Origin of the sequence: Micromonospora sp. WMMD975, assembly GCF_029581215.1 — a bacterium.
Taxonomy (GTDB): domain Bacteria; phylum Actinomycetota; class Actinomycetes; order Mycobacteriales; family Micromonosporaceae; genus Micromonospora.
Window position 1 is genome coordinate 972,444 of record NZ_CP120739.1, and the last position, 114,695, is coordinate 1,087,138.

The 114,695-nt window shown below is 72.8% G+C and carries 97 protein-coding genes and 1 pseudogene (2 of these 98 cut by a window edge); 40 read left to right on the plus strand and 58 right to left on the minus strand.

Going from position 1 to position 114,695, the window contains the following annotated elements:
- Both O7613_RS04400 and O7613_RS04405 read left to right on the plus strand, forming a co-directional pair.
- Positions 1-1,558: the 3' portion of a DUF1996 domain-containing protein gene (locus O7613_RS04400; protein ID WP_282292266.1), read on the plus strand. The gene continues 155 nt to the left of window position 1, outside the view; 1,558 of the gene's 1,713 nt are visible here — the last part of the coding sequence; its start codon lies beyond the left edge, outside the window; the stop codon is at positions 1,556-1,558.
- Between the two features lie 25 nt (positions 1,559-1,583).
- The gene (locus tag O7613_RS04405; protein WP_281584080.1) at positions 1,584-1,961 is read left to right on the plus strand and encodes a UBP-type zinc finger domain-containing protein; all 378 of its coding nucleotides are present in this window, start codon (positions 1,584-1,586) and stop codon (positions 1,959-1,961) included.
- A 28-nt stretch (positions 1,962-1,989) separates the two neighbouring features.
- Here the strand turns inward: O7613_RS04405 and O7613_RS04410 are convergent, their stop codons facing one another.
- The 4 genes and pseudogenes from O7613_RS04410 to O7613_RS04425 form a co-directional block, all read right to left on the minus strand.
- A complete protein-coding gene (locus tag O7613_RS04410; RefSeq protein ID WP_282292269.1) occupies positions 1,990-4,443 on the minus strand; it encodes a helix-turn-helix domain-containing protein in 2,454 nt (817 codons plus the stop codon).
- Positions 4,444-4,656: 213 nt separating this feature from the next.
- Positions 4,657-5,382: a DUF2306 domain-containing protein gene (locus tag O7613_RS04415; protein ID WP_282292270.1), complete on the minus strand. Its 726-nt coding sequence runs from the start codon at positions 5,380-5,382 to the stop codon at positions 4,657-4,659.
- A gap of 155 nt (positions 5,383-5,537) precedes the next feature.
- A pseudogene (locus O7613_RS04420) lies at positions 5,538-6,461 on the minus strand (glycosyltransferase family 2 protein); the annotation flags it as partial.
- A gap of 25 nt (positions 6,462-6,486) precedes the next feature.
- Complete coding sequence (locus tag O7613_RS04425) at positions 6,487-8,310, minus strand: hypothetical protein (RefSeq protein ID WP_282292273.1); 1,824 nt, start codon at positions 8,308-8,310, stop codon at positions 6,487-6,489.
- A gap of 253 nt (positions 8,311-8,563) precedes the next feature.
- Here O7613_RS04425 and O7613_RS04430 point away from each other — a divergent pair, with 253 nt between their 5' ends.
- Entirely contained in the window at positions 8,564-9,817 is a 1,254-nt protein-coding gene (locus O7613_RS04430; RefSeq protein WP_282292274.1) for a cellulose-binding domain-containing protein, read from the plus strand.
- Between the two features lie 62 nt (positions 9,818-9,879).
- On the opposite strand, the gene O7613_RS04435 is transcribed toward O7613_RS04430, so the two are convergent.
- From O7613_RS04435 to O7613_RS04445, 3 genes are read right to left on the minus strand one after another with little or no spacing between them, the layout of a single operon-like run.
- Positions 9,880-10,254 carry a YciI family protein gene (locus O7613_RS04435; protein ID WP_281584074.1) on the minus strand — a complete coding sequence of 125 codons (375 nt, stop codon included), beginning with the start codon at positions 10,252-10,254 and terminating at the stop codon, positions 9,880-9,882.
- Positions 10,255-10,302: 48 nt separating this feature from the next.
- The gene (locus O7613_RS04440) at positions 10,303-12,087 is read right to left on the minus strand and encodes a HAMP domain-containing sensor histidine kinase (protein ID WP_282292276.1); all 1,785 of its coding nucleotides are present in this window, start codon (positions 12,085-12,087) and stop codon (positions 10,303-10,305) included.
- Positions 12,084-12,776, minus strand: coding sequence for a response regulator transcription factor (locus tag O7613_RS04445; RefSeq protein ID WP_281584072.1), 693 nt, complete (start codon positions 12,774-12,776; stop codon positions 12,084-12,086). The genes O7613_RS04440 and O7613_RS04445 overlap by 4 nt, the downstream gene beginning before the upstream one ends.
- Before the next feature lie 101 nt (positions 12,777-12,877).
- Between O7613_RS04445 and O7613_RS04450 the strand changes: the two genes are divergently transcribed.
- The 12 genes from O7613_RS04450 to O7613_RS04505 all read left to right on the plus strand — a co-directional run bounded on the left by O7613_RS04450 (position 12,878) and on the right by O7613_RS04505 (position 25,219).
- Positions 12,878-13,975, plus strand: coding sequence for a peptidoglycan-binding domain-containing protein (locus O7613_RS04450; RefSeq protein ID WP_282292280.1), 1,098 nt, complete (start codon positions 12,878-12,880; stop codon positions 13,973-13,975).
- Positions 13,972-14,652 (plus strand): ABC transporter ATP-binding protein, encoded by a 681-nt coding sequence (locus tag O7613_RS04455; RefSeq protein WP_282292282.1) that lies wholly within the window; start codon positions 13,972-13,974, stop codon positions 14,650-14,652. The genes O7613_RS04450 and O7613_RS04455 overlap by 4 nt, the downstream gene beginning before the upstream one ends.
- Entirely contained in the window at positions 14,649-15,827 is a 1,179-nt protein-coding gene (locus O7613_RS04460) for an ABC transporter permease (RefSeq protein ID WP_282292284.1), read from the plus strand. The genes O7613_RS04455 and O7613_RS04460 overlap by 4 nt, the downstream gene beginning before the upstream one ends.
- A gap of 14 nt (positions 15,828-15,841) precedes the next feature.
- Positions 15,842-16,417 (plus strand): hypothetical protein, encoded by a 576-nt coding sequence (locus tag O7613_RS04465; RefSeq protein ID WP_281584068.1) that lies wholly within the window; start codon positions 15,842-15,844, stop codon positions 16,415-16,417.
- A gap of 47 nt (positions 16,418-16,464) precedes the next feature.
- Complete coding sequence (locus O7613_RS04470) at positions 16,465-17,130, plus strand: GntR family transcriptional regulator (protein WP_281584067.1); 666 nt, start codon at positions 16,465-16,467, stop codon at positions 17,128-17,130.
- Between the two features lie 66 nt (positions 17,131-17,196).
- Positions 17,197-19,026, plus strand: coding sequence for an allophanate hydrolase (gene atzF / locus O7613_RS04475; RefSeq protein ID WP_282292286.1), 1,830 nt, complete (start codon positions 17,197-17,199; stop codon positions 19,024-19,026).
- Positions 19,027-19,061: 35 nt separating this feature from the next.
- Positions 19,062-19,751: an isochorismatase family cysteine hydrolase gene (locus tag O7613_RS04480; protein ID WP_282292288.1), complete on the plus strand. Its 690-nt coding sequence runs from the start codon at positions 19,062-19,064 to the stop codon at positions 19,749-19,751.
- 11 nt (positions 19,752-19,762) lie between these two features.
- A complete protein-coding gene (locus O7613_RS04485; protein WP_281584064.1) occupies positions 19,763-20,452 on the plus strand; it encodes a cysteine hydrolase in 690 nt (229 codons plus the stop codon).
- A gap of 12 nt (positions 20,453-20,464) precedes the next feature.
- Positions 20,465-22,090 carry a regulator gene (locus tag O7613_RS04490; protein ID WP_281584063.1) on the plus strand — a complete coding sequence of 542 codons (1,626 nt, stop codon included), beginning with the start codon at positions 20,465-20,467 and terminating at the stop codon, positions 22,088-22,090.
- Positions 22,091-22,126: 36 nt separating this feature from the next.
- On the plus strand, positions 22,127-22,510 hold the full coding sequence (locus O7613_RS04495; RefSeq protein ID WP_281584062.1) for an AtzH-like domain-containing protein: 384 nt from the start codon (positions 22,127-22,129) through the stop codon (positions 22,508-22,510).
- A gap of 40 nt (positions 22,511-22,550) precedes the next feature.
- Entirely contained in the window at positions 22,551-23,330 is a 780-nt protein-coding gene (locus O7613_RS04500; protein ID WP_281584061.1) for an ABC transporter ATP-binding protein, read from the plus strand.
- The gene (locus O7613_RS04505; RefSeq protein ID WP_282292291.1) at positions 23,315-25,219 is read left to right on the plus strand and encodes a hypothetical protein; all 1,905 of its coding nucleotides are present in this window, start codon (positions 23,315-23,317) and stop codon (positions 25,217-25,219) included. Before O7613_RS04500 ends, O7613_RS04505 begins: the two co-directional genes overlap by 16 nt.
- A gap of 40 nt (positions 25,220-25,259) precedes the next feature.
- Here O7613_RS04505 and O7613_RS04510 read toward each other — a convergent pair whose 3' ends face one another.
- From O7613_RS04510 to O7613_RS04520, 3 genes are all read right to left on the minus strand, one after another.
- On the minus strand, positions 25,260-25,679 hold the full coding sequence (locus O7613_RS04510) for a PPOX class F420-dependent oxidoreductase (protein ID WP_282292292.1): 420 nt from the start codon (positions 25,677-25,679) through the stop codon (positions 25,260-25,262).
- 121 nt (positions 25,680-25,800) lie between these two features.
- The gene (locus tag O7613_RS04515) at positions 25,801-27,108 is read right to left on the minus strand and encodes a cellulose binding domain-containing protein (RefSeq protein ID WP_282294476.1); all 1,308 of its coding nucleotides are present in this window, start codon (positions 27,106-27,108) and stop codon (positions 25,801-25,803) included.
- Between the two features lie 422 nt (positions 27,109-27,530).
- Positions 27,531-28,334 carry an SDR family NAD(P)-dependent oxidoreductase gene (locus tag O7613_RS04520; protein ID WP_282292294.1) on the minus strand — a complete coding sequence of 268 codons (804 nt, stop codon included), beginning with the start codon at positions 28,332-28,334 and terminating at the stop codon, positions 27,531-27,533.
- A gap of 79 nt (positions 28,335-28,413) precedes the next feature.
- On the opposite strand from O7613_RS04520, the gene O7613_RS04525 reads away from it, so the two are divergent.
- The 4 genes from O7613_RS04525 to O7613_RS04540 are packed head-to-tail and all read left to right on the plus strand — an operon-like array spanning position 28,414 to position 30,655.
- Positions 28,414-28,818 carry a helix-turn-helix domain-containing protein gene (locus O7613_RS04525; protein ID WP_282292296.1) on the plus strand — a complete coding sequence of 135 codons (405 nt, stop codon included), beginning with the start codon at positions 28,414-28,416 and terminating at the stop codon, positions 28,816-28,818.
- A gap of 50 nt (positions 28,819-28,868) precedes the next feature.
- Entirely contained in the window at positions 28,869-29,366 is a 498-nt protein-coding gene (locus O7613_RS04530; protein ID WP_281584056.1) for a YcxB family protein, read from the plus strand.
- 19 nt (positions 29,367-29,385) lie between these two features.
- Complete coding sequence (locus O7613_RS04535; protein WP_282292298.1) at positions 29,386-29,844, plus strand: hypothetical protein; 459 nt, start codon at positions 29,386-29,388, stop codon at positions 29,842-29,844.
- 43 nt (positions 29,845-29,887) lie between these two features.
- The gene (locus tag O7613_RS04540) at positions 29,888-30,655 is read left to right on the plus strand and encodes an FCD domain-containing protein (protein WP_282292299.1); all 768 of its coding nucleotides are present in this window, start codon (positions 29,888-29,890) and stop codon (positions 30,653-30,655) included.
- Between the two features lies 1 nt (position 30,656).
- Here the strand turns inward: O7613_RS04540 and O7613_RS04545 are convergent, their stop codons facing one another.
- The 5 genes from O7613_RS04545 to O7613_RS04565 are packed head-to-tail and all read right to left on the minus strand — an operon-like array spanning position 30,657 to position 37,374.
- Positions 30,657-31,796 (minus strand): mandelate racemase/muconate lactonizing enzyme family protein, encoded by a 1,140-nt coding sequence (locus tag O7613_RS04545; RefSeq protein WP_281584053.1) that lies wholly within the window; start codon positions 31,794-31,796, stop codon positions 30,657-30,659.
- Positions 31,797-31,824: 28 nt separating this feature from the next.
- Positions 31,825-32,691, minus strand: a complete 867-nt coding sequence (locus tag O7613_RS04550) for a carbohydrate ABC transporter permease (protein WP_282292301.1) — start codon at positions 32,689-32,691, stop codon at positions 31,825-31,827.
- 4 nt (positions 32,692-32,695) lie between these two features.
- Positions 32,696-33,574: a sugar ABC transporter permease gene (locus O7613_RS04555; RefSeq protein ID WP_282292303.1), complete on the minus strand. Its 879-nt coding sequence runs from the start codon at positions 33,572-33,574 to the stop codon at positions 32,696-32,698.
- Positions 33,575-33,579: 5 nt separating this feature from the next.
- Positions 33,580-34,944, minus strand: a complete 1,365-nt coding sequence (locus O7613_RS04560; RefSeq protein WP_282292305.1) for an extracellular solute-binding protein — start codon at positions 34,942-34,944, stop codon at positions 33,580-33,582.
- Positions 34,945-34,977: 33 nt separating this feature from the next.
- Positions 34,978-37,374: a ricin-type beta-trefoil lectin domain protein gene (locus O7613_RS04565; protein WP_282292306.1), complete on the minus strand. Its 2,397-nt coding sequence runs from the start codon at positions 37,372-37,374 to the stop codon at positions 34,978-34,980.
- 179 nt (positions 37,375-37,553) lie between these two features.
- Between O7613_RS04565 and O7613_RS04570 the strand changes: the two genes are divergently transcribed.
- Positions 37,554-38,573, plus strand: a complete 1,020-nt coding sequence (locus O7613_RS04570; protein ID WP_282292307.1) for a LacI family DNA-binding transcriptional regulator — start codon at positions 37,554-37,556, stop codon at positions 38,571-38,573.
- Here O7613_RS04570 and O7613_RS04575 read toward each other — a convergent pair.
- From O7613_RS04575 to O7613_RS04590, 4 genes are all read right to left on the minus strand, one after another.
- Positions 38,570-40,309, minus strand: coding sequence for a glycogen debranching protein (locus O7613_RS04575; protein ID WP_281584047.1), 1,740 nt, complete (start codon positions 40,307-40,309; stop codon positions 38,570-38,572). The genes O7613_RS04570 and O7613_RS04575 overlap by 4 nt on opposite strands.
- Before the next feature lie 33 nt (positions 40,310-40,342).
- Positions 40,343-41,104 carry a carbohydrate ABC transporter permease gene (locus O7613_RS04580; protein WP_281590400.1) on the minus strand — a complete coding sequence of 254 codons (762 nt, stop codon included), beginning with the start codon at positions 41,102-41,104 and terminating at the stop codon, positions 40,343-40,345.
- Positions 41,105-41,166: 62 nt separating this feature from the next.
- A complete protein-coding gene (locus O7613_RS04585; protein WP_282292308.1) occupies positions 41,167-42,054 on the minus strand; it encodes a sugar ABC transporter permease in 888 nt (295 codons plus the stop codon).
- A 4-nt stretch (positions 42,055-42,058) separates the two neighbouring features.
- Complete coding sequence (locus tag O7613_RS04590) at positions 42,059-43,309, minus strand: extracellular solute-binding protein (RefSeq protein ID WP_282292309.1); 1,251 nt, start codon at positions 43,307-43,309, stop codon at positions 42,059-42,061.
- Between the two features lie 225 nt (positions 43,310-43,534).
- On the opposite strand from O7613_RS04590, the gene O7613_RS04595 reads away from it, so the two are divergent.
- Entirely contained in the window at positions 43,535-45,301 is a 1,767-nt protein-coding gene (locus tag O7613_RS04595) for a ricin-type beta-trefoil lectin domain protein (RefSeq protein WP_282294477.1), read from the plus strand.
- 60 nt (positions 45,302-45,361) lie between these two features.
- Here the strand turns inward: O7613_RS04595 and O7613_RS04600 are convergent, their stop codons facing one another.
- The 12 genes from O7613_RS04600 to O7613_RS04655 form a co-directional block, all read right to left on the minus strand.
- Positions 45,362-46,711, minus strand: a complete 1,350-nt coding sequence (locus O7613_RS04600) for a ricin-type beta-trefoil lectin domain protein (RefSeq protein ID WP_281584044.1) — start codon at positions 46,709-46,711, stop codon at positions 45,362-45,364.
- Positions 46,712-46,790: 79 nt separating this feature from the next.
- Complete coding sequence (locus O7613_RS04605) at positions 46,791-47,915, minus strand: ricin-type beta-trefoil lectin domain protein (protein WP_281584043.1); 1,125 nt, start codon at positions 47,913-47,915, stop codon at positions 46,791-46,793.
- An 11-nt stretch (positions 47,916-47,926) separates the two neighbouring features.
- A complete protein-coding gene (locus O7613_RS04610) occupies positions 47,927-49,708 on the minus strand; it encodes a family 43 glycosylhydrolase (RefSeq protein WP_281584042.1) in 1,782 nt (593 codons plus the stop codon).
- 33 nt (positions 49,709-49,741) lie between these two features.
- Positions 49,742-51,262: an arabinofuranosidase catalytic domain-containing protein gene (locus O7613_RS04615; RefSeq protein ID WP_282292311.1), complete on the minus strand. Its 1,521-nt coding sequence runs from the start codon at positions 51,260-51,262 to the stop codon at positions 49,742-49,744.
- A gap of 428 nt (positions 51,263-51,690) precedes the next feature.
- The gene (locus tag O7613_RS04620) at positions 51,691-52,062 is read right to left on the minus strand and encodes a metalloregulator ArsR/SmtB family transcription factor (RefSeq protein WP_281584040.1); all 372 of its coding nucleotides are present in this window, start codon (positions 52,060-52,062) and stop codon (positions 51,691-51,693) included.
- Positions 52,063-52,104: 42 nt separating this feature from the next.
- Complete coding sequence (locus O7613_RS04625; protein ID WP_282292313.1) at positions 52,105-52,824, minus strand: putative N-acetylmannosamine-6-phosphate 2-epimerase; 720 nt, start codon at positions 52,822-52,824, stop codon at positions 52,105-52,107.
- Entirely contained in the window at positions 52,821-53,768 is a 948-nt protein-coding gene (locus tag O7613_RS04630) for an ROK family protein (protein ID WP_282292315.1), read from the minus strand. The genes O7613_RS04625 and O7613_RS04630 overlap by 4 nt, the downstream gene beginning before the upstream one ends.
- Complete coding sequence (locus tag O7613_RS04635) at positions 53,765-54,607, minus strand: carbohydrate ABC transporter permease (protein WP_281584037.1); 843 nt, start codon at positions 54,605-54,607, stop codon at positions 53,765-53,767. Before O7613_RS04635 ends, O7613_RS04630 begins: the two co-directional genes overlap by 4 nt.
- A complete protein-coding gene (locus O7613_RS04640; protein ID WP_282292317.1) occupies positions 54,597-55,544 on the minus strand; it encodes a sugar ABC transporter permease in 948 nt (315 codons plus the stop codon). The genes O7613_RS04635 and O7613_RS04640 overlap by 11 nt, the downstream gene beginning before the upstream one ends.
- Before the next feature lie 11 nt (positions 55,545-55,555).
- On the minus strand, positions 55,556-56,839 hold the full coding sequence (locus tag O7613_RS04645; protein WP_282292319.1) for a sugar ABC transporter substrate-binding protein: 1,284 nt from the start codon (positions 56,837-56,839) through the stop codon (positions 55,556-55,558).
- Positions 56,840-56,861: 22 nt separating this feature from the next.
- Complete coding sequence (locus tag O7613_RS04650) at positions 56,862-58,466, minus strand: FAD-dependent oxidoreductase (RefSeq protein WP_281584034.1); 1,605 nt, start codon at positions 58,464-58,466, stop codon at positions 56,862-56,864.
- Between the two features lie 64 nt (positions 58,467-58,530).
- A complete protein-coding gene (locus O7613_RS04655; RefSeq protein ID WP_282292321.1) occupies positions 58,531-59,577 on the minus strand; it encodes a LacI family DNA-binding transcriptional regulator in 1,047 nt (348 codons plus the stop codon).
- A 316-nt stretch (positions 59,578-59,893) separates the two neighbouring features.
- On the opposite strand from O7613_RS04655, the gene O7613_RS04660 reads away from it, so the two are divergent.
- On the plus strand, positions 59,894-61,249 hold the full coding sequence (locus O7613_RS04660) for a hypothetical protein (RefSeq protein WP_282292323.1): 1,356 nt from the start codon (positions 59,894-59,896) through the stop codon (positions 61,247-61,249).
- Between the two features lie 96 nt (positions 61,250-61,345).
- Here O7613_RS04660 and O7613_RS04665 read toward each other — a convergent pair whose 3' ends face one another.
- On the minus strand, positions 61,346-62,329 hold the full coding sequence (locus tag O7613_RS04665; protein WP_282292325.1) for an NAD(P)-dependent alcohol dehydrogenase: 984 nt from the start codon (positions 62,327-62,329) through the stop codon (positions 61,346-61,348).
- Positions 62,330-62,430: 101 nt separating this feature from the next.
- On the opposite strand from O7613_RS04665, the gene O7613_RS04670 reads away from it, so the two are divergent.
- The 5 genes from O7613_RS04670 to O7613_RS04690 all read left to right on the plus strand — a co-directional run bounded on the left by O7613_RS04670 (position 62,431) and on the right by O7613_RS04690 (position 68,093).
- Positions 62,431-63,138 carry a TetR/AcrR family transcriptional regulator C-terminal domain-containing protein gene (locus O7613_RS04670; protein ID WP_282294478.1) on the plus strand — a complete coding sequence of 236 codons (708 nt, stop codon included), beginning with the start codon at positions 62,431-62,433 and terminating at the stop codon, positions 63,136-63,138.
- 171 nt (positions 63,139-63,309) lie between these two features.
- Entirely contained in the window at positions 63,310-66,081 is a 2,772-nt protein-coding gene (locus tag O7613_RS04675; RefSeq protein WP_282292327.1) for a hypothetical protein, read from the plus strand.
- A gap of 71 nt (positions 66,082-66,152) precedes the next feature.
- A complete protein-coding gene (locus tag O7613_RS04680) occupies positions 66,153-66,632 on the plus strand; it encodes a cupin domain-containing protein (protein WP_282292329.1) in 480 nt (159 codons plus the stop codon).
- A 184-nt stretch (positions 66,633-66,816) separates the two neighbouring features.
- Complete coding sequence (locus O7613_RS04685) at positions 66,817-67,701, plus strand: sulfotransferase domain-containing protein (protein WP_282292330.1); 885 nt, start codon at positions 66,817-66,819, stop codon at positions 67,699-67,701.
- Between the two features lie 113 nt (positions 67,702-67,814).
- Complete coding sequence (locus O7613_RS04690) at positions 67,815-68,093, plus strand: hypothetical protein (RefSeq protein WP_282292332.1); 279 nt, start codon at positions 67,815-67,817, stop codon at positions 68,091-68,093.
- Between the two features lie 11 nt (positions 68,094-68,104).
- On the opposite strand, the gene O7613_RS04695 is transcribed toward O7613_RS04690, so the two are convergent.
- Genes O7613_RS04695 through O7613_RS04705 form a run of 3 tightly spaced genes read right to left on the minus strand, consistent with a single transcriptional unit; the run spans position 68,105 to position 69,223 of the window.
- Positions 68,105-68,455, minus strand: coding sequence for a nuclear transport factor 2 family protein (locus tag O7613_RS04695; RefSeq protein ID WP_282292334.1), 351 nt, complete (start codon positions 68,453-68,455; stop codon positions 68,105-68,107).
- Positions 68,439-68,903 (minus strand): SRPBCC domain-containing protein, encoded by a 465-nt coding sequence (locus O7613_RS04700; protein ID WP_282292336.1) that lies wholly within the window; start codon positions 68,901-68,903, stop codon positions 68,439-68,441. The genes O7613_RS04695 and O7613_RS04700 overlap by 17 nt, the downstream gene beginning before the upstream one ends.
- Positions 68,900-69,223, minus strand: a complete 324-nt coding sequence (locus tag O7613_RS04705; RefSeq protein WP_281584023.1) for a metalloregulator ArsR/SmtB family transcription factor — start codon at positions 69,221-69,223, stop codon at positions 68,900-68,902. Before O7613_RS04705 ends, O7613_RS04700 begins: the two co-directional genes overlap by 4 nt.
- A 117-nt stretch (positions 69,224-69,340) precedes the next feature.
- On the opposite strand from O7613_RS04705, the gene O7613_RS04710 reads away from it, so the two are divergent.
- Positions 69,341-70,090 (plus strand): hypothetical protein, encoded by a 750-nt coding sequence (locus O7613_RS04710; RefSeq protein ID WP_282292338.1) that lies wholly within the window; start codon positions 69,341-69,343, stop codon positions 70,088-70,090.
- 15 nt (positions 70,091-70,105) lie between these two features.
- Here the strand turns inward: O7613_RS04710 and O7613_RS04715 are convergent, their stop codons facing one another.
- Positions 70,106-70,531 carry a hypothetical protein gene (locus O7613_RS04715; protein ID WP_281584021.1) on the minus strand — a complete coding sequence of 142 codons (426 nt, stop codon included), beginning with the start codon at positions 70,529-70,531 and terminating at the stop codon, positions 70,106-70,108.
- 213 nt (positions 70,532-70,744) lie between these two features.
- Between O7613_RS04715 and O7613_RS04720 the strand changes: the two genes are divergently transcribed.
- Entirely contained in the window at positions 70,745-71,056 is a 312-nt protein-coding gene (locus O7613_RS04720) for a DUF664 domain-containing protein (protein WP_282292340.1), read from the plus strand.
- 87 nt (positions 71,057-71,143) lie between these two features.
- Entirely contained in the window at positions 71,144-71,758 is a 615-nt protein-coding gene (locus tag O7613_RS04725; RefSeq protein ID WP_281584020.1) for a dihydrofolate reductase family protein, read from the plus strand.
- Here the strand turns inward: O7613_RS04725 and O7613_RS04730 are convergent.
- On the minus strand, positions 71,730-72,674 hold the full coding sequence (locus O7613_RS04730) for a LysR substrate-binding domain-containing protein (protein ID WP_282292343.1): 945 nt from the start codon (positions 72,672-72,674) through the stop codon (positions 71,730-71,732). The two genes, O7613_RS04725 and O7613_RS04730, sit on opposite strands and share 29 nt — an antisense overlap.
- A 111-nt stretch (positions 72,675-72,785) precedes the next feature.
- On the opposite strand from O7613_RS04730, the gene O7613_RS04735 reads away from it, so the two are divergent.
- Entirely contained in the window at positions 72,786-73,730 is a 945-nt protein-coding gene (locus tag O7613_RS04735) for an FAD-dependent oxidoreductase (protein WP_282292345.1), read from the plus strand.
- Positions 73,731-73,741: 11 nt separating this feature from the next.
- Here O7613_RS04735 and O7613_RS04740 read toward each other — a convergent pair whose 3' ends face one another.
- The 9 genes from O7613_RS04740 to O7613_RS04780 form a co-directional block, all read right to left on the minus strand.
- Entirely contained in the window at positions 73,742-74,182 is a 441-nt protein-coding gene (locus O7613_RS04740) for a VOC family protein (protein WP_281584017.1), read from the minus strand.
- Positions 74,179-74,859, minus strand: coding sequence for an HAD family hydrolase (locus tag O7613_RS04745; protein ID WP_282292347.1), 681 nt, complete (start codon positions 74,857-74,859; stop codon positions 74,179-74,181). The genes O7613_RS04740 and O7613_RS04745 overlap by 4 nt, the downstream gene beginning before the upstream one ends.
- 74 nt (positions 74,860-74,933) lie before the next feature.
- Entirely contained in the window at positions 74,934-75,161 is a 228-nt protein-coding gene (locus tag O7613_RS04750; RefSeq protein WP_281584015.1) for a hypothetical protein, read from the minus strand.
- A 10-nt stretch (positions 75,162-75,171) separates the two neighbouring features.
- Positions 75,172-78,426: a hypothetical protein gene (locus tag O7613_RS04755; RefSeq protein ID WP_282292349.1), complete on the minus strand. Its 3,255-nt coding sequence runs from the start codon at positions 78,424-78,426 to the stop codon at positions 75,172-75,174.
- Between the two features lie 341 nt (positions 78,427-78,767).
- Positions 78,768-79,235, minus strand: coding sequence for a GNAT family N-acetyltransferase (locus O7613_RS04760; RefSeq protein ID WP_282292351.1), 468 nt, complete (start codon positions 79,233-79,235; stop codon positions 78,768-78,770).
- A 294-nt stretch (positions 79,236-79,529) separates the two neighbouring features.
- On the minus strand, positions 79,530-80,117 hold the full coding sequence (locus tag O7613_RS04765) for an AAA family ATPase (RefSeq protein ID WP_282292353.1): 588 nt from the start codon (positions 80,115-80,117) through the stop codon (positions 79,530-79,532).
- A gap of 118 nt (positions 80,118-80,235) precedes the next feature.
- A complete protein-coding gene (locus O7613_RS04770; protein ID WP_281590395.1) occupies positions 80,236-80,418 on the minus strand; it encodes a DUF397 domain-containing protein in 183 nt (60 codons plus the stop codon).
- A gap of 64 nt (positions 80,419-80,482) precedes the next feature.
- Complete coding sequence (locus O7613_RS04775) at positions 80,483-80,665, minus strand: DUF397 domain-containing protein (protein ID WP_282294481.1); 183 nt, start codon at positions 80,663-80,665, stop codon at positions 80,483-80,485.
- A gap of 4 nt (positions 80,666-80,669) precedes the next feature.
- Positions 80,670-81,551, minus strand: a complete 882-nt coding sequence (locus O7613_RS04780) for a helix-turn-helix transcriptional regulator (protein WP_282292355.1) — start codon at positions 81,549-81,551, stop codon at positions 80,670-80,672.
- A 101-nt stretch (positions 81,552-81,652) separates the two neighbouring features.
- On the opposite strand from O7613_RS04780, the gene O7613_RS04785 reads away from it, so the two are divergent.
- Entirely contained in the window at positions 81,653-81,907 is a 255-nt protein-coding gene (locus O7613_RS04785) for a DivIVA domain-containing protein (protein WP_282292357.1), read from the plus strand.
- A 95-nt stretch (positions 81,908-82,002) separates the two neighbouring features.
- Positions 82,003-82,995 carry an FAD-binding oxidoreductase gene (locus O7613_RS04790; RefSeq protein WP_282292358.1) on the plus strand — a complete coding sequence of 331 codons (993 nt, stop codon included), beginning with the start codon at positions 82,003-82,005 and terminating at the stop codon, positions 82,993-82,995.
- Between the two features lie 25 nt (positions 82,996-83,020).
- On the opposite strand, the gene O7613_RS04795 is transcribed toward O7613_RS04790, so the two are convergent.
- The 5 genes from O7613_RS04795 to O7613_RS04815 all read right to left on the minus strand — a co-directional run bounded on the left by O7613_RS04795 (position 83,021) and on the right by O7613_RS04815 (position 87,022).
- Positions 83,021-84,088 (minus strand): alpha/beta fold hydrolase, encoded by a 1,068-nt coding sequence (locus tag O7613_RS04795; protein WP_282292359.1) that lies wholly within the window; start codon positions 84,086-84,088, stop codon positions 83,021-83,023.
- Positions 84,085-84,438, minus strand: coding sequence for a hypothetical protein (locus O7613_RS04800; protein WP_282292361.1), 354 nt, complete (start codon positions 84,436-84,438; stop codon positions 84,085-84,087). The genes O7613_RS04795 and O7613_RS04800 overlap by 4 nt, the downstream gene beginning before the upstream one ends.
- 91 nt (positions 84,439-84,529) lie before the next feature.
- The gene (locus O7613_RS04805; protein ID WP_282292363.1) at positions 84,530-84,988 is read right to left on the minus strand and encodes a helix-turn-helix domain-containing protein; all 459 of its coding nucleotides are present in this window, start codon (positions 84,986-84,988) and stop codon (positions 84,530-84,532) included.
- A 170-nt stretch (positions 84,989-85,158) separates the two neighbouring features.
- Positions 85,159-86,043, minus strand: a complete 885-nt coding sequence (locus tag O7613_RS04810; protein ID WP_281584005.1) for an aminoglycoside phosphotransferase family protein — start codon at positions 86,041-86,043, stop codon at positions 85,159-85,161.
- 160 nt (positions 86,044-86,203) lie between these two features.
- On the minus strand, positions 86,204-87,022 hold the full coding sequence (locus tag O7613_RS04815) for an alpha/beta fold hydrolase (protein WP_282292366.1): 819 nt from the start codon (positions 87,020-87,022) through the stop codon (positions 86,204-86,206).
- A 105-nt stretch (positions 87,023-87,127) separates the two neighbouring features.
- On the opposite strand from O7613_RS04815, the gene O7613_RS04820 reads away from it, so the two are divergent.
- From O7613_RS04820 to O7613_RS04830, 3 genes are all read left to right on the plus strand, one after another.
- Complete coding sequence (locus O7613_RS04820; protein ID WP_281584003.1) at positions 87,128-88,159, plus strand: sigma-70 family RNA polymerase sigma factor; 1,032 nt, start codon at positions 87,128-87,130, stop codon at positions 88,157-88,159.
- A 286-nt stretch (positions 88,160-88,445) separates the two neighbouring features.
- Positions 88,446-89,402, plus strand: a complete 957-nt coding sequence (locus O7613_RS04825; protein WP_282292368.1) for a hypothetical protein — start codon at positions 88,446-88,448, stop codon at positions 89,400-89,402.
- A 256-nt stretch (positions 89,403-89,658) separates the two neighbouring features.
- A complete protein-coding gene (locus O7613_RS04830; RefSeq protein WP_282292370.1) occupies positions 89,659-90,420 on the plus strand; it encodes a winged helix-turn-helix domain-containing protein in 762 nt (253 codons plus the stop codon).
- A gap of 539 nt (positions 90,421-90,959) precedes the next feature.
- Here the strand turns inward: O7613_RS04830 and O7613_RS04835 are convergent.
- The gene (locus tag O7613_RS04835) at positions 90,960-95,360 is read right to left on the minus strand and encodes a S8 family serine peptidase (protein ID WP_282292372.1); all 4,401 of its coding nucleotides are present in this window, start codon (positions 95,358-95,360) and stop codon (positions 90,960-90,962) included.
- A gap of 248 nt (positions 95,361-95,608) precedes the next feature.
- On the opposite strand from O7613_RS04835, the gene O7613_RS04840 reads away from it, so the two are divergent.
- The 4 genes from O7613_RS04840 to O7613_RS04855 all read left to right on the plus strand — a co-directional run bounded on the left by O7613_RS04840 (position 95,609) and on the right by O7613_RS04855 (position 99,067).
- A complete protein-coding gene (locus tag O7613_RS04840; RefSeq protein WP_282292374.1) occupies positions 95,609-96,184 on the plus strand; it encodes a winged helix-turn-helix domain-containing protein in 576 nt (191 codons plus the stop codon).
- A 219-nt stretch (positions 96,185-96,403) separates the two neighbouring features.
- Entirely contained in the window at positions 96,404-97,231 is an 828-nt protein-coding gene (locus tag O7613_RS04845) for a DedA family protein (protein WP_281583998.1), read from the plus strand.
- Positions 97,224-98,432 (plus strand): histidine kinase, encoded by a 1,209-nt coding sequence (locus tag O7613_RS04850; RefSeq protein ID WP_282292375.1) that lies wholly within the window; start codon positions 97,224-97,226, stop codon positions 98,430-98,432. Before O7613_RS04845 ends, O7613_RS04850 begins: the two co-directional genes overlap by 8 nt.
- Positions 98,423-99,067 carry a response regulator transcription factor gene (locus O7613_RS04855; RefSeq protein ID WP_281583996.1) on the plus strand — a complete coding sequence of 215 codons (645 nt, stop codon included), beginning with the start codon at positions 98,423-98,425 and terminating at the stop codon, positions 99,065-99,067. Before O7613_RS04850 ends, O7613_RS04855 begins: the two co-directional genes overlap by 10 nt.
- 3 nt (positions 99,068-99,070) lie before the next feature.
- Here the strand turns inward: O7613_RS04855 and O7613_RS04860 are convergent, their stop codons facing one another.
- The 6 genes in view from O7613_RS04860 to O7613_RS04885 are tightly spaced (each overlapping or abutting the next) and all read right to left on the minus strand, a layout consistent with a single transcriptional unit that may run on beyond the window.
- Positions 99,071-100,243: an aminotransferase class I/II-fold pyridoxal phosphate-dependent enzyme gene (locus O7613_RS04860; RefSeq protein WP_282292376.1), complete on the minus strand. Its 1,173-nt coding sequence runs from the start codon at positions 100,241-100,243 to the stop codon at positions 99,071-99,073.
- The gene (locus O7613_RS04865) at positions 100,240-105,540 is read right to left on the minus strand and encodes a non-ribosomal peptide synthetase (RefSeq protein ID WP_282292377.1); all 5,301 of its coding nucleotides are present in this window, start codon (positions 105,538-105,540) and stop codon (positions 100,240-100,242) included. The genes O7613_RS04860 and O7613_RS04865 overlap by 4 nt, the downstream gene beginning before the upstream one ends.
- Positions 105,537-106,556: a TauD/TfdA family dioxygenase gene (locus O7613_RS04870; RefSeq protein WP_281583993.1), complete on the minus strand. Its 1,020-nt coding sequence runs from the start codon at positions 106,554-106,556 to the stop codon at positions 105,537-105,539. Before O7613_RS04870 ends, O7613_RS04865 begins: the two co-directional genes overlap by 4 nt.
- A complete protein-coding gene (locus O7613_RS04875) occupies positions 106,553-107,596 on the minus strand; it encodes a TauD/TfdA family dioxygenase (protein ID WP_282292378.1) in 1,044 nt (347 codons plus the stop codon). Before O7613_RS04875 ends, O7613_RS04870 begins: the two co-directional genes overlap by 4 nt.
- The gene (locus O7613_RS04880) at positions 107,593-110,877 is read right to left on the minus strand and encodes an amino acid adenylation domain-containing protein (RefSeq protein ID WP_282292379.1); all 3,285 of its coding nucleotides are present in this window, start codon (positions 110,875-110,877) and stop codon (positions 107,593-107,595) included. Before O7613_RS04880 ends, O7613_RS04875 begins: the two co-directional genes overlap by 4 nt.
- Positions 110,874-114,695, minus strand: partial view of a non-ribosomal peptide synthetase/type I polyketide synthase gene (locus O7613_RS04885; RefSeq protein WP_282292380.1) — the end only. 8,100 nt of this gene lie beyond the right edge of the window; 3,822 of the gene's 11,922 nt are visible here — the last part of the coding sequence; its start codon lies beyond the right edge, outside the window; its stop codon occupies positions 110,874-110,876. Before O7613_RS04885 ends, O7613_RS04880 begins: the two co-directional genes overlap by 4 nt.

Sequence of the window (114,695 nt, forward strand, 5' to 3'; positions counted from 1 at the left end):
CCGGCCCCGGACCGGGCCGGACGCCTCGACCGGCCGGTTCACCGTCGACTGCGGGACCAACGGCAACCGCAAGTTCAGCCCGGACAACCCGGTCGCCCAACCCGGGGTGCGGAACGGCGCCGAGCACGTGCACGACTTCGTCGGCAACCTCGCCATCACCGCGAACTCCTCGGACGCCGACCTGGACGCCTCGGGAACCACCTGCGTCAACGGTGACAAGTCCTCGTACTTCTGGCCGGTGGTGCGGATCGACCGCTCGGTGCGCGCCGACGGCAGGGACATCCAGCGGGCGCTGGCCGCCACCTCGGGGACGGTGGTCTGCCCGTCCGTGCGTGACCGCCTCCCCGCCGTGCCCACCGGGGCGAAGGCGGCGGTCGACAGTCAGTTGGCCGACCTGGAGCGGTACCGGGTCGCCGCCGACCGGCGGGTAACCGCCACCCGCGGCGTGCACGTCCAGCTCAACAACGACGTGTTGCAGTGGCTGCGGGCCCGCCGCGCGGCCTCGCTGGTCGCGATCGGGGACACGATCCGTCGAGCCGGCGGGCAGTACCCGGCCCGCCTGCGCTCACTGACCGACTGCGACGTCAGCTACGACGCCATCCACGCCCGACTGCACGGCGGCGGGCACACCGTCGCCACGAGGTCGGCCACCCCGCAGGTGACCTGCCCGTCCGTACGGGATCGCCTGCCCGGCGTGCCCCGGTCGGCCCTCGCCGAGGTCGACCGCGGCCTCGGCGAACTCGACCGGCAGATCTCCGAGGCGAACCAGCGGCTGGTCACCAGCCGCGGCGAAGGCGGCGCCGGCTTCGTCGAGAACGCCGTCCTCGGCCCGCTGCGGGCCAAGCGGATCGCCGTGCTCGACCGGATCGCCGTCGCCATCGGCCGCGCCGGCACCCGTCCCCAGGGCCTCGACGCTCTCGCCCCGTGCGCCCTCGACCAGCGCGGCGGCCCACCGTCCCCGGCCCCGACCGGCAGCGCGAGCCCGCTGCCCGACCCGCAGGGCGCGAACCTGGAACTCCCCAACAACACCGGCGAGATCCTGCGACCGGCGTCGGTCCTCATCGAATACCGCGGCAATCCGGTCGGCAAGGTCGTGCCGATGCCCAAGTTCCTGCGCGAACTGACCGGCGACGCCAAACCCACCAGCCGCGGCCCGGCCAACGCCCGTGCCACCTGGACCTGCTCCGGCTTCACCGACCGGCTCTCCGACAGGTATCCGATCTGCCCGCCCGGCCGTCAGGTGCAACGGGTCCAGGACTTCCCCGGCTGCTGGGACGGCACGAACACCGACAGCGCCAACCACCGCGACCACGTCGCGTTCGCCGACCGGGCCACCGGCGCCTGCCCGCAGGGTTTCGTCGCGATCCCGCAGCTCCGGATCACGATCTCCTACGACATCCCGCGGAACGTGCAGGTCAAGGGAGAGTACGCCCTCGACTCCTTCCCGGAGGAGAACCACAACCCCTTCTCCGACCACAACGACTTCGTCAACGTCAACTCCGCCCAGACCATGCAACGCATCGCCACCTGCCTCAACAAGGGCAGGAACTGCCGATGACCGCACCCGTGGGTAGGCTTCGGAGATGGACAACCAGCCCCAGCCGGAGCCACCGGCCGTGACCGCGGCGATCGATCCTGCCGCCCCGCCGAGCGGAACGGGCTGCCTCGAGTGCGAGTCCGCCGGCGGGTGGTGGTTCCACCTGCGCCGCTGCGCCGCCTGCGGCCACGTCGGCTGCTGCGACTCCTCGCCGGGCCAGCACGCGACCGCGCACGCGGCCACCTCGGGTCACCCGCTCGTCCAGAGCTTCGAGCCCGGTGAGTCGTGGTTCTGGGACTACACCGACGACAAGCTCCACGCCGACGGGCCGGAGCTGGCCGAGCCGCACGCGCGCCCGCTCGACCAGCCCGCCCCGGGCCCCCGGGGTCGGGTGCCGCAGGACTGGAAGGCCCGGCTGCACTGACTGTGAGGCTGGCTGGGTCGGCCCGGCGTCACGAGGACGCGTCGGGCACGTGTGTCGTCGCCCGGGCGTCGGGAGACGCACCCGACGCCCGGGCCATCCGCTCGCGTACCCCCTCGACGTCCGGATGGCCCAGGCCGTCGAGGATGATCAGGGCCCGCCGCCAGGTGCGGAGCGCGCCGGCCCGGTCACCCGAGGAGTGCCGGCAGTCACCGAGCCGGGTCAACGTGTCGGCCTCGTCGTACCGGTCACCGATGCGCTGGTAGAGCGTCAGCGCCCGGCCGAAGCACCGGATCGCCCGGCGGTGGTGCCCGAGCCGGTCGTGGATGAGGCCCAGGCTGTCCCAGGTGTTGGCCTCCCCGTGCCGGTCGTCGGTGCGGCGCAGCAGCGCCAACGCCTGCTCGCAGTGCTCGCGCGCCGCCCCGTACCGGCCGAGCCGGGCGTGCGCCCACCCCATCGCGTTGCGGGCGCTGGCCTGCCCGGCCCGGTGGCCGGTGCGCTGGTAGAGCGCCAGCGCCCGCGCCGCGTGGTGCAGTGACTCCTCGTACCGGCCCAGCGTGTCCAGCATGGCGCCGAACGCCCGGTGGGTGCGGGCCTGCCCGCTGTCGTCGGCCAGGTCGGCGAAGATCGCCAGCGCGTTGCGGTAGTGGCCGGCGGCCTCCTCCTCCCGGCCCAGACGGACCAGGGCGCGGGCGAGGTCGCGGTGGGCGTTGGCCTGGCCGGCGCGTTCGCCCGCCCGCCGCGCCGCGGTCAGGGCGGTCCGCTGGGCGTCGGCCAGGTCCGACCAGCGTCCCTGGCGTTGCAGGAAGTCCACCAGGGTCCGGGCGAGCCGCCAGGCGTGACCGTCGCAGCGGGTACGTTCGGCGTCCACCACCGCCGCCAGGAGCACGCGGTACTCGGCGTGGAACCAGGCGAGTGCGTGCGCCGGGTCGGTGATCTCCTCGGGCACCACCCCGGGCGGGGCGTCGTCGAGTGGGGCCGGATCCCAGCCCGGTTGCAGCAGCACCGCGGCGGCGTGCGCGGAGTGCAGGTAGTGGTCCAGTCCACGTCGGATCGCCGCCTGCCGCTCGTCGTCCGGGTCGAGCCGCTCGGTCAGCTCGGCCGCGTACGCCCGCAGCAGGTCGTGCGCGCCGAACCGGCCGGGGGCGTGCTCGGTGAGCAGGTGCGCGTGGGCCAGCTCGGCCAGCAGCCGGGGCATCCGGTCGCGGGGCAGGCCGGCGAGGCTGGCCGCCGCCGGAATCCCGATCTCCGGGCCCGGGTGGCAGCCGATCAGCCGGAACAGCCGCGCCGCCGGTGGGGTCAGGCTCCGGTACGACCAGGAGAAGACCGCCTGCACGTCGGTGCCGGCGTCCCCGGTGTCGAACGCGTCCGACAGCCGGGCCGCCTCGCGCAGTTCGGCGGCGAGGGTGGCGAGCGGAAAGGCCGGGTGCGCCGCGCCCCGGGCGGCGAGCACCGCCAGCGCCAACGGAAGCCGCGCGCAGCGCTCGACCATCTCGTCCACGACCTGCGGCTCGACCGTCAGCCGGTCCGCGCCCAGGCGTCGGGCCAGCAACTGCCACGACTCGGCGGCGCTGAGCAGCCCCACCGGGACCGACCGGGCGCCCTCGGCCGCGATCAGACCGGCGAGCCGGTTGCGGCTGGTGACCAGGACCAGGCAACCCGGGCTGCCCGGCAGCAGGGGCCGGACCTGCTCGACGTCGCGGGCGTTGTCCAGCAGCACCAGGATCCGGCGGTCGGCGAGCAGGCTTCGGTAGAGACCGACCTGCGCGGACAGGTGGACGGGCATCCGCTCCGGTGGCACCCCCAGCGCCTCCAGGAATCCGTGCACGGCCTCCGCCGGGGTCACCACCGCGCCGGTGGCGTCGAAGCCCCGCAGGTCCACGTAGAGCTGGCCGTCGGGGAACCGTTCGGCGGCGCGGTGCGCCCAGTGCACCGCGAGTGTCGTCTTGCCCACCCCGGCGGTGCCCGACAGGACCACGATCGTCGAGGCGGGCCCGCCGTCCGCCGGCCCGTCCCGGCCGTCGCCGGCGTCCAGCCGCGCCAACTGCGCCGCGCGGCCGACGAAGCCGGGCAGGGCCGGCGGCAACTGGCGCGGTACGGGCAGCCGTGCCGGCCGGGAGCGGGCCCGCCCGCCGCCGGCCCGTACCGCGGGTGTCTCCTCCCGGTCCGGCTGCCGTCGGGCCTCCTCCACCCGGTCCCGCGCGGTGGCCAGCGCCCCCTGCTCGGCGGCGGTGGCCCCGAGCAGCCGGATCAGGATGTCGAACCGTTCCGTCGGCGGCAGGATGTTCCCGGCGAAGTACTCCCCGATCACCCCTCGCGACCAGCCGGTCTTCGCCGCCAGTTGCCGGTACGTCAACTGGGTCTCGCCCTGTTGCCGAGCCTCCCGGCGGCGCAGCTCGCGCAGCAGGCCGGCCAGTTCCGACACGGTCCGGGCCGCGTCGGCGGCGTGGATCAGTGGACTCGCGGAGCGGTCCGTCGCGGTCACGCCCGGCGGTGTTCTCCGGGCACCACGACGCGCCACCTGATCGGACATCCGGCCTCCCCACCGGCCCCACCCGGCCGCCCACCGGGAGGGTAGGGCCGCGCACACGCAGACCCATAGACCCGCGCTGATGTACGACAGTTCCCTCCCGAAGGACGGGATCCGGCCGTGGCACTCCGCCATCGACGACACCAACACCGCGACGGCCTGCGCCGGTCACGTCCCCACCGGCCGGGTCCGGCCGCGGGCGGGGCCGCGCTCCAGCCACCATTCGGCGACCAGCAGGTTGACCACCCAGCTCATCCAGACGCTGGCGCCGGCCGCGGCCCGGATCAGGGCGTCCTGGTCGCCGCCGTAGGTCGTGTCGAGCTGGGGCGTCAGCAGGACGACGAAGAGGATCACCCAGAGCCGGTTCGCCACGATGGACAGGGTCAACGCGAAGCTGCGCACCATCCACCGGCGATGGTCGACGAACCGGCGTTGCCGCGCCATCCGGTAGCCGGCGACGGCGGTGGCCAGCCAGAGCACCGCCAGCATGGTGTTGCCGACCCGGGAGACGAAGCCGGTGCTGCTCAGCGGCGCCACCCCCAGCACGGCGACGCCGGCCGGGAAGACGCCACCGAAGAAGTACGCCCGACCCATCCACCGGTGGGCGACCGGATAGCGGCGGCGGAACCACGGCCACACCTGGAAACATCCGGCGAGCAGCGCCACCGAGCCGAACACGATGTGCGCGACGAGCAGCGGATAGTACTGCGGGTGGGCTTCCGGGACCGGCAACCGCGACCGGCTCGGATCGAACGTCAGGTAGGGCGGCAGCGCGTACCCGACGAAAATGATCGCGACCAGCAGCAACGGCACCGCCCAGCGCAACTGCCGGCGCACCCGGCGTCGACCGGCCGGCACGCCGGCCGCGGCCGGACTGTCGATCCTCGTGGGCATGTCGCCTCCCCGTGGCAGTGACGAACCTGATGGGGAGAACGATGCGCCGTCCGGGCCGCCGGATCAGCGGTGCAGGCTCCCGCATTCCCGGTGGTGCTGGCACCCGCTCCGCGAACCGGCCCCGCCGCCCGTGCGGAGACGCGGGCTCACCGCTCGGCCGGGCGCTCGGTCTCCTGCACCAGATAGTGCGGCCGGCGTTTGGTCTCGTAGTAGATCCGGCCGATGTACTCCCCGATCACACCCAGGAGCATCATCTGGATGCCGCCCAGCCCGATCACGCTCACGATGATCGTGGTGTAGCCGGGGACGTCGATGCCCTTCTCGACGGCGTCCGCGACCACCCAGGCCATGTAGACCACCGCGATGAGGGTGAGGAACAGGCCGCCGTAGATCGCCAGGCGCAGCGGCCGGTTGTTGAACGACAGCAGGCCGTCGAAGGCGTAGTTGAAGAGCTTGCCGAACGTCCACCGGCTCCGCCCCGCCTGCCGGACCTCGTTGCGGTGCGACACCACCACGGTCCGGAAGCCGATCCAGGAGAACATGCCCTTGGAGAACCGGTTGTACTCCGGCATGGTCAGGATCGCGTCCACCGCGAGCCGGGACAGCAGCCGGAAGTCCCCCGCACCGTCCAGCAGGCGCACGTCGATCCACCAGTTGATGGCCCGGTAGAACGACCGCGAGGCCATCGTGCGGACGAACCGGTCACCGCGCCGGTCCCGGCGGGCGATCACCTGGTCGAAGCCCTGTCGGTAGAGCGTCACCATCTCGGGCAGCAGCCGCGGCGGGTGCTGGAGGTCGGCGTCCATGATGACGACCGCGTCGCCGGTCGCCCGCCGCAGGCCGGCGAGCATCGCCGCCTCCTTGCCGAAGTTGCGGCTCAGTGACGTGTAGTGGACGTTCGCATCGGCGGCGGCGAGCCGGCGCAGCGCCTCCAGGGTGCCGTCGGTGCTGCCGTCGTCGACGTACACCACCTCGACCTCCACGTCGGCCAGCCCGGCGAGCGCGGCGTGCACCGTCTCGTGCAACCGCTCCACCGACGCTTCCTCGTTGAAGCAGGGCACCACGAGCGACAACCGCATGGTCGCCGTCCCGGCGCCGTCCCGGTCAGAGGCGGTAGACGAGCGCGCCATCGAGCTCCTCCCGGGTGATGCCCAGTCCGTCGACGGGTCGCGTCTCGATGCCCTCCCACGGCGTCCCCGCAGCTCGGCTCGGCACGGCCACCACCGAGCGCACGCCGATCCCGCGCAGGTACGCCACGCTGCCTGGGTCGGGGAAGGACGCGATGGCGGCCTTGGTCTGTGCCTGGCTGACCGGCTCGAAACCGGCCAACCCGTTCGTCACCCGGGGGAATCCGTCGGTCGTCCACAGCATGTACGTCAGGTCGCCCACCCCGCCGGCGGGCAGCACCAGCATCGGTTCCGGTGCGGCCCGCATCGCCGCCGGGGGCGTCGGCACGGTCGGGTGGGGCGTGGTGTTGACCCCCTCCGCGGTGACCAGGCCCAGTGGCACCAGCAGGAGCAGCGGCATGAGGATCCGCGTGGCACGGCGGGGGGTGTGCCGCTCCGGCGACCCGTCCGGCGCGGTCGACGGGGCGTGCCGGCCCGGCGACTCGGCCAGCGCGGTCACCAGCCCGGCGGCCAGCAGGGCCAGCAGCAGGCTGGTCCAGTGCATCATCCGGCCCGGGGTGCGCAACGCGTCCCAGCCCGGCAGGTGCGTGGACAACGTCAGGTAGCCGGGGTCCCCGTCCCCGCCGAGCGTGGCGCCCAGGCCCAGCAGCACCGTGCCGAGCACGCCGAGCCCGAGCGCGATCCGGCGCCGCAGCGGGTACGCCGAGACGATCAGCCCGGCTGCGGCGAGCCCGAGCACTGTCATCCCCGGCAGCAGCGCCATCTCCGGCGGCCAGCTCAACTGTTCGCGCGCGGCGGCGTGCCGTTCGCCCCACATCCACGAGTCGGCCGGCGCGGTGAGGAACCCCATCAGTGGTGGGGAGAACATCTTCGTCCAGTCCAACGTCCGTTGGGCCTGCGGGTTGAGGTCGACCACGCGCAGGAAGACCAGGCCCAGCAGCAGTGTCACGGTGCCGAACACGGCGCCGCCGGCCAGGTCCGCGAGCAGCAGCCGGCGGCCGAACGGTGGGCGTTCCCGCCGACGCCACCAGGACCAGCCGTAGCCGCCGGCCGCCACCAGCACCGCGGCCAGCAGGAAGTAGACCAGCGGCAACCCGATGCCGAAGCCGAGGGTGACCTGCCAGGCGGCGACGAGCCACCCGGCCAGTGCCCAGCCGGGCCGTCGCCGCTCCGGCCGGTATCCGTGGCGCAGCGACCAGCCGTGACCACGGGCCAGCATCGCCAGCGCGAGGGCGATGCCGCCGCTGGACAGGATGTTCAGGTGGCCGGAGTGCGCGAGCCGCCACGGCGCGAAGGCCCACGCGACCCCGGCGACCGCGCCGCCCCACCGGTTCGCCCCGAGCTGCCGCGCCAGCGCGTACGCCCCGAAGCACGCAAGCGCGTGCAGCAGCACGTACAGCACGTTGTACCGCACCACGGCCGCCTCGAATCCGGAGCCGAGCATCCCGATCGGGGCATATCCGAGAAGCGTGTCACTGTAGGCGTATGTGTATCTCTCGGGATAGAACGTGTTCGAATGCCAGAGATTGAGGGGCTCGTTGAGCAAGGCGTGTCCCGCCCAGGCGACCTGCCACGCCTGCAACGTCGGGTCACCGAGATCGCCCGGGATCGTGGTCGCCGGGTGTCGCATCGTCGGCCAGGTCAGCACCACCGCCAACAGCAGGCTGGCCAGGGCCGCGATCACCCATTCGGGGCGCGGTCGGCGTCGCCGGTCACGCCCGCTCGGTGACGCTCCGGCGGGGGTCTGTTCGGGGCTCGCGCTCTCGGTGGTGGGTCGAGCGTCGGCGGACCGGGCATTCATGGAATCGATGCTCCGCGATGCTATTGACGATGTCGATCAGTGTCCGAAGTGTGGACCAGGCTGCTTGATTGAATAGCAATATGTCAATAGATTGAGGGCGGGCACCGCCCGAGCCGGGCACATCGGTCATAGCACCGACCAATCCCTGTGGCGCACCGCCGCGCCGCAACCGGAGCGCGTCGTCGCACCGCGTCCGTCCAGGACGCGCGCCGCCGTGCCGCTACCGCCCCGCTCGATGGCAGAAGGAACCTCCATGACGATTCTCCGTGCCCGCCCCGCCCCGACCCTGGCCGCCGCCGCCGCGCTGGCCGCCGCCGTGGCCGCGACCGGAACGGCCCTGCTCGCCGGCCCGGCCGCCGCCGCGCAGGGCTGCCGGGTCGACTACACGAACAACCAGTGGCCCGGCGGCTTCACCGCCAACATCAAGGTTTCCCCAGGCGACACCGCCGTCTCCAGCTGGACCGTCACCTGGACGTACGGCGGGGACCAGCGCGTCACGAACGGCTGGAACGCCACGGTCAGCCAGTCCGGGACGACGGTGACCGCACGTAACGTGTCGTACAACGGCAGCATCCCGGCCGGCGGCTCCACCGAGTTCGGCGTGCAGGGCACGTTCGCCTCCGGCGGCGGCGCACCCACCGGATTCACCCTGAACGGCGTGCCGTGCAACGGGGCCGAGCCGACCGGTGGGCCCACCACGATGAACCCGACCACCCCGCCCCCGACGACCGCGCCGCCCACCACGGCCCCGCCGACGACCGCGCCGCCCACCACGGCCCCGCCCACGACGGACCCGCCGACCACCGCGCCGCCGCCGGTCGGGTGCGCCGGGGCGGTGCTCTGCGACGGCTTCGAGAACCAGACCGGCTCGACGCCGTCCGGCGACTGGAGCGTGGTGAACCCGGACTGCTCCGGCGCCGGCACGGCCACCATCGACACGACCACCACCCACAGCGGCAGCCGGGCGGTCCGGATCAACGGCGCCGCCGGATACTGCAACCACGTCTTCATCCGGGCCACCAAGAACCTCGGCAGCGTGGGCAGTGTCCGGTACGCACGGATCTGGGTCCGGCACACCACCGCCCAGCCCACCGACCACACCACCATGCTGGCGATGACCGACGCCGCCGACGGCAACAAGGACCTGCGGATGGGCGGCCAGAACGGCGCCATGCAGTGGAACCGCGCCTCCGACGACGCGACCCTGCCCGAACAGAGCCCGGCCGGCGTGGCGCAGAGCCTGCCGCTGCCCACCAACCGGTGGGCCTGCCTGGAGTTCATGGTGGACGGCTCGGCCGGTCAGCTCCGCACCTGGCTGGACGGGTCCGCGGTCGCCGGGCTGACCGCGGACGGCGCACCGACGCACGACATCGACGGCCAGTGGTACAACCGCACCTGGCGACCGCAGCTCACCGACCTGAAGCTGGGCTGGGAGAGCTACGGCGGCGGGTCGGACACCCTCTGGTACGACGACGTCGCGGTCGGGTCCAGCCGGATCGGCTGCTGACCCGGCGGGAACGTGGGAGGGGTCGAGGGTGTGTCCCGGTGGACGGGGCGCACCCTCGACCGTCACCATCGCCGGTCGGCCCGGTACAGCATCGCGTCCAGCTCGGGATCGGGCAGGAGTTCCCGAACCTCCTGCGCGCAGCGGCAGCTCTCGGCGAACCGGGCGGCCCAGGCCAGCGCCTCCTCGCGGGACGCCACGTCGACGACCACGAACCCGCCGATGACCTCCTTGGTTTCCGGGTAGGGACCGTCGGTGACCATTCCGTCCGTGGCCACGACGCTCGCCTGCTGGCGTTCCAGTCCCGCGCCGAACACGAACACGCCGGCGTCCACGGCGTCCTGAGTCACCGCGTGCGTGGCCTTGCTCACCTCGGGCAACTCCTCGGTGGGGATGTGGTCCATCCCGCCGTCGTTGAACGAGATCAGATATCGCGCCATGCGTTGCTCCCGTCTCCCGGCGACCGTGCCCGGTCGCCCTCACCTGTGCTACGAACGAGTCACCCCGGGTTCGACGCTGCGCCGGCCGGATTCGCTCCCATTCCCGGGTAGCCGCAGTGTGAAGGTGCTGCCCGCGCCAGGCGTGCTGACGGCGGTCAGGTCGCCGCCGTGCGCCTGGGCCAGCCGGCGGGCGATCGACAGGCCCAGCCCGCTGCCACCGGTGGCACGGGTGCGGGCCTTGTCGGCACGCCAGAACCGGTCGAAGACGTGCGGCAGGTCCGCGGACGAGAGGCCCACCCCGGTGTCGGCGACCTCGACGACGAGGTCGCCACCGTCGTCCCGGGCGCGCACCTCCACCCGGCCGCCCGCCGGGGTGTGCCGGATCGCGTTGCTGAGCAGGTTGCCCACGATCTGCCGGAAGCGGGCCTGGTCGACCACCGCCACCGGATCACCGGTGACGGTGCGCCGCACCGCGACGCCCACCCGGTCGGCGGCGCCCCGGTGCGCCTCGGTGACCTGGGCGAGCAGCTCGGCGACGTCGTGCTCGCCCGGGTGCAGGGCGAGCGTGCCGGCGTCGGCGTCGGCGAGGTCGGCGAGGTCGTCGACGATGTGCTGGAGCAGGCCCGACTCCTCCAGCAGCAGCCGCAGCATGTCCTGGTCGAGGTCGGCCAGCCCGTCCTGGCCGGCGGTCAGCCAACTGCGGATGTTGGTCAGCGGGCTGCGTAGCTCGTGCGCGATGTCGTTGACCATGGTGCGGCGCTGCGCCTCGCTGCGCTCGCTGCGTTCGGCGAGGTCGTTGAACGCGCCGGCCAGACGGCCGATCTCGTCGTTGCGGGCGATCGCCACCGGCTCGGGCCGATGGGTGGCCCGATCCGCCGCGGCGGTGAGCGCCCGCAACGGCCGCACCAGGCGCATGCCGACGACGAGGGTCGCGGTGATCGCGACCAGCAGCACGAACCCGGTGGCCCCGGCGATCCGCAGCGTGCTGCCGGCGGACAGATCGAACACCGGGGTCGGCGGTCGGGCGGGCCGGCTGAGGTAGAGGCGGGCCGGCTCGGCCACGTAGGGGCGGAGCTGCGCGCGCCGGGCCTCGTCCACGCAGTCCTGGGCGTCCACCCGGCTGGCCGGCGCCTCCGGGTCGTGGAACTGCCAGGTGAGGTCGTAGTCGAGGTCGATGGCGCCGATCCGACGCTCCCGTAGGCACGGGGTGACCCGGTCCCGCAGATCGCCCACCGCCAGTTTCTCGGTGCTGGTGGCCATGGTCTCGCGGAACCGGCAGTCCGCCCGCGGTGTCGGGTTCCGCGAGCCCAGCCGCACCACCGCGCGACCGTTGGGCGCCTCGTGCACGGTCGCCTCGATGCCCTGCCGGCGCAGGCAGCTCACCCGCTGCTCGGCCAGCCGGTGCTGTTCGGCCCGCTCCCGCGGGGTCAGCTCGTACGGGCCGACCGCGCGGGGATCGATGACGCCGGAGGCGGCGCCGAGCGGGTCGACGACCGCCGTCGGCCGGTCCGGCGACGCGGCCCCCGGATGGGTCGCGGCGATCGGCGTCCCGTCGGTCGTGGTGAGTGTGACCTGCCGCCCGGTCTCCTCGCCGAGGGCCTGGACGGTCAACTCGACGCCGTCCCACGCCGGGTGGGTCGCCGCGTACCCGAGCAGCGTGTCGTAGATCCGCGAGTCGCCGGCCAGCGACTCGCCGCGCTCCTCCTGCGCCGCCCTGGTCGCGGTCTTCGCCGCCAGCCAGGCGGCGGTCGCCACCGACAGCACGACGATCAGCACCGAGGTGCCCAGCAGCCGCACCACCAGGCTGCGGTGCGGCGGAACGGGACGGCTCACCCGGCCGACCCGTCGACGAGCTTGTAGCCGACGCCGTGCACGGTCAGCAGGTAGGCCGGGCGGCGCGGGTCGCGTTCCAGCTTGCGCCGCAGGTTCATCACGTGCATGTCGACACCCCGGTCGGTGGCGTTCCGGTCCAGGCCGTTGATCCGTTCGACGAGCTGCGGCCGGGTGAAGACCCGCCCCGGCTCGGCGGCCAGCACCGCGAGCACGGCGAGCTCGCGGCGGGTGCAGGGGACGTCGACGTCGTCCATGCGTACCGTGTGTCCGGCCGTGTCCACGGTCAGCGCGCCCACCCGCAGCCCGGCCTCCCGCGGCGGACGCCGGGCCGCGCGCCGCAGCAGCGCCCGCACCCGGGCGACCAGCTCACGCGGGTCGTACGGCTTGGTCAGGTAGTCGTCAGCGCCGACCTCCAGCCCGAGCACCCGGTCGTCGGCGCCGGAACGCGCGGTGAGCATGAGGATCGGCACGTCGTACTCGACCCGGAGCACCCGGCACACGTCCCGGCCGTCGATCTCCGGCATCATCACGTCGAGCACGACCAGGTCGGGCACGCGCCGCCGGACGGCCGCGATGGCCGCGCGGCCGTCGGCGACCACCACCGGGTCCCAGCCGGCGGCCTGGAGGTAACGCCGCACGATCTCGGCCTGCCGGGGGTCGTCCTCCGCGATCAGGATTCTGGCGAGCACGGTCCGACTGTAGGACCCCCGACGACGCCGCCGGCGAAACCTGACAACCGCTCGACAAACCGCTGACCGGGTCCGGACGACTCCCGGCCACCGTGGTGGGCATGACGAGACGGGCAAGGGCGCTGGCGCTCGCCGCCGTGGTGCTGGCCGCCGGCGTCGCCGGCCAGGTCGTGGTGACCAGGTGGCTCGCCGCCGCCGACGAGCCGGTCCGGGCCGGGAAGCACGACAACGCGGCGGCGACCGTGGCGGTGGAGCGGACCGACCTGTCGACGGCGCGGACGATGCCGGGCACCCTCGGGTACGGGGTGCCGCGCACGATCCGGGCGACCGGCGGGACGGTGACCTGGCTGCCGGCCGTCGGCGCGGCGGTGAAGCGGGGCCGGCCGCTGTACCGCAACGACGACCGCCCGGTGACGGTCCTCTACGGAACCACGCCGCTGTTCCGCAAGCTGGACGGCCCGGAGCTGGTCGGCCGGGACGTCCGGGTGCTGGTGGACAACCTGCGTGCCCTCGGCTACCGGGTCGGTGACGAGCCGAGTGGGAAGTCCGCCACGCTCACCGTCCGGCCCGGCGACGCGGTGCTCACCGCGCAGGTGGTCCGCGCGGTCAAGGCGTGGCAGAAGGACGCCGGCCTGCCGGCGACCGGCGTGCTCGACCCGGTGGACGTGGTCGTGTTGCCCGGCGCGGCCCGGGTCAGCCGGGTCACCGCCCAGCTCGGCGACCCGGCGACCGGTGACGTGCTCACCGTCACCGGCACGCGGAAGGTCGTCACCGTCGCGGTGCGGGCCGCCGAGCTGGGCTCGATCCGGCACGGTGCCACGGTCGACGTGGAACTGCCGGCCGGCGACACGACCCGGGGCCGGGTCACCCGGATCGACCGCGACGCCCGCAGCTCCGAGGCGGGCGGGGACGAGGACGCCACCGCCGCCGAGGTGACCGTGACCGTGGAGCTCGGGGACTCGGCGGCGGTCCGGAACCTGGACTCGGCGCCGGTGCAGGTGTCGTTCGCGGGGGAGAGCCGCCGGGACGTGCTCGCGGTGCCGATCGCCGCGCTGCTCGCGCTGCGCGAGGGCGGCTACGCCGTCCAGGTCGCGGGTGGACCGACGGTCGCCGTGGAGACGGGCATGTTCGCCATGGGCATGGTCGAGATCAGCGGCGCGGGCGTGGACGAGGGCACCCGGGTGGTCACCGCCTCATGACCGACATCGTCCTGGCGGTACGCGACGTCAGCATGGTCTACGGCGGCGCCGTGACCGCCCTCGACCGGGTCTCGCTCACCGTCGCCGACGGCGAGCTGCTGGCGATCGTCGGCGCCTCCGGCTCCGGCAAGTCGACCCTGCTCAACATCATGGGCACGTTGGACCGCCCGACCAGCGGCACGGTCCTCGTGCGCGGACACGACGTCGGCACGCTCTCCGACCGGCAGGTGTCCGCGTTACGCGGGCGCAGCATCGGCTTCGTGTTCCAGCAGTTCCACCTCACCGACGGCCTCACCGCCACGGAGAACGTCGGCACCGGGCTGCTCTACGCCGGCGTACCCCGGCGGGAGCGCCGCGACGTGGCCCGGGCGGCGCTCGACCGGGTCGGCCTCGGGCACCGGACGGAGCACCTGCCGCACCAGCTCTCCGGCGGCGAGAAGCAGCGGGTGGCGATCGCCCGCGCGTTGGCCACCCGGCCGGCCCTGGTGCTGGCCGACGAGCCCACCGGCGCGCTCGACACCGCGAACGGGCGGGCCGTGCTCGACCTGCTCCGCCGGCTCAACGCGGAGGGCGCCACGATCGTGGTGATCACCCACGACCGGGACGTCGCCGGGTCGCTGCCGCGCCGCGTCGAGATGCGCGACGGCGCCGTCGTCGCGGACACGAGGTCGTCGTGAGGACCACGCGGCTGTCCCTCACCGACCTTCTCGCCCTGGGCCTGGTGGGCCTGCGGGTACGCCGGGCGCGGGCCGCCCTGTCGGCGCTCGGCATCTCCATCGGCATCGCCACGATGGTCGTGGTGATGGGCATCCCGGCCGCCAGCGAGCAGGCCCTGATGCGCGACCTGGCGAAGCTCGGCACCAATCTGCTCCAGGCCAGCGCGCTGCCCGACCAGCAACCGCCGGCGGCGTTCGACGAGCACGCAAGCGAGATGGCGCGTCGGATCGGACCGGTCACCGACGCGGCGGCGGTGGCGAACACGCGCAGCACCATCGCGCGCAACGACCGCGCGGACAACTCGGCGGCCACCACCGTGCTGGCCGCCCAGCCGCGACTGCTCGACCTCCTCGACGGCCACGTCCGGTCGGGTCGCTGGCTCGACGCCCCGACCGCGCGGTTCCCGGCCGTCGTGCTGGGCGCGGAGGCTGCGGGGCGGCTCGGCATCGAGACCCCGGCCGGCGGCCCGCAGCTCTTCATCGGCCGCCGCTGGTTCACCGTGACGGGCATTCTCGACCCGGTCCCGCTGGCCCCCGAGATCGATCGCGCCGCCCTCGTCGGCTGGCCCACCGCGCAGCGCGAGCTGGGCTTCGACGGTCGGCCCACGGTGGTCTACATGCGTTGTGACGAGCCCGCCGTCGAAGCGGTCCGCGAGGTGCTGCCGGCGACCGTGATGCCGGGCCGGGCGGGCCTGGTCCGGGTCACCCGCCCCTCGGACGCGCTCGCCGCGAAACGCACCACCGAAACCACGTTCAGCGCGCTCTTCCTCGGCCTCGCCGGGGTGGCGCTGCTGGTCGGCGGCATCGGGGTGGCCAACACGATGGTCATCTCGGTGCTGGAGCGGCGCCGCGAGATCGGCCTGCGCCGGGCCCTCGGCGCCCACCGGGGCCAGATCCGCGCGCAGTTCCTCGCCGAGTCGGTCGCCCTGTCGTTGCTCGGCGGCGTCGTCGGCACCCTGCTCGGCGTCGCCGCGACCGTCGGGTACGCGGCGCACCAGGACTGGCCGCCGGTCATCCCGCCGGCCGCGCTGGGCGCCGGCATCGGCGGCGCCCTGCTCGTGGGCGTGGTCGCCGGGGTCTACCCGTCGATGCGCGCCGCCCGTCTCACCCCCACCGAAGCCCTCGCGTCCACCTGACGAAAGGTCCCCCCATGCGTACGAAGCTTCCCGTCGCCGTCCTCGCCGTCTCCCTGGGCGTCCTCGCCGGGTGCGCCGCGCTGCCGCGGAAGGCGGAGCCCGCCGGCCGTCCGGAGGTGGCGACGCTCGAGTCGTCGAGCGCCGCCGCTCCCGCCGCGACGGCGCCCGCTCCGGTGGCGCCGGTGATCCGACCGGACACCACGACCGAGGAGCAGAACCGGATGAACCAGCCCTGGTTGCAGTGCCTGAAGAAGGAGGGCGTGCCGACGCGCACCACGGCGGACGGGTTGCTGGATCTCGCCGGCGGCGACACCAACGAGACGAACGGGCGCATCCTGGCGAACGAACCGAGGTACGTGCAGGCGTGCGGGAAGCTTCGGCCGGTCCTGGCCCCGGAGTTGGACGAGGACAAGAACCCGTACTGGGCCGACGACAACGAGAACTACCACAGGTGCGTCGTGGCGAACGGCAAGCCGCTGGTCAAGAAGGACGGCAGGTGGGTGCCGGGCCCCGGCTTCAACGACTGGGCGCCGAACGAGGCGATGGAGTTGGAGTGCCAGGCGAAGTCCTTCGACGGCAGGAAGGGCTAGGAGCGGCCCGATCCGGACGGCGGGGTTCAGGTGGCAGACTCGGCGGCGTGAACGACGTGGCCGCATCGCCGACGGATGGCGAGCTGGAGAGTGTCAGCCTGGTGGACCTCGCCGTCACCCGGCTCACCCGGGAGATCCTCAGTGGCCGGAGCGACCCGGGCGAACGCCTGGTGGAGGAGCAGTTGACCCGGCGTCTGGGGATCAGCCGGGCACCGCTGCGGGAGGCGCTGCGCCTGCTGGCCCAGCAGGGGCTGGTCGAGCACGTGCCCCGCCGGGGGGCCCGGGTCGCCACCCTCTCGGACCGCGACGTACGGGAGTTGTACGAGCTGCGGGACGTGTTGGAGCGCTTCGCGGTGCGGGCGGGCGTCCCGGTGGGTCGGGAGAGCGACCTGGTCGGCCTGCGGGCGGCGCTGGACCGGATGCGGGAGGCGGTGCGGCTGGGCGACCGGATGGCGGTTGCCGGTGCGCACCGGGCGTTCCACGTCGCGCTCGTCGCGCTCGCCGGCAACCGGCAACTGTCGGCGGTGTACGACTCCATCCTGGTGAAGGTGCAGCTCTACATGGCGGTCAACCTGCGTCGCGAGGCGGAGCTGGCCCAGCCGTCGGACGGGGTGCACCGGCACGAGCGGCTGTTCGAGGCGGTCGCCGGGGGAGATCCGGAGGAGGTGCTCGCTGTGCTCTCCGCGCACGGCGCGCGCTCGTACCTCGGCTAGTCGCGCGTCACGGCGTCGTTACGAACCGCGCCGTCGTTCGTAACCATACTGTCGACAATCGACAGTATGGCAGAGCGAATCGACTCGATCGCGGCGCTGCGGGCGGCCTACCGCAGCGGCGCGACGAACGCCGCCGAACAGGCCGAACGTGTCCTGGCCGGGCTCGCCGGGCAGGCGGGCGGGCCGGTCTGGATCAGCACCGTCCCGGCCGGCGAACTGCGGGCCCGCGCCGACGCGCTGACCCGCCACCCCGACCCCGCCGTGCTGCCGCTCTACGGCATCCCGTTCGCGGTCAAGGACAACATCGACGTCGCCGGCATGACCACCACGGCCGGCTGCCCCGACTTCGGCTACCGGGCCACCGAGGACGCGCCGGTGGTGCGCCGGCTGCTCGACGCCGGCGCGATGCTCGTCGGCAAGACCAACCTGGACCAGTTCGCCACCGGCCTGACCGGCTCCCGATCGCCGTACGGCCGTGGCGAGAGCGTCTTCGGCGGCGGCCTCATCTCCGGCGGCTCCAGCTCCGGATCGGCCGTCGCGGTCGCCGCCGGCCAGGTCAGCTTCGCCCTGGGTACGGACACCGCCGGCTCTGGCCGGGTGCCGGCGGCGATGAACGGGATCGTCGGCCTCAAGCCCACCCGGGGCCTGCTCAGCACCGCCGGCGTGGTGCCGGCCTGCCGCTCGCTGGACTGCGTGTCGGTCTTCGCCACCGACGTGGCGGACACCGTTGACGTGCTGCACGCCGCCCGGGGCGTCTCGGCGGCCGACCCGTGGGGGCGCGCGCTGCCGGCGGACCGGGCGGTCGCCGGCGCGCCGGGGACGCTCCGCCTCGGGGTGCCCGGAGCGGCGGACCTCGACTTCTTCGGCGACCACGGGCAGGCCGACCGGTTCGACGACGGCGTACGGCGACTGGGCGCCCTGGTCGGCGGCGTGCGGCAGGTGCCGCTCGACGCCTTCTACCAGGCGGGGGATCTGCTCTACCGGGGCCCCTGGGTCGCCGAGCGGCTCGTCGCGCTCGACGAATTCCTGCGGGCGCGCCCCGGGTCGGTCCTCCCGGTGACCCGGACCGTGCTGGAGACCGGCCGGGGCTACGACGCGATCGACGCCTTCCGGGGCCGGCACCGGCTCCGCGAGCTGGCCGCCCGGGTGGAGCAGCTCTGGCAGGAGATCGACGTGCTCGTGGTGCCCACCGTCGGCACGACGTTCACACTCGACGAGATCGCCGAGGACCCGATCGGGCGGAACCTGATCCTCGGCCGCTACACCCAGTTCGCGAACCTGCTCGACCTGGCCGCGGTGACCGTACCCAACGGGTTCACCGACGCCGGCCGGCCGGCGAGCCTGACCCTGGTCGGTCCCGCGTTCAGCGACCTCACCCTGGCCCGGCTCGCCGCCGCCCTCACCACCGGCGGCGACCCGGCGGGCGAGACCGCCGAGGGCGGCCCGGGGGCCGGGACCGCCGCGCCGCCCGCGTCGGCCGGCCCGCGCGCGGAGCTGCTGATCGCGGTCGTCGGGCGGCACCTGGCCGGCGAGTCCCGCAACGGCGAGCTGACCGGCCTCGGGGCCACCCTGGTCGGCGCGGCCCGGACCGCGCCGCTCTACCGGCTCTACCGGATGGACACCCCGGACGGCGAGGGGCTACCCGGCCTGGTCCGGGCCGCCCCGGCCGCCCCGGACGGGCGGCCGATCGACGTCGAGCTGTGGCGGCTGCCGGCGTCCGCCGTGGGCGGGCTCCTGGCCGGGGTGCCGGCGCCGCTCTCGCTCGGCTGGGTGCGACTGCACGACGGGCGGGACGTGCTCGGCTTCCTCTGCGAGGCGTACGCCGTGGGACCGCAGGTCGAGGACATCAGCGCAGCCGGCGGATGGCGGGCCTGGCGCCACGCCGCCCGGCGGTGAACGCGACCCCGTGAGGACGACAGCAGGGAGTGAGGATGGGCAGCATCGGGCCGGTACCGGCCAACCCCTACCCGTGGCCGTACGACGGCGCGGCGGACACCGCGCGTACCGCTCTGCTCTGCATCGACTGGCAGACCGACTTCTGCGGCCCGGGCGGCTACGTCGACGCGATGGGCTACGACATCGGCCTGACCCGGGCCGGGCTGCCGGCCACCGCCCGGCTGCTGGCGCACGCCCGGTCCCTCGGGATGCTCGTCGTGCACACCCGGGAGGGCCACCAGGCCGACCTGTCCGACCTGCCGGCGAACAAGCGTTGGCGGTCGGCGCGGATCGGCGCCGAGATCGGCGCTCCCGGCCCGGCCGGCCGGATCCTGGTCCGGGGCGAACCGGGCTGGGAGATCGTGCCCGAGGTCGCCCCGGCGCCCGGCGAGGTGATCGTCGACAAGCCGGGCAAGGGCGCCTTCTACGCCACCAACCTCGACCTGGTGCTGCGCACCCGGGGCATCACGCACCTGATCCTCACCGGCATCACCACCGACGTGTGCGTGCACACCACCATGCGCGAGGCGAACGACCGGGGGTTCGAGTGCCTGATCCTCGCCGACTGCACCGGAGCGACCGACAAGGCCAACCACGACGCGGCGCTGCACATGGTGACCATGCAGGGCGGCGTCTTCGGCTGCGTCGCCACCTCCGCCGACGTCATCGCCGCCACCACGGAATGAGGAGCAGCAGCATGGTGACCGTCGCCGCCCGCCCCGCCCCCTACACCTTCGACGTCCCGAGCACCGCGCTGCTCGTCATCGACATGCAGCGCGACTTCCTGGAGCCCGGCGGGTTCGGTGAGAGCCTCGGCAACGACGTCGGCCAGCTCCGCCGCACCATCGCCCCGCTCGCCGCGCTCCTCACCGACGCCCGCGCCGCCGGCCTGACCGTCATCCACACCCGCGAGGGGCACCTGCCCGACCTCTCCGACTGCCCGCCGGCCAAGCTGCGGCGGGGCGCGCCGAGCCGGCGGATCGGCGACCCCGGACCCAACGGCCGGATCCTGGTCCGGGGCGAGTACGGCCACGACATCGTCGACGAGTTGGCGCCGCGACCCGGCGAGCCGGTCGTCGACAAGCCCGGCAAGGGCGCGTTCCACGCCACCGACCTGGACTCCCTGCTCGTCGCGAGGGGCGTCCGCAGCCTCCTGGTCACCGGTGTCACCACCGAGGTGTGCGTGCACACCACCGTCCGCGAGGCGAACGACCGCGGGTACGAGTGCCTCGTGCTCGCCGACTGCGTCGGGTCCTACTTCCCGGAGTTCCACCGGGTCGGGCTCGACATGATCGCCGCCCAGGGCGGGATCTTCGGGTGGGTCGCCGATTCCACCTCGGTCCGCGCCGCGCTGCCCACCGCCTCCCTTCCGCAGCCCTCCTCCTGACCTGGAGCAGCCATGGTCCCCACCAAGTCCGCCGCCGTGCCGCTTCCGTTCTGGGTGCGCGGCGACACCAACGCGTTCTTCGGTTTCGGCGTCAACGTCCTGGTCAACGTGCTCACCCTGACCGGGCTGTGCCTGGCGGTGGTGAATCTCCCCGAGGGGGAGGTGTTCGGCACCATCCTGCCGGCGCTCGGCATCGCCCTGGTGGCCGGCAACATCTACTACACGCACCTGGCGCGGCGGCTGGCCCGGCGGGAGAACCGCACCGACGTGACGGCCCTGCCGTACGGGCCGAGCGTGCCGCACATGTTCATCGTCATCTTCGTCATCATGCTGCCGATCTACCTGCGCACCGAGGATCCGGTGCGGGCGTGGGAGGCCGGGCTGGCGTGGGCGTTCATCATCGGCGTGATCGTGCTGATCGGCGCGTTCGTGGGTCCCTACATCCGCCGGTACGCGCCGCGGGCCGCCCTGCTCGGCACGCTCGCCGGCATCTCCGTCACGTTCATCTCGATGAATCCGGCCGGGCAGATGTGGCGGATGGCCTGGGTCGCCCTGCCGGTCTTCGCGCTGCTCCTGATCGGCCTGCTCACCGACGTGAAACTGCCGTTCAACTTCCCGATCGGGCTCGCCGCGCTGCTACTGGGCACCGCGATCGGCTGGCTCGGCGGGGCCATGTCGGTGCCGGACGTCACGGCCGCCGCCCGGGACGTCGCGGTCGCCGTACCCTCGTTCCGGGTCGACCTGCTGCTCACCGGGCTTGGTGACATGGCGCCGCTGCTGGCGACGGCGATCCCGCTCGGGGTCTACAACTTCACCGAGGGCATGTCCAACGTGGAAAGCGCGGCGACCGCCGGGGACAACTACAACCTGCGCAGTGTGCTGCTCGCCGACGGCGCGGGTGCGGTGATCGGCGCGGCGCTCGGCTCGCCGTTCCCGCCCGCCGTCTACGTCGGGCATCCGGGCTGGAAGGCGGCCGGCGGCCGGAGCGGCTACTCGATGGCGACCGGCATCGTGATCGCGGTGCTCTGCTTCCTGGGCATGTTCGGCCTGCTGGCGACGATCTTCCCGACGCCTGCCATCGTGCCGATCCTGCTCTACATCGGGTTGCTGATCGGCGCGCAGGCGTTCCAGGCGACACCGCGGGCGCACGCCGCCGCTGTGGTCGCCGCGCTCATCCCGAACATCGCGGCGTGGGCCACCAGCCAGATCGACAACGCCCTGGCCGCAGCCGGCACCACCGCCGCCGCGGTGGGCGACGACGCGCTCAACGGCGCCGGCGTGGTCTACGACGGCCTGCTCGTGCTCGGCCGGGGCGCGATCCTCGCCGGCCTGGTGCTCGGCGCGACGGTGGTCTTCATCATTGACAAGCGGTTCCTGCGGGCCGCGATCTTCGCCGGCACCGGCGCGCTGCTGTCCTTCGTCGGGCTGATCCACGGCGAGAAGATCGAGTGGAACGCCAACGGTCCGGTGGCGCTCGGCTACCTCTTCATCGCGGTGATCTGCGCGGTCTTCGCACTGGGCCGTCCCGCGCCCCGGGTCCCCGACGAGGAGGAACGGGAACTGGACCGCCGGCACGAACCGCCCGTACCCACCGGCCCGGTCGCCGTCGAACAGCCGGCGCCGGCGGTGCGCGGCTGAGGCCGGCGGACCCGACGGCGGAAGGGGACGAACCGCATGGAGATCGACCGGTCGGACGTGGTGGCCGAGGTCACGGCGGCCTTCGCCGACTACGAGCAGGCGTTGGTCGACGGCGACGCGGACCGGATCTGCGGCTGGTTCTGGGATTCCGACCGGACCGTGCGGTTCGGCCTCGCCGACCACCAGTACGGCCTGGACGAGCAGCGCAAGTGGCGGGCCGCGCAGCCACCGCTGCCCGCCGGCCGCCGGCTCGTCGACCCGATGGTCACCACGTTCGGACCCGACCTCGCGGTCGTGACGACCCGTTTCGGGTACGCCGGGACCCCCGCCACCGGCCGGCAGACCCAGACCTGGGTACGCCTGCCGGCCGGCTGGCGGATCGTCACGGCGCACGTCTCCGAACCCGCGTCACCCGACTAGGATCGGCCCGACCATCCCCGTCGGACGGAAGTGTCTCCCCATGCGACTGCCCGCACCGGACAGCTCGTCGCCCGCGCTGGAGCTGACCGGGCTGGTCAAGCGCTTCGGCCCCAAGACCGCCGTGCGTGACGTCACGCTCTCGGTGCCCGCCGGCTCGTTCTACGGGCTCGTCGGCCCCAACGGGGCCGGCAAGACCACCGCGCTGTCGATGGCGGTCGGGCTGCTCCGACCGGACGCGGGCCGGGCCGCGATCTTCGGCGTGGACGTCTGGTCCGCGCCGGTCGAGGCCCGCGCCCTCGTCGGCGTGCTGCCCGACGGGCTGGCGCTGCCCGAGCGGCTGACCGGCCGCGAGCTGCTGGTCTACCTGGCCCGGTTGCGCGGGCTGGACCGGGCCACCGCGGCCGGTCGGGCCGAGGAGCTGCTCGACATCCTCGACCTGCTCGACGCCGAGCGCACGCTCGTCAACGACTACTCCACCGGCATGCGGAAGAAGATCGGCCTCGCCACCGCGCTGCTGCACGCCCCGCGACTGCTCGTGCTCGACGAGCCGTTCGAGGCGGTCGACCCGGTCTCCGCGTTGACCATCCGGGGGATGCTGCGGACCTTCGTCGCCGGCGGCGGCTCGATCGTGCTCTCCAGCCACGTCATGGCGCTCGTCGAGCAGGTCTGCGACCACGTCGCGGTGATCGACGCCGGTCGGGTGGTGGCCGTCGGCACGCTGGCCGAGGTGCGGGGCGGTGAGAGTTTGGAGAGCCGCTTCGTCGAGCTCGTCGGCGAGGGCGCCGGCGCCGGGAGGGTGCCGTCGTGGCTGGCGTCCTGATCGCGATGCGCCTGCGGGTGCTGGCGCACTCGCTCACCGGCTCCCGCGCGGCCGACATGATCACCGGTGGGGTGGTGGGCCTGCTGCTGGCCGTCGGCACCATCGCGCTGGCCGGCGCCGACCTCGTCCCCGGCGCCGCCCGCGCCGACCTGCTCGCCGTGCTGCTGGCCGGCTGGATGTTCGGCTGGCTCCTCGGTCCGGTCTACACCGGCGGCGGCGAGGACAGCCTGCGGCCGGAGCACTTCAGCCTCCTGCCCCTGCGACCGCTGCGCCTCGCGTCCGGCCTGCTCGCCGCCGGGTTCGTCGGCATCGCGCCGGTGGTCAGCCTGGTCGCCTTCGCGTCGCTCGTCGTCTACGCCGTCGGCCACGGCGCGGCAGGTGTCGCGGTCTCCGTCGCGGCCGTGCCGCTGCAACTGGTCCTGGTCCTGGTGTTGTCCCGGCTGGTGGTCGGGGTGCTCGCGGTCGCCGTCCGGTCCCGGCTCGGCGCCGCCCTGGCCGCGCTCGTCAACGCGGCCATGGCGGTGCTGCTCAACCAGTCCTGGGTGCTGATCTGGGCGGCGGTCGACTCGGAGCTGCTGACCTACGGGTTTCCGCCCCGGTTCGCCACCGTGCTGGCCTGGCTGCCGTCGTCGTGGGGGATGACCGCGATCGAGGCGGCCGGCGACGGCGACTGGGTCCGGGTGGCCGCCGCGCTGGCCGGGCTGACCGTGCTGATCGTCGCGGCGCTGGCGATCTGGGCGCGCCTGCTGGTGCGCCGGCTCACCACCCGCCCGAACCAGTGGGCGCCGACGGGCAGCGGGCGGCAGGGGTCGCCGCTCGACCGGCTCGCCGACCGCGGCGCCGCCGGCGTGGTCGCCGCGAAGGAGCTGCGCACCTGGTCCCGTGACCTGATGCGGACCCACCTGTTCTGCTACGCCGTCTTCGTCGGGATCCTCTACACGCTCGTCCCGCTGGTCGTCGACTGGTGGGGCATGCTGCCCTGGGCCGGGCTGATCGTCGCGGTGATGGCGGCGGCCACCTCGTCGAACCTGATCGGCCTCGACGGCACCGCCCTGTGGCTGGGCCTGGTGAATCCCGGTGGGGAGCGCGCCGAGATCCGCGGCCGGCAGCTCGCCTGGCTGCTCCAGGTCGCCCCGGTCACCATCGTGCTCACCGTCGTCGGCACGATCCTCGGCGGCACCGCCGAGACCTGGCCCTGGGCGTTGGCCCTGCTGGCCGCCACGCTCGGCGGCGGCGCCGGACTGCTCGCCCTGATCTCCGTCTACGCCCTGGTCCCGGTGATGGAGCCGAAACGTCGCAGCGGCAACCCGCTCGAAGCCGGCCCGATCTTCGGACAGGTCATCGGCGCCCTGCTGCTGACCTGCCTCACCGCGGCGCCCGCCGCCGCGGTCGCCTGGGCCGGCACCCACTTCGACCGGCCCGCGGTGAGCTGGGCGGCGGTCGCGGTCGGGATGGCCACCGGCGGATGGCTGACGATGTGGGGCGGCCGGCGGGCCGCGGACCGGCTGCGGGCGACCGGCCCGGAGCTGCTCGCCGCGATGCGCGGCGGCGGCACGGTGTCCCTGGGCGCCGTCGACAAGCGGGGGCGGGTCGCGGCGCCGGTGCCGAAACTGCCCAGGGGTACGTCGACGCTCGTCACCTTCTGCTGGACCTTCTGCTGGATCCCGCTGATCCCGCAGGGCCTCATCCCACTCTGGATGATCCACAGCGGCAGCGACAGCCGGGTGTGGTTCGCCGCGCTCTACCTCGACGACCCGTGGCGCATCCCGGTCGCCCTGGCGTTCATCGCGCTCGGTCTCGCCCTGATCGTCACCGGCACGGTCATCCCGCTGCGCCACCAACGCCGGCACCGCCTCGACCGGTCACCGCGGGAGCCGAGCCTGACCTGACCGCTCGGGACGCCGGGTCGGAGAGTTCTCTTCGCCGGCGTCAGCCGACCTGGCTGTTGTCCTTCAGCGCGCCCCACCCGTGCCAGCGGTCGATCTCGATCAACGCGCTGACCCGGGCACGCTCCCGCCGCGGATAGGCGTCGCCGGTGTAGTGCCGCGCAAGCCGGTCGATGTCGGCGAGGCCCTCGTCGTCGCGCAGCTCGGTGACGCGACCGATGATGCTCAGGTGCGTGTACCAGCCCTGCTCGTCGAGCACGGTGAGGGTGACCCGGGGGTCCTTGCGCAGGTGCGCCAGCCGGCGGCGGCCCTCGTCCATGTTCACCAGGATCCGGCCGTCGTCCCAGAGATACCAGGTGGCCGCGGAGACCGGTTGCCCGTCGGGGCGCAGCGTGGCGATGACGGCGGGGTTCGGCTTGCGCAGCATGGCGACGGCGGGCTCGGGCAGCGGCGGCTTCGACATGGCTCTCCTCTTCGCGACGGCTCTGTCTCCGCACTGTACGTACCGGCCGCGGCCGTCGCCCGCCGTACCGCGGGACGCGGGCCCGGAGCCGGGTGGCTCCGGGCCCGCGTCCGTGCTGCGGTCAGGAGGTGGTGCAGGTGACGTTGCCGGGTGCGGTGGCGCCGTTGCCGGTGGCGGTGAACCCGAAGGTGGTCGACGCGTTCGGGGCCAACGCGCCGTTGTAGGCGGCGTTCTGGACGCTCACGTTGCCGGTGGTGCCCGTGTTGACGCCGTTCCAGAGGCTGCTGATGGCCTGGCCGCCGGCCATGGTCAGGCGTACGGTCCAGCCGTTGATGCCGGCGGCGGTGTTGTTGGCCACGGTGACCTCACCCTGGAAGCCGCCCGGCCAGGTGTTGATGGTGCGGTAGGTGGCCGCGCAGCCGGTCGTCGGGGGAGTCGTCGGCGGCGTGGTCGTGGGCGGGGTCGTGGTGGGCGGGGTGGTCGTCGGCGGCGTGGTGGTCGGCGGGGTGGTCGTCGGCGGCGTGGTCGACTCGAACTGGCTGAAGAACCGCCAGATCTCGCCCGACGTCCAGGTCCGGGAGTCGTTCGGGCTGCCCGAGCCGTCGACCGGGCTGGGGGTGTGGTCGCCGTCGAACGCCGCCCACTGCACCGGGTAGCCGGACCGGCAGCCGGAGTAGGTGGTGGTGATGTGGCTGAAGCTGTTCAGAGCCGGTTCGCGCGGGCTCTGCGCGGTGCAGCCGTTGTTCCGGACGAACGTGTCGCGCAGCGACCGGCCCATGGAGATGTTCAGCACGCTGTCGTGGGTGCCGTGGATGCCGAAGTAGGGCACGGGCGCGGTGCCGCCGTTGCATCCGCTGAGGTTGGCGCCGGACAGGACGGCGACGGCGCGGATGACGCTGGCCCGGGCGCAGGCCACCGCGTAGCTCATGGCACCGCCGTAGCTCCAGCCGAGCGCGAACCGCTGGGTGGTGTCGACGCAGAGGTCGTTCTCGACCTGCCGGGAGATGTCGTCGAACAGGGTCAGGTCCCGGCCGTTGGTGTTGGCCCAGCCGGCGTCGATGCCCTGCGGCGCGACGAAGATCGTGCTGTTGTTCGACAGCGGCAGCAGCCCGTAGTAGCCGGCCGACGCGACGTTGTTCGCCGAGCCGTTCAGCCAGTGGAAGCCGAAGACCAGGCGGTAGGGGTGGTTCCGGTCGTACCCGTCCGGGATCCGCAGGATGTAGCTGCGGTTCTGCCCGCTGCTGGTGATGGTGCGGGTGCCGTTGGACAGCGTGGGTGCCTTGCCGCAGCCGGCGGTCGCGGCGAGGGTGCCGTTCGTCGCGGCCTCCGCCGCGCCGCCGAAGCCGGCGTTCAGTACGCCGGCGGCGGTCGCCGCGAGGAGCACGGTGGCGGCAGCGAGGGACGAGAGAAGCTGTGTACGTTTCACTATTGCTTGCCTCCTTGCCAGTGGTGGTGGTGATCCGGTGCCCGGGCGCGCGCGGGGTTCGCCTGCGGGAGGGCGGGGGGACAGGGCATGCGGCGGGCCGACATCGTCCGGCAGCGACCCGCGGTCGCTGCCGTCGGCGCGACGGCCCGGACTGGTCACCGAGCGGCGGGAGGTGTGCCTCGGCGGCACCTTCCGACTGCCGGGGTGACCGGGAGCGTGCCCTTCGCTCCCTGTTCCGAAAGATAGCAGTTTATCGATAACATTCTCAACCGCCCGCGTTCCGGAACGCGCCCCGGTCGCCGGCCGCGCCGGCCGCGTTTCTCCCGGTCAGGTGCGGCGGTCCCCACCCGCGAAGCGCGCCGACGCCACCGAAACTCTCGCCCGGACCGCCGGAAACTTCCGGACGGCACGATGACTGTTAACGCTCACAGCCGGTGGGCCGTCAGCTCCTCCGTGAGGTCCATCAGGCGGTCGGCGTCGCGCGGATCGAGCGTGGGGAAACTGAGCGGGAGCTGCCGGTTCCGGTCGACCGCGGTCAGCGGCGCGGTCGGCGGCGCGTCCAGGAAACGGTGGATCGGAGCCACCGCCTCCGCGACCGGGCGCGCCATCACCGAGGCCGCCGCCAGCAGCCCGCGGACGACGAGCGGAAGGGTGCTCCGGTCGCCGCTTCTGGTGAAGCCGGGGTGGTAGAGCACGTACCGGGCGCGACTGCCGGACCGGCGGGCGAAGCCGACGCCGAGCAGGTCGTTGGCGCGACCGGCCTGGAGCTGCGCGGTGACGGCCGAGTAGCCCGACACCAGCTGCGGATCCGACCAGCGGACCCCGCCCTTGGTGACACCCACACCGGCGACGTTCACGATCACCGGCGTGGCGGCCCGGTCCAGCGCCGGACGCAGCCCGAAGCTGAGCAGGTGACGACTGAGGTAGTAGAGCGCGAACGTGCGCTCCAGGCCGTCGGCGGTGACGACGCGGCGAGGCGCCACGGCGTTGGCGAACAGCGTCAGCGCGTCCACGACGGGGTAGGCCGTGACGAGGTGCTCGACGACCTGCCGGGTCTCGGCGACGCTTGACAGGTCGACGGGAAGGAAGGTGACGGAGGCGTCCGCCAACGCCTCGCCACGCTCGCGGTTGCGGCCGAGGACCACCACCCGGTCTCCGCGTGCGGCGCGTTCCAGGGCGAACGCGCGTCCCATCCCGTTGGTGCCACCGCTGACCACCACGACTGCCATGCCGCCCCCCGACTACCGTCTCCCGTTGACCGTGCTCATCCTGGGCGGGGGCCGGGCGGACGCGAAAGAAGGCACTTTCATGACCACAGGAAACACCGGTGTGCGTACCGCGCTGACCGGGCACCGGTTGCCGGAGCCCGTTCCGGCCGGCGAGTACGAGCACTGCCCGGTCACCGACGTGCTGCGGCGGGTCAGTGACAAGTGGACGCTTGTGCTTGTCACCCTGCTGGGGCGGCGGCCGTACCGGTTCAACGAGTTGAACCGCGCCGTCGAGGGCATCAGCCAGCGGATGCTCACCCGCACGCTGCGCACGCTGGAGAGCGACGGCCTGGTCGAGCGGGAGGTGCTGCCGACGTCGCCGCCGAGCGTCGAGTACCGGCTGACGCCCCTCGGTGCCAGCCTGCTGGAGCCGCTCTCCGCGCTGGCCGGCTGGGCGGTCGACCACCACGCCGAGATCACCGCCGCCCGACGCGCAGCCGCCTGAGGTTCGGCGGGGCCCGCGCCCGCCGCCGCGCCGGGCACTATCGTTCGGGCGTGCACATCCGTTTCGACGTACCGGCCGATCCCGCCTACCCGGGCCGAGTGGCCGCCGCGCTCGCCAGGGTGCGGCTGCGCCGGTTCGGATACGTCGGCGCGGCCCTCGCGGCGGTCGGGGTGGTCGGTCTCGTCGTCTCCCGGGTGGTCCCGTCCGGCGGCCGGTTCTCGTCGCTGTGGACGGCGCTGATCGTCGGCGGGCTGTTGTCGATGCTCTATTCACCCTGGGTGCGGTGGCGCGCCCGACGCCGCTCCGGCCGCTACGCCGTAGACGGCGGCTACGACATCACCGACGACAACATCATGATGCGCAGCGGCTCGGAGTCCGGCGGCATCGCCTGGGACGGGGTCGCCCGGGTCGAGGACACCCCGGAGTTCTGGATCGTGTACGTCGGCCGGATGCCGGCGACCGTGATCCCGCGCCGGCTGATGGCCCCCGGGGACGACGACACGTTGCGCGCCTTCATGGCCGGACGTGGGCTGCTGCGGCGACCGTGATGATCGATAAGCTGCGGCGGTGCGATACGACGAACTCGAAGCGGAGATCCGACGGCTGGTCACCGGTGCCGGCGACGAGAGTCTCCGCGTCTTCGGCGCCGAGACGGTGGAGCGCATGGTCCGGGCTGAGGACCTGCTGACGGAGGACGAGCTCGACGAGGACGCGGCGGCGGCGCTGGCCGTCGCCTGTGACCGCGCCCGGACGGCCGGCGCGGCCGAGCTGCGCGCGCTGCTGACCCGCATCGACGACGGCATCCTCAGCGACGGGGACATGGATCCCGCGCTCCTGGCCGTCGTCTCGGCGCTCGAACACCTGACGACCTACCGGGAGACGGGCCGGCGTGACGAGATCTACGAGCTGGCCATCCGCTCGATCGAGCAGGTCGACCACCAGGTCTCGGCCGCGCTCGACGACTTCCTCGCCACACCCGAGATGGCCGCCGAGTACGAGCGGATCCGGTGCCTGCTCACCGCCTAGATGTGCCGGCCGGAAACGGGCACCGTACGGCTAGGGTGTGGCCATGACGGCTCGCGTCGATGGGTTCGCCTTCCCGCCTCGCCGCCCGGCGGAGCGTCTGGGGGTGGCGGTGGTGAGCGAGCTGGTCGAGCTGGTCGTCACCGGCCAGCTCGGCGAGGGCGAGATGCTTCCCCCGGAAGGGCCGCTCAGCGAGCACTTCGGCGTGAGCCGCACGGTCATCCGCGAGTCGGTGAAGCGGCTCGAGGAGAAGGGCCTGGTGGTGGTCTCGCAGGGTCGCGGGACCCAGGTGGCCCGGGTCGGCTCGTGGAACATGCTGGACCCGTTCGTGCTGTCCGCGCTCATCGACAACGATGAGTCGCTGGGGGTTCTGGACGAGTTGACCGTGGTCCGGGGCAGCCTGGAGGGGGCCATGGCGGGCACCCTGGCGAGCCGGCGGACGACCGAGGAGCTGACCCGGGTCGAGCACGCGCTCGCGGCGATGCGCGAGATCCGGCACGAGACCGACTCGTTCCGGCAGGCGGACGTGGTCTTCCACTTCACGGTCATGGAGCTGTCCCGCAACCGCCTGGCGGAGAACATCTGCAAGCGTCTCTACCGGCGGGCGCTGGAGAGCAGCCGCTACCACGGGCTGAAGTACGAGAGCGCGTTCGAGTCGACGCTCGACGAGCACGCGCGGGTGGTCGACGCCATCTCCCGCCAGGACGTGGCGGGCGCCGAGCGGGCGATGCGGGACCACATCGTCGGTTCCTGGCAACGACGCCGGTTCCAGGGGCCGCCCGAGGAGCCGGAGCCCGGCGGCGCCCCGGCGTGACTCAGCGCTCGGGGACGAGGCGCAACCCGGCCCGGTCGGGGCGGACGTGCGGACCGGCCGCCGCGGGCGGGTCGGTGAGCGCCGGAGCGGCTTCGAGGCGTCGCTCGTCGACCCGGATGCCGAGGCCCGGCAGGTCGCCGAGGACGATGCCGCCGTCCGCGATCTCCTGGTCCACCGTCAACCCGATCGGCCAGGAGAAGTCCTGGATCTCGCAGGCCAGGTGGTTGGGCACGGCGGCGGCGGCGTGCGCGAGTGGATTGGCGTGGTATGCCACCGGGCTGACCGGCAGGTCCCGTCCGTGCGCCACGGCGGCCGTACGCAGGAAGTGGGTGATGCCCCAGACGCTGCCCACCTGCACGACGTCGACGGCGTCCGCGTCCAGCAGCGGCCGGTACTGTTCGAGGCCGGTGAGGTTCTCGCCGGTGGCGACCCCCGCCCGGACGCCGCGGCGGACCGACGCGAGACCTGCCGCGTCCCACCGGCGCACCGGTTCCTCGATCCAGGTCAGGTCGACGGTACGCTCCAGCGCGGTGACGAACCGGACGGCCTGCGCGCGGTTCCACGCCTCGTTCGCGTCGAACATCAGGGCCGGGCGGGGCGAGTTGCGGCCGAGGATCGCCCGGATCGCCTCCAGCCGGCGCCGGTCCCGTTCGACGTCGTGGCCGCCCTTGAGCTTGGCGGCGCCGAAGCCGCGCTCGGCGAAGCGTTCGTACAGCCGCCCGAGCGCGTCGTCGTCGAGGGCGATGTCCAGCCCGGAGGCGTAGCCGGGGACGAATCGGTCGGCGGCGCCGATGGTGCGCCAGAGCGGCTCGTCGGCGGCCTTCGCCTTGAGGTCCCACAGCGCCATGTCGATCGCGCCGATGGTCCCGAACGTCGCGCCGGCGTGGCCGGTCTTGAAGACCTGGTTCAACATCCGGTCGTACAACGCCGGGGCGGACCGGGGATCCTCGCCGTCGATCGCGCGGAACACCCGCTCGACCTCCGGGTGCGCGCCGAGACCGACGCCTTCCAGGCCCGAGTCGGTCTCCAGGATCAGCACCGGCACGGCGGTACGGGTATCCGGCATGACCCCGTTGGCGTCGCCGATCAGCCGTCCCCAGTCGTGCGCGGTGGTGCGGCTGCGGTAGCCGGTGACCTTCACAGTGGTGTCCCCTCCGTGGGCGTCGTGGTCAATCCTTGGTGCCGCCCGCCGTCATGCCGGCGACCAGGAAGCGCTGGGCGAATCCGAAGACGACGAGCACCGGCAGCACCGAGACGACGGTGGCCAGGGCGAGCGTCGGCAACTGCACCGACTGGGCCCCGGCGGAACTGGGGTTGAACGCCGGCGTGGAGGCGAGCAGCGAGGTCAGGCCGACCTGGATCGGGTAGCCGTCGCTGGCGGGCAGCATCACGAAGGGCAGGAAGAAGTTGTTCCAGCTCTGCACGAAGCTGAAGAACCCGACGAGCGCCACGATCGGGGTGGCGAGCGGCAACGCGATCCGGGCGAAGACCTGGAACTCGCCGCACCCGTCGATGCGCGCCGCCGCCAGCAGGTCGCGCGGCAGCGCGGTGGAGAAGTAGACGTACGCGAGGTAGACGCCGAACGGGAAGAACGACATCGGCAGGATCACCGACAGCGGGCTGTCGATCAGCCCCACCACGTTGAGTTCGAGGAAGATCGGCAGCACCAGCGCGGTGTTCGGGATCAGCATGACGACGAGCGTCAGCACCAGCAGCAGCCGGCGCAGGCGGAACTCGGTGAGCGCCAGCGCGTACCCGGCCGGGATGCTGACGGCCACGGTGATGACGAGCGCGCTCAGCGCGTACAGGGCCGAGTTGGCGACCCAGGTGGTGACCGCGCCGTCCTGGAACCCGAAGAGCTGGTGCCAGTTGTCGCTCAGGTCGCCGAGGCTACCGGGGCGGAACGGGTCGGTGCCGACGAGATCGCGCGCCGACTTGGTGGTGGCCACCAGCAGCCAGACGATCGGGACGACGAAGAAGAGCACGAAGACCGTGACCACGGCCCCGAGCACCGCCCGGCCGGCGCGTGCCGTCATGGCGTCAGTCCGTTCCGAACAGGCCGCCGCGCACCACGAAGACGGCGGACAGGGCGAGGGCGACGACGAGGAGCAGCAGCGAGATGGCCGCCGCGCCGTTGAAGTCGTTGTGTTGGAAGGCGTACTGGTAGGCCAGTTGGTTGAGCGAGTAGTCGTTCGGCACGACCGCGTTGCTCGCCTGCGAGAGCAGTTGCGGCTCGACGAAGAGCTGGGTGCCGGCGGCGAGCGACATGATGCCCATGTACGAGATCCACTTGCGTAGCAGCGGGAGCTGGACGTGCCAGGCGATCTGGACGGCGTTCGCCCCGTCGATGCGGGCGGCCTCGATCACCTCCGCGCCGATGGTGTTCAACGCGCCGTACATGATGACGACCCACCCGCCCGCGCCGGTCCAGAACGCGATGATCGCGAAGATCGCGGGCAGGTTCCCCGGCACGATGACCTGCACGAAACTGTGGAAGCCGAACAGGCGCAGCAGGCCGCTGACCGGGCTCGCGGTGGGGTCGAGCACGAACAGCCAGAGCAGCACGCTCGACGCGCCGGCCACCGCGCCGGGCAGATAGAAGACGAGCCGGAGGGTGCGGCTGAGCCAGCGCACCCGCACCGCGTGCACGACGACGGCCAGGAACGACACCAGCACGACGAGCGCGGCGAGCCAGATCGCCAGGTAGAGCGCGACGTGGGCGACGGCCGGCCCGAACCGGAAGTCGCCGAGCACCCGGGTGAAGTTGTCCAGCCCGGCGAAGCCGCCGGCCCCGGTGGTGAACGCCAGCCAGAGGGCGTAGAGGGCGGGCAGCACGCCGAACGCCAGGGCCAGCGCCGCGTACGCCGCGACGAAGCCGTAGCTCAGCGCGCCGCGCCCTCTCGTGCCGCCGGCCGCCATCGGCGTCACTTGACCGTGTAGCCGTTCACCTGGGCCTGGTTCCGGATCGCCTGCTCCCACTCGGGGAGCAGGTCGGCCACGCGCCGGCCGCTCGCGATCGCCGGGGTGACCGTCTTGGCCCAGATCGCCTCCTGGCTGAAGACGCCGGAGCCCCAGCCGTTCCAGATGCTCGCCCCGGCCGCGGTGACCGGCCCGAGGTCGGTGGCGTAGTAACCGCTCGCCTCCTGCTGCTTGATCCACTTCTCGGCGGCCGGCGCGTACGCCGGGTAACCGGGGGCGAGCGCCACCTGGTAGTCGTCGGCGGTCGTGACGAACTCGACGAACGCCGCCGCCGCCTTCAGGTTGCGGGAGTTGCTGCTGACGAACCACGTGCCGCCGCCGACGTTGCCGGTGACCGGCTCCTCTCCCCGCCAGGGCAGCGGGGCCGCGACGCCGAGCTGCCCGGCGGGCACGTCGAGGGACTGCGGGTTGTGGAAGATAGCCCCGGCGTACCAGGCCGGGCCGGGCAGCATCAGCACCTTGTCCGCGTACGTCTTGACGAACTCGGGGGTGAAGACGCTGATGTTGGGTGCGGTGCGGTTGCGGACCAGCGTGTCGACGAGCGTCGCGGCGCGCCGGCACTCGGTGCTGTCCGTGCGCACCGTCACCGTGCGCGGGCCGGTGATGCCGTTGGCCTGGCACCTGCTGCCCCAGAAGTAGATCTCCGGGGTCCACGGGTCACCGACCGTGCCCACCAGATAGCCGGGGTGCTCGCGTGCCACCCGCTCGCCCAGCGCCTGGTAGTCCTCCCAGGTGGCGGGCAGGGGGTACCCGAAGTCGTCGAGCAGCTTCCGGTTGTACCAGAGCACCACCTGGGCGAGGTCGTTGCGCAGGCAGTACACCTTGCCGTCCACGGTGCACGGGTCGAGCGCGCCCGTGGTGAACCCGTCGAGCACGCCGCTTCCGACCAGCCCCCGGTCGAGCACGGCCGCGAACGCCTGCTTGCCGTTGCTCTGCTGGCTGGCCCACGCCGCGTCGTTGTTCTGGGTGGAGAACACGACGTCGGGCCAGCCGCTGCCCGCCCGGTCGAAGAGCTGAACCTTGGTGCGGAACGAGTTGGAGCCGTTGGCCGACCCGTCGTACGTCTCCACCTTGAGCGCGACGTCGGGGTGCGCCTTCCGGAACGCGTCCACGGCCTTCGACCGGTCGGCGTCCACCCAGACCGTGATGGTGGCCTTGTCGTCCTGGGTGACCTGGGGGAAGCCGTAGGCGCCGGGGGAGGACTCGTCCTTGCCGCACCCGGTCAGCGCCAGGACGCCGGCGAGCGTCCCCACGACGCCGGCGGCGAGCAGCGACCGGCGGGCGGCGTTGACGCGCGGTACGTGTGCCATGTCGGTGGTCCTTCCCGATCGCTGCCGGCCGGGTCAGCCGCGCAGGCTCCACTGCTGGTTGGCCTGGCCGTTGCAGGTCCAGAGGATCAGCTTGGTGCCGTTCGCGGTGCCGGCGGCGTTGGCGTCCAGGCACAGGCCGGACTGTTGGCCGGTGATGGTGCCGTTGGAGTTGACGTTCCACTGTTGGTTGGCCTGGCCGTTGCAGTCCCAGATGATCACGGCGGTGCCGTTGCTGGTGCCCTGGCCGTTGGCGTCCAGGCACTTGGTCCCGTACACCTGGAGTTGCCGTCCGGAGGTGACGGTGAAGCGTTGGCCGCTGGCGCTGCCGCAGTCCCAGAGCTGGGCCTGGGTGCCGTTGGTGGTGGACGAGTTCGGCACGTCCACGCACCGGCCGGACTGCCCGCCGACGATCTGCCGGGCGCTGCCGGTGGGCGGCGGGGTGGTGGGGCCGCCGGTGCCCTGGGGTCCGGCGGAGTTCATCACGCTCTGCGCGCCGGACGGCCAACTGCCGTTGGTGACAGTCGTGTTGCCGTAGACGACGTTGCCCCGGTCGCCGTTCGTGACGTTCGTGCTGCCGTTCGTCGACCAGTTGTTGGTGACCGTCCAGTTGCCCATGTTCTCGCCGCCCCAGTAGTTGGCGGTGGCCCAGGTGCCGGTGTTGGAGAACACGTTGTTGGTGACGGTGTAGTACTTCGAGCCCTCGTCGAAGTAGACGCCGAAGTAGCCGTTGGTGCGCAGGCAGTAGTTCTCACTGATCAGCGCGTTCGGGTCCCACCCCAGGGTGTAGATGCATCCGCCGTCGTTCATCTGCTGCATCACGTCGTGGACGTAGTTGCCGACCACCCGGTTGTTGGACGCGGTCGTCGGCGTGCTGTAACGCGGCTGGTAGTTGTAGAGGCCGCGGTTGGCGTACTCGTTGTTGCCGCCGGCGTCGTTCGATCCCCAGCCGTACCCGATGGTGATGCCCGAGTAGGGCAGGTTGTAGATCTCGTTGTGGCTGATCGTGGCGTTGGTGACGTAGGTGGGCAGCACCGAGCTGATGCCCCGGTAGTCGAGGCCGAGGTCGTGGATGCGGTTGTTGCTGACGGTGATGTCCCGGTTGGTCATCCGGGTGTCGCTCGGGTGGTGGGCGTCGGCGCGCACGCCGCCGATGACGAAGCCGCCGGCGGCGTTCCGGGCGATCTCGGAGCGGGTGACGGTGATGCCGCTGGCGCCCAGCCCGACGCCGGTGCCGTGCGCGTTGGCGTCGTTGCCGATGCCGATGGCCGTCTGGCCCAGGTTGACGAACTGGGAGTCGCTGAACGTGATGGTGTTGGCGGCCGAGACCTGCACCGCGGCCGGCATCTGGAACCAGCTCGGCCGGGCCGCCTCGAACTGCTGGCAGCCGGAGGTGCAGGAGCCGAAGCCGGGCCACGACCAGTTGCCGGCGATGTACGAGCCGGTCTGCTGGTCGACCCAACCCTGGTTGCTGCTGGGGCCCAGCCAACTGGTGCCGGTGAAGGTGATGCCGCTGAACGCGATGTGGTGCGCCGGGCTGGCGTAGCTGCCGCCGACCTGGACCAGGGACTGCACCACCGGGAACTCGACGTCGACGTTCGACATGTTCTGGCCGGAGCGCGGGATGTAGTAGAGCGTGCCGGTGCCGGTGTTGACGTACCACTCACCCGGCGAGTCGAGGAACTCGTACGCGTTCACCAGGTAGAAGGGCCCGGCCCGGAACGGGTTCATCAGGGTGTCGTAGCCGAAGTTGTTGTTGTTCCACGCCGGCTGCGCCATGGTGAGCATGCCGCCGCTGATGCTCTGCACCGGCGAGTAGCGGTCGGTGAACGAGTTGACGCCCTCGACCTCGACCCGGTTGGCGTTGGCGACGTTGTTCAGGTAGTTCAGGTTGCCGTTGGTGATCCGCAGCCCGCTGGCCGAGGCGCTGAAGTCCGACCGGTTCACCTGCGTACGGGCCCGGGTGGCGACCTGGCCGTCGACGTAGAGCTGCCGGGTGTCCTGCCCGGCGCCGACGGTGGCCTTCCAGATGTTGCGGCCGGAATCGGCGACGGACCAGCCGGTCACCTGCTTCGCCCCGCTGATCACCGGGTGCGCGCCGGACGCGGCCTGCCAGCGCACGGTGTGGCCGTTCGTCCCGGAGTCGGCCGCGCCGAACGTCAGCGGCGAGGTCACCCGGTAGACGCCGTCGGCGAGCTGCACCACGATGTCGTCGGACATGCCGCCGGTCATCGTGCGCACCGTGGCCTGGGCCGCGGACAACGCGCAGGGTTGTGCCGCGGAGCAGGCGCTGCCGGTGCCGCCGGGGGCCGCGTACAGCGTGGTGACGGCGGCCGACGCGGACGAGGCGAAGGCCGCCACCGCGATGCCGGCGGCCACCGTCGCCAGCGCGAGGCCGGCCGCGGCGGACCGTCGCAGGGCGAATGGTTTCACGGGGACCTCCCCGGTCGAGGGGACATAGGTATGACGTCTGATGTTAAGCATCGATGTCGGACCGGTCAATATAGAGACATGTCTATAATGTGCGGGCCCGCGCGTTGACAGGTGTCACCGCCCCGACCTAGGGTCTGCGCACCAGGTGAACCGATTCGACGACCGTTGCCGGGAGCGGGATGAACATCGGTGAGATCGCCCGGCGGGCCGGGGTGTCCCGCAGCACCGTGTCGTACGTGCTGAGCGGCAAGCGGCCGGTCTCGGCGGCCACCCGGCAGCGCATCCAGGCCGTCATCGACGAGCTGGACTACCGCCCGAACGCCAGCGCGCGTGCCCTCAAGGAGGGCCGGACCCGCACCCTCGGCCTGGTCATCCCACCCGCCAGCCAGCGCCTCACCGACATGCAACTCGGCTTCGTCGCAAGCGTGGTCGAGGCCGCCGCCCGGGCCGACCTCGACGTGTTGCTGTCGCCCTCCGGCGGCGACCACGACCGGTCGTTCGAACGGATCGTCACCGGCCGCCGCGTCGACGGGGTGGTCCTGATGGAGATCCGGTTGACCGACGAGCGGGTGACCCGGCTGGAGCAGACCGGCCTGCCGTTCGTGACCATCGGCCGCACCGCCCAGCCGCACGGGATGAGCTGGGTGGACGTGGACTACGCCGGCCTCATCGCAAGCTGCGTGCACCACCTGGCGGACCTGGGGCACCGCACCGTCGCCCTGGTCAACCGGTCGGCCGAACTCGTCGCCGCGGGCTACGGCCCGGGCAGCCGGGCGCTCACCGGCTTCACCACGGCGACCCGGGAACGCGGCCTGGTCGGCATCGACGTCTGTTGCGGCGACGACGTCACCGCCGGCGAGGCGTGCGTCGAGGAACTGCTGGCGAGCCATCCCGACGTCACCGCCGTGGCCACCGTGAACGAGGCGGCCCTGCCCGGCATGCAGCGGGCGCTGGAGACGGCCGGGCTCGTGGTGCCGCGCGACTTCTCCCTCACCGGGGTCGCCGCCCGGCACTGGGCGGAGAACTTCCGCCCGCCGCTCACCGCGGCGGACGTGCCGATCGTCGACATGGGCGCGGCGGCCGTGTCGCTCCTGCTGGAGCGGATCGCCGCGCCCGAGACCGCGCCCCGGCACCGGCTCTACCGCCCGCCGATCTCGCTGCGTGCCAGCACCGGCCCGGTGCCCCGGACCGTCCGCTAACCGCCGGCCCGCCGCCGCCGGTCGTCGCCGGCCAGCAGGAGATAGCCGCTCGCGGTCCAGGTGTACGCGCGGTCCCGCAGGCCCGCGCCGGTCTTGGCGTCGAAGTTCTCGGCGAAGCCGGACCGCTCGCACAGCACCCGGAACCGCCGGCTGATCTCGTCGGCGAGCGCGGTGTGCCCGGCCCGGCGCAACCCGTCCTCGATCAGCACGGTGGCCGGGGCCCAGATCGGGCCGCGCCAGTAGCCGTCGGCGGCGTGGTACGGCGAGTCGAGCGGCTCGGTGGCCAGCCCGTGCTCGGTGAGATGGCTCTCGACGCGGCGGGCGAGGACGGCGGCGACAGCGGCCGGAAGCGCCTCGCCGAGCACGACCGGCATCAGGTCGAGCAGGCTGCTCCCGGCCCGGTTGCTCCCGGCCCGGTTGCTCCCGGCCCGGTTGCTCCCGGCCCCGGGGGCCCGCGCGGTGAACCGCTCGCCGGTCCACAGCTCACCCAGCAGCGCCTCGCGGACCTCGCCGGCGACGCCCGCCCACCGCGCCGCCTCCGCCGGGCGCTCCAGCTCGTCGGCCAGCTCCGCCAGGCACCCCAGCTGGATCGCCAGGAAAGCGGCGAGGTCCGGCGTCTCGATCACCCGGTCGTCGTCGAACGTGGTGGCGTTGTCCCAGCCGCTGTCGTTGCCGTGCTGGTAGTGCGGCAGGCATCGACCGGGCGCCCGCCGGTGGTCCAGCCAGAACGTGGTCCACCGGGCCAGCCGCTCGTAGACCTCGACCAGGTCGTCGCGCGACGGCGACCGGCCCGACCGCTGACGCAGCCGCCGCAACGCCCAGCCGTGGATCGGTGGCTTGACGAAGTTGTGCAGGATCTCCGAGTGCGTCACCGAGTCGGGCAGCGCACCGGCGTCGTCCATGTGGTCGAACGGCAGGTGGAACTGGTGCCAGGCGAGGTCGGCGTCGCCGTCCGCGAGGGCCAGCGCGTTGAAGCAGTGGTCCCAGCTCCACACCTTGTTCATCCAGTGCTTCGACATCAGGACGGCAGGCCGGGTGACGAAGCCGGCCGCACCCACCGTGGCCGACCACAACACATACCCGGCCAGCTCGGCGGCCGGGGTCTCCGCGTCGCGCCACGGCGCGACCGCCTCGACGAACGCCGCGAAGTCGGCGTGGCCGGCGTCGACCAGGTCGTCGAAGTCGGCGGTGTCCGGGTACGGCCGGCGGGCCGTCGCGTACTCCTCGATCGCGACCTCCCACGGCCGGTCGGCGGGCAGGAGCAGGCCCCGGTCGGCGGTGCCGAGGGCCTGCGCCCCGACCGTCTCGGCGGTGCCGGCGAGCACGGTGACCCGGTAGCGGCGGCCGGTCTCGTACGAGGTGAACACGGCCGAGGAGTCCGTCGGGTCGTCGTACAGGTAGGTCCCGCTGAACGGGGTGAGGGTGGCCGCGGCGGCGGTGATCCGCAGCCCGGCCCCCCGCCCGCGCAGCCGGAGCGTGTCCGGGCCCGCGTAGGTCAGCTCGACCCGGCCGACCCGGTCGTGCCAGCTCAGCAGCGCCGGCCGGGCCGTCACCGTGGCGTCGGCCGGCGCGCTGAACCGCAGCACCGGGTGCATGCCGTTGCGGTGCGAGACGAGGTGCAGGTCGTCGGCGTAGGTGTTCTCGGCGACCACGGGGGAGACGCTGAGCCAGGACCCGCGGTGGCTGAACGGAATCTCCCGGACGGAGAACGCCGGACCGGAGGGGGCAACGGTCATCTGCGCTGGCTGCCTTTCTGGGGTACGGATGGCTCAGTCCTTGACGGCGCCCGCTGTCACGCCCGCGGCGACGTACCGCTGGGCCACGATCAGCAGGACGGTGGCGGGGACGGAGGCGACCACTGCGGTGGCCATGATGGCGTTCCACTGCTGGTTGTTGTTGCCGATGTAGCGGTAGATGCCGAGCGTGATCGGCCGGGCGGCGCCCCCGGCGTCGAGCGTGGACGCGAAGAGGAAGTCCGACCAGGCCCAGAGGAAGGCGAACAGCGACACGGTGATGACCGAACCCCGGCTCAGCGGCAGCACCACCGACCAGAACGTCCGCCACCGGCCGGCGCCGTCCACCACCGCGGCGTGCAGCACCTCGTCCGGGATGCCGGACATGAACGCCGCGAAGATCAACACTCCGAAGGGCACGGCGATGGTGGAGTCGGCGAGCACCAGGCCGGCGGCCGAGTTGAGCACCCCGAGGCGGAGATAGATGGCGTAGAACCCCATCGCCATGATGATCCCGGGGATCATCTGCGCGATCAGCAGTACGAAGCTGAGCACGCCGCCGCCGGCCGGGCGCAACTTCGCCAGGGCGTAGCCGGCCGGCGCGGCGAGGGCCACGGTCAGCGCCACCGTGCCGAGCCCGACGAGCAGGCTGGTGCCCAGGTACGGCAACTGCTCCCGCAGCACCACCCGGTAACCCTCGACGGTGCCGTCGACGGGGAACAGGTGCGGCGGGTCGGCCCGCAGGTCGCCGTCGCGGGTGAACGAGACGTTGACCATCCAGTAGACCGGGAACAGCATCAGCGCGGTGAACACCAGCCCGAGGCCGGTCCGCCACCAGGCGGTACGCGCGGGTCTTCTCGTCACCACCGTTGCCTCCGTTGCGCTCGGGCGTAGCTCAACGCGAAGATGAGGGCGACCACGATCAGCAGGTTGCCGACGGCCGCGCCCGGCCCGAACTCCGGCAGCAGGCTGCCGAAACCGAGCCGGTAGGACCAGGTGGCGAACGTGGTGGACGAGTCGGTCGGCCCGCCCCTGGTCATGATCCAGATGAGGTCGAAGACCTTCAGCGTGTAGATCAGCCCGAGCAGCAGCGTGATCGCCGACACCGGCCGCAGCAACGGGAACGTGATCCGCCAGAACCGTTGCGGACCGCTCGCCCCGTCCAGCGCCGCGGCCTCGTACACCTCCGGCGGGACGGCCTGGAGACCGCTGTAGAGGACGACCAGGTTGAACGGGATGCCGATCCAGATGTTCGCGATGATCACCGAGACCAGCGACCACCGCGGCGACGTCAGCCAGTTGACCGGGTCGAGGCCCACCGCGCCGAGCGCCGCGTTGACCACCCCGGCGTCGCTGTTGAGCATCCACGACCAGGTGGAGGCCGAGACGATCAACGGCAGCAGCCAGGGTACGAGGAACAGCGCCCGCAGCGTCGCCGACAGCGGGAAGTGCCGGTGGAAGAAGACCGCGAGCGCCAGCCCGAGGGCGAACTGGAACAGCAGCGACACCGCCGTGAAGACCGCCGTGTGCACGAGCGCCGGCAGAAAGGTCGGATGGGTCACCACGTCCCGGTAGTTGTCCAGCCCGGCGAACGGGGCGTCGCCGGAGACGAACGAGCGGACCGTGTACCGCCGCAGGCTCAGCTCGATGTTCCGGTAGAGCGGATAGGCGTAGAAGACCAGCAGGTAGACCGTCACCGGGGCGAGGAACGCCCACGCCGTCCACCGGTCGGTGCGGTTTCGGCTCATGGATCTACTTGGCGGCGGCGGCCACGCCCTGGGCGGCGGACAGGGCCGCCTGCGGCGTCTTCGCGCCGCTGAGCGCCCCCTGCACGGCGGTCCACAACTGCTCGGAGATCTTCGGGTACCGCGTGCCGAGGTTGTCACCGGTGCGCCCCTTGGCGGCGTTGACCGCGTCGACCCACACCTTCAGCTCCGGGTCGGCCGCGACCTGCTTCTCCTGCACCGCCGCCACCGGCGCGACGTACGACAGCGTGGTGTCGGTGGTCAGCAGGTTGTCCGGGTTGGTCAGGCAGGTCACCAGCTTCCGCGCGACCTCGTACCGGCCGGTGTCGCGCTGCACCGGGATGGAGACGAACTCACCGCCGGTCGGGGCCGGGGCGGTGCCGCCGGCACTCGCCGGCACCGGGATGATCCCGTACTCGAAGTCGAGCTTCTCGGCGTTGGCCCGCTGCCAGGTGCCGTTCTCGGCGAACGCGTAGTCGCCGCCGGCGAACTCCTGCCAGCTGGTGGTCTGGGTGTTGTTGATGACGGAGTTCGGCGCGTACCCCCGGGTCAGCCAGTCGGACCACAGCGTCAGCGCGGAGATGGCCGGCGGCGAGTCCAGCGCGGTCAGCTGGGCGCCCGCGCCCCAGAACCAGGGCAGGAACTGGAAGCTGCCCTCCTCGGTGCCGATCGCCGAGAACGTGATGCCCTTCTTGCCGGCGCCCTTCACCTTCGCCAGCGCAGCGGTCAGCGACGGCCAGTCCCGGACCGACGCGACGTCCACCCCGGCCTTGCCCAGCAGGTCCTTGTTGTACCAGAGGGCGAGCGTGTTCGCCCCGATCGGGACGCCGTAGGTCCTGCCGTCGAGCTGGCCGGCGCCGAGCAGGTTGGGTGCCGAGGCCGCGGTGTCGAGCTTCGTCTCGTCCGCCGAGGTCAGCGCGCCGGCCTGGGCGAGCGTGGAGATGACCGGATTGTCGATGATCAGCACGTCGGGGGAGTTGCCCTGCTGGGCCGCGAGCAGCGCCTTGTTCGTCAGGTCGGTGGTGTCGTAGCCGGTGCGTCGCACCGGCACGCCCGCGGAGCTGCCGCAGGTGTCGAGCAGCTTCTCCCAGTCGGATCCGCCGGCGAACTGCGGGTACGGGTCCCAGACGGTGTACGCGGCGCCGCCGGCCCCGCCTTCCGGGGTGTCGTTCGCGGAGCAGCCGGTGACGGTGCCGGCGACCGTGAGGGCGGTCAGGGCGGCGCCGGCCACGCCCCGCCGCCAGGCGGATGTCGTCATGGTGTGGCCCCTCTCGGGCAGCGAAACGGCGAATCGGTTCGACCGAAGATAAGCCGGTCGATGTATGCGGTCAAGGTGCTCGATCGCCTCTGGGCGAAACTGGTTCGCCACAGGCTGGTCATGGCGTTGACATCCATAGACATCGACGCCTAGGCTGCCCGGCGAATCGATTCGCTAGGACGTCCTCCGCAGCCCCACCACACTGCCGAAGGAGTCGCAGTGAACATCCCCCACGCCCGGGCACCCCGGATCCGCGGCCTCGCCGCCCGGATCACGGCCGGTACCCTCGCCGTCGCCTGCTCGCTGGCGGTCGCCGCGTCCCCGGCACGGGCCGCCGACGAGTCGCTCACCGTCAACTTCTCCGCCTCCCTGGGTACGCCGACGTACCGCGGATCGGGGTGGATCTACGGGATGACCGAGAACGGCCAGAACCCGCCGGACAGCTACTTCCGGGACGTGAAGTTCCGGGCCATGCGCGCCGGCGGCGCCCAACTACCCGGACAGGGCTGGGTCGGCGGCGGCTACGACCGACGCTGGAACGCCACAGTCGCCCAGGCCCGCCGCACCGCCGCCCTCGGCGGCACGTTCGTGCTGCTCGACCACGACCTCTGGGGCGCCGACGGCGCCTCGATCAGCCGTTTCCCCGGCGACAACGGTGACTGGAGCGACTACGACCGCTTCCTGGACCGGCTCTTCTCCGATGTCCGTTCGGCCGGGATCACCGTGCAGTGGGACATCTGGAACGAGCCGAACATCAGCCTGTTCTGGAACCGGCCCCAGTCGCAGTACTTCGAACTGTGGCGACGCACCTACCAGCGGATCCGGTCGGCGTTCCCGGGCATGCTCATCGTCGGGCCGAGCTGCGCCTGCGTACCGTCCACGAGCGGCTGGTGGACCCAGTACCTGGACTACGTCAAGGCCAACAACGTGGTGCCGGACATCTTCAGCTGGCACTCGCTGCCCGGCGACCCGGTGTCGAACGTGGCCACCGCCAACCAGACGCTCGACTCGCGGGGCATCGCCCACCCGCGACCGCACCAGATCAACGAGTACGGCGCGTCCAACGAGCAGAACCCGGCCGCTGGGGCGTGGTACCTGGCCCGGCTGGAACGCGCCGGCGCGGACGGGCTGCGGGCCAACTGGGCCGGCGGCCAGAACCTGCACAACGACCTGGGCAACCTGCTCACCCACAACTCCAGCGGGCAGTACCAGCCCAAGGGCGAATGGTGGGCGTACCAGTTCTACGGCTCGATGACCGGCCAGATCGCCTCCGTCACGCCGAGCGCCTCCTACGACGCGTTCGCCACCCGCGACACCGGCTCGGCGAAGATCCTCATCGGCGGCCACCGCACCACCGGCAACGTCGCGGTGAACATCCAGCGCCTGGACGCGACAAGCGGCATCGTGGTCGACAACCAGGTCCGGGTGGTGGTGCAGAACATCCCGTACAACAACGGCGGCGCGGTGTCCGGGCCGGTCACGGTGCGGGACAGCGTGGTGACGCTGTCGAACAACGGCACCACGGTCAACGTGTCGCACTCGGCCATCAGCGACACGTCCACCGTCACCCTGCTGCCGCCCGGTGGCGGAGGGCCGACGAACCAGAACGTCCAGATCGTCGGCGGCCAGTCCGGCCGGTGCGCTGACGTGCCCGGCGCCACCACCACGAACGGCAGCCAGATCCAGCTCTGGGACTGCCACGGCAACGCCAACCAGCGGTTCAGCTACACGTCGGGCAAGCAGCTCACGGTGTACGGCAACAAGTGCCTGGACGCCTCCGGCCAGGGCACCGCGAACGGCACCCCGGTGGTCATCTGGGACTGCAACGGCCAGTCCAACCAGCAGTGGAACCTGAACGCCGACGGCACCATCACCGGCGTGCAGTCCAACCTGTGCCTGGATGCCAGCGCCTTCGGCACCACCAACGGCACCAAGATCCAGCTCTGGCAGTGCCTGAACGGCGCCAACCAACGCTGGACCCTCCGCCCCTGAGATGCAAGGCGGGGCCCCTTCTTAACGCCTGCGGTATGGGAAGGGGCCCCGCTTAACACCTCAGCGCCAGCTCCACCTCTGGTTGGCCTGGCCGTTGCAGGACCACAGGATGAGTCTCGTGCCGTTCGCGGTGCCGGCGGCGTTGGCGTCGAGGCAGAGCCCGGACTGCACACCGGTGACGGTGCCGTTGGCGTTGACGTTCCATTGCTGGTTGGCCTGGCCGTTGCAGCCCCACACGATGACCGCCGTGCCGTTGCTGGTGCCCGCCCCGTTCGCGTCTAGGCACAGGTTGCCGGCCAGTTGCAGTTGGCGGCCGGCGCCGGCGGTCCAGAGCTGACCGGACTGCCCGGCGCAGTCCTGCAACTGCACCTGCGTACCCGAGGTCTGGGTCGGTGCGGTCACGCAGCGGCCGGACTGTTCGCCGGCGAGCTGCCGCCCGGTGGTGGGCGACGGGCTGGTCGGTGGCGTGGTCGGCGGGTTCGTCGGGGTGGTGCCGTCGAACTGCGTGAAGAACCGCCACACCACGGCCTGCGTCCACGACCGCTCGCCCGGCGCGAACGGGTCGGCGGTGCCGTCCACCGCGTTCGGGGCGTGCGGCCCGTCGAAGGCGCCCCAGGCGACCGGGTAGCCCGCCCGGCAACCCGAGTAGTAGGTGACGACGTGGGTCAGGCTGCCCTGCGCCGGCTCCGGCGGATTCTGCGGGGTGCAGCCGTTGTTGCGGACGAACTGGTCGCGCAGCGCGCGGCCCGCCGAAATCGGCAGCGTGCCGTCACGCAGACCATGGATCCCGAGGTACGCGATGGGCTGGGTGCCGCCGTTGCACCCGCTGAGGTTCGCGCCCGAATAGACCGCTACCGCGCGGAATACGTTCGCCCGGGCACAGGCGATGGCGTAGCTCATGCCGCCGCCGTAGCTGAAGCCCATCGCGTACAACTGGGTGGTGTCCACGCACAGGCCGGCCTCGAACGTGCGGACCATGTCGTCGACGAACGTCAGGTCCTGGCCGTTCGGGTTGGCCCAGCCGTTGCCGTTGCCCTGCGGTGCGACGAAGATCGCGCTGTTGTTCGACAGCGCCCGGACCCCGTAGTAGGACCACGGGTATCCGCTGGTCCCGCCCGAGTCGACGTCGCCCGCGGTGCCGCCGTTCCAGTGGAAGCCGAAGATCAGCCGGTACGGGTGGTTGTTGTCGTAGTTGTCGGGGATCCGCAGGATGTACGAACGGTTCTGGCCGCCGCTGGAGATCGTGTGCGAGCCGCTCGTCAGCGCCGGCGCCCTGCCGCAGCCGGCGGTCGCCGCCAGCGGGCTGACGCCGGCGGCATCCTGACCGGCGGCGAACGCGACGCCGCCCATGGCGAGGACGAGTCCCGCCACTCCCGCGACGACGCCGACGATGAGCCGATGTCTCGGCATGGCGTCCTCCTTCCTTCGAGTGGTTAAGCGGGGCCCCTTCCTATACCGGAGGCGTTAAGAAGGGGCCCCGCCTTGCACGTCAGCTTCGGGTGCTCCACTGCTGGTTGGTGCCGTTGTGGCAGTCCCAAAGGTTGATCTTCGTGCCGTTGGCGGTGCCGTAGCCGGCCGCGTCCAGGCAGCGTCCGGACTGCACGCCGGTGATGGTGCCGTTGGCGTTGAGGTTCCACTGCTGATTGGCCTGGCCGTTGCAGTCCCAGATGATCACGCTGGTGCCGTTCGCGGTCCCTTTACCGTTCGCGTCGAGACACTTGTTGCCGAGCACCTGCAACTGCTTCGCGGAGGTGTAGGTCCAGCGCTGCGGGGTGCCGCCCCAGCAGTCGTACAGCTGCACCTGGGTGCCGTTGGTGGTGCTGCCGTTCGGCACGTCCAGGCACCGGCCCGAGCCGCCACCGACCAGTTGCACGTTCTGGTAGGTGGTGCCGCCGCCGTTGCCCGGGGTGCCGATGCTGCCGTCCACCGACCGCAGCGCGGCATACCAGACGGCGGCCATCTTGTCGTAACCGCCGGCGGTCGGGTGGATGCCGTCGATCAGGTCGGCGGTGCTCAGCGCCGAGTGCTGGTCGACCAGGTGGACCCGCTTGCCGGCGTTCACCTTGGACTGCACGATGCCGGGAATGGCGGCGTTGAAGGTGCGTACCGCCGACTCCTGGCCGGAGTTGGCAAGCGGGATGATCTGCGCCACGAACACGTCGGCGTTGGGCGCCGTCGCGGTGATGTGGTCGATCAGGGTGGAGAGCCGGTTCGGCGCGCCGGACACGTTGTAGTTCTGCAGGATGTCGTTGGTGCCGATGTGCAGCAGCACGGTGCGCGGCTGGTAGGCGTTCAGCCAGCCGGTGATGTTGGCGTCGATCTGGTCGATCCGCCAGCCGGGGTGTCCCTCGTGGTCGTGGTCGCCGAGGTTGCCCGGCCCGTTGAACTGGGAGCCGACGAAGTCGATCCGGTAGCCGCCGGCGGCGAGCCGTTGCCACAGACCGATCCGGGAGCCGCCCGGGACCTGGGTGCCCTCGGTGATCGAGTCACCGAGCGGCATCACCCGTACCCCGCCGTTGGACTCGGCTGCGGCCGGGCCGGCCGGGGTGAGCACCCCGGCGACGGCCATGGCCAACGCGGCGGCTGCGGCGAGCCACCCTGTCCTTCTGCGCATGAGTGTTCCTCTCAGGGGCTGGTGCAGGTCAGGGACGGGGTCGACGGCGAGCCGTTGGCCAGGAAGCCGAACGTGGTCGAGCCGGCGGCCGGCACCGAGCCGTTGTACGACACGTTGCGGACGGTCGCCGTGGAGCCGCTGGTGCTCAGCGTGCCGCCCCAGATCTGGTTGATGCTCTGGCCTCCGGCCAGGTTCCAGCCCACCGTCCAGCCGTTGATCGCCGAGGCGCCGGCCGTGACGGTCACCTCGCCCTGGAAGCCGCCGGACCAGGTGCTCGTGGTGCGGTAGGTCGCGGCGCAGGCGCCGCTGGTGGGCGGCGGGGTGGTCGGCGGTGCGGTGGTCGGGGGCGGGGTCGTCGGCGGTGCGGTGGTCGGCGGCGCGGTGGTGGGCGGCGCGGTGGTCGGCGGGGTGCCGGTGCCGGAGCTGAACCGCCAGTGGTCGATGTTGAACAGCGAGCCGCTGCCACCGGTGAACCGCAGGTAGAGGTCGTGGGTGCCGGTGGCGCCGCTGACCCCGCAGGTCGTGTCCGTCCACGTCTGCCAGCCGCCGGTGCCGGACACCCGGCAACTGCCGACGAGCGGGCCGCTGGTGCTGTCCAGGCGCAACTCGATGGTGCCGCCGCTACCGGCCGAGGCCACCCGGGCGGTGTACGAGGTCGCGCCGGAGCCGAAGGCCACGCCCTTGACCTTGATGTAGTCCCCGTTGTCGATGAAGCCGACGTTCATGCCACCGCCGCTGGCCGGCTCGGTCTCGATCCCCTGCCCCCAGGCGATCGTCTCGGCCTCCTGCCGGACGTACGGGTTCAGCGTCCCGACCTGCGGGGCGCCCGCGTTGGTCATGGACATCGTCGGGATCGAGCCGTCCGACCCGTAGGAGAACTTCTCCACCGCCACCGACCTGGTGAAACCGCCGCCGCCGGGCAACGCGCCGTTGTGGTAGAAGAAGTAGGAACCGCCCTTGAAGTCGACGATCCCGGGGTGGTTGGTGAAGCTGCTGCCCTGGGTGGGCATGACCGTCCCGCGGTAGGTCCACGGCCCGGTCGGGCCGGGCGCCGTCGAGTAGCCGATGAACTCCGAGCAGCACTTGGCGGCGAACACGTTGTAGTAGAGGTTGTTGCGCTTGTAGACCCAGGGCCCTTCCTCGTACAGGGTGGGCCGGTTCGCGTCCCCGGTCCGGGTCCCGAAGCCCGCCGTGGTCAGCGGGATCTGCGTCGGGCTGCCCGAGTACGAGATCATGTCCGAGTTCAGCTTCACGTACCACAGCTTCGGGTTGCCCCAGTAGAGGTACGCCTGACCGTCGTCGTCGATGAACACGGTGGGGTCGATCTCGCCGTTGCTCACCAGCGGGCGGCCGATCGCGTCCCGGAACGGGCCGGTCGGGCTGTCGGAGACCGCCACGCCGATGCCCATCTGGCCGGTCGCCCGCACGACCATGGGTACGTACCAGTAGAACTTGCCGTTGCGGTAGATCGCCTGGCCGGCCCAGGCGTCCTGCTTGGCCCAGCTGAAGGTGGCGAGGTTGAGCGGCGACCCGTGGTCGGTCCAGTTGACCATGTCGTCGGACGACCAGACCCGCCACTCCTTCATGGTGAACCAGGTCGAGTTGTCCTCGTCGTGGCCGGTGTAGAGGTAGACCCGGCCGTTGTAGACCAGCGGCGCCGGGTCGGCGGTGTAGATGTGCTGCACGATCGGGTTGTCCGCCCGGGCGATCGCCGGGAAGAGCCCGATCACGACGAGCAGGCTGGCGAGCACGGCGAGTCCGCGCCGGGCCGGCCTTCTTGAGAGCGTTAACATCACGGTCCTTTCGGGGGTGGTGTGCGGGTGGTCTCAGCGGTAGCCGGCGGCCACGATGTTGGCCTGGACGGCGTTCTCGGTCGCGTCCGAGGGATAGCCGGCCACCATGGCCCCCTCGTAGAAGGTGCCGGCGCTGAGGTTGGCGCCACCGCCGGGCTTGCAGCAGTCGCCGCCGCTGCCCAGGATGATCGCGCCCTGCTTCTTCATCGGGCTGTAGCCGTTGGGCAACGACCCGTCGTAGAGCGTGTAGAGGTTGCCGGACTGGGCGTTGCTGCCCTTGATGGCGAAGCGCGACGTGCCGTTGTTCTTCAGCGTGGCGGTGACGAACTTGCTGGTGAAGGCGCGCTGGTTGGGATTCCAGGACGAGCTGCCGCCGGGGAAGAGACCCCATTCCAGGTCGGCCTGCACCCACGGGCCGCTGCCGGAGCAGCCGCCGAACCAGCAACTGGTGCTGAAGTTGATCGCGTCCATCGCTCCCGCGGCGTCGGCCTTGCGGGTGGTCTCGCTGTTGCCGTAGTCGAAGCAGCAGCCGCTGTTGACGTGGGTGCCGCTGGTGACCATGTACATGCCCTCGGGCGCGCTGCCGGTGGGAACGCCGGTCAGGTGGCCGTCCCGCCAGTAGCTGTTGTTGGGGTTGATGTAGAGCGAGTACGCCTTGGCGCCGCCGACGGTCAACGACTCGCTCGTCGCGGTGGCCGGCCGGCTGGAGGACGAGCCGGGGACCTGCGCCGAACCCTGGTACCACAGGTCGTTGCCGCGTCCCGACTGGTCGTAGACCACCGTGATCACGCAGGTCGTGCCGCCGCAGAACGAGTCCTGGCCGGAGGCGTCGGCGTAGCCGCCGGCGCTCAGCACCCCGATGTTGCGGGTGGCGTTGTCCGAGGACCGGCGGACCTGGTAGAGGTTGCCGCCGTAGGCCGAGAACAGCGCCCGGGTGGTGCTGTGCGCCGCCACGCACGGCGTCCCGCCGGCGGCGTAGAGGTCGCACGGCCGGCCACCGGTGGGGGGCGGCGAGGTGGGCGGCGCGGACGTCGGCGTCGTCGACGTGGTCCACCGCTGGTTGGCCTGGCCGTTGCAGGTCCAGAGGATCAGCTTGGTGCCGTTCGCGGTGCCGGCGGCGTTGGCGTCCAGGCACAGGCCGGACTGTTGGCCGGTGATGGTGCCGTTGGCGTTGACGTTCCACTGTTGGTTGGCCTGGCCGTTGCAGTCCCAGATGATCACGGCGGTGCCGTTGCTGGTGCCCTGGCCGTTGGCGTCCAGGCACTTGGTGCCGTAGACCGTGAACTGACGGGCCGACGTGTACGTCCAGTTCTGCGCGGTGACGCCGGTGCAGTCGTAGAGCTGGACCTGGGTGCCGTTCGTGGTGCTGCCGTTCGGCACGTCGACGCAGCGGCCGGACTGCGCGCCCACGACGGCGCCCGGTCCGGGGGCGGCGACGGCCACCCGTGTCTGTGTCGCCACGGCGGTGCCGCCGGCAGCCAGCACGAGGGCCAGGGCCGAGATCGCCAGGCGTAGGCGTCTGTGCCGGAGCGTTCGGGGACGGGAGATGGGCATGACGGCTCCTCGGATACGCAGGCTCCGGGACCGTCCGTACCGGCGCGGAGCCTCACGGGTGGTGATGGCCGTCGATGGAACGCTGACCCGCGCAGGGTGAACCCACCGCCGGCGCCCGGTTCCGGCGCGAGGCCCGCACGCATGACGATGCCGGAGGTGCCGGTGGTGGCAGCCGGTCATCGATGTTAGCGCGAACATCGACGCGAATAATTAGAACACATTGGCGGGCCGGACGCGCCGGCGCGCACCGGACAGACTCCGGTCGGAGCCGTGGGCCGACGCGTCGAAGGGCGCGAGGCGCGCCGCGCCCTGCTGGCTCTACGCCGTGTCCGGAGTGCCGCCGGCCAAGCGCGGCGGAATATGGCGCAGCCGAATGCGACGCGCCGGAATGCGACTCGGCCGAATGCGGCGCGGCGAGGTGAACGCGCTCAGCGGGCGCGCTTCGTCGCCCGCTTGCGCGGCGGGGTCAGCAGGTCCGCGATCGCGGCGATCGAGGCCGGCACCACCCGGTAGTAGGCCCAGACGCCCCGCTTCTCCCGTTCGAGCAGCCCGGCCTCGGTGAGGATCCGCAGGTGGTGACTCACCGTCGGCTGGGACAGCCCGAGCGGGGCGGTCAGGTCGCTCACCGACGCCTCGCCCTGCGGGGCGGACTGGATCAGGCTGATCAGCCGCAGCCGAGCCGGATCGGCGAACGCCTTCAGCACCCCGGCGAGGCGTTCGGCGTCGGCCCGCTTGATCGGCTCACCGGTCAGCGGCGAGATGGACGGCATGGCAGTTTTCGCAGTTCCCACGCCCTCCATAGTCGCACCAACGCCATCGATGCGATGGCAAAACGGCAACCATCACGGGTGATGAATCTCCCTCGGACGCGGTCCGCGCGTCGCGCGGGGGGTGGCCGGCACCAGCCGACGGGTGATCCACAGTGGGGAGGTGACGGCGTTGCCCATCACCACCGCGTGTGCCCCGGCGGCGAAGGCCCGGCCGATCTGCTCCGGGGTGCGGTACCGCCCCTCGGCGAGCACCGGCACCGGCAGCAGCGCGGCGAGTCGCGCCACGAGCCCCAGGTCAGGCCCGTCGGCGGACGGGCTGTTCGCGGTGTAGCCGGACAGCGTGGTGGCGACCGCGTCCGCGCCGGCCGCCACCGCGGCGACCCCCTCGGCCACGGTGGAAACGTCGGCCAGGACCAGCGCGTCGGTCCGCTCCCGCAGCGTACGTACGGTGTCGGCGAACCCGCGCCCGTCCGGCCGTGGACGGTCGGTCGCGTCGACCGCGACGACGTGCGAGCCGGCCCGCGCCACCTCCAGCGCGTGCGCCGCGGTCGGCGTGATGAACACGTCCCCGGCGCCGTGCTTGTACAGCCCGATCACCGGCACGTCGACGGCGGCGCGTACCGCCCGGACGTCGTCCGGGCCGTTCACCCGGACCGCCACGGCGCCACCGCGCACGACCGCCGCCGCGACGTGGGCCTGGACGTACGGGTCGCGCATCGGGTCGTCCGGCTCGTCGGGCAGCGGCTGGCAGGACACCACGAGCCCGCCGGCCAGGTCGTCGAGGACGCTCACGGTCCGGTCCCTCCGTCGTCGGTCGTTCGGGTGGCGAGCCGGGCCGCACCGACCAGGACGGCGTCGGCGCCCAGCGCGGCCGGCAGCAGCGGCACGCCGGCCCAGCCCTCGGGCAGCTCCGCCCGGTAGGCGGCGGACGCGGCGGGCAGCAGGACCGCGGCGGCCCCGCCGGTGACCAGGACGGTCTCCGGGTCGAGCAGGGCGACCAGCCCGGCCAGGGCCGCGCCGAGGGCGGCGCCGGCCCGGTCGACGACCTGCCCGGCGATCCGGTCGCCGGCGTTCGCGCGTTCCGCCACGGTCCGGCCGGTGACCCGGGTTCCGGTCGCGGCGGCGTACGCGGCGGACAGCCCGGTGCCGGAGGCGATCGCCTCCAGGTGCCCGTACCTGCCGCAGCCGCACCGCAGCCGGTGCGCGCCGGGCGCGGGCAGGTGCCCGAGTTGGCCGGCCGCCCCGCGAGCGCCGGTCTCGACGCGGCCGTCGCGGACCATCGCCCCGCCCAGCCCGGTGCCGACGGCCACCAGCAGCACGTGCCGGCGGCCCCGCCCGGCACCGGCCCAGCTCTCGCCGAGCGCGGCTGCGCTGACGTCGTTGGTGACGCGCACCGGTCGGCCCAGGCGTGCGGCGAGGGCGTCGGCGACCGGAGTGCCGGCCCACCCGGGGAGGCTGTCGGTCGCGTACCGGATGATGCCGGTGGCCGGGTCGACGGTGCCGGCGGTGCCCACCCCCACCGGGCCGGTGCCGGCGGTGCCCACCCCCACCGGGCCGGCGCCGGCCGGGTCGAACAGGTCCGCGGCCAGGCCGGCGGCGGTGTCGAGCACCGCCTCGGGCCCGGCGCGGGCCGGGGTGGGGGCCTCCCGGCGGGCCCGCACCCGTCCGTCCGGGTCGACGAGCGCGGCGGCGGTCTTGGTGCCGCCGATGTCGACGCCGATCACCGGCGCGGTCACCCCTTCAGGCCGGTGTGCGCGAGGCCCTCGACGAACTGCTTCTGCGCGATGACGAACACCACCAGGACCGGCAGCGCGGTCATCGACGCCGCCGCGAGCTGGACGTCCCACATCGGGCCGCCGTACGCGTCGACGAACTGGGTGAGCGCCTGCGGCAGGGTGAACTTCTCCGGCGAGGAGAGGAACACGATCGGTTCCAGGTAGAGATTCCAACTGTGCAGGAAGGTGAAGATGGACACCGCGCCCAGCGCGGGCCGGGACAGCGGCAACGCGATCCGCCAGAACGTGGCGAAGCGGCCCAACCCGTCGACCCGCGCCGCCTCCTCCAGCTCGTCGGGGAGGCTGATGAAGAACTGCCGCATGATGAACGTCGCCAGCACGCTCGGCGCGCCGAAGATCGGCACCAGGATCAGCGGCCAGTGGGTGTCGATCAGCCCGGCCTTGAAGAACATCTGGAACAGCGGCACGATCGTCACCTCGCTGGGGATGAGCAGGCCCGCGAGCACGACCAGGAACAGCAGGTTCTGGCCCCGGAACCGGATCCGCGCGAAGGCGTACCCGGCGAGCGCCGCCACGGCGAGCGTGCCGACGGTGACCAGCAGCGCGATGTAGAGGCTGTTCAGATACTGCTGCCCGAACGGCTGCAACTCGAACACCCGCCGGTAGGCGTCGAGCCTCGGGTCGGTCGGCAGCAGCTTCGGCGGGAAGGCGAAGATGTCCGCCACCGGCGTCAGTGACGAGGTGACCATCCACCAGGTGGGGAAGACGAACGGGACGGCCAGGATCAGCAGCGCCCCGTAGAGCACCAGCTTGGCCCGGCGGGACAGCTCACGATTCATGGAAGACCCACCTCTTGCGCATCTGCCACTGCAGCACGGTGAGCGCGAGCACGATGACGAACAGCAGGATCGACAGCGTCGCGCCGTAGCCGAAGTGATGGAACTGGAAGGCCTGCTGGTAGAGGTAGTAGACGAGCACCGTGGTCGAGGTGCCGGGCCCGCCCTGGGTCAGCACCGCGATCTGCGCGAAGACCTGGAGCGATCCGACCACCGTGATGATCGACGTCAGCAGGATCGTCGGGCTGATCAGGGGCACGGTGATCCGCCAGAACTGGCGCATCCGGCCGGCGCCGTCCACCTCCGCGGCCTCGTACAGGTCCGCCGGCACGCCCTGGAGGGCGGCCAGGAACAGGACCATGTTCAGGCCGACGTTCTTGAACACCTGCACGACGACGACCGACAGCATCGCGGTGCCCTCGCCGCGCAGCCAGTTCGGCCCGGTGACGCCGACGGTGTCGAGCAGACCGTTGATCCCGCCGTTCTTCTGCAGCAGGAACCCCCAGACGATGGTCCAGGCCACCAGGGAGACGACCACGGGGGAGAAGAACAGGGTGCGGAACAGGACGGTGCCCCGCAGCTTCTGGTTGAGCAGCACGGCCAGCAGCAGCGCCAGGCCGAGGTTGAACACCACCAGGCCGACGGAGAACAGCCCGGTGGCCCGCAGGACCGCGCCGAGGTTGGGGTCGTCGGCGAGCGCGGTGTAGTTGTCGGCGCCGACGAACTCGAAGCTGCCGGCGAGCACGTTCCACTCGTGCAGGCTGTACCAGACCACGAGGACCAGCGGCACGATCACGAAGAGCACGCTGCCGAGCAGTTGCGGGGCGATGAACAGGTAACCGGTGAGCTGGTCCCGGCGACGGCTGGTCCAGAACGGCCGGGCCCGGCCCGGGGTGGGCCCGGCAGCGGCCGGGCCCACCCTGGTGTCCGTCTGGGTCATGATTCTCGGCCCTACTTCGCCAACAGCGGCTGGATCTTGGCGCAGAGGCCGTCGAGCACGGCCTTGACGTCGGCGTCCGGCTGCCACAGCGGGTCCAGACCGGCCCGGACCTGCTGGCTCAGCTCGGCCTGCCCGGCGTGGCTGGGCTTGACCACGCCGCTGGTGATGCCGTCGACGACAACCTTCTGGAGCTGCTCCGGCTTGAGCTTCGGGTTCGTCTTGCCGAGCGTCTCGGCGGTCAGCTGCGACGTGCGGGGCGGCGGGAAGAACTGGGCGAGCTTCGCCGAGTTGGTGGGGTTGGTGAAGAACGCCAGGAAGTCGGCCGCCTGCTCGGCGTGCGGGCTCTTCTTCATCACCCCGAGGCCGGCCTGGCCGACCACCGCGTACGGGCCCTTCGGGCCGGCCGGCAGCGGGACCAGGTCCCAGCCGAAACCGTCGTCCTTCAGCAGCGAGGCGCGCGAGATCTGGGTGACGGTCATGGCCGCGTCACCGGCGAAGAAGTCGGCGGTGGTGCCCGGCCCGGGCAGCGCCTTGCCGGTGAAGATGGCCTTGTGCAGGGTGGTCATCGCGTCGACCATCTCCGGGCTGGCGAAGCCGCAGCTCCGGCCGTCCTCGCTCCACGCCTGGGCGCCCCAGCCGGTCCAGAAGGTGGACAGGTTGTCCCAGCCCTTGTAGTCGAAGTCGCGGATCACCAGGCCGGCCTTGCCCGACTTCGCCGCGGTCGCGCCGGCGGTGGCCAGCGCGTTGTCCCAGGTCCACTGCCCGGCCGCGATCAGCTCGGCAGGCGTCTTCTGCCCGGCCTTCCGCACCATGTCGGTGTTGACGAACACCCCGAACGGCGAGGTGGAGAAGGGGTACGCGTACAGCTTGCCGTCCTCCTGCCAGAGCTTGAGCGTGGCGGCGGAGAGATCGTCGTACTGGTAGCCGTCGGCCTTCTTGAGCGTGTCGTCGAGCGGGCGCAGCGCGCCGGAGGCGACGAAGTCCGGGGCCGAGTTCTCGAAGATCCACGCCAGGTCGGGCGCGTTGCCGCCGGCGATCTGCGTGGTCAGGGTGGTGGTGTAGTTGTCGAACGGCAGCGGGTCGAACGTGATCTCCGTGACGTCCGGGTGGCTCTTGCGGTACTCGTCGGCGATCTCGTTGAACAGCTTCAGGTGCGCCTCGTTGGCCGACCAGACGGTCATCCGCAGGCTGGCCGGGCCGTCGTCCTTCGCCTCGCCGCCACCGCCGCAGGCGGACAGCACGAGGACACCTGACAACGCCGCGGCGACGGCGGCCAGACCCTTTCGTGTTTTCACTATCTTCTCCTCACCGGGGGTTTCAGTAGCCCGCGATCTGCGGCCAGTGGCGCTGGACGCCGGCGGCCGAGACGCGATCAGTGAATTCGGCCAGCAGGCGGGGGGTGCCGCGGACCGCACGCGGGGACTCGCCCCGCGTCAGGCAGAAGTCGGCAAGCAGGCCGGCGACCTCGCCGACGTTCCACTCGACCGGGTGCAGCCGGTAGCTGCCGTTGGTGACGTGCGTGGTGCCGATGTTCTTGCCGGCCGGCAGCAGGTTCTCCATCCGCTGCGGGATCAGCGCCCCGAGCGGGATCTCGAACGGGCAGGAGCCGACGTCGATGTAGTTGTCGCCGCCGGTCGACGGGTGCAGGTCGATGCGGTACATCCCCACGCCGATCGAGTCGGGGTAGCTCACCGCGCCGTGCTCACCCCGCACCGCGAGGGAGAGGTCCTGCTCCACCACCGTGTACTCGGCGCGGATCCGGCGGGACTCCCGGATGTAGGGCGCCTGCGCCAGGCCGTCGCCGCTGCCGGTCACGTCGCCGCGCAGCCGCAGCCCGGGGAAGCCGGTGCCGCCGTCGGGACGGGGGGCCTCCGTCTGCAACCAGTACAGGACGGAGTACGACAGCTCGCGCGCCTGGGCCAGGTGCCAGGTCGCGTTCGGCACGTCGATGACCGGGCTCTCGAAATAGTCGATCATCGGCCAGTTGACCAGGGTGATGTCGCTGCCGTACGCCCCGTCGACGAAGTTGCGCCGCGCGGCGATGCGCCGGAACGTCCACAGGTTGCCGTCACCGGGATTGAGCCGCTGGTCGGCGTGGACGCTCAGCGGATCGTCGTCGGGGTTCGGGGTGAAACTGCGCTCGACGATCTCCAGCGTCCGGGGGTGCGGCGACCGCCAGGACAACATCCGGTCGCCCCAGAAGTCGGGCTTGTAGTCGCGCCAGAAGTCGTAGGAGGCGGGCCGGTCGATGGTGTGATCGCCGTCGACGTGGTCCAGGGCGAAGCAGACGGACACCGCCTGCATGTTCATCGGCTGCGCCTGCGCCGGGGCGCTCGGTTCGCCGGTCTCCGCCTGCGACTCGAACCCGGTGACGTACTCGGTGCCGGTCAGCGGCAGCAGCTCGCCGGTCTCGGTGGCGTCCAGCACGTACGGCGCCACCACCTCGATCCGGTCGTCGCGGTCCCGGTGCGCGAGGGTGACCCCGGTGACCCGGTCCCCGTCGGTCTCGGCGGCCACCGGCCGGTACGGCTGCAACACCGTCAGCCGCCCGGATCCCCGGTGCGGCGCGAGCATCTGCTCCAGGACCGCGACGGCCACCCGGGGCTCGTGGCAGAGCCGGCTCACCCAGCCGGCGCCCGGGTTGAGGTCGGTCCAGGCCCGGGACCGTTCGGTGAGCGGGTAGTGGCGGCGGTAGTAGTCCCGGATGCCGTCCCGCAGCTCCCGGTAGCTGGCGGTGGCGCCGAACTGCTCGATCCAGGAGTGCTCGTCGGGCGGGACGGCCTGGCTGGTGAGCTGCCCGCCGAGCCAGTCGAACTCCTCGGTCAGGACGACCGACCGGCCGGCCCGCGCCGCGGCGAGCGCCGCGGCGACGCCGCCCAGTCCGCCGCCGACGACGAGGACGTCCGCACGCATCTTTGCCATTGCTTCCTTCCAGTTGCCCGGTCGACCGCTCGGTGCGGTCGACCGCTCAGTGCCGTCCGACAGCTCAGTGCCGGCCGACCGCCGGTTCGGGTGCGCCGAGGGTGTCGCCCTCGACGAGTTCGCAGGGGAGCAGGCGCTGCTGCGGCCCGGCCGCGCTGCCGTCGATGACGCCGGTGAGCACCTCGACGGCCTGCCGGCCCATCTCCTCGCGCGGGATGTGGAAGCCGGTGAACGCGATGTCGGTGGGCACCGGGGACGTCGGGTCGCCGAGTGTCACGATCGACAGGTCGCCGGGCACGGCCAGCCCGCGCCGGCGGGCGGCCGACTCCAGCGCGACGGCCGTGGCGAAGTCCTCCACGAAGGCGACCGTGCTGCCGTCGGCCCGCAGCTCGTCGACGGCGGCGTCGGCCTCGCCGGCCGCCGCGACGACCTGCCGGGCGTGCTCCGCGCCGGTCGCCGCGGCGTCGAAGCCGCGCCGCCGGTCCTGCGAGGACTCGGCGGTCATGCCCATGCCCACGTACGTCAGGCGCCGGTGACCGTCGCGCAACGCCCGCTCGACGAGGCGGGCCACCGCCGTGGCGTAGTCGGCGCCGACGTAGGGCACCGGACCGCTGGCGTCGTCGCGGCGTCCGACGGCGACGTAGGGGAACCCGTCGCGGTTGAGCCGGTCCAGCTCCGCGCCGTCGATCTCGCGGCCGAGCAGGAGGCAGCCGTCGGCGAGCCGGAGCCGGTTGTCCTGGTGGAAGATGCGTCGCCGGCCGTCCACCACCGGCGCGCTGGTGAACAGCAGCAGGTCGCAGCCGACCCGTTCGGCGTACTCCTCGATGCCGAGCAGGAACGGGTGGAAGAAGTCCCGGCTGCCGCTGGGGAAGGCGGGCTCGTAGGTGAACACGCCGATGATCCGGTTGAACCGCGAGGCGAGGCGGCGGGCGGCCGGGTCGGCGGCGTAGCCGGTCTCGGCGATGACCCGCAGCACCCGGTCCCGGGTCTCCGGGGCGATGCGCACGTCGGCGTCGGTCCGGTTGTTCAGCACCAGCGACACGGTCGCCTGGCTGACACCTGCCATCCGCGCGATGTCACGCTGGGTCACGCGCTTGGGGGGAGCGGTCACGTCGGTCCTTCCGGGGCGGCTAATGCGTATTAGCGCTCGGCGTTGGGATGGAGCGTGACCGCTGACCCGGAGCGCTGTCAAGGGGTAGATGAAGATTTCCGGCGAGTGAACTCCCTGAAGTAATGCGCATTAGCGGCTCGTCGGGGTGGCCCTCTTGACAGTGGCGGCGGTCGGCGCGCAACATTTGAGAAACATAGATGCTAATACGTATTAGCACCCCGGCGGCGCTTCGGCCCCGACGGTCGATGACGCCTGTACCTCTACCGAGAGTTACCCCTGTCCCTCGGTGCCACCCGACAGCACAGGAAGAAGACGCATGCCCAGACCATCCGTACCGTCACCCCGACGCGCCGTCGCCACCGCCGGCGTCGCCCTGCTCGCGGTCACCGCGGCCGGCGCCGTGCCGGCCGCCGCCGATCCCGGACTCGGCTTCCCGGCGTTCACCTACGCGGGCACCGCCTTCGACAAGGACGACCTCGCCTACAACCCGACGGGCGAGTTCATCTTCCCCAGCGTCATCCGCGCGGCCGACTACTTCCCGAACCCGCTCGGCGCCTACTACCTCTACTACGCGCCGCACGAGCGCCCCGGCGGCATCGCGCTCGCGTACGCCGACTCGATCGACGGGCCGTGGACCGAGTACGACGCGAACCCGCTCGTCGCCAACACCTGGCTGCCGCACTACAGCACGGTCAGCCACGTCTCCTCCCCGCACGCCGTGTGGATCGAGGGCGAGCGCAAGCTGTTCCTCTACTACCACGGCGAGAACTCGATCACCCGGTACGCGACCTCCGACGACGGCATCCACTTCAGCTACGGCGGCACCGCCGTCAGCCGGGACGCGAGCACCGGCGGCGAGACCTCGTACGCCCGGGTGTTCGAACAGTCCGTGGCCCGGCTCGGCACGCGGTACCTGATGGTCTTCATGGACAACCCCACCGGCGGCGCGCCCGGCCCCACCGGGCCGGTGTCCCGCCGGATCCGCTGGGCCGTCTCGAACGACGCGCGGACCTGGACCATCCAGCCCGACCCGATCGTCACCCCGCAGGGCGACGAGGGGCCGAACGCCTCGGGGCCGTTCTTCCTCCGCTGGAACGACCGCAACCTGGTGATCTACCACGCGGCCGACGGCAACATGCACGCGGTCGACGTGGGCGCGAACTTCGACCAGGAGGTCCACCTCGGCGTCGTGCACGACTCGATGGCCGCCGCGCCCGACCTCGGCCGGTCGGCCGCTCCCACGTTCTACTTCGACGGCCGTACCGCGCACATGTACTACGAGGCCGGCGGCCGGCTCACCGCGACGATCGGGCACGCCACCGCCACCCTTGCCGCACCCCTGCCGGTACGGCCGCTGGACTGCGTGGTGGACCGGCCGGTGCTGTGGCCGCCGAACCACAAGCTCGTCGACGTTACCGTCCGCGTGGACCTGCGCGACGGGGTGCTCGGCCCGCACGCGTTCACCCTCACCGGCGTGACCGGCGGGGACGCCACCGATGTCAGCGGCTTCACCACCGGCACCGCCGACACGCGGGGCAAGCTGCGGGCGGAACGCGCCGGCAACGGCGGCGACCGGGTGTACCGCCTGACCTACGCCGGTCACGACGAGATCGGCCGGCCGGCGGGCTGCACCGTCACCGTCACCGTCCCGCACGACCGGCGCGGCGGCTGACGGGTGCTCCGGCGCGGCTCTCGGCCGCGCGCTGCGGGGCGGTGCGGTGCACTGCCCCGCAGTCGTCCCCGTCCCGCCGCCGACCTCAGAGATCCGTCAGAGGGTGATGACGACCTTCGCCCGGGCGTGCTCACCCTCCAGGTATCGGATGGCTTCGGGCACCTCGTCCAGGGGATAGGCGCGGTCGATGACCGGGGTGAGGTGCCCGGCCTCGGCGTGGGCGCGCAGCGTGTCGAGGTGGTCCCGGCCGGGCGTGGTGGACAGGACGACGACGCGCTGCCGGACCAGCGGCGCGAGCAGCCGCCCACGGGCCATCAACCAGACCGGCCCGACGAGGCTGCCACCCCGGTAGACGCCGCCGCCGGAGAGCACGAGCGTTCCGGTCGGGGTGGACGCCCGCCGCAGCGCGGTGAGCGAGCGGTTGCCCACCAGGTCGAACACGACGTCGTGGCGGCCGGCGGCCCGGGTGAAGTCGTCGCGGGTGTAGTCGACGACGTGGTCGGCGCCGAGTGAACGGACCAGGTCGACGTTGCGGGTGCTGCACACGCCGGTCACGGTCGCGCCGAGCGCCTTGGCCAGTTGGACCGCGAGGGTGCCGACGCCGCCGGAGGCGCCGTTGACGAGGACGCGGTGGCCGGGCTCGACCCGCCCGGCGTCGCGCAGCCCGACGAGCGCGGTGACGCCGGCCAGCGGCAGGGCCGCCGCCTGCTGCGGCGTCAGGTTCGCCGGCCGCGGCGCGACCAGGGCTTCGGGTACGCACACGTACTCGGCGAACGCGCCGTTGGCGTCGCCGAGGTCGGCGAAGACGGCGTCGCCCGGCCGGATGCCCTGCACGTCGGCGCCGACGTCCTCGACCCGGCCGGCGACGTCCCGGCCGCGGATGCGCGCCCGCGGCCGGACCCGCCCCAGCGCCAACCGCGCCATCCGCGGGTCGCCCCGCATGGCGTGCCAGTCGTACGCGTTGAGCGAGGCGGCCTCGACCCGGATGAGCACCTCGTCGGGGTTGGGTCTCGGCGTGGGGACGTCCGCGAGCGTCAGCGTCTCCGGCGGGCCGTATCGGTCCTGCACGATCGCCTTCATGGTTCCTCCCAGGTGTACGGCGTACGCCTATCATGGGTGTACGCCGTACACCTGTCAAGGGAGTTAGGGTGCAAACACTGACCCCGGAAGACGAGGACGACATGGTCGAGCAGGCCGAGGCGCTCCGCCGCACGCCCCTGAGCAGGGAGCGCGTCCTGTGTACCGCCGTCGCGCTCGCCGACGCGGGCGGGATCGAATCCCTCAGCATGCGCAACCTCGCGCAGCACCTGGGCGTCGTGCCGATGGCGCTCTACAAGCACGTGGCGAACAAGGACGAACTGCTCGACGGCATGATCGACGCGGTGGTCGGCGAGATCGACCCGCCGGAGCCCGACGCCGACTGGAAGCAGACGGTCCGCGGACGCATCCTCTCGGCGCGGCAGATGCTGCTCCGCCACCCCTGGGCGGCGCTCGCGATCGAGTCGCGGAACACGCCGACGCCCGGTGTCCTCGGCTATCTCGACTCGATGGTCGGCGCGTTCCGGGCCGGTGGGTTCTCCACCGACCTGGCCCACCACGTGATGCACGCGATGGGCAGCCGGATCCTCGGCTTCAGCCAGGAGTTGTTCGACGCCACCCGCCGCGCCGGCCGCTCCGGCCCGGCCGAACCCGACCCGGCGGCCGGCTTCCCGCCGGAGGCCGCCGCCCGGTTCCCGCACCTCGCCGAAATCGCCGGCGCGGCGTCCCACGACGACGCGTCGGTGGTCGGGCCGGGCTGCGACGACCAGTTCGAGTTCGAATTCGCGCTGGACCTGCTGCTGGACGGCGTCGACCGGCTGCACCGCCAGGGCTGGAGGTCCGCGCCCTGACGGCGGGCGCCCGCTGAACCGGGCGGACGGCCGGAGGCGATTTCGCATTCCCGGCTCGTGTCCGAGACCCTCCTGCCTAGGCTGAAGGGCAGGTCAGAGGCGCGGGGGCGGCGGATGTGGGGTGTCGGGGAGCACCGTCGGTGCCACGTCCCTCGCCCTGACGCGTGGGACGTGCGGGCCCCGCGCCGGACCGGGCGGCGGTCCCGGGCCGCGCCCGCCTCGCTCCCGACGCCGCACCCGAGATCGGCGCTGACGCTCGCCCTGCTGTTCAGCACGGCGCTGCTGGTCTGCCTCTATCTGGCCGGGGACGGCGTCGTCAAGGTGCCCCGGTGGGCGCCCCACCAGGTGTGGCCGGCCCTCACCGACGGGGTGCGGGGAGTGTTGGCGGGCGCCCGCATCATGTTCTTCGCCGCCGGCCCGCTGCGGTGGCGGCAACTGGGCCTGCTCGGCCTCGGCCTGCTCACCTACGTGGCGTGGCGGTCCTGGCGGCAGGCGAGCTTCGCCGACCGTCCCGGGCCGATCGACATCCGGAAGTTCGAGAACGGGACCGAGGAGAAGGAGGGGTGCGCCACCTACCTGCGCAGCCGGTTCTGCCGGCAGTTGGCGGACACCGACATCTACCCGCCGTACGCCGGCCCCTCCGACCCGGCGCCGCAGGGCTTCATGGACGCGCTGTCCAAGCAGGGCGACACCTCGTCCCCGATGCAGGTCATCACGCGCGTGGTGGCGGCCCTGTGGCCACGGAACGGATACTTCGTCACCGCGACGCTGCAGAAGCGGACGCAGGAGCCGCAGTACGGGCTGTCGGTCACGGTCACGTCGCTGCTGGGCCGCGCCCAGAGCACGACGACGACCATGTGGGGGCGGAGCTGGGAGGACGCCACCTGCCGAGCGGCCTACTGGACCATGGCCAAGATCCTGCCGGCCACCCGGCTGGCGAAGAACCCGCCGTGGCGCAAGTGGTACGGCCGTGACATGCCCGCCGAGCTGTTCGAGTGCTACAACGAGGCGAAGAAGCGCCACGACGACCAGAAGCTCGACGACGCGCTCTGGTGGTACCGGGAGGCACTGCGCCTGGACCCGTTCAACATCAACATCAGGATGATGGTGGCGAGCGTGCAGGAGGACCTCGGGCTCTTCCTCGACGCCCTGCACACCTACGAGGCGGCTCTCGCCGTGGTCGAGTTGGAAGGTCGCTACACGGGTGCGCTCTGGAGCCGGAGGCGTTACCGCCTCGTGCGTCCCTGGCGGTTCACCTGGTCCACCCTGCGCCTGCTCCGTCGCCACCCGGAGTGGATCCGACTGCGCTACCAGTACGCCCGCGCGCTCGGCTACACCGAGCGGTTGGTGGGGGAGTGGTTCGCCGACGAACCGTCCGACGACCGGCGGACCGAGCGGCACCGGGTGCACGACCAGGTCCGGCAGCGGCTCTGCGCCGCCCTCGCCGACCGCTACTGGCCAGCCGTGGCGAACCGCACCACCCTCGCCACCGAGGAACAGGCGAAGGACCACGTGCGCGTCCTGCTCACCAAGGAGTCCTCCGCCCGTACCCTGTTGGCGCTCGCGGCCTGGCAGGAGTTCCACCGCCTGCACGACGACGCCGCCCTGGCCCGGCTCGTGCCGGCCGTGGACCGCGAGATCGGCCGCCGGCTGCTGCGCGCGATGCGCGACCTCTGGGCGCCGCTGCGCCTGATGAGCGCGTTGAACGACGACCGGCGTGGCGCCGCGGGAACCGCCATGTCGGGCGAGCGCCCCGGTGCTGACGCCCCGCTGGAGCGCGTCGAGTTCGACGTGCGGGACGCGGAATGCCTACCGACCTGGTGGCACCGCCACCACCGGGTGAAGGCGCGACAGGCCCTAGTGATCGGGTGGCCGGCCGATCCCCGGGCGCTGGAGCAGCGCATCTGGTGGGTGCAGCGCCGATGGAACTGGTTCGGGCCGATGAACCACCTCGACTACTACACGGCGGCGTGCGTGGCGGCCTTCGCCCTGGCCGGGTATCCCCGCAAGCTGCCCGACCGGGACCCGGACGAACGGAGGTGCGGGCTGCCCCGGGCCAACCCGAGGGGCGAGGTGGAACTCCTGACCCACCTGGCCGTCGACAACCTGCGCGCCGCGCTGCAGAGCACGGAGAGCGGGCGCGCCGGCCGTGTCGTCACCCAGTCCGACACCCGGTACGGCACTGCGTCCCGGCTGCGGACCTGGATCCTCAGCAGCGACTCGGACCTGGCCTGGCTGCGCCACCACGCGGTGTTCCGCTTCTTCGAGCAGGACATCTACCAGTCCCTGCAACCGGTGTCGCTGCGTCCCATGGACGTCACGAAGGTGCGGGTCGCCTCGTACGTCAAGCAGTTGTTGTGCGAGGGCGCCCGCCTGCTGGAACGGGAGTGGCACAAGCGGCGGTTGCAGCCCGGCCAGCGGCCATCCTTCCTGCACGACGTCCTCCGGTGGGTGCGGCTGGACCGACAGACCTGGCAGGTCGTCGAGCGGATCGGTCGCGACCACGGGCTGCACTGGGAAGATCGGGCCAAGTTCGGTCGGCTCGTCACCGAAGCGGTCCGGCTCGTGCGCACCGCCGAACTCCACTTCCCGCCGGCGGTGCCGCGCTACGACGACCTCGACCTGCCACAGGTCAGCAGGATCGACGACGACGAACCGTACCTGGCAAACATGGTCGAGGACCGGGTGCATTCCTCGGTGTCGAGGGTCAACGCGTGCCTCGACCAGCTGGGCCACGCGATGGCGGGCGCCTTCGAAGGGGAAGCGGACGACGAGGACCGCGTGCTGCGGGTGCTGGACGTGGCGGACCACGACCTCGCCACGGCGTACGCCGAGTTCTGCATGCGCCACGCGCGGCGGTGGCAGTGGGTCATCGAGGTCCTCGACGACGCGGACCTGGACGTCGAGACCGTCGTCCCGGACGAGGAGCAGATCGAGCCGTGAGCCCGGTCGGGCCGGTGGATATCCTGAGGCGTTCCCATTCCGGGGATCCGCCGATCGGGGACGGAGAGCAGATGACCTACCCACCGCCGCGCTACCGCGGATCCACCGGCGAGACCAGCGCCACCTACCGCCCGGCCGACACCGCGCCCGAGCTGCGCCACGCCAGCGGCGGCGGGGCGCACTACCTGGCCACCGGCGCCAGCACGAACGGCCAGTTCGGGCTCTACCGGTTGGACATGGGCGCGACGCCGAGCGGCCCGGCCCCGCACTTCCACCGCAGCATCTCGGAGTCGTTCTTCGTGCTCAGCGGCACGATCCGCATCTACGACGGGCGGAGCTGGATCGACTGCGGCCCGGGTGACTTCGTCCACGTGCCCGAGGGCGGGGTCCACGGGTTCCGCAACGAGTCCGGTGAGCCCGCGTCGATGCTGTTGCACTTCGCGCCGGGCGCACCCCGGGAGGGCTACTTCGAGGGGATACACCGGGTGGCGGAGATGAGCGAGGAGGAGCGGACCGAGTTCTTCCTGACGCACGACACCTACTGGGTGTGACGACGGCGTGCTTTCAGCAAGCTCCCAGGTTTTCCCGGATTGACATCAAAGGGGTCGTCGGGGATATTTTGGCGGCGCATCGGGGCCGGGGGGCGAGTGGCCGGAGCCTGCCGACGTGGCTGTCCGAGATGCGCGAAAGCGTCGGTGCGCCCTGCTCACCAGGGTGCGGACAGGGTCTGGAGAAATGATCAATCGCGCCGTCGAATTCGCCAAGCACAATTCGCCGAACTCGCTGCGCGTCGCGGCCCGGCGAGCGCAGATGGAAGCGCGCAACGCGCGAATGCGGCTGACCGTTCCGGTGGTCGCCCGGAGCGAATTCGACAACATCTTCCACTGCACCGTCCGCAAGACCGGCAGTCAGTGGATCAAGGCGTTGTTCAGCGACCCGGCCGTCTACCGCCGCTGCGGGCTGCTGCCCTACGACCCCCGCTTCTATCCCGGCGGAGCGACCGCGCCGGTCCCGGCCGGGCGCACCGGCCTGGCGATCTTCCTCTCCCACAAACGCTTCGAGGCCGTCCCGAAGGCGGGCACGTACCGCGCGTTCTTCGTGATCCGCGACCCCCGCGACGTGGTGGTGTCGAGTTACTTCTCGCTGCGGAACTCGCACGCCCCGATGGGCGACATCCCGCAGGCACGCGAGGCGTTGCAGGAGCTGCCGAAGAAGGACGGGATGCTCTACGTCATCGACCGGCTCCGCGACAAGAAGCAGTTCGGGCAGATGCGGTCGTGGGCGCAGGCCCGGCCCGCCGAGACGTTCCGGCTGTTCCGCTACGAGGACCTGACCGGCGAGCGGCAGGCCGACGAGGTGGACCGGTTGCTGCGCCACTGCGGCATCACGCTGCCCCCGGCCGAGCTGGAGACGCTCCTCGCCCGCTACAGCTTCACGAAGATGAAGAAGGACAAGGAGACGCCGGGCCGCATCTCGCACTACCGCAAGGGCGCGGCCGGCGACTGGCGCAACCACTTCGACGACGAGATCTACGCGGCGTACACGGCGGCGGCGGGCGACCTCGCCGAGGTGCTGGGTTACCCCTCCCGCGACGATTCGGCCGGCGATATCGGCCGGTGAGCGGACCGCCACGGGTTCCACATGAGTACGGAGAGACCTCTGACGTTCCACCGCGACGGCCGGTCCGGTTCGGCGGTTTCTGGGCGCTTGGTGGCGGCGCGGTCGTCATCGCGGTGGCGCTGCTCGTCCTCCGCCCGGTCGTGGACCAGCGGGATTGCCCCAACTACGGGGGAAGCGGGAACGCGAGCGCCTTCGGCGACGACCGCCTGGACGGCCTCTTCCTGTTGCTGCTCCTCGGCTGGTTGGTGGCGGTGCTTGTGGAGCAGGCGCTGCCGGTGGCGTGGCGGGACCGGCGGCCGGCGGAGGTCGCGCTGCGGGCGGTGGCCGCCGTGCTGCTGGCGTCGACCGGTTCCTGCTGTCTCGCGCTCGGTCTGCTCACGGTCTGTCACTGACGCGGATCGGGTCAGGGCAGCGGCACGACGTACGAGTCGACGCGGGCGATGAGCCCGTCGCGGAACGTGAACAGGTCGTTGAAGGCGAACCGGAACGGGCCGTGCGCCACGCTTGTCCCTCGGCCCTCGCCGGTGACCACGACCACCGGGCCGTCCTCGATCACCCGCTCCACGTCGAGCTGCGGGCTGCCGGTGAACGCCGGATTCTCGATCTCGCCGTCGAACTCGGTGCGCCCCCGGATGGTGCGGTGGCCGTGGATCACCCATTCGACGTCGTCGGTGAGGGTGGCCAGGATGCGCGGGTGGTCGCTGGTCCGGAAGCCGGCGAAGTATTCGTCAACGAGGTCACGCTGAGTGGTCATGGGGATCTCCGTTCTCGGACAGGTGGGCGGCGAGGGCGTCGAGGATCGCGGCGAGCCCGTCGACCGCCCGGGTGCTGCGGAGCTCCGGCGGGAGCCGTCGCTGGTGGACGGTGAGGTCCGTACCGTCGTCGGCGGGTCGGAGCGTCACGGTGGTGCGTAGGCCGGTGACCGGTTCGTCGAACACGAGTTCGCGGGGCGGGTCGAGGCGTACGTAGACGAACCGCAGCCGGCGGGTCGCGCCGTCCGGCGCCCGGGTGTCGAGCGCGAACTCACCGCCGGGTCGGGCGTCGACGGTCACCGACCCGGCGGGCACCCGGGCGTGCGAGCCACCCCAGAACGCCGCGATGCTCGCCGGCGTGGTGAAGGCGGCCCAGACCCGGTCCGGTGCGGCGGACAGGTGGCGCCGGGCGATCAGCTCGTCGCCGTGCAGCTCGGCTCGGGCGGTCACCGGGTGCCCTCCTCGGCGGCGAGGTGGCGGTCGAGCGCGTCGAGCCGGTCGTGCCAGGCCCGGCGTTGCTCGTCGATCCACGTGCCGAGCAGCGCGAGCTGGTCGGCACGGAGCCGGCAGGGGCGCCGGGTGCCCTCGCGCCGCTGCTCGACCAGCCCACAGCGGCGCAGCACCCCCACGTGGTGGGAGATCGCCTGTGGGGTCAGGTCGAACGGCGCGGCCAGCTCGCCCACCGTGGCGTCGCCGCGGGCGAGGCGGGTCACCAGGGCGCGGCGGACCGGGTCGCCGAGGGCGGCGAACGCGAGATCGAGATCGGACACGCCGCCATGTTAGAACAAACATGCATTTGTGCAAAGCTGTGTTTTCATATCCATGGTGTTTCGGTCTGGCCGGCAGCGGGCAGGTGCCCGGGCAGGGGCCATCGGACGGAGGTTGACGTGAACGGACCTGATCGACGTCACCGGCGGCTGCTGGGCCTGCCGCTGCTCGCCACCGCGCTGCTGGCCGGCGCGTGCACCGCCGGCGGGGGTGACCAGGGACAGGGGGCCAGCACGGCCCCGGCGTCGGTGCCGACGCCCGACGCCACGCCGTCGGCATCACCCACGACCGGCGGGACCGATACGGCCGTGACGATCCCGAAGTCCGCCTTCGTCGACCTGCCGCCCGAGCTGCGCAAGAGCACCCCACGGTCGATGCAGGTCGCCGACGCCCTGCCGAAGCTGTGCGCCGAGGAGTTCGCCACCGGCGGCCGGTCGACCGCTGCCGCCGCCATGATGAGCACCTACAAGACACCCGAGGACCCGCCGGAGAACGTCCCCTTCGGCACGCTCAACCAGACCGTGTTCGCCTTCGCGGGCACCGACGCCGCGGACTACCTGCGCCGGGTCCGCGAGGCGGTGGAATCCTGCCGGTCCTTCCCGGACGCCGGCAACACCGTCACCGTCCGGTCGCGGCCACTCGCCGACACCGGCGACGAGGGTCTGCTCGTGACGTTGACCCGGCCCGCGACCAACATCGACGGCAGCCCACGTGAGGGCACCGCGACCAGCCAGATCGCGGTGGTGCGGGTGGCGGACGGCGTGACGGTGGTGCACGACCAGGGCTGGGAGGCGAGCAGCAACAACCCTGACTTCGCCGACGACTTCGCCGACGCCGCGGTCCGCGGCCTCAAGTCCTGGCAGACATAGGGGCCGTGCCGCCCGTCAGGAAACCGCCGCCCGCACCAGCTCCACGAGTTTCTTCTCCACCTCGGGGCTCCACCTCAGCAACGCGTACGACGCCGGCCACATGTCGCCGTCGTCGAGGTTCGCCGATTCCTGGAAGCCCACCGTCGAGTAGCGGTAGTTGAACTTCCCCGAGTCCTGGAAGAAGACCACGATCTTGCCGGCCGCGTTCGCGTACGCGGGCATGCCGTACCAGGTCTTCGGCGACAGCTCGGGCGCGGTGGCGGTGATCGTCACGTGCACGCGCTCGGCCAGTTCCCGGTCGGCCGGCGCCATCTGCGCGATCCGGTCCAGCAGGGTCTGCAACTCGTCGGCCTTCTTCGCGCCCTTCTTCCCCTCGGCGCGAAGCTCGGCGGCGCGCTCCTTCATGGCGGCGCGCTCCTCGGCGCTGAATCCGTCGGACATCTCGGTTCCCCCTCGTCGTCGGCCGGCGTGGTGCCGCCCGCTCAGGAGGAACGCTATGACCTGCGACGGTACGCCCGCTTCTCGATTCCTGATCACCTCAGGTGCAAGGCGGGGCCCCCGCTTAACGCCTCCGGTATAGAAGGGGCCCCTTCTCACAACCCGGGGCGCGCGGAGGGACAGCCGGGAGCGGCACGGGCGGCCTACGATCCGGTGATGAGTGGAGTGTCGGCCGTCCTCACCGAGGCGGAGACGTTGCTGTCGGTGCTCGACGCCCCGGGCGAGGCGCACGCGCTGTGGCGCGCCGCGGTCGAGCGGTCGCGCACGCTTGTCACGGCGGTGGTCGAGGAGCGAGGGCTCGCCGGTCCGGCCGCCTTCACCTGGCCCGACGGCCGCACCCCGACGGTCCGGGCCATGCTCCCGGACATGATCGAGGAGTACGCGCGCCACACCGGGCACGCCGACCTCCTCCGCGAGGCGGTCGACGGGCGAGTGGGCGAGGGCGCGCCGCCGGACTTCACGATCTGAGCCGGTAACCCGCTCCCGGGCCGATGAGTTTGGCATGCTGCGGCGGTCTACCCGTCGACATCACCCTGACGTGAAGGAGCACCGCACATGGCGAAGGTCATCTCCACGCTGTTCATCTCGGCCGACGGCGTCGCCGAGATCGACCCGGACTGGCACTTCCCCTACTTCGACGACAACATGGGCCGGGCCGTCACCGAGGACTACGAGACCGCAGACGTCCTGCTCATCGCCCGTCCCACCTACGACAGCTTCGCCGGCGCGTGGCCCGACCGGGAGGCCGCCGGTGGGGAGGACGCGCCGTTCGCCAAGCAGCTCGGCGACATGCGCAAGGTGGTCGTCTCGCGGCAGCCGCTGGAGTTCTCCTGGCGCAACTCCGAGCTGATCCAGGGCGAACTGGCGGAGGCGGTCGCCGCGCTCAAGGCCGACCCCGACGTCAAGGGCATCCTCATCCCCGGGTCCATCTCCGTGGTGCAGCAGTTGCTCGCCGCCGGGCTTGTCGACGAACTGCGGTTGCTGGTGCACCCGGTGGCGGCGCGCAAGGGGCGCAAGCTGTTCGACGAGGGCGACGCGCCGTACCACCTGCGGGTGGCCGCGACCGAGGCGTACCCGACCGGCGTGCTCCGGGTGATCTACACGCCGGCCGAGGCTCCCGGCCCGGTCGGCTACGACGAGGTCAAGGAGCAGGTGCCGGCGGGGAACTGACCGTCGGTCGCCGGTCCGTCCGGTCGAGCAGGGCGAGCAGCGCCCGCACCGCCGGGTTGGTGCTGTCGACCGGCCAGGCCAGGCCGACATCCACGGTGGGCGTCGGGGCGGTGAACCGGCGCAGCCGTACGCCGGGCAGCCGCAACGCCCGGGCCCGGCCGGCCGGCACGGCCGCGACCACGTCGCCGCGCGCCACCGCGCGCAGCAACTGCTCGTCGTCCGGCTCGTGCCGGACCAGCCGGAAGCCGCCACCCGGCCACACCTGGGCGATCGTCCGGTCGAACATGCCCGGCCCGTTCTCCCGTGGCCACATCACCGCCGGCAGGTCGACCACCTCGGCCCGGGTGATCCGGCGGCGGCCGGCGGCGAGCGGATGGCCGGCCGGCAGCGCCAGCAGCAGTTCCTCGGTGTCGACCGTGCGGCAGGCCAACGCCCGCTCGTGCACCGGCGGTCGGACGAACGCCGCGTCCAGCCGGCCGGCGAGCAGGCCGGCCACGTTCGGGGCCGTCCAGGCCGTCTCGGAGACCAGCTCGACGCCCGGGTGGGCGGCCCGGAACCGGTCGATCAGCGCGTCGACCCGGCCGCCGCGCGCCGATCGGGTGTACGCCAGCCGCAACCGGCCGCCCCGACCGCGTGCCAGGTCGAGGATGCGGGCGGTGGTGGCGTCCACGTCGGCGATCAGCCGCGCCGCCTCGCCGGCAACCCGCGCGCCGACCTCGGTCAACGTGCAGCCCCGGCTGGTGCGGTGCACCAGCGGCGCGCCGAGCTGGCGTTCCAACGCCCGGATCTGCTGGCTGAGCGCGGGCTGGGCGATGCGCAGCCGGGCCGCGGCGCGGGTGAAGTGCAGCTCCTCGGCGAGCACCACGAAGGAGCGCAGCCGGCGCAGGTCCGACCAGGCACCCGTGGCGTCGACCATGCCACCATCATAAGCGCCGCTTATCGCCGCCGGTCCGATCCGTCTTGGACGGCAGCGCCGCCGGCACCCACCATCGGAAGAACACCGAGGGTACGAGCGAGGGAGCGGACGATGGCGGCAGCGGACGTGGTGGTGGTCGGCGGGGGAGTGATCGGGCTGACGGCGGCGGTCACCCTCCAGCGGCGTGGCGCGCGGGTCACCGTGCTGACCGCCGACGACCCGGCGGAGATCGTGTCCACGGTGGCCGCCGCGGTGTGGTATCCGAGCCACACCGAGGAGGACCCTCGGGTGCTGCGCTGGGCCCGGGACACGCACGCGGAACTGCGCCGCCAGGCGGCAGACGGCGTGCCGGGGGTGGTGGACCGGCCCACCCGGATGTGGCTGCGCCGCCCGTACACCGGGCCGCCGTGGTGGGCCGACGCCTGCGGCGACCTGGTGGCGGAGCCGGCCGACGCGCCCCACACGGCGCTGCTGCGGTTCACCGCTCCGACGGTGGAGATGACCCGCTACCTGACCTGGCTGCACCGGCAGGTCGAGGCCGCCGGCGGCCGGATCGTCCGCCGCGCCCTGGGCACGCTCGCCGAGGCGTACGAGGTCGCGCCGACCGTCGTCAACGCGACCGGCCTGGCCGCCGGCCGACTCGCCGCCGACCCGGCCGTCCACCCGGCGCGCGGGCACATCGTGCTGGTGGCGAATCCCGGCCTGACCGTCTCGGTACGCGACGAGGACCACCCGGCCGGCGTCACGTACGTGCACCCGCGCCGGCACGACGTGGTCCTCGGCGGCACCTACCAGCCCGGCGTCGGCCACACCCGACCCGACCCGGAGACGGCGGCGGCGATCCACCGGCGGTGCGTCGCCCTGGTGCCGCGGTTGGCGGGCGCGCCGGTGCTGGGGGAGCGGATCGGGTTGCGGCCGGTCCGGCACGGCGGCCCCCGGGTCGAGGCGGATCCCGCGGGCGGGCGCCTGGTGCACGCCTACGGGCACGGTGGGGCGGGGGTGACGCTGTCCTGGGGCTGCGCCGCCGAGGTGGCGGACCTGGCCCTGGCTGTCTAGCGTCCTCGCCGTCAGTTCAGTTGCTCGGCCAGGGCGAGGATGATGCCGCTCGGGCCGCGGAGATAGCAGAGCAGGAAGCTGTCCTCGAAGCGCATCACCTCGCCCACGAGTTCGGCGCCGTGCGGGCGGAGGCGGGCGAGCGTGGCCTCGATGTCGTCGACGGCGAACATGACGCGGTGCAGGCCCACCGTGTTCGACGGGGTGACGGCCGGCTCGGGGACGATCGCCTTCGGGGAGTGGTACGTCGCCAGTTCGAGCCGGCCCGGCGCGTCCGGGATCCGCATCATCGCGATCTCGCTCCGCATGTCGTCGAGCCCGACGACCTTGCCGGCCCACGGTTCGTCGATCGACATCCGGCCTTCCAGCTCCATGCCGAGCGCGGTGAAGAAGGCGACCGCGGCGTCCAGATCGTCGACCACGATGCCGACGTTGTCCATGCGTTGAATCGTCACGACCGCGAGGGTAGTGCGGCGGACCGACAGCCGGCGTTGTGTTCCGCCACCAGGGCGGGGAGTTCGTCGAGCGACCCGATCCGGAACAGGCACCGCTGCGCCACGTCCGGCAGGTCGAGGATGTGCCCCCACGGACCGCGTCGGATCAGGCAGGCCCGCATACCCGCCGCCATGGCGGCGTGCGCGTCGTTGTCCGGCCGGTCACCGACGTACAGGATGGACGACGGGTCACCGCCGGCCGCGTGGACGACCCGCGCGAAAAACGCCGGTGCCGGCTTCGCCACGCCCCAGCCGTGCGACGTGCCGATCACGTCCACCGGCAGGTCGAGGGCGCGCAGGCTCGCCTCGGCGTGCGCCGGCTGGTTGCCGGCCAGGCCCACGAGCAGGCCCTGCTCCCGGAGGGCGGCAAGGCACGGTCGCGCGTCGGGGTAGAGGTCGTCCGCGCCGAACGACTCCGGCCGACCGGCCGCGACACGGCGTGCCACCTCGGTGGCGAGGTCGAAGTCGGGCCGGAAGGTGCGGAACGCCTCCTGCCAGTCCTGCCCCCGGGCGATCACCGCGCCGAACACGGCGGAGAACGTGTGCCGGGGCACGCCGAGCCAGTCCGCCCAGTCCGCGAACTCCCGCGTCTCGTCGAGGACCGTCCCCCCGACGTCGAAGAAGACCGCCTCGATCATCTGGTCACCCCCGTCAAACCGACCTGTGGCACCGCCCCGCCCCCGGCGGTCCGGGGGCGGGGCGGCTCGTCACCTCATGCGCCGGCGGCGCGCTCGCGGTCGGCCTCGGCGTCGGCGGCACCCACCGGGGTGCCGTCGCTGTCCCGGGTGGCTCCGGACAGGTCCACGTCGGCGCCGGCCCGCGCGGCGTCGGCCGCCGCGTCGTCCGCACCGACGACCTCACCACCGCCGGTCTCGCTGTCGTCATCGCCCAGTTGCCCAGCGGCGGCCAGCCCGATCGGTGCGTACCTGGGGTCGGTCATCTCGTCCTCCTCACCGGTGCTCCTGTCCCGTTGATACCCCGTGGGCCCGGCGACCAACCGACAGCAGCAACCCGGCGGCGGTCAGCACCGCCCCGGCCGTGGCCGCGTACCCGGGCAGGCTCGTCGGAATGCCCAGGTAGACGGTGATACCGAGGATGCGGGACAGCCCCCACGGCAGCAACGCCATCTGGTCGTTCCACACCGTCAGCGCGCGTTCCAGGCCGACCCACACGACCAGCCCGGCCAGCACCGCCAGCGGCACCCCGGCGGCGGCGAGCGTCACCCCGACCGCGCGGCGGCGAGCCAGCCGGTAACGGTCGCGCAGCACCACGGCGGTCGCCACGAACAGCCAGCAGCACGCCGCCACCGCGACGGTCAGGTAGATCGCCCGGCGGGTCGGCGCGGTCCAGAACACGAACCAGTAGCCGCCCGGCCCGCGCGCGGCCAGCATCGCCAGCAGCAGCACGCTGCGCAGCAGCGCCACCCCGCCGAGCACCGCCCACAGATGGAACGGATCGCGGCGGCCCACGGCCAGGCGCGCGACGAGCGCGAACAGCGCCCACGCGCCGAGCGTGACAAGCAGGTGCGCGGGGGCGGCGAACCAGGTGAACACCAGCCGGCTCGCCACCAGCACCACGGCCGGCACCAGCCACACCAGCACCCGGTCCAGCCGGGACGCCGGCGTCGGCAGGTCCGCCAGCCGCCCCGGGCGCACCGCGCCGAGCAGCAACGCCCGCGCCGCCGCACCCCCCGGCCCGCGCCCGCTGTCCGGCCCGCCGTCGCGCTCGCCGCCGCGCTCGCCCCCGCTGTCGCCCCCGCGCCCGCCCCCGCGTCCGCGTAGGCCGAGCGCCACCACCGCGCCGACCAGGACCAGCAGCGCCCGCGCCGCCCAGGCCATCGCCGGGTCGCGGTCCGCGCGCTGTGCGCCGAGGTCGGCCGCGGTGAAGTGGTACGCCGGCAGGTCGACGTCCCCGGCGTAGCGCTGCCGGTGCCGGTCCCGCGCCTCCCGGTACGCGTCGGCCGCCGACCGCCACTGCGCGTACGCGGTGGCGGAACCGGTGTCCAGCCACTGCGCGTGCCGCAGCACCATGCTCCGGTAGGCGGCGAGCGTCCCGAACAGGTCCACCTGGTAGTCGAGCGTGTCGACGAAGCGCTGCCGCAGCTCGGCGTCCCGCCACGTGGCCGGGTCGGTGCCGGCGACCAGCGCGCGCATCCGCCGGGCGGTCGCGACCGCGTCGGCGCCCTCGGCGACCGCCGCGTCGACCCGGTCGCCGGTGACCGCGTAGATGCTGTCAAGCGCCGCCGAGTCCCCGGTCGGGATGTCCCACTCGAAGATCCACATCATCGGCGGCGGTTCCAGCCCGAGCGCCCGCACCGACGTGTCCGCGTACGGGCCGATGTAGAGGCCCGTGGTGACCGCCGTGCGGGACAACGCCATGGCCTGCCCGATCGCCGCCACGGTCGCCGGGTCGGCGGAGAACGTCCGGTACGCCCAGTCCGCCGTGATCCGCGCCGGGTCGGTGTCCGGATCCCAGGCCAGCCGGGCGACCGCGTACGTGTTCAGGTCGTAGAGCTGCCAGAAACCGGCGCGCAGGTAGAGCGACATCGGCCCGGCGCGCAGGGGACCGCCGTCCTGGGTCCAGTTCCACACGCCCTCGACGTGCGGGTTCGCGGCGAGGAACGCGCGCAGCGCGGCCCGGTGCAGCGGGCCGAGGTCGTTCGGGAGCGCGCCGAACCCCTCGAACTCGCGCCGGGCCTGGAACTCGACGATCCGCCGGTGCGCGCCGCCGAGCAGCGTGGTGTTGAGCGGCAGGTGGCTGTAGAAGTCGCCGAGCGTGTACTTGGTGGACACGATCAGGTGCGGATCGTCGAACCCGCCCAGCACCTCGGCGTACGAATCCGGGTTGGTGTGCAGGTCACCGACCGCGCCGACGCCCACCGTCCAGGTGCGGAAGATGACCTCCTTGCCGGCCGGTCCCGCCGTGTCGAGCAGCGCCCGCAGCATCGTGCGGACGCCCTCGGCGGTGGTGACCGCGAGCTTCGAGGTGTAGTCCCAGCCGTCGCCCGCGTACACCTCGCCGCCCTCACCGACGCGGACCATCAGGCCGGCGACGAACGGCATGCCGGCGAACAGCTCGGCCAGCCCGGCGCGGTAGACCGCCCAGAGCCGGGGGTCGGTGGTGTCGAGCCCGCCCACGGTCCGGTTCAGGTACGCCTCAAGCGGCGGCGACACCGCCAGCATGTCGGTGAGCAGGAAGACCTTCAGGCCCATCTGTTCGGCGTACCGGAAGACCGGCCCGAACGCCGCCACCATCGCGCGGGCCCGGTCCACGTGCGGGTCGCCGGCCGGATAGACCGCGTGCCCGTCGCCGACCTTCTCGAACGTGACGTACTCCAGGAAGCCGGGCACCACGACGCCGTTGTAGCCCTGCGCCGCCGCGTGGTCGACGAACTGCCGGAACTGCGCGTCGATCCGAGCCACCGCCGTGGCGTCCACCCATGGCGCCCGGGGCAGCAGCGCGGGCGTGACGATGTCGGTGTTGAGGCGGTAGTCGTCGCCGAACGCCTTCGGGTCCGCCTCGCGCCCCACCGAACCGGCGTCGGTCAGCCGCAGCCCCAGCCGGGGCGCGACCGGGCGGCCTGCCTCCGCCGCCGGCAGCACCTCGGCGCCCGAGCGGATCCGGTCGGCCAGCCGGTAGAGCCCGGCCACCACCCCCGCGAGGTCGCCGGTGACGCTCAGCTCCGTCCGGCGGGCGTCGATCCGGTACGTCTCCGGCGTGTCGCTGGCGCGCAGCTCCGCGCTCAGCGTGGTGACTGCCGACATGCTCGCGGCGGTCGCGTTCCGGCCGGTTTCGGTCGGAGCCGTGTTCGCGTTCGGACCGGCTCCGCTCGGGCCGGTTGTGCCGGTGCTGGTGCTCCGGCCGGTTCCGGCTGGATCGGTTGTGCCGGCGCGTGTATTTCGGGCTGGCGCGGGTGTTGCGGTCCGGGTGACCGTGGGGCGGGGGTGGCCCCGCGTGGCGAGCGCGTCGGCCACGGCTGCGGCGGCCTTGACCGTGCGAAGGTGGTCCGGCACGACGATGGAGGTCAGCGGCGGCACCGGGGCCGGCGTGCGTGGCGGCGCGGCGACGCCTGTCTCGCGTGGCACGTCGGCCGGAGTGTGGCTCAGCCCCAGCGCGTCGTCGACACCCCAGGCCACGCCCGCGCCAACCAGCAGCACCACCACGACGGCGGCGACCAGCCGGTACGGACGCCAAACCTGAGCCACGCTCGCATCCTAGTGCTGGCGGATCGGCTCTCCAGCACCCTGAAGAGGGCGTCCTCGCGCGCCGCATGCGACCGCAGAGATCTTGGAACGAAATGGCCCCTATAGGGGCCATTTCGTTCCAAGATCTCTGCGGGTTCCATGGTGCAGAACATCAATCTCGTCACGCGAGATGAAGTGGGTGGTCGAATCGGATTCGCTCAGGGACGTCAGTCGACACGACCGGCGCTGGTGGCCGCGACGAACCGGATCCACGCGGCCACGGTGGTCACGGCGGGCCATCCGCCGGTACGGACGAACAGGGAGTCGGCGCGTCGCGCCGCTGCACGTCGACCGCGTGGTCCTCACCGCGCCGGCGACGGCGCCCGCACGTCACGGACCATGCGAATCTCCCGTACGCCGCCCTCGACCCGGATCGTCCCGTCGGAGACAAAGCCGTGCTTGCGGTAGAACGCCTGCGCGCGGGGGTTGGGATCGGCGACCCACAGCGCCGCCGACTCCGCCGGGTCGATGACCGCCCGCAACAACGCTTGTCCCGCACCCGTGCCGTGCTCGGTCGCGTACACGTAGAGGACATGGAGCTGCCGTGTCCACGCCGCCACGGCGTCCGGCGGCGGACCCGACATCGCGATCCCGATCACGTCGCCGTCCCGTTCGGCCACCGCCGCGCGGTTCTCGCGATAGCGTTCGTCGGTCAGGGCAGCGGTCCAGAACCGCTCCCGAGCGGCCGGGAAACCGGGATCATCGAGCACCGCGTCCGGCATGAGCCCGCGATACGTCTCCTGCCAGCACCGAACATGCGTCTGCGCCATCTGAGCGACGTCCGCGACCCGGGCCGGGCGAACAGTCAGCGAGGAATCCACTCCGCGCGCCCCCCTCCTCCTCCGTGATCATGAGGTTAACGGCGATGTTGATCTCCGTTGATGCCGCCAACTTCATGATCGCCCACTCGGCTACCGGCGGGGCGGGTGAGGTTGGGCTGGTCTCCTCGTCGATCTTGGGCTTGTGGTGCAAGGAATGTCGGTTCGGGTTGGTATCGGAGGTGCCATAAGTCCAAGATCGACGTTGACGCGCGGGAGCGAGACGGAGTGGTGTGACCGGGTGCCTCAGATGTCCGCTGCGCGAATTTCGGGAGATGCCGCTATTCCAACATCGACGGAGGTGTGGTGGCGGGCGACGAAGTCGCGGCGGGACGCGATGTCGCTGCGCGGCAGGACGGTGAGGTCGTAGCCGTGCATGGTGTAGGCGGCAACCATCGCCTCGTAGGTGCGGACGGCTTCGGTGAAGTCCTGCTGTCGCTCGCTGTCCGTGGCGTAGATCTGCGGCCAGGGCGGTGCGATGAACACCCGCCGGTGGTAGCGGAACTTCTCGGCCGCTGCTGTCACGTGCTCGGGAACGGGTCGGCCGAGCAGGAGGTGGTAGCCGACCAGGTCCGGAATGCCCCGGTCGAAGAAGACGACCCCGGCGTGCCGGCCGGCCTGGCGGTAGGAGCGGATCTCCCAACTGAGCATGATCTCGGCGAACAGCCGTGAGTCCCGAGTGTGCAGCGCCTGACCACCGATCGACAACTGATCCTGGATGATCTGTCGGCCAGCTTCGTCGACGCAGGCGTGGCCGGCTTGCCGCAGGCTGTTGAGCAGCGTGGTCTTGCCCGCCCCGGGACCACCTGTGATCACCACGAACCTGCTGCTCATCTCGTCCTTCCTGCGTCGGATCGGTATGCCGGAGGATGTCGCGCAGGGTCTGAGTTGCCGGGGAGCAGCCGGACGACCCGGGCGCCGGCGGCCCGGCACCCGACTCGCCATCAGCGGATCAGGGCCGGTTGTCGAAGCGGCCGGTGCGGGTGGCCGCGACGAACCGGGTCCAACTCGTCGGGTCGAAGCTCAACGCCGGCCCCCGCCGATCCTTGGTGTCCCGCACCCCCACCGCGTCGGCGAAGCCGGCCACCTCGACGCAGTTGCCCTCGCCGCCGGACCGGGACGACTTGCGCCACACCCCGTCACGTCCCATGGGTCATCTCCTTCGCGATCTCCGTGATCAGCTCACGGGACTCGTCCGCTCAGGGCCGGTTGTCGAAGCGGCCGGTGCGGGTGGCCGCGACGAACCGGGTCCAGCTCGTCGGGTCGAAGCTCAACGCCGGCCCCCGCCGGTCCTTGGTGTCCCGTACCCCTACCGCGTCGGCGAAGCCGGCCACCTCGACGCAGTCCCCGTTGCCGCCGGACCGGGACGACTTGCGCCACACCCCGTCACGTTCCATCGGTCATCTCCTTCGCGATCTCCGTGATCAGCTCACGGGACTCATCCGCATCGAGGGTTCGCTCACCGAGCGAGCGCCACGCTTCCTCATAGGTCTGGATCTCGTACGGCTTGTCAAGGTAGACCGCGCCGCACGGCCCGTCCATGTAGATCGTGGTTGGCTCTGGCTCCCGCACATCGTCTGGGAAATCGAGCATGGTGAACGTGCCGGCCGACGCCCAACGATAGAGCCCGATGCTGAGCGGCAGCACCCGAACGCCGATGTTGTGTCGCTGGCTGGCCACTACCAGGGAATCGAGCTGCCTAACCATGGCAGTCCGGTCCCGCAGCGGTCGACGTAACACCGATTCGTTGAGAACCACGTCCAGGTAAGGGGCCCGGGGCACCGCGCGAGCCAGCAGTCGCTGACGGCGCAGCCGGACATCCACCTTCGCCTGCTGCTCGCCCTTGCTCAGATGAGGGTTGTCGGTGGCGATCACCTCGGTCATGTACTCGACTGTCTGCAAGAGCCCTGGGATCAGGTCGGATTCGTACTTTCGGATCTTGGTCGCCGCCGCTTCCAGGCCCACGTACAACTTGAACCAGTCTTCGACCGCCTCGCCGTAGCTGTGCCACCAGCCGTGGGCCTTGGTCTCCCGGGCCAGCGCCCGCATCGTCTCGATCGTCTCGCGGGACGCGCCGTAGACCCGGCACATCGCCTCGACGTCGTTCGGATGCATGGGGACCTGGCCCGTTTCGTAACGCCAGATCCGGGGCGTCGACCATTCCAACTGCTTGGCCGCCGCACTCACCGTGATGTGCGCGTCTTCGCGAATCTCCCTCAGATATCTGCCGAGTTGCCTACGCGGGACGGTGCTCCCCGAGTCGTCCACGTCATCTCCTCTGCTGCGGTCGCGTAAGACACCTCATCCCTTGGTCCGCATTCTGCGGCAAAACATTGTCCGACACCAGTAAGGAATCGACCATCGTGGGCATGACCGACGCGCGTCCGGAACGCCTTCTCCCACACCACGTTCGCGCTGCCGCCTTCGACACGCGCTGGCGTGGGCTGGATCCGGTGCAGGTCCGCGACCATCTCGACCGGGTGGCGGACGAACTCGAACGCCTGAACCGCGATCTGATCACCGCCCGGACCCAGAACGACCGTGTCCGCCAGGCTCTACGCCAATGGCAGTCCCGGCATCGCGCCTGCCGCCGCCGCGACCCGGACGTCCCGGACGGCACGTGATCATGCGAATTCCACATTCACAATTCCCATCTCGTCCGATCCGTATGGAGGCGCCCGCCGATGTCTGCCGAACGCACCGACGCCTGGCGGTTTTCGTGACCGACGAGACCTGTGAATTCTGGACCGCAGTGGAAAATCGTTGTCCGGGGCTGCTGCCGGAACGCGACGCGCCGCTGCTGCACGCCTCGCTGCGGCGGCTGCTCGACGGCGACGACGACCGCGCCGGGCGCGTGGCGTCGCTGCGGGCGCTCGGGTCCGCGTACCGAAGCTTCGGTCTTCGGCCCTGGCACGCGGCGGCGATCGGCGACGCCCTGCTGCCCGCGCCCGGCGTGCGCTGGTGGCGGGCCTGGCGGCTGATCGAGCGCACCGCCGCCCGTCTCGGCGACGGGCCGCCGTGGTGGCCGGTCGAGGTGATCGACCACGACCGGCCCGTCGACACCATCGCCATGCTGACGGTACGACCGCGGCGGCGGCTGCCCCACCGACCCGGCCAGGCCGTCCCGGTGCACACGCCGCGCCGGCCGGGACGGTGGCGGTGGCTGTCCCCGGCGAACGCGCCCCGCCCGGACGGCACGCTGGAGTTCCACGTCCGCGCCCTGACCGCCGGCTCCGTCTCCCGCAGCCTGGTCGAGGAGGTACGCCCCGGCGACGTGCTCCACCTCGGCGCGCCCGCCGACACCGGGCTGGAGTTGACCGAGGGCGACGGAGACCTGTTGCTCGTGGCCGGTGGCACCGGCCTCGCGCCCCTGCGCGCCCTCGTCGAACAGGTCGTCGACGCGCCGGGCGGCCGGCGGGTCACGCTGATCCTCGGGGCGCGGACGTTCGCCGACCTCTATGACGCGATCGCCCTCGACAAGCTTCAACAGGCGCACGACCGGTTGACGATCGTGCCCGCCTTGTCCGACGACCCCGAGGCCGGGCCGTCCGAGCGCGGCAGCGCCATCGGCCTGGCCGCCCGTCACCACCGGCCCGGCCAGCAGGTCCACGTGTGCGGCCCACCCGCCATGCTCGGGGCCGCCCGCCGCTGGCTCAGCGCTGCCGCCGTACCCGCCGGCGACCGGCGCCTGCCCACGATCGGCGAGCGGTGACGGCCGTCGGCGGCGAGCGGCGACGTCAGCGCGCGGCCGGGGCGCCGCACCTCATGAACCGGTGCAGCGCGTCGAGTGCCGCCGGGGCGAGCACGTCCGGATCCGCGGGGTCGGTCAGGTCGTGGCCCACGCCCGGCAGCACGACCCGGCCCGGCCCGCCTGTGTGCGCCCGCGCCAGCGCCGTCGCCAGTGGCGTGGTCGTGTCGCACGGGACCTGCGGGTCGATGGTTCCGCAGGTGAGAAGCGCCGGGGTTCGAGGGGGTAGCCGGCGTGCGACCGAGGCGGGGTCGACGGCGTCGATGGACTCCACGTAGCGCCGGCTGGGACCGCCGAGGCCCTGGAAGAGCGCGGCGAGCGCGGCCGGCATGGCGCTGGTGTCGATCGGGCGGTGCGCCCGCAGGTCGGCGACGGCCCGGTCGACGGCGCGCCCGATCGCGCGTTGCTCCTCCGGGCTCATCTGGCCCGCCGCGACGGCGGCGGCGAGCTGCTCGTGCAGTTGTCGGGCGAGCACGTCGAGGAACCGTTCCGCCAGGGGTTGCAGCAGCCCGACCCCGGCCGTACGGGGTTCGGCGGCGACCGCGACCATCAGCGCCGTCAGCGCGCCCTCGCTGTGCCCGATCAGGCGTACCGCTCGCCGGTCGACCTCGGGTTGGCGGGCGAGCAGCCGGTACGCGGCGTCGGCCTGGCGGACGAATGCGGGATAGTCGATCGTCTCCGGCTTGTCGGCGTACGCGCCCAGCCCGGTCCGGCCCGAGCCGTACTTGTCGAAGCGAAGGCTGGCGACCCCGTCGCGCGCCAGCGCGTCGGCGAGCTTGGCCAGGGTGTGCGGGGTGAGCGCGGGCGGCTGGTCGCCGTTGCGGTCGGTGGGACCGCTGCCGGGCAGCAACAGCACCGCCGGCATCCGCTGCCCCCGCCGATGGGCGGGGAGGTGCAGGGTGCCGTACGTGACGGTCCCGTCCACGGTGAACGTGACCTCGCGGTCCGTGGCCGGCGTGAGCGGCCTGGCCTGCGCGGCGCCGGCGGGAAGCACCCCGGCGGCGATGCTCCCGACCAGGACGGCGCCGATGGCGGCCCGCCGGGCGAGCGGGATCATCGCGCCACCGCCTGCTCGATGAGGGCGACCGTGGCGGCCGGGTCGGCGACCTCCACGACCAGGCGGGCGTAGCGCTCGTCCGCGAGTTCGATGACGACGGCGCGGGCGCCGTCACGGATGTTCCAGAAGACGCGCTCACCGTCCTGGTGGAAGGTGCCAGCCGTGATCACTCCGGGCAGGTGGGTGCCCGGTGCCCGTACCCCCTTGGGGTCGGCGGCGATGCCCGGGTCGGCGGTGGCGCCGCGGACGTTTGCCAACGGGATCACCAGGCGGCTCTTGAGCGACCACAACCGGTCCATCCCTTCGATCTCCACGACGACATCGTCGCCGTCGATGCGGACACTGGCCATGACAACGGTCCTTTCGCAAGTCCCGGCGACACCGGCCGCGGGGCGTGGTGGCGCACCGGCGCGGGCAGCGTCGGGCGGGGAGAGGGTTCGGTTACGAGGGATCGGCCGGTGCTGCCGCGGCGCGGGCCCGCAGTCGCTCACCCAGCAGCGCGTCCACCCCGTTCGCGCGTGGGCGGTCAGCCGCCGGCACCCGTGGCAGGGCCTGTTCCAGAGCCTGCCACGCCTTGGCCACCAGAGCGGCCACCTCGACGTCGCTGGGCGCGCGCTCTACCGCGGCCAGCAACAGCAGATCGAGGGTGTGGTCGTCGGCGACGCCCGTGCCGGCGGCGAGTTGCTCGGTCAGCGCCGGCAGCCGGTGCGCGATGTGCCATCGCAGGGCGGCGAGATAGAGCCCCCGCTTGCTGCCGAAAGTCTTGTACAGACTGTTGCGGTGCACCCCCAGTTGCTGGACGAGATCGTCGACCGACACCCCGTCGTAGGCCCGGCCGGCGAACAACTCGGCCGCCGCCGCCGTCACGACTTCCTCGTCGAAACCCCTCGGGCGACCCATGCCGAGAACATTAACCGTTTAGGAACGAACAGTCAAGAACGATCGTTCCTCATCCGTGTGGGACTCATCAGAGTCGAGCGCCCGTTCACCGAGCGAGCGCCGCGCGTCCGCGTAGGTCTGGATCTCGTACGGCTTGTCAAGGTAGACGGCACCGCAGGGGCGCGGCCCGGTCAGTCGTGGCGGTGACGCACAATGTGGTCGATGTGGCGGAGCGTGTCCTCGCGGTCGTCCGCCCTGATCGAGTCCCAGAGGTCCGCCAACCAGTAGAGCGAGCCCGACAGCATCCAGGCCCACCCGCGTACCCAGGTCGCCTCGTCGAACCCGAGCGCCTCCCGGTAGACGGTCCGCGCGCGGGCGTCGAACAGACTCCAGCCCGGCCGCACCTCGACCGCGGGATCGCCGCGGCCGAGACCGCCGAAGTCGATCACTCCGGTGAGTCTGCCCCGATCGACCAGCAGATTGCCTGCCAGGAGATCGCCGTGCAGCCACACCGGCGGTTCGGACCACTCGTCCGCCGCCATCGCCTCGTCCCACGCCGCGGTCACGGCCCGCCCGTCGATCCGGTCGCCCAGCGCCGCGATCGAGCGGCGGGTCAGCTCGTCCCGTCGCACCAGCGGCACGCCGCGTTGGATCCCCTCCTTGACCGGGCCGCCCATCGGATCGATCGCGATCATCGCGTGCACGAAGCCGGCGAGGTCGACGGCGAGGTCGGAGAGATCCCGCCCGACCTCCGGATTGTGCCCGTCCAGCCACGGGACGACCGTCCACGGCCACGGGTAGTCCCCGCCCGGCTGCCCGACCGCGATCGGCACCGGCACCGGCACCGGTAGGTGTGGCGCCAGCCGCGGCAGCCAGGTCGCGTCGGTCGTCACCTGGTCGACCGCCCACCGCGCCCGCGGCAGCCGCGCCGTGAGAAAGTCACCGAGCCGGAACAGCGCGTTATCGGTGCCGTTGAGCGGCTGCGCCACGACCGGCAGGTCCGACCACTCGGGGAACTGCTCGTCGATCAGGGCGCGCACCTGCTGGACCGTGACGACAATTTCTCCAGGGCGCATCGCGGGACCGTAGAACCCGCTCGATGTCCCGTCAATCGAGTTCGGGTCGCGGCACGCTGCGGGACGCCGCCGCGGGCCGACCCGCGCCCACCTGCCCGCTGCCGGGGCGTCGCCCCATCGTCCCCCGTGCACGACGCGGCGACGCCCCGGCGGCGGTGGCTCAGCGGCCCCCGTCGAGGAAGGCGAGCGTGACGGCGGCGAACAGCGGCGAGTCGTGGAGGTCGTAGTGGCTCAGGCCGGGCAGGATCGCCAGCGCGTGCCCGCCCGCCGGGCGGCCCTCGCCGGTCCAGCCGGCGTCCCGCAGTCCACCGTCGAGCAGCGTGAACACCTCGACGTAGTGGCTCGGCGGGGCCATGTCGGCGTCCGCGGCGACCACGAGCGTCGGCACCCGCAGGGCGCGCACCTGCTCGGTGACGTCGAAGTCCACCCGCATCGCCGCGCCGATCTTGTCGAGCAGCCCGGGGAAGTCCTCCGGGCGTGGCGCCACCCGCTGGTACAACTCGTACATCGGGGTCTCCTTGAGGAACTCCGCCGCTGCGGCGTTCATCTGGCCCTGCTGCGCGAGCAGCTCCGGGTAGACCGCGTCGCGCCGGATGTGCGCCGACGCGGAGACCAGCCGGCCCACCTTCTCCGGGTGCCGGAACGCCACGTGCATCGCCACGCCGCCGCCGAGGGAGAAGCCGACCAGGTCCGGCCGGTCCAGGCCGAGGTGGTCGATGAGCGCGGCGATGTCGTCGGCCATCAGCGCCATGTCGAGCGGCCGGTCGATGTCGGCGGTGCGGCCGTGCCCCTGGAGGTCCACCAGGATCACCTGGTGCCCTGCGGCAAGCGCGGGCAGGATCGGCGTGAACATCTCGCCCGAGCCGAGCCCGCCGTGCAGCAGGATCATCGGCCGGCCGGACCCGTGCGACTCGACGTAGAGGCGGAGGCCGTTGACGTCGGCGTACCGCCCGGGGGCGCTCGTCTCGATGGTGGCCATCGGATGCTCCTTCGCATGTTCCGTGCTGACGACTGGTGGACCGGACCCGCCCGGCGAACTCATCGGTGCGCGCCACCCGACTTCGGGTGCTCGCGTTCGCGCAGCATGTGGGCTAGTTTCGAACAGGTGAGCGAGGTGGCGAGCGTCCCCGTGGAGACGCAACTCGAGGCGTACCGGTCGGAACTGACCGGCTACTGCTACCGGATGCTGGGGTCGGCCTTCGAGGCCGAGGACGCGGTGCAGGACACCTTCGTCCGGGCCTGGCGCAACTTCGACCGGTTCGAGGGGCGGTCCGCGCTGCGGACCTGGCTCTACCGGATCGCGACGAACGTCTGCCTGAACATGGCCGCCAGCGCGCAGCGCCGGGTCCGGCCGATGGACCTCGGCCCGGCCGGCAGCGGCACCGCCACCCACCCCGGCGAGCCCCGGCCGGAGCAGATCTGGCTCGGCCCGATGCCGGACGACCGGGTGCTGCCCTCGGCCGGCGACCCGGCCGAGGTGATCGCCGGGCGGGAGTCCGTCCGGCTGGCGTTCGTCGCGGCGTTGCAGCACCTCCCACCGAAGCAGCGGGCCGTGCTCATCCTGCGCGAGGTGCTGGCCTGGTCGGCGCAGGAGGTCGCGGACCTGCTCGACACCTCCGTGCCGAGCGTCAACAGCGCGCTGCAACGCGCCCGGGCCACGCTCGCGTCCGCCGACACCGCCGCCGACGTGCGCCGGCCACTCGACGAGGAGCAGCAGGCGCTGTTGACCCGCTACGTGCGGGCATTCGAGGCGTACGACCTGACGGCGCTCACCGAGCTGCTGCACGAGGACGCGACGCTGTCGATGCCGCCGGTGCCGCTGTGGCTGCGCGGGCCCGACCACATCACGGCCTGGATGACCGGCACGGGCAACGGTTGCCGTGGCTCGCGCCTGGTGCCGGTGGCCGCCAACGGCATGCCGGCGTTCGGGCAGTACCGGCGCGACCCCGACTCAGGGCACGTGCCCTGGTCGCTGATCGTGATCGGGCTCTCCGGCGGGCGGATCACCTCGCTCAACCACTTCCTCGACACCGACCGCCTCTTCCCGCTCTTCGGTCTGCCGGCCCGGCTCGAAGAGGGCGTCGGCCAGCCCGAGCAGGTCGGCCAGGTCGCGTAGGCCGACGCCCGCGCCGCGGACCTCCAACCGCCACCCGAACCGCCGGGCGGTCAGCCGGAGCCGGGCCAGCACCTCGACCGTCACCACGTCGGGCCGGGTCACCGCGGACACGTCGCAGACCACCACACCCCGCTCGCGACCGCGTACCGTCTCGGCCAGCTCGGCGCAGCGGACCGCGATCTCCGCGCGGGTCGGCGTCCGATCGGCCAGCCGCAGCACGAGTGTGGTCACCCGGATCAGACCGCCGTACGGCCCGAATCTCATCGCTCGTGGAAAGGCGAGGACCATGACCGCGTACGCCCGGATCGGGTTGCCACGATGGAGCCGGCACGGCGATCCGGTGGCCCTGCGTGCGGAGATCGCCGCCTGGGCGACCTCGCCCGCGATGCGCGACCTGGTCGAGTGCTTCGAGGAGAGATGGCCGACCGGGGATGTGCTCCGTGGGGATGTGCTCCGCGGGCTGGGGGAGATCTCGGCCCGGCACTGGGACTTCCGCCGTGGCGGCGAACGCGCCACCGCCCTGCGGCGGGACTTCACCGCGGACGTGACCGAGCGGGTGCGTGCGGCGGTCACCGCGCTCGGCCTGCGGCACCGCGGCGTGCCGAGCCAGGACCGGTACGAGCACGTCCTGATCCACGGTGGCCTGCTCCGCAGCTGCCTGATCCGGGCCCGGCACGCGGCGGCGCTGCTCGGCGGCCGGGTCACCGGCGGCACGCTGTGCGGCCTGGGCAGCCTCCGTCCCACCTCGACGCAGGAGCAGACCCTGGCGGGGGACCTAGGCGTCGACGCCTGCCCCACCGAGTTCGACGCCATGGACGTCGCGGTCCGGGCTGCATTCCCCGGTTACCGCCCGCGGGGCGACGTCGGTGCGTCAACCCTGACCCGCGACTACGACGCTCCCGACGGCCGGCGGTTGAGCGTCCTGGCCGCGCCGTCGTCCGACCCGAACCGGCGAGCCAACACCGCCGACACGTGTGCATACTGGGCCGACTCCCGGGCCCGGCCGCAGCCGGGGGAACGCATCCTCCTGATCACCACCGAGCACTTCGTACCGTTCCAGCAGGCGGATGCCATCCGGACGCTCGGCATTCCGTACGGCTGCGCGGTGGAGACGGTGGGTGTCGACCCGGCGGCGGTGCCGGACGCGCGCCTGCGGCAGTCGCTGACCACGGCCGAGTATCTCCAGGAGACCCGGTCGGCCATCCGGTCGATGCGGACGCTGTGGGACGCGGTGCCGGCGTGACCTCGGCCCGCAATTTGCTCAGGTCATCTTGTCGGATGCCGTTACATCGACGTTAACTGCTATACCAATCATCGGTGGGCGGCTATATGATCCCCGGTAGCTCGCCTCGTAGCCTCACGAAACAGCAGCTCCAGCACGCCTCAGGCCGCGCTCCGCACCGCGTGCTCCGCGTAGGTGGGCGGCCCGATCCGCCGCGTCAGCAATGGCGCGGGCAATTGCCGGGCGCTGCGCCAGCCTGCCGGAAAGGTGGGAACGGATGACAGCGATCCCGTCCTTGGTCATCGGCATTGCGACCTCGGCGACCGAGCGCCGGCAGCTCGCCCAACTGCTCGGCGGCACCGAGACGTTCCTGATCGTCTCCAGCGCGCACCAGGCCCGCCGCTTCCTCGACCTGGTCCGCCGTCCGCCGGCGCCCCCAGTGCACCCAGTGCCCCCAGTGCCCCCAGTGCCCCCGGTGCCGCCGGTGCCCGTGGTGCCCCCGGTGCCCGCGGTGCCCGCAACCTTGACCGACGTCGACGCTGTCGCGCCGGCCGGTGCTGTTCTGCCGGTGGATGTTGGCTCGTCGGTGGATGCCGGCTCGTCGGTAGAGGTTGGCTCGTCGGTAGAGGTTGGCTCGTCGGTAGAGGTTGGCTTGCCGGTCGCCGCCACTGCCGCGTCCGTCGACGCCCTGGGCGCGCGTTCCGGTGTGCGGGGCCCGGCTGCCGACGCCGACGCGCCGGTCGAGTTTCCGGGGCTGGAGTTGGCCGTCGACTCCGACCGGCGAGTGTTGCGCTGGCGGGAGCGGGAGATCGGGTTGACGCCGCTGGAGCACGACCTGCTGGTCTGCCTCGTCGGCACTCCGGGCCGGGTGTGGACGTACGCGCGACTGCACCGCGCGGTCTGGGGCAACGATCATCTCGGACGGGGCTCCGACATGCACTCGGTGGTCCGCCGTATCCGGCACAAGCTGGGCCGCTTGGACGCCGCCGCCACGATCCACGCCGTCCGAGGCGTCGGCTTCCGCCTGACCCCCGCCTAACCTGTGTCCTGCCCCGCGTTGGTGTCCTGCCCCGCGCTGCACCTCTCCCCGGCGTGATGAAGGAGTTTGGGTAGCCGAATTCGCTCCCGCGCGACGCAAACTCCTTGATCAACGAAGAGAACCGGGCGGGAAGGTGGGCGACCCGCCCGCGCCGTCGATCATGAAGTTAATGACGACAATTCGGACGCTGCGTGCAACTAACTTCATGATCGACGGGCTGCTTCCTCCGGTTTCGTCGATCAAGTAGTTGTGGCAAGTGGCAAAAGTCGCAAGAGCCGCATTTCGGAGCCATAGAGTCCATGATCGGCAAGGCGGGGCGAGGCAGGGCAGCGCAGGGCGAGGCAGGGCGGGAACAGGGCAGGGCAGGGCGGGCAGGGCAGGTGGGAACAGGGCGAGGCCGGGGGCAGGGCAGGGTAGGGCAATGTAGGGCGGGGCGGGGCGGGGCGGGCTGCGCGGATGACGGGGGGCGGAAGGGGTGACGTGGAGCGGCCCGCCCGGTGGGGAACACCGGGCGGGCCGGACCTGTCGGCCGCTACGGGTCAGCAGCGGGTGGGGGCGAGGGTGAAGTCCTCCACGGTGGGCGTGGCGGAATTGATCTTCGTTTGGCGCGTCTGGGGCTTCCAGCCGTCCTTGGCGACGATCAACGTGAGCGGGTTGTTGCGCCGGTCCATCCAGTAGGCGTACTTGCCCTCGGCGTCCGTGGTGAACGTGTAGGAACTAGCCCACGAGTCGACCTGGACGGTCGCGCCCGGCAGTGGCGCGGTGCCGCCCTGGCAACTCTTGCCGGAGACCGTGCCGGACAGCTTGGCCCAGGTGTTCGGCGGCTGCGCGACCATGGTGACCGCCACCGGCGCCACCGTGTACGGGGTGTCCTCCTTGATCGCGACGGTCGCCGAGTACGTACCCGGCTGGTCGACGTTCGCGGTCATGCCGACCGTGACCTTGACCTTCGCGCCGGGCGCCAGCGTGACCTTGGACTTGTCCACGGTGAGCCAGCTGACGTCCGCCGCGACCTCCGAGCACTCGGAGAAGCCGGGCAGGACCTCGCTGTCCTTGGTGGCCGTGAAGCTGCCCGACGAACCGCCGATCTTGTAGAACCCGCAGGCCGCGCCGCCCCGGTAACGGGGGGTGTTGGCGTTGGGCAGGTTCGCCCAGGAGTTGGTCGCCGGGTCGTACGCGAATCCGGCGTTGGTGATGGCGCCGCCCTGCGACCCGCCGACGACCAGGAGCTTGCCGTTGGCCACCGCGTACGACGAGGCCCAGTTGTCGGCCGGCGCGTCCGGGATGGCGGTCCAGGCGTTGGCGGCCGGGTCGAAGGCGTAGCCGGCCTTCTGCGACACCGTCCCGTCGTTGCCGCCGGTGCAGTAGACGATGCCGTCGATCCCGCCGCAGGACAGGAACGCCACCGACTTCGGGTAGGACGGCAGGGTCTCCCAGGTGTTCGCGCCCGGGTCATACCTGACCACCGTGTTGGACATCGGCAGGCAACTGGCCGTGGTGCAGCCGCCGACCGCGTACAACTTGCCGCCCGCGACGGCCTGGCCGGCCGCCGACCGTGGCGCCGGGTTGTTCGCCTTGGCGGTCCAGGTGTTCGCCGCCGGGTCGTACGACCAGGTGGTGCCGTCCGGGCCGGAGGCCCCCCAGCCGCCGCTGGCGACGATCTTGCCGTCGATCACGCCGACCGTCATCGCGGTCCGCGCGCCGGGCAGGTCGGCGATGGCGGACCAGGTCTGGGCGACCGGGTCGTAGCGGTAGTTCTTGGTGCTGGACGTGGTGCCGTCACCGCCACCGATGGAGTAGACCTTGCCGTCGACGGTGACGACCCGGTTGTCCATCACGTTGGCCGGGTAGCCCGGGATGGTGGTCCAGGGGTCCGCCTGCGGAGCGGCCGGCGCGGCGGCCGAGGTGGCCGACTTGCCGGAGGGGCGGGCGGCGAACGACGTGGCCGCGGTCAGCCGCTGCGCCGCCGCGCCGGTCGAGCCGAGCAGCGCCTGCTCGGAGAGTTGCGAGCCGTCCGCGCGTTGCAGCACGAACCCGCCGTCCCGTTCGGAGAACTCGACGTTCACCGGCGCCCCGCCGGTGTTCTTCACCGTGAACGTCTTGCTGACCTTGCCGCTGGGCATCCGGGCCGTGCCCGTCAGCGACGTCGGCTGCACCGACAGTTGGCCGGCGGCGAGACTGAAGCTGGCCGCGGTGGCCCAGTCCGTCTCGACGTCCACCTGCTTGGTCTGACTCACGTAGTTGCCGGCGGTCGCCGTGAACGGGTGCGTGCCGGTCAGCGACGAGAACATCCAGTAGAAGCCGTCCGGCAGCTCGGTGTCGTCCGGGGTGGCGACCGTGGTGGCCTTCTCCGCCGGACGGTCCTTGCTGGTCACGGTGGCGCCGTTGACGTACCCGTCGTCGTTGGCGTCCCGGACGTGGCCGAGCACCAGGCCGCCGTCGACCGGCTTGCAGACGAGCCCGCTGCCGATCAGCACGTTGTCGACCTCCCACCACCATTCCCAGCTCGCGTCGTAGTAGTGGAAGCGCACCCGCACCTGCGACTGGTTGGCCGCCTGCGGGATCGGCACCTCGGTCAGTTTGGTGCGCACGTCGGCCGCCTGCCGGAGCACGTTGCTCCAGGTGTCGCCGCCGTCGAGGCTCAGGTCGACGTCCGCGCGGTCGCTGTTCAGCCAGTTGTAGTCCTGGTTGAACCGGATCACCGGAGCGCTCACCCCGGTCAGGTCGACCACCGGGCTGACGAGCGAGGTGTCCTGCTTGCCGCCGCTGCCGTAGTTGTCGCTGTCGATGATGGCGAAGTTGCCGTCGCCGCCGGTCAGGTTGCCGCGCTCACCCGCGTCGGTGAACTCCCAGACCTGCCCGGAGGCGGCGTTGTCCACCACCGACCAGCCCTCCGGCACGCCGGTGCCGTCGAACGTCTCGTACACGCCGTCGGAGCTGACGGTGTAGCCGGGCGCGGTGGTGCACGCCTCCGGGTTCGCCGGCACCGCGATGTTCGCGGTGAGGTTGCCCGAGCCGACCGTGACCTCCTTGGTGACGGTCAGGTAGCCGGCGTACTGCGGCTCGACCTTCAGCCGGTAGGTCGAACCGGCGGGCACCTTCAGGCTGTACCGGCCGTTGGTGGGCGTGGTGTAGTCGGAGATCGGCGTGCCCTCGACGCTCACCTTCGCGTAGAGCGGCCAGCCGTGCCCGGACCCGTCGGTGACCTGCCCGCCGACCGTGACGCTCGGCACCGCGGTCAGCGTGACGTTCAGGGTGGTGGTCGTGTTCGTGGTGACCGTCGCCGTCAGCGTGCGGCTCGCGTAGCCGAACGCCGCGACCACCACCTGGTAGTCGCCGGCCGGCAGCAGCGAGGAGTACGTGCCGTCGGCGCCGGTGACGAGCGTCCGGTCCGCCGCGCCGGTCAGGGTGACCGTGGCGCCGGCGATCGGGGCGCCGGCCGCGTCGGTGACCTTGCCGGCCAGCGTGCCGTTGTCCCCGATCGGGGCGGCGGCGAGCAGCGCGAGCGCGTCGAGGCGGCCCTCGCCGTAGACGTTGTTGTCGTCCGTGGTGCCGCCGCACTGGGTGTCGGCCTTGTCGACCGCGGTGTCGTTGAGCAGCGCGCGGGTCGCCGTGACGTCACCGACCAGGGTGGGCGCCGCGGACCAGAGCAGCGCGATCGCGCCGGCCAGGTGCGGCGCCGCCATCGAGGTGCCGCTGATGCTGGCGTACGAGTTGTCCGGCACGCTGGAGCGGATGTTGACGCCGGGCGCCGAGATGTTCGGCTTGATCTCGCCGCTCTGCCCGGTGCCCCGGGACGAGAAGCTGGCGATGTTGTTGTTGACGTCGTACGCGCCGGCCGAGTAGTTGCTGGCCAGGCTGCCCGGTGACCCGCTGGTCTGACACGACGGGCCGTTGTTGCCGTTGGACCAGACGCCGAAGATGCCGGAGGCGGTCCAGGCGTCGGTGACGTCCTCCATGAACGGCTCGTTCGAGGGCTGGGTGGTGCCCCACGAGTTGTTGATGATGTTCGGCCGCTTGCTGGCGTCCGGGTTCTCCCCGTCGAGGTCGGTGGGTTCCAGCATCCACTGTCCCGACGAGATCAGCGCGGCGTCGGTCGGGCAGCACCCGTTCGCGGCGATCCACTTGACGTCGGGGGCGACGCCGATCTGGTTGGCGCCGTCCGAGCCGGCCATGGTGCCCATGGTGTGGGTGCCGTGCCCGTCGGAGTCGCACGGCCCGTCGTCGCACTCGCCGGCCGCGTCGTACCAGTTGTAGTTGTGGTCGAAGGTGCCGTCGCCGTTGTTGCCCCGGTAGGCGTTCACCAGCGCCGGGTGGTCGAACTGGACGCCGCTGTCGATGCTGGCGACGGTGATGCCGGCGCCCTTGACGCCGTACTGGTTCCAGACGTCGTCGGCGTTGATGTTGGCGATGCCCCACTCCAGGGCGTTCGTCGACTTCTCGGCGGCGCCCGGCGTGGTCTTCGGAAGCTGGTATTCGACCGGGGCGTAGATGCCGTCCACCTCGGCGTGGGCGGCGAAGTTCTGCGCCATGGTGAGGGAGCCGCCGCTGACCTTGATGGCGTTGGTGGCCCAGAACGTCTGGTATCTGGTGCCCGCGCGGTCCAGTTCGGCGCGGATCTTCGCCTGGCTGTCGGCGGCGGTCTTCTTCAGCGCCGCGGCGACCGCCGTGCCACGCTGGTTCCAGTCCTTGACCGAGGCGGCCTTGCCCAGGTCGGCCCGACCGGCGAAGTGGATCCAGAAGTCGCCTTCGCTCTTGCCCTCAAGCTGGCGGGTGAGTTCGGGGCGGATCTTGTCGCCGGCGGTCGCGCCGGTGCCCGCGCCGGCCTGCGCCGACGCGGGGGAGCCGGTGGCGGCCAGGGCGGTAGCGGCGAGGACCAGTGCGGCGCCCGCGCTCACCAGCCGCGCGGCCGGACCCCTTCTGTGTGGACGTCTCAGCATCGGTGCTGCCTCCTCGGATGACCCGCGGATGGTCGAGCCATGACAGAAGGACCAGGAGACTGCGCTCCCGACTGGTCACACCGGTTTGAAACGAACCCCCCAGGCCCCCTAGGCGCCGTGCGGGTCTACGCCGGTCACCTGTGTGGACACTATGATCGACAGCAGAGGGCGATCAATGACCGTAAGTAAGCAACTTGTCACCAACAGGTCGGGGCCTGTTTGACAGTCATTGTCACGGTGGGGGCGCGGTGACAGCGGACGACCCGAACGCGACGCCTGCCGGCGCCGATCCGGCGGAGCGGCCGTTCTCGCTTGTCATCGGCGTGACGCCGTCCCCGGCCGAGCGGCTGCGGCTCACCGAGCTGCTGGACGGCGTGGCGCCGTTGCTGCTGGTCGCCGACCTGGACGAGCTGCGCGAGCTGATCGCCCCCACGGGGGATGTTAGGCGGGGGCCCCCGTTAACGCATTCGGAGGTGGCGGGGCCCCCGCCTAACACCCCCGCGTCGCCGGCCGACGGCGCGCTGGTGATCGACGTCGGCCGGTCCACCGCCCGCTGGGGGGACCGGCAGGTCGCCCTCACCCGGCTGGAACGCGATCTGCTGACCTGCCTGACCACCGAGCCGGTACGGGTGTGGAGCTACGCCGAGCTGCACCGCGCGGTCTGGCACGACACGCCGACGCAGCGCCGGGCCGACGTGCAGTCCCTGGTCAAACGGCTCCGCCGCAAGCTCGACGAGCTGGGCACCGGCGTTACGGTCGTCGCGGTACGCGGCGTCGGGCTGCGGCTGACCGACCACCGCCGCCCCCGCGTGCGCGAGGGCTGACGGCGAGCGGCTCTCCGCCGACCCGCGCCTCGCCGCCGCACTGGCCGAGCACACCGACCCGCAGCGCCGCGACGCGGTGCTGGCGCAGGAGGAGAAGCACGGCGACGAGGCGCCCTGACCGGGGGTGCGGAAAACCCCAGGGTCGCGGTCCGGTCGGCCCGCTCAGGCGTGCGTTCACCCTCATGGTCCAGGCCCCGCCACAGCCATAGCGTCGGGGACATGATCGATTCATGGCACCTCACGACCCCCTCCGCCGCGCCGACGCCCGGTGACACCGGCGGCCTGGCCGGATTCGCGACCGACCTGGTCGAGCGCCTCGGCGCTCCCGGCGCCGGGCTGGCGGTGGCGCTGGAGAACCTGTTCCCGCCGATCCCGAGCGAGGTGATCCTGCCGCTGGCCGGCTTCGCCGCCAGCCAGGGTCGGATGAGCCTGTTCGCCGCGATCGCCTGGACCACGCTCGGCTCGGTCGTCGGCGCGGTGGCCCTCTACCAGGTCGGCGTGGTGCTCGGCCGGGACCGGGTACGGGCCGTCGTCCGGCGACTCCCGCTGGTCAAGCTGAGCGACCTCGACCGGACCGAGGCGTGGTTCGCCCGGCACGGCACGGCGACCGTGTTCTTCGGGCGCATGATTCCGATCTTCCGGAGCCTGATCTCCGTCCCGGCCGGCGTGGAACGGATGCCGATCGGCAGGTTCCTGTTCTACACCACGCTCGGCAGTCTCGTCTGGAACACCGTGTTCGTGCTCGCCGGCTACCAGCTCGGCGCCAACTGGCACGTGGTCGAGGAATGGGCGGGCGCCCTCCAGAACGTCGTCATCGTCGTCTGCGCGCTGGTGCTCGGCGCGCTCGTGGTGTCCGGCCTGCTCCGGCAGCGGCGACGTCCGGTCGCCGCGGAGGTCGCCGGTGATCCGACTCCGGGTGGCTCATGCCGTACCCTCCCCGGACACGCCCGCCGTCGACCGGAGCCGGACGGAGTCGGCGGACCGGGCCTGCCGGTGCGATCCGGCACGGTGTACCGCAGCCGGGGTCACCTGGGGGAGGATGGGTGAGCGGCGGCACCGGCAGGCCGGCGGGGAGGGGCGGATGGTGGTGACCGGGGCGCCGACCGGAGGCGTGCGGATCGGCCGGTGGGCGCGGCCCGTGCTCGGCGTCGCCGCCGGTGTCGTCTCCGCCGCCGTCGAGGTGGCGATCCTGGTCGCGGCCGGCCTGCTGCTGGCCCTGACCGTGCCGGTTCCGGCGCTGCGCCGCCGCGTCCTCGCCGCCGTCCTCCGGTACGCCCCGGTGGCGGCCTGGTGGGAGCGGCGGCGGCTGGCCTGGGCCGCGAACCGTCCGGCGCCCGCCCCGCTGCGCGCCACCGGCCGGCGGGCCGTCGGCTACCTCGCGCTGCGGGTCGTGCCGGGCCTGCTCGGTGCGCTCACCGTCGGGGTGCTGGCCGTGGGCGTGATGCTCGCGGCCGTTCTCCTCCGTGCCGTCGGGTCCGGCGGCGTCGCCGCGCCCGATCTGCTGCTGCAAGTCGTGATCGGGGCGGGCCTGCTCCTGGTGAACCTCCAGGCGGTCGCCAGCGTCGGCGCGCTGGATCGGCATCTCGCACGGCGGATGCTGGAGCCCGACGGCGAAGACGCGCTGCGGCGCCGGATCGACGAGCTGACCGAGAGCCGGGCCGGCGTCATGGCGGCGGTCGACGCGGAGCGCCGCCGGATCGAGCGGGACCTGCACGACGGCGTGCAACAGCGTCTCGTCGCGCTCGGCATGCTTTTGGGTCGCGCGCGACGTAGCCGCGACCCGGACCGGGCGCGGGCACTGCTGGACCAGGCGCACGCCGACGTGCAGTGGGCCCTCGACGAGCTGCGGGAGGTGGCCTGGCAGGTCTATCCGTCCGCGCTCGACCACAGCCCGCTGGACGAGGTGCTGACCATGGTGGCCCGGCGCACGCCGATCCCGGTGCGGATCAGCCACGCACTGCCCGACCGCCCGCCGCGTCCGGTCGAGGCCGTGCTCTACTTCATCGCCTGCGAGGCGATCACCAACGCGGCGAAGCACGCCGGCGCTTCCGTGATCGACATCGAGATCAGGGCCGGGGACGGGGGAGTGGACATGTGGGTCCGTGACGACGGCCGGGGCGGGGCCGATCCCGCCGGCAGCGGGCTGCGTGGCCTCGCCCGGCGGGCCGCGGCTCTCGACGGCAACCTCGACGTGTCCAGCCCGCCGGGCGGTCCGACCACGATCCGGGCGACGCTCCCGTGCGGATAGTCCTGGCCGAGGACTCGACGCTGCTCCGGGACGGGCTCACCCGGTTGCTGGTCGATGAGGGGCACGAGGTGGTGGCCGCGGTGGGCGACGCCGACGACCTGGTTTCCGCCGTCGCGCGGCACCGTCCCGAGGTGGTGGTCACGGATGTGCGGATGCCGCCCACCAACAGCGACGACGGGCTGCGGGCCGCGCTGGAGATCCGCCGCGAGTTCCCCACCGTCGCGGTGCTGGTCTTGTCCCAGTACGTCGAGAAGCGCTATGCCGCGCAGTTGCTCGCCGACCGCTCCGAGGGCGTCGGGTACGTGTTGAAGGACCGCGTCGCCCAGGTCGAGGACTTCCTCGACGCGCTCGACCGGGTCGCCGCCGGCGCCACCGCACTCGACCCGGAGGTGGTGCGGCAGCTCATGTCGGGCACGAGCCGCACCGATCCGCTCAGCCGTCTCACCCCACGAGAACGCGACGTGTTGCACCACATGGCGCAGGGCCACACCAACGCCGCCGTCGCCCAGCGGCTGCACGTCTCGCAGAGCGCGGTGGAGAAGCACGTCAACGCCATCTTCGACAAGCTCGACCTCTCCGACGCCATCGGGTACAGCCGCCGGGTGCTGGCGATCCTGCGCTACCTCGGATCCTGACCGTCAGGCCGGCACCTCCTCCAACGCGGTCCGGAAGTCGGCCACCAGGTCGGCGGTGTCCTCGATACCGGTGGAGACGCGCACCAGGCCCGCGCCGATCCCGGCGGCGGCGAGCTGGTCGGCGTCCACGATCCCGGCCCACATCGAGCGCGGGTGCACCACAAGCGTGCTGACGCTGCCGAGGCTGGCCGCCCGCTTGGCCAGCCGCAGCCCGGCCAGCAGCGCCGCCGCGCCGTCGCGGCCGGCGGCCAGCTCGACGCCGAGCACCCCACCGAACCCGGTCATCTGCCGGCGGGCCAGCGCGTGCTGCGGGTGCGAGGGCAGCCCGGGATAGCGGACCCGGGCCACCGCCGGATGGCCCTCCAGCGCCTCGGCCAGCGCGAGCGCGTTTGCGTTGTGCCGCTCCACCCGCAGCGACAGCGTCCGCAGGCCGCGCAGCAGCAGCCAGGCGTCCACCGGGCCGAGCGTGGCGCCGGTGACGATCGCCGTCCGCCACACCCGTTCGACAAGCTCCGCGCCGCCCACCACCACCCCGGCGGACACGTCGGAGTGCCCGCCGAGGAACTTCGTGCCGCTGTGCCAGACCAGGTCCGCGCCGGCGGCGAGCGGGCGCTGGTTGACCGGCGTGGCGAACGTGTTGTCCACCACCACGAGCGCGCCGGCCGCGTGCGCCGTCCCGACGACGGCGGCCAGGTCGGTCAGCTCCAGCAGCGGGTTGCTCGGCGTCTCCACGAGCACCAGCCGGGTCTCCGGCCGCAGCGCCCGGGTGAACGCGTCCGCGTCGGTCTGGTCGACCTGGGTGCAGGCGACACCGAAGCGCGCCAGCAGCCCGGTGGCCAGCGAGGTGGTGCCGCCGTACGTGCTGCGCTGCACCACCACGTGGTCGCCGGCGGCGAGCAGGGCCAGCGCGACAGTGCTGATCGCGCCCATCCCGGAAGCGGTGACCAGCCCGGTCTCCGCGCCCTCAAGCGCGGCGACCACGGCGGCCACCTGCGCGTGGTTCGGGTTGCCGTACCTGGTGTAGAACGCGCTGCCCCGCGTCTCGGTGGCGATCTCGGTGAACCGCTCGTCGGACTCGGCGCTGAACGTGGCGCTCTGCACGATCGGCGGCGCGACCGCCCCGCCGGGGACCAGGCCGTCGTCGCCGTGCACCGCGGCGGTGCCGAACCCGGTCATCCGCGGGCCACCCGGTCGACGAGCTCCCGGTAGCTGCCAAGCGCGGTGAACTCCGGCAGCGTCAGGTCGCTGCCGTGGCGCTGGCGCAGCACGGTGACCAGGCGCAGCGCGCGCAGCGAGTCACCGCCGGCGGCGAGGAACCCGGCCGCCGGGTCGCGCGGGGCCGCGCCCAGCACCTCCTGCCAGGCCGCCGCCACCCGGTCCGCCCACTGGTCCCGCGCGCCCCCGGCGACCGTCGGCGGCGAGACCACCGGCGGCAACGGCGCGTCCGGCTCGGCCGCCAGCAACCGGCGGAAGCCGTCGGTGAGCGCGTCCACCCGGTCGGCCGGTACGTGCCGGTGGTCGTACTGGACCATCAGCCCGAGCCGCCCGGCATCCAGTTCGGCGTCGACGGCGAGGCTGAACGCCACGTCCACCGTGACGCCCCGACTGTCCACGATGCGGGTGCCGTCGCCGGCGGGGCGCGGCGGGAAGTGGGTCCAGTTGAAGAAGTGGTCGAAGCGCGGACCCGCGCCGCCCGCCCGGACGATCTCGGCGAGCGGGAAGCGGTGGCGCCCCATCAGCTCCCGTTCGGCCCGCCACGCCTCGGCCGCCAACTCGGCCACCGACCGGCTGCCCAGCGTGAGGCGCACCGGCAGCGTGTTGAGGAACAGCCCGAGCGTGGCGGGGCTGCCCTCGCCCTCCGGCCGGCCGCCGACCACCAGACCGCTGACCACGTCGTCCCGGCCGGCCAGTTCGCCGATCAGCCGCAGGTGCACGGCGAACAGCCAGGACTTGACCGGCACCCCGGCGGCGCGGGCCACCTCGGCCACCCGTTCGGTGGTGCCGTCCCGCAGCGGCACCCGCTGGGTGGTGGTGGTCCTCGGCTGCGCGCCGCCGACGAGCAGCGGTGGCGCGCCGCCGGGGCCGTCCAGCCAGAACCGCCGGATCGCCGGGTCGGCAAGCGCCGCCCGCTCGGCCGCCACATATTCCCGGAACGGCAGCCCGGCGTCGGCGTCCGCGGGCGTGCCGGCCCGTTCCCGGTCGTACCCGGTGAGCAGGTCGGCCAGGAGCAGGTGCAGGCTCCAGCCGTCGAGGACACTGTGGTGCTCGGCGACCAGCAGCGTGAACCCGTCGCCGCCGGTGCGGACCGCGTGCAGGCGCAGCAGCGGCGGCCGGGCCCAGTCGAACGGACGGTGGCGTTCCTCGGCGACGAGCGCGTCGATCCGGGCCCTCCGGGCCGGCGCGTCGAGGCCGGTCAGGTCCGTCACCGGCAGGTCGACCGGCACCCGCGCGTGGACGAGCTGCAACGGCTCGGTGTACGCGCCGAGCGCGAAACCGGTCCGCAGCACCGGATGCGCGTCCACCAGGACGGCAAGCGCCCGGCGCAGCGCCGCCACGTCGAGCGGCGCGGCCACCTCGTGCGCGGTGACGTTGTGGTAGACGGCCGGGTCGCCGGTCAGCTCACCGTGGTAGACCATGCCGAGCTGGAGCGCGGTCATCGGGTACGCGTCGACGAGCCCGTCCGGCAGCAGCGCCCGGTCGGCGGCGTCGACCAGGCCGAACCGCCCGTCGTGCGCGGCCGGCTCGGTCGCCACGCCGTCCAGCGTGATCCGGCCGTGCGTCACCAGGTCCCGGATCGTCTGGTGCGTGAAGATGTCGTTGAGCTGGAACGACAGTCCTCGTTTCTGCGCCGCGACCTGCATCTGGATGCTGCGGATGGAGTCGCCGCCGAGCGCGAAGAAGCTGTCGGTCACGCCGAACGTGGCCACGCCGAGCACCTCCCGCCACGCCTCGACCAGGATCTCCTCGGCCCGGTTGGCGGGGGTCACCGCCGGGTCGCCGGCCGGGCGGTCGGGCCGTGGCGCGGGCAACGCCGCCCGGTCGAGCTTGCCGTTGCGGGTCAGCGGCAGCTCGTCGAGGACCACCACCGCGGCCGGCACCAGGTGCGCCGGCAGGCGCTCGGCGAGCCACTCCCGAAGTGTTAGGCGGGGGCCCGCGTTATCGGATTCTGCTGTGGCGGGGCCCCCGCCAATCACCTCACCGGGCGCGGCGGCGTACTCGGGGCGGACCGCGTGCAGGGTGTGCCGGTCGGTGCCGGCCAGCAGGTCGTCCTGTCGGGTGACCACGGTGAAGCCGCGCGCCTCCAGCAGCGCCACCAGCTCGGCCAGCCGGCCGGCGGTGGCGGTGCCGGGCGCGTCGTGCACCTCCATGGCGACCTGCGCGATCAGTGGCCAGTGCCGGTCGTCCAGCCCGGCCAGCACGTCCGCCTCGGCGCGCTGCACGTCGATCTTGAGCAGGTCGACCCGGGTCGGCGCCAGCTCGTCCAGCACGGCCGACAGCGACCGGACCGGCACGGTCAGCTCCCGGCCGGCGAACCGCTCGGCGAGCAACTCGTCGGCCCGGTCGAGCAGCACGTCCCGGGCGTCGGCATCAGCGCCGGCGTCGTCGGCGGCGTCCCGCTCGTTCGCCAGGTACCGCTTGATCACCCCGATCTCGGCGTCCGGGTCGGCGTACGCGGCGTGGCCGGACATCATCGAATAGCCCGGGTAGTAGGTGAACGAGACCTCGCCCGCCTCCCGGGACAGCCCGTGCGCGTGCACCGTGGCCGGCACGCCGAACTCGGCGACGTTGCGGCGCAGCGCCTCCACCACGGCCGGCACCGGCTCGAACGCGTGGATCGTGGCATCCGGGCAGACCTGGTGCACGAAGAGCGAGAACATGCCGATGTTCGCGCCGACGTCCAGCACTGTCGCGCCGGGGCGCAGCACGATCCCGTCGCGCAGGTAGACCCGCTGGGTGAAGATCTCGTCGTACAGGTAACGGGTCTCGTGCGGGTTGATCCCGGTCACCCGGGTCAGGTCCAGCGACGCCCCGGCGCGGGGCCGGACGTAGGCGACCAGCCGGTCGCCGTACCCGTCGTCGTCGCGGGCGACCACGGCGGCGTCGGCCACCTCCGGGTGGCCGCGCAGCACGGCGGCGACCTCGCCCGGCTCCACCCGGAACCCGTGGATCTTCACCTGGTCGTCGAGCCGCCCCAGGTAGCGCAACCGCCGCTCGGCGTCGAAGCGGACCCGGTCGCCGGTGCGGTAGACCCGCTCGACGCCGCCGTCGGGCAGCGGCAGCTCCACGAACCGGCGGGCGGTCGCCTCCTCGTCGCCGAGGTAGCCGTCGGCGAGCTGCGGACCGGCCACGCACAGCTCCCCGGCCGCCCCCGGCGGCACCGGGCGCAGCCGCTCGTCGAGCACCCGCACCGCGACGCCCGGCAGCGGCCGGCCGATCGTCGGCGGTTCCCCGGCGCGGATCTCCGCGACGGTGCTGTCGACAGTGCACTCGGTCGGTCCGTACAGGTTCACCGCGCGCACGCCCGGCAGCGCCGCCATCTCGGTCCACAGGTCGTCGCCGACGGCCTCGCCGCCGAGCAGCAGCAGCCCGGGCAGCCGGGCGTCACCGGCCCCGGTGAGCAGGATGCGCGCCTGCGACGGGGTCAGGTCGAGCACGTCCACCCGATGCTCGGCGAGTGTGGCGGCGAGCACGGCCCCGTCCCGGCGGACGTCCTCCGGCACCAGGAAGAGGCTGCGCCCATGGGCGAGCTGCACGAGCTGCTTCATCGAGGCGTCGAAGGTCAGCGGCGCGTTCACGGCCACCCGCAGGCCGGCCGAGCTGTCCGCGTACACGGTCGCCTCCAGCGCGCCGGCCAGGTGCGCGGCGGCGGCGTGCGACACCCGCACCGGCCGGGGCGTGCCGGTGGAGCCGGAGGTGAAGATGACGTACGCCGGGTCGGTCGGCGCCGGCGCGGCCGGCGGCGGGCCACCGGCCGCGACCAGCTCCTCGACGGACACGGTGGCCGGCCCGCCGACGCCCACCACGCAGTCCGCGCCGACCGCGCGGAGCTGCGCGGCCACGCGCGGCGCGGGGGCGTCCGGGTCGAGCGGCACGAACACCGCGCCGGCCCGCAGCACGCCGAGGAACGCCACCACGGTGTCCCGGGACCGGGTCGCGAGCACGCCCACCGGCGCGCCGGCCAGGCCGCGCGCGGCCAGCGCCGCAGCCACCCGCGCGGCCCGCCGGTCCAGTTCCTCGGCGGAGTACGCGCCGTCGGCCGCCACCACGGCCGGGGCCTGCGGTTCCATCCCGGCCAGGCCCGCGTCCAGCAGGTCGACGAGGGTACGCGTCGACGCGGCGCCCGCCGCGCCGCCGGCCTCGGACAGCCAGCCGGCCTCCCCGGCGCCGAGCACCGCCAGCGGGGCATCCCCGGCGAGCGCGGCCGGCAGGCTGCGCAGCACCGCCACCAGCGAGTCGAGCAGCCACCGCCCGCCGCTGACCCGGAGCGTGACCTCGCCGTCGCCGGGGCCGGTGAGCACGGTGAGCCGGGGGCCGGTCGGCGGCGGCGGGACGGGCACCTCCGCGGCCGTACCGCCGAGGCCGGAAACGGTGTCCGGGGCGACCGCCGGCTGCACCGCGAACCCGGCGACCGCGCCGGTCGCCTCGTCGACCGGGTCGACCAGGTGGAACGTCTCGTCGGCGGTGGCCTCCGCGGCGCGTACCGCGGTCAGCAGCTCGGCCGGCGCGGCCGGCAGCGGCAGGGCCAGTCGGAGCGGGCCGTAGCCGCCGAGCGGGCCGACCACGGCGGCGGTGCCCTCGGCCCGCCGGCCGTCGTGCCAGCGGGCCAGCACCAGATCCGCGTCCTCGACCCCGGCGGGCGCCTCGGCCCGGCGGGTGACCGCGACCGCCCAGGCGGCCAGGAGCACCGTCTCGGCGGCGCAGCCGGCGGCCTCGGCGATCCCGGCCAGGTCGGCGGCGGGCAGCGTGGCGGTGACCACCGCGCCCGGGTCGTCACCGTGCGGCTCGACCAGCCGGGCGGCCGGCGCGACCGGCGCGGGCGCCGGGGCCTGCTCCCGCTCCTCCACCTGCCACTCGGTGACGTCGAGGAACTGCAACGCCTCCTCGTCGGCCGGCGGCAGGTCGTCCGCGTACGCCCGGGCCAGGTCGGCCAGGACCAGGCGCAGGCTCGCCGGGTCGGCGATCAGCGGGGTGGCGGCCAACTCCAGCGCGTCGTCGGTGAGCGTCACCGACAGCTCGCCCTGCGCGCCGACGGTGACGGTACGGTCGTCGTCCACGTCCTGCAACGGCACCCGCAGGCCGGGGTGGTGCACCAGGGTCAACCGCAGCGCCTCGTGCCGGGCCACCACCGCGTCGACGGCGGCCTGCAACCGTGCCCGGTCGAGCGGCCGGTCCAGCCGCACCCGGGCCCGGACCAGGTCCTGCTTGCCGGCCCAGGCCAGCCGCTGGACCGGGGACAGACGGTATCCGTTCACCACACACTCCGGTTGACGTAGAGGTCGGACATGGCGACCAGGATCTGCCGGTCGCCGGTGAAGGGTTCCCGGCCGTGGGTCGCCAGGAAGTTGTCCACCACCAGCACGTCGCCGCGCCGCCACGGCACGGAGAGGGCGTGCTGCCGGTACAGCGCACGGATGCCGCCGACCACCTCGTCGGGGATCGGCTCACCGTCGCCGTGGTACGCGTTGCGGGGCAGCCCCTCCGGGCCGTACTCGCGCAGCAGCGCGGCGGCCACCTCGGGCGGCATGTTCGACACGTGGAACAGGTGGGCGTGGTTGAACCACACCGTCTCCCCGGTACGCGGGTGGGTGGCCGTCGCCTGCCGCCGCGCCACGGTCCGCAGCCCGTCGTCCCCCAGCCAGGTGAACTCGGTCGCCGAGGCGGCGCAGTACGCCTCCACCTCCGCCCGGTCGGTGGTCTGGAACGCCTCCTGCCAGGGCAGGTCCAGGTGCGGGCCGTAGTTGCGCACGTAGCGGACCCCGTCGCGGTCGAACCGGTCCCGCACCTCCGCCGGGATCAGCGGGGTGATCACCCGCTCGGCGGCGAGCGGGGTCGCGCCGCCCTCGCCGGTGGCCGGCTGGGCACAGTGGAAGAAGAGGTGGGTCGGCCAGTTGTGCGAGTACGACATCTCGTGGTGCAGCGGAATCCACTGGGCGGCGTTGAACTCGGTGGAGGTGAACACCTTGTCGGCCACCTCGTGCCGGGGCGCCGCCCGCTCCAGGTAGCCCAGCAGCTCCGGGCCGACCGTCCGGGCCGCCCGGCCGAAGTCGTCGGCGCTGCGCACGTCGAAGCCGCGGAAGAACACCGCGGCGTGCCGGTCCAGGTCGGCCAGCAGCTCCGCCCGCCGCCCGGCGAGCCAACCGGCCAGGTCGAGGTCGGGCACGGCGGCCTCGACAAGCAGCACGAAGTCGTCCGGCCCGAGCGTGCGGCGAGTCACCGGCTCGGTGGTGGTGCCGCCGGCGGCACGGCGGCGCGGTCCGGGGGCGCTCATGATGCGCCGTCCTGGGTGTGCAGCTCCGGCGCGGCGACCGGGTCGGCCATCGCGGTGAGGATCCGCCGGGGCGGCGTGAACGGCTCCCGGGCGTGCGCGGCGAGCATGTTCTCCACGAGCAGCACGTCGCCGACGCGCCAGTCGAAGGAACGGGTCTCCGCGGCGTACGCGGCGCGCAGCTCGGCCAGCACCTCGTCCGGGATGGGCGTGCCGTCGCCGTACGCGGTCTGGTAGGGCAGGTCCTCTTCGGCCAACGCGGCCCGAAGGCCGGCGCTCACGTCCGCCGGCAGCGAGGTGACGTGGAAGAACAACGCGTGGTTGAACCAGGTGCGTTCCCCGGTGACCGGGTGCCGCCGTACCGCCGGGCGGACCTGCCGGGTGCGTAGTTGCGCCTCGCTCACCCACTCCACGTCGATCATCGCGCGCCCGCAGTACGCCTCCACCTCGGCGCGGGAGTCGGTCTGGAACGCCGTCTGCCAGGACAGGCTGATCCCGGGCAGGTAGTTGCGCCGGTAGAGCACGCCCCGGCGCTCGAACCCGTCGACCGTCTCCGGGCGCAGCCGGGCCAGCACCCGGCGGCTGTCCGCGAGCGGCGTACGCCCACCGGCGGCCGGCGCCACCTCGCAGTGGAACACGATGCGCAGCGGCCAGTTGACCGTGTAGGACTGCTCGTTGTGCAGCACGATCGGCTGGTCGGCCGGGTGTTCCGTGGAGGTGTAGACGCCCTCGGCGACCCGGCTGCGCGGCGAGGACCGCTCGCCGTAGGACAGCACGTCGCCGGAGAGCGCCGCCATCACGGTGCGGAAGTCGTCCGCGCCGGCCACCGCGAAGCCGCGGAACAGCACCGCGCCGGCGCGTCGGGCCAGCTCGTCCACCTCGTCGCGGTGTCCGGCGAGCCAGCCGGCCAGGTCCACGTCGGGCACGGTGGCGCGCACCAGCGCCGGCAGCGGACCGCCGGGCCAGTCCGGTCGTACGTCCACCAGGGTCCGTTCCCGGCCGCGGCGGGGGACGGGCCGCGCGACCCGGATCTGATCGGTCATCTCTCTCTCCCAGCGGTGTCGACGCAGTCGGCGAGACTGCGCCGGGGGTCGGCGGCGGCGGTGCGCAGCAGCGCGGTGAGGCGGCGGTGCCACTCCACCACCGTGTGGTGGTCGAACAGGTCGGTGCGGTAGGTCCAGAGCGCGTCCAGGGCGTCGCGCCGGTCGTCCAGCCAGAGCGTCAGGTCGAGGCGGGCCGCGTCCGGGGTCAGCTCGACGCCGGTGAACTCGCCACCGGCGACGCTGAGGTGCCGGGCCGGCGGGGCGTTCTGCACCCCGAACGCGACCTGGACGAGCGGGTTGCGGTCCGGCCGCCGGACCGGACGTAGCCGCTCCACCAGCAGGTCGAACGGGACGTCCTGGCGGGCGGCGGCGAACAGCGTGACCCGCCGCGCCTCGGCGAGCAGGTCGGCGAACGTCCGGTCCGGCGCCGGGCGCAGTCGCAGCGGCAGCGTGTTGACGTGGCAGCCGACGCTGCGTTCGGCGGCCACGCTTGTGCGCCCGGCGAAGGCGACGCCGACGAGCAGGTCGTCCCGGCCGGCGGCGACGCCGAGCAGCGCCGCGAACGCGGCCAGCCCGACCATGTGCAGGCTGACCCGGCGGGCACGGGCGAGTTCCCGCACCGCCCTCGCGGTCGTCGGGTCGACGGTGGTCCGCAGCGCCGCCCCGCTTCGGCCCGGCCGGTTAAGCGGGGCCCCTTCCTCTACCGAATGCGTTAAGCGGGGGCCCCTCCTTACCTCCAGGAGGTGGGGTGCGCCGTGCAACTCGCGTAGCAGCTCGGCGGTCGCGCGCTGGCCGGCGGGGCCGGTCAGCCAGGCGCGCTGCGCGGCGGCGAAGACGGCCGGGCCGGGCGCCGGAGCGCCGGGTGGCGCGTCCGGGGCGTCGTAGGCTTCCGCGAGGTCCCGCACCAGCACCCCGAACGACCAGTCGTCGGCGACGGCGTGGTGCACGACCAGCAGCAGCGCCTCCGCCCGCCCCTTGCCGTCGGAGAGCAGGTGGGCGCGCAGCAGCGGCCCGGTCGCCAGGTCCATCGGGGTCGCGGTGGCCTCGGCGGTCAGCCGGGCGAGCCGGGTGTCGAGCGGGATGCCCGGCTCGGGTGGGGCGACGACGAGGCGTGGCCGGGCGTCGGGCCGGACCACCTGCACCGGCCCCCGCGGGCCGGTGGGGAAGACGGTACGCAGCGCGGGATGCCTGTCGACCACCAGGTGCAGCGCCCGGGTCAGCCGTGCCGCCTCCACCGGCGCGGCGAAGCGGACCGCGAACGCCAGCAGGTAGGACGTGTCGGTCGGGTCGAGCCGGTGCAGGAACCAGAACCGCCGCTGCGCCGCGGAGAGCGGTGCCGGCCCACCGTCGCCCGCCTCCGGCCGGTCGCCGGTCGCTTCCAGCCCGGCGCCGCCTGTTTCCGGCCCGGTGGTGCCCGCTTCCGGCCCAGTGGGGTCCTCGTCGTCCGGTGTGGACGGGGCGTCGAGGTGTTCGGTGAGCGCGCCGACTGTGGGGTGGGCGAACAGGTCGCCGGGGTGGACCCGGCGGCCGGTGGCGGCGGTCAGCCGGGTGGCGCAGCGCAGGGCGAGCAGCGAGTCACCGCCGAGCGCGAGGAAATCGTCGTCCGGGCGGGTGACCGGCACGCCGAGCAGCTCCCGCCACACCGCCGCCACCAGGGCGCCGGTCGCGCCGAGCAGGTCCGCGCCGGCGCCGGAGTCGGAGCCGGCATCGGCGGTGGAGCCGGCGTCGGAGCCGGCGTCGGAGCCGGCGTCGGCGGTGGAGCCGAACGCCGGCGTGGGCAGGGCCGCGCGGTCCACCTTGCCGTTCGGCAGCGTGGGCAGCCGGTCCAGCCACACCACGGCCGCCGGGACCAGCGGCGCCGGCAGCACCTCGGCCAGCCGGGCCCGGACATCGTCGCGTCGTGCCCCGACCAGGTAGCCGACGAGCAGCGGGTCCCCGCTCGGGCCGGGCCGGACCGCGGCGGTCGCCTCCCGCACGCCGGGCAGGGCGGCGAGCCGGGCGGCCACCTCGCCCAGCTCGATCCGGTAGCCGCGCAGCTTCACCTGGTCGTCCAGCCGGCCCAGGTAGGCAAGTTGCCCGTCCGGGCGCAGCCGGACCCGGTCACCGGTGCGGTACATCCGCTCGCCGGGCCGGAACGGGTCCGGCCGGAACCGGGCCTCGGTCTCCGCCGGCCGGTCCAGGTAGCCGCGGGCCAGCCCGGCGCCGGCCAGGTACAGCTCGCCGGCCTCGCCGGGCGGCACCGGCTGGCCGTCCGGGTCGAGCACGTACGCCCGGGTGCCCGGCAGCGGACGGCCGATCGGCGGGTCACCGCCGTCGCGCGGCACCTCGGCCCAGGTCGAGTACGTGGTGTCCTCGGACGGGCCGTACAGGTTGCACAGCCGGCGCACGTGCGGACGCGCCCACACCCGGGCGGCGAGCGCGGCGGTGAGCGGCTCGCCGGCCAGGCAGACCGTGCGGACGCCCGGCGGCAGCGCCCCGGCGGTGAGCAGCTCGCCCATCGCGGCCGGGACGGTGTTGACGAGCGTGATCGGCAGCCGCTCCGCGCCCGGCGTCGCCAGCGCCAGCACGTCGTCGACGAGCAGCACCCGCCCGCCCCAGGCGAGCGGCCCGAAGATCTCGAAGACGGACAGGTCGAAGCAGACCGAGGTGGCGGCGAGCATCCCACCCAGCTCGGTGTCGTCGAACGTCTGCCGCACCCAGTGCAGCAGCACCGACGCCGAGCGGTGCTCGATGGCCACACCCTTGGGGCGTCCGGTGGAGCCGGAGGTGTAGATGACGTACGCCAGATCCCCGGGCGTAACCGGCGTGGCCGGGTCGGTGGCGTCACCGGTCGGGTCGAGCCGGTCCACGAGCACGGTCGGGCCGGTGAACCGGTCGGCGAGGCCGGCGGTGGTCAGCACCAGCCGCGCCCTCGAGTCGGCGGTCATGAACGCCACCCGGGCCGCCGGGTACGCCGGGTCCAGCGGCACGTACGCGGCGCCGGCCTTGAGCACGGCGAGCAGCGCCACCACCAGGTCCGGCGTACGCGGCAGGCAGACACCGACCCGGTCGCCGCGCGCGACGCCACGCGCCAGCAGCACCCGGGCCAGCCGGTTCGCCGCCTCGTCGAGGTCGCGGTAGGTGAGCGTGGCGTCGCCGTGCCGGACCGCCTCCGCCTCCGGGGTCCGGGCGGCCTGGGCGGCGACCATCCGGTGCAGACAGTCCACGGTGCTGCTGCCGCCGCCGGCCCGCCGGGTGGCGGCGCGGCGGGCCGGTCCGGCGGGCCGGGCGGGCGCGCTCACCGGGAACCACCCACGGCCGCGAGACGGCGGTCCGCCTCCTCCTGGATGCGGTCCTTGTCGGCGAGCACGACGCGGCCCGGGTCGTTGTCCGGCAGTTCGTCCTCCAGCCGCCGGATCCGCCGGTACGCGATGCCGCCGGCGGCGAGCGCCAGCGCGCAGAGCCCGGCCAGGATCGCGGCGAGCGCCATCCCGCGCCCCGGCCCGGTGCCGACCAGCCCGGCGAGCGGGCCGCCGGGCCGGGCCAGCGGTGCGAGCACGTGTTCGGCGAGCGGGCCGGCGCTGAGGAAACCGGCCGGCACCATCAGCCAGGACAGCATCTGCGCCATGGCCAACACCCGGCCCTGGAGTTCCAGTCCCACCTTGGCCTGCACGATGGCCAGCCAGTGCGTGTTGACAAGCGCGGTGGCCAGGCCCATGCCGAACAGGCCGAGCGCCGGGAACAGCGGGTCCGGCCGCAGCCCGACGGTGAGCAGCGAGACGCCGAGCAGCACGACGCTGGCCAGGATGCCTGTGGTCCGCCGGGCGGTGCCGCCCCAGACGCCCATCAACACCGACCCGACGACCATGCCGACGCCGCTGGCGGCCAGCACCCGGCCGAGCACCGCCGGGTCGCCGAAGGAGAGCGTGAGCGGGGTGACGAGCACCTCGACCATGGCGAAGAAATAGTTCAGTGACGCGACCAGGACGACCAGGGCGACCAGCCCGTGCCGCCGGACGATGAACCGCCAGCCGCCCAGCACCTCGCGCCGGAACGGCTCCTCCCGCCGGACGAACAGCGTGTCCGGGAAGCGGACCGACAGCGTCACGGTGACCGCGACCGCGAACGTCACCAGGTCGATCACCACGATCCCGCGTAGTCCGACCGCGAGCACCAGCGCGCCGCCGACAAGCGGGGCCAGCACGGTGCTGGTGGCGGTGCCGAGCGAGACGATGCCGTTGGCCCGCCCGTAGTAGCGCTTCGGCACGAGCTGGGTGACCGCCGCCTGGTAGGCGGGTTGCTGGAACGCGGTGGCCACGGCCGTGACGGTGATCGCGGTGAGGATGTGCCACAGGTGGAGCTGACCGAGCCAGAGCAGCAACGCCAGGCTCACCGTGCCGGTGGCGGCCAGGCAGTCGGCGAGCACCATGATCCGGCGGCGGTCCCACCTGTCGGCCAGCGCGCCGGCGATCGGCGACAGCACCACGGCCGGCAGCAGCGCCAGCACGGTGGCGGTGGCGAACAGCGACACCGAGCCGGTGCGCTGGTAGACCCACAGCCCCATCCCGAACGCGGTCAGCCCGCTGCCGATCAGCGAGATCAGTTGACCGATCGCGACCAGGTAGAACACCGCCAGGCTGGGCGTCGCCGGGCGTCGGGCCGCGACGTCCGCCGCGGGCGGGGCGGTCGGGCCGGTCCGGGCCGCCCCGCCCGGCCGCGCAGTCCCGGGTACGCCGGTGCGCCGCTCCCCGCCCGCCGGTGCGGGTCCGGCGGTGACGCCGTCCGGCGCGGATTCGGCGGTGACGCCGTCCGGCGCGGCGGCGCAGTGCGCCAGGATGATCCCGGCCAGCTCGGCCGGCTGGTGCTTGGCGAAGTAGTGGCCGGCGCCGTCGATGACCTCAAGCGACACCCGGTCGGCGAAGAACTCCCACTCCAGGTAGCGCTCCTGGTACAACTCGGTGGCCCGGTCGCCGCTCCCGACCACGCACACGAGCGGCGCGGACAGCTTCCGGGGCAGCCCCCGCGCGTAGACGTCGGTGTAGTAGTCCTCGCCCCGGGCCGCGTCGGCGAGGACCACCCGCATCACGAAGTCCTTCTCGGCGGAGTCGAAGACCTCGGTGAAGAAGCCCATCGCGCGCAGCGACTCCAGCGTCCGCCGCTTCGACGCCCAGCGCTCCACCGGGAACCACCGGCGCAGCCAGCCGAACACCCGGCCGGGCAGCCGGGGCGCGGGGAAGTGCGCGCCGATCACCACGCCGGTCACGTCGACGCCGGCCGCCTCCAGCCGGCGGGCCAGCTCCACCGCCTCGGCGCCGCCCACGCAGTGCCCGTACACCGCCACCGGGCCGGTGATCTGCTCGACCACCTCGGCCACGCAGCGGTCCACCAGCTCGTCCAAGTCGAGCATCGGCTCGTCCGGCCGGTTCAGGTCGTGCCCGGGCCGTTCCAGCGCGTAGAGCGACACCCCGGCCGGCAGGGCGTCCGCGAGCGGCTGGAAGGTGATCGCGGAGCCGCCGCCGAACGGTACGCAGAGCAGCGTCAGCGTGGTCGGGGTGCCCGGCCGGGCCGGGGTCAGCTCGTGCAGCAGCCGGCCGGCGGAGCCGCCGGTGGCGTCCAGGTGTTCGGTAAGCGCCCGGATGGTCGGGTGGCGGAACAGGTCGAGCACGCTGATCGCCGGGTCGCTGCCGGCCAGCGCCTTGATCGCCCGGAACGAGTCGCCGCCCAGGTCGAAGAAGTCGTCGTCGATGCCGACCCGGTCGTAGCCGAGCACTTCCGCCCAGCGTCGGGCCAGCGCCGCCCGCAGCGGGGTGTCCGGCTCGCCCGCGCCGGCCGCGGCGCGGTCGCGGCGGGGCGCGGGCAGGGCCGCCCGGTCGACCTTGCCGTTGGCGTTGAGCGGCATCCGGGACAGCGGCACGAACGCCGACGGCACCATGTAGTCCGGCAGCCAGGTCCGGACGTACGCCCGCCACGGCCCCGGGTCGGCGGTGAAGTCGGCGATCAGCTCGCTCCCGGCGTCGGGCTCGGGCCCGCCGGCCAGGGTCAGGTAGGCCACCACGGCTTTCTCGCCCGTGTCCTCGCGGACCACCACGGCGGCGTCGCGGACCGCGTCGTGCCGGCGCAGCACCGACTCGATCTCGCCCAGCTCGATCCGGAACCCGCGCACCTTCACCTGCGAGTCGCCCCGCCCGAGGAACTCGATCCGGCCGTCGGCGAGGCGACGGCCGAGGTCGCCGGTGCGGTAGAGCCGGCCGCCGCCGTCCGGGTCGGGCACGAAACGCGCGGCGGTCAGCGCCGCGTCGCCGTGGTAGTCCCGGGCCAGCCCCGGCCCGCCCAGGTGGATCTCGCCGGGCACGCCGACCGGCACCGGGTGCGACGTCGCGTCGAGCACGTACGCCCGCATGTTGCCGATCGGCCGGCCGATCGTGGGCCGGCTCTCGTCCGGGGTGATCCGGTCCATGGTCGCCCAGACCGCGGCCTCGGTCGGGCCGTAGAGGTTCCACAGCGCGTCCACCCGGTCGGCCAGTTGCCGGGCCAGCGGCGCGGGCACCGCCTCGCCGCCGCAGACCGCGGTCAGCCCGGGCGTGCCGGTCCAGCCGGACTCGATCAGCAGCCGCCAGGTCGTCGGCGTGCCCTGGGCCAGGGTGACCCGCTCGGCGGTGAGCAGCGCGGCCAGCCGGGACGCGTCGTAGGCGACGTCGCGGTCCACAAGCAGCATCCGGGCGCCGATCACGAGCGGCAGGAACAGCTCCGGCACGGACATGTCGAACGCGAAGCTGGCCATCGCCAGCATGGTGCCGTCGCGGGTCAGGCCGGGGCGTTCGCGCATCGCGCCGAGCGTGTTGACCACCGCGCCGTGGGTGACCCGGACGCCCTTGGGACGGCCGGTCGAGCCGGAGGTGTAGATCAGGTACGCCAGGTGCTCCGGCCGGACCGACGGCGGGGGCGCGGTGTCCGGCTCCCCGGCCGCATCCGGCGTCACCACCGTGCCGTCGAAGTCGGCGAACCGGTCGACCAGGCCCGGGTCGGTGACAAGCACCGGGGCGCCGCTGTGCGTCAGCACGTAGCGCTGCCGCTCAACCGGGTACTCCGGGTCCACCGGCACGTACGCGCCACCGGCCTT

What these genes read in the sequence shown, in the direction of transcription:
- O7613_RS04405 (WP_281584080.1), top strand. Translation starts at nt 1,584, where the DNA reads ATGGACAACCAGCCCCAGCCGGAGCCACCGGCCGTGACCGCGGCGATC.
- O7613_RS04415 (WP_282292270.1), bottom strand. Translation starts at nt 5,382, where the DNA reads ATGCCCACGAGGATCGACAGTCCGGCCGCGGCCGGCGTGCCGGCCGGT.
- O7613_RS04425 (WP_282292273.1), bottom strand. Translation starts at nt 8,310, where the DNA reads ATGAATGCCCGGTCCGCCGACGCTCGACCCACCACCGAGAGCGCGAGC.
- O7613_RS04430 (WP_282292274.1), top strand. Translation starts at nt 8,564, where the DNA reads ATGACGATTCTCCGTGCCCGCCCCGCCCCGACCCTGGCCGCCGCCGCC.
- O7613_RS04435 (WP_281584074.1), bottom strand. Translation starts at nt 10,254, where the DNA reads ATGGCGCGATATCTGATCTCGTTCAACGACGGCGGGATGGACCACATC.
- O7613_RS04450 (WP_282292280.1), top strand. Translation starts at nt 12,878, where the DNA reads ATGACGAGACGGGCAAGGGCGCTGGCGCTCGCCGCCGTGGTGCTGGCC.
- O7613_RS04455 (WP_282292282.1), top strand. Translation starts at nt 13,972, where the DNA reads ATGACCGACATCGTCCTGGCGGTACGCGACGTCAGCATGGTCTACGGC.
- O7613_RS04465 (WP_281584068.1), top strand. Translation starts at nt 15,842, where the DNA reads ATGCGTACGAAGCTTCCCGTCGCCGTCCTCGCCGTCTCCCTGGGCGTC.
- atzF (WP_282292286.1), top strand. Translation starts at nt 17,197, where the DNA reads ATGGCAGAGCGAATCGACTCGATCGCGGCGCTGCGGGCGGCCTACCGC.
- O7613_RS04480 (WP_282292288.1), top strand. Translation starts at nt 19,062, where the DNA reads ATGGGCAGCATCGGGCCGGTACCGGCCAACCCCTACCCGTGGCCGTAC.
- O7613_RS04485 (WP_281584064.1), top strand. Translation starts at nt 19,763, where the DNA reads ATGGTGACCGTCGCCGCCCGCCCCGCCCCCTACACCTTCGACGTCCCG.
- O7613_RS04490 (WP_281584063.1), top strand. Translation starts at nt 20,465, where the DNA reads ATGGTCCCCACCAAGTCCGCCGCCGTGCCGCTTCCGTTCTGGGTGCGC.
- O7613_RS04495 (WP_281584062.1), top strand. Translation starts at nt 22,127, where the DNA reads ATGGAGATCGACCGGTCGGACGTGGTGGCCGAGGTCACGGCGGCCTTC.
- O7613_RS04500 (WP_281584061.1), top strand. Translation starts at nt 22,551, where the DNA reads ATGCGACTGCCCGCACCGGACAGCTCGTCGCCCGCGCTGGAGCTGACC.
- O7613_RS04510 (WP_282292292.1), bottom strand. Translation starts at nt 25,679, where the DNA reads ATGTCGAAGCCGCCGCTGCCCGAGCCCGCCGTCGCCATGCTGCGCAAG.
- O7613_RS04520 (WP_282292294.1), bottom strand. Translation starts at nt 28,334, where the DNA reads ATGGCAGTCGTGGTGGTCAGCGGTGGCACCAACGGGATGGGACGCGCG.
- O7613_RS04525 (WP_282292296.1), top strand. Translation starts at nt 28,414, where the DNA reads ATGACCACAGGAAACACCGGTGTGCGTACCGCGCTGACCGGGCACCGG.
- O7613_RS04540 (WP_282292299.1), top strand. Translation starts at nt 29,888, where the DNA reads ATGACGGCTCGCGTCGATGGGTTCGCCTTCCCGCCTCGCCGCCCGGCG.
- O7613_RS04550 (WP_282292301.1), bottom strand. Translation starts at nt 32,691, where the DNA reads ATGACGGCACGCGCCGGCCGGGCGGTGCTCGGGGCCGTGGTCACGGTC.
- O7613_RS04555 (WP_282292303.1), bottom strand. Translation starts at nt 33,574, where the DNA reads ATGGCGGCCGGCGGCACGAGAGGGCGCGGCGCGCTGAGCTACGGCTTC.
- O7613_RS04560 (WP_282292305.1), bottom strand. Translation starts at nt 34,944, where the DNA reads ATGGCACACGTACCGCGCGTCAACGCCGCCCGCCGGTCGCTGCTCGCC.
- O7613_RS04570 (WP_282292307.1), top strand. Translation starts at nt 37,554, where the DNA reads ATGAACATCGGTGAGATCGCCCGGCGGGCCGGGGTGTCCCGCAGCACC.
- O7613_RS04575 (WP_281584047.1), bottom strand. Translation starts at nt 40,309, where the DNA reads ATGACCGTTGCCCCCTCCGGTCCGGCGTTCTCCGTCCGGGAGATTCCG.
- O7613_RS04580 (WP_281590400.1), bottom strand. Translation starts at nt 41,104, where the DNA reads ATGCTGTTCCCGGTCTACTGGATGGTCAACGTCTCGTTCACCCGCGAC.
- O7613_RS04585 (WP_282292308.1), bottom strand. Translation starts at nt 42,054, where the DNA reads ATGAGCCGAAACCGCACCGACCGGTGGACGGCGTGGGCGTTCCTCGCC.
- O7613_RS04590 (WP_282292309.1), bottom strand. Translation starts at nt 43,309, where the DNA reads ATGACGACATCCGCCTGGCGGCGGGGCGTGGCCGGCGCCGCCCTGACC.
- O7613_RS04600 (WP_281584044.1), bottom strand. Translation starts at nt 46,711, where the DNA reads ATGCCGAGACATCGGCTCATCGTCGGCGTCGTCGCGGGAGTGGCGGGA.
- O7613_RS04605 (WP_281584043.1), bottom strand. Translation starts at nt 47,915, where the DNA reads ATGCGCAGAAGGACAGGGTGGCTCGCCGCAGCCGCCGCGTTGGCCATG.
- O7613_RS04610 (WP_281584042.1), bottom strand. Translation starts at nt 49,708, where the DNA reads ATGTTAACGCTCTCAAGAAGGCCGGCCCGGCGCGGACTCGCCGTGCTC.
- O7613_RS04615 (WP_282292311.1), bottom strand. Translation starts at nt 51,262, where the DNA reads ATGCCCATCTCCCGTCCCCGAACGCTCCGGCACAGACGCCTACGCCTG.
- O7613_RS04620 (WP_281584040.1), bottom strand. Translation starts at nt 52,062, where the DNA reads ATGGAGGGCGTGGGAACTGCGAAAACTGCCATGCCGTCCATCTCGCCG.
- O7613_RS04635 (WP_281584037.1), bottom strand. Translation starts at nt 54,607, where the DNA reads ATGAATCGTGAGCTGTCCCGCCGGGCCAAGCTGGTGCTCTACGGGGCG.
- O7613_RS04640 (WP_282292317.1), bottom strand. Translation starts at nt 55,544, where the DNA reads ATGACCCAGACGGACACCAGGGTGGGCCCGGCCGCTGCCGGGCCCACC.
- O7613_RS04650 (WP_281584034.1), bottom strand. Translation starts at nt 58,466, where the DNA reads ATGGCAAAGATGCGTGCGGACGTCCTCGTCGTCGGCGGCGGACTGGGC.
- O7613_RS04660 (WP_282292323.1), top strand. Translation starts at nt 59,894, where the DNA reads ATGCCCAGACCATCCGTACCGTCACCCCGACGCGCCGTCGCCACCGCC.
- O7613_RS04665 (WP_282292325.1), bottom strand. Translation starts at nt 62,329, where the DNA reads ATGAAGGCGATCGTGCAGGACCGATACGGCCCGCCGGAGACGCTGACG.
- O7613_RS04670 (WP_282294478.1), top strand. Translation starts at nt 62,431, where the DNA reads ATGGTCGAGCAGGCCGAGGCGCTCCGCCGCACGCCCCTGAGCAGGGAG.
- O7613_RS04680 (WP_282292329.1), top strand. Translation starts at nt 66,153, where the DNA reads ATGACCTACCCACCGCCGCGCTACCGCGGATCCACCGGCGAGACCAGC.
- O7613_RS04685 (WP_282292330.1), top strand. Translation starts at nt 66,817, where the DNA reads ATGATCAATCGCGCCGTCGAATTCGCCAAGCACAATTCGCCGAACTCG.
- O7613_RS04695 (WP_282292334.1), bottom strand. Translation starts at nt 68,455, where the DNA reads ATGACCACTCAGCGTGACCTCGTTGACGAATACTTCGCCGGCTTCCGG.
- O7613_RS04715 (WP_281584021.1), bottom strand. Translation starts at nt 70,531, where the DNA reads ATGTCCGACGGATTCAGCGCCGAGGAGCGCGCCGCCATGAAGGAGCGC.
- O7613_RS04720 (WP_282292340.1), top strand. Translation starts at nt 70,745, where the DNA reads ATGAGTGGAGTGTCGGCCGTCCTCACCGAGGCGGAGACGTTGCTGTCG.
- O7613_RS04725 (WP_281584020.1), top strand. Translation starts at nt 71,144, where the DNA reads ATGGCGAAGGTCATCTCCACGCTGTTCATCTCGGCCGACGGCGTCGCC.
- O7613_RS04730 (WP_282292343.1), bottom strand. Translation starts at nt 72,674, where the DNA reads ATGGTCGACGCCACGGGTGCCTGGTCGGACCTGCGCCGGCTGCGCTCC.
- O7613_RS04735 (WP_282292345.1), top strand. Translation starts at nt 72,786, where the DNA reads ATGGCGGCAGCGGACGTGGTGGTGGTCGGCGGGGGAGTGATCGGGCTG.
- O7613_RS04745 (WP_282292347.1), bottom strand. Translation starts at nt 74,859, where the DNA reads ATGATCGAGGCGGTCTTCTTCGACGTCGGGGGGACGGTCCTCGACGAG.
- O7613_RS04750 (WP_281584015.1), bottom strand. Translation starts at nt 75,161, where the DNA reads ATGACCGACCCCAGGTACGCACCGATCGGGCTGGCCGCCGCTGGGCAA.
- O7613_RS04760 (WP_282292351.1), bottom strand. Translation starts at nt 79,235, where the DNA reads ATGGCGCAGACGCATGTTCGGTGCTGGCAGGAGACGTATCGCGGGCTC.
- O7613_RS04765 (WP_282292353.1), bottom strand. Translation starts at nt 80,117, where the DNA reads ATGAGCAGCAGGTTCGTGGTGATCACAGGTGGTCCCGGGGCGGGCAAG.
- O7613_RS04785 (WP_282292357.1), top strand. Translation starts at nt 81,653, where the DNA reads ATGACCGACGCGCGTCCGGAACGCCTTCTCCCACACCACGTTCGCGCT.
- O7613_RS04795 (WP_282292359.1), bottom strand. Translation starts at nt 84,088, where the DNA reads ATGATCCCGCTCGCCCGGCGGGCCGCCATCGGCGCCGTCCTGGTCGGG.
- O7613_RS04800 (WP_282292361.1), bottom strand. Translation starts at nt 84,438, where the DNA reads ATGGCCAGTGTCCGCATCGACGGCGACGATGTCGTCGTGGAGATCGAA.
- O7613_RS04805 (WP_282292363.1), bottom strand. Translation starts at nt 84,988, where the DNA reads ATGGGTCGCCCGAGGGGTTTCGACGAGGAAGTCGTGACGGCGGCGGCG.
- O7613_RS04810 (WP_281584005.1), bottom strand. Translation starts at nt 86,043, where the DNA reads ATGCGCCCTGGAGAAATTGTCGTCACGGTCCAGCAGGTGCGCGCCCTG.
- O7613_RS04815 (WP_282292366.1), bottom strand. Translation starts at nt 87,022, where the DNA reads ATGGCCACCATCGAGACGAGCGCCCCCGGGCGGTACGCCGACGTCAAC.
- O7613_RS04820 (WP_281584003.1), top strand. Translation starts at nt 87,128, where the DNA reads ATGTGGGCTAGTTTCGAACAGGTGAGCGAGGTGGCGAGCGTCCCCGTG.
- O7613_RS04825 (WP_282292368.1), top strand. Translation starts at nt 88,446, where the DNA reads ATGACCGCGTACGCCCGGATCGGGTTGCCACGATGGAGCCGGCACGGC.
- O7613_RS04830 (WP_282292370.1), top strand. Translation starts at nt 89,659, where the DNA reads ATGACAGCGATCCCGTCCTTGGTCATCGGCATTGCGACCTCGGCGACC.
- O7613_RS04835 (WP_282292372.1), bottom strand. Translation starts at nt 95,360, where the DNA reads ATGCTGAGACGTCCACACAGAAGGGGTCCGGCCGCGCGGCTGGTGAGC.
- O7613_RS04845 (WP_281583998.1), top strand. Translation starts at nt 96,404, where the DNA reads ATGATCGATTCATGGCACCTCACGACCCCCTCCGCCGCGCCGACGCCC.
- O7613_RS04850 (WP_282292375.1), top strand. Translation starts at nt 97,224, where the DNA reads ATGGGTGAGCGGCGGCACCGGCAGGCCGGCGGGGAGGGGCGGATGGTG.
- O7613_RS04860 (WP_282292376.1), bottom strand. Translation starts at nt 100,243, where the DNA reads ATGACCGGGTTCGGCACCGCCGCGGTGCACGGCGACGACGGCCTGGTC.
- O7613_RS04870 (WP_281583993.1), bottom strand. Translation starts at nt 106,556, where the DNA reads ATGAGCGCCCCCGGACCGCGCCGCCGTGCCGCCGGCGGCACCACCACC.
- O7613_RS04875 (WP_282292378.1), bottom strand. Translation starts at nt 107,596, where the DNA reads ATGACCGATCAGATCCGGGTCGCGCGGCCCGTCCCCCGCCGCGGCCGG.